At 72.3% G+C, this 113,437-nt stretch carries 101 protein-coding genes and 1 pseudogene (1 of these 102 cut by a window edge); 52 read left to right on the top strand and 50 right to left on the bottom strand.

From position 1 onward, the window contains the following. Positions 1-45, top strand: partial view of a D-mannonate dehydratase ManD gene (gene manD / locus ABGB01_RS28755; protein ID WP_347776650.1) — the final stretch only. It extends 1,185 nt beyond the left edge of the window; only the last 45 of its 1,230 coding nucleotides appear in the window; its start codon lies off the left edge, out of view; it ends in the stop codon at positions 43-45. A 56-nt stretch (positions 46-101) separates the two neighbouring features. Here manD and ABGB01_RS28750 read toward each other — a convergent pair whose 3' ends face one another. The 4 genes from ABGB01_RS28750 to ABGB01_RS28735 all read right to left on the bottom strand — a co-directional run bounded on the left by ABGB01_RS28750 (position 102) and on the right by ABGB01_RS28735 (position 5,039). Continuing rightward, on the bottom strand, positions 102-1,226 hold the full coding sequence (locus ABGB01_RS28750; protein ID WP_347776649.1) for an alpha/beta hydrolase: 1,125 nt from the start codon (positions 1,224-1,226) through the stop codon (positions 102-104). Positions 1,227-1,310: 84 nt separating this feature from the next. Further along, positions 1,311-1,961, bottom strand: a complete 651-nt coding sequence (locus ABGB01_RS28745) for a response regulator transcription factor (protein ID WP_347776648.1) — start codon at positions 1,959-1,961, stop codon at positions 1,311-1,313. Beyond that, positions 1,958-3,301, bottom strand: coding sequence for a sensor histidine kinase (locus ABGB01_RS28740; protein ID WP_347776647.1), 1,344 nt, complete (start codon positions 3,299-3,301; stop codon positions 1,958-1,960). Before ABGB01_RS28740 ends, ABGB01_RS28745 begins: the two co-directional genes overlap by 4 nt. A 70-nt stretch (positions 3,302-3,371) precedes the next feature. Beyond that, positions 3,372-5,039 carry an FAD-binding protein gene (locus ABGB01_RS28735; RefSeq protein ID WP_347776646.1) on the bottom strand — a complete coding sequence of 556 codons (1,668 nt, stop codon included), beginning with the start codon at positions 5,037-5,039 and terminating at the stop codon, positions 3,372-3,374. A 271-nt stretch (positions 5,040-5,310) separates the two neighbouring features. Here ABGB01_RS28735 and ABGB01_RS28730 point away from each other — a divergent pair, with 271 nt between their 5' ends. After that, complete coding sequence (locus tag ABGB01_RS28730) at positions 5,311-5,634, top strand: SDR family NAD(P)-dependent oxidoreductase (RefSeq protein ID WP_347776645.1); 324 nt, start codon at positions 5,311-5,313, stop codon at positions 5,632-5,634. A 287-nt stretch (positions 5,635-5,921) separates the two neighbouring features. Further along, positions 5,922-6,725: a glycerophosphodiester phosphodiesterase family protein gene (locus ABGB01_RS28725; protein WP_347776644.1), complete on the top strand. Its 804-nt coding sequence runs from the start codon at positions 5,922-5,924 to the stop codon at positions 6,723-6,725. A gap of 143 nt (positions 6,726-6,868) precedes the next feature. Here ABGB01_RS28725 and ABGB01_RS28720 read toward each other — a convergent pair whose 3' ends face one another. The 10 genes from ABGB01_RS28720 to ABGB01_RS28675 form a co-directional block, all read right to left on the bottom strand. After that, positions 6,869-8,353, bottom strand: a complete 1,485-nt coding sequence (locus ABGB01_RS28720) for an MFS transporter (protein ID WP_347776643.1) — start codon at positions 8,351-8,353, stop codon at positions 6,869-6,871. A 72-nt stretch (positions 8,354-8,425) separates the two neighbouring features. Then, a complete protein-coding gene (locus tag ABGB01_RS28715; RefSeq protein ID WP_347776642.1) occupies positions 8,426-8,686 on the bottom strand; it encodes a hypothetical protein in 261 nt (86 codons plus the stop codon). Positions 8,687-8,824: 138 nt separating this feature from the next. Beyond that, complete coding sequence (locus ABGB01_RS28710; RefSeq protein ID WP_347776641.1) at positions 8,825-10,282, bottom strand: family 16 glycosylhydrolase; 1,458 nt, start codon at positions 10,280-10,282, stop codon at positions 8,825-8,827. A 6-nt stretch (positions 10,283-10,288) separates the two neighbouring features. Then, positions 10,289-11,830: an FAD-dependent oxidoreductase gene (locus tag ABGB01_RS28705; protein WP_347776640.1), complete on the bottom strand. Its 1,542-nt coding sequence runs from the start codon at positions 11,828-11,830 to the stop codon at positions 10,289-10,291. A gap of 99 nt (positions 11,831-11,929) precedes the next feature. Then, on the bottom strand, positions 11,930-12,979 hold the full coding sequence (locus tag ABGB01_RS28700) for a LacI family DNA-binding transcriptional regulator (RefSeq protein ID WP_347776639.1): 1,050 nt from the start codon (positions 12,977-12,979) through the stop codon (positions 11,930-11,932). Beyond that, entirely contained in the window at positions 12,976-14,031 is a 1,056-nt protein-coding gene (locus tag ABGB01_RS28695) for an ABC transporter ATP-binding protein (RefSeq protein WP_347776638.1), read from the bottom strand. Before ABGB01_RS28695 ends, ABGB01_RS28700 begins: the two co-directional genes overlap by 4 nt. Beyond that, a complete protein-coding gene (locus ABGB01_RS28690; protein ID WP_347776637.1) occupies positions 14,031-15,056 on the bottom strand; it encodes an ABC transporter ATP-binding protein in 1,026 nt (341 codons plus the stop codon). Before ABGB01_RS28690 ends, ABGB01_RS28695 begins: the two co-directional genes overlap by 1 nt. Beyond that, positions 15,053-15,913 carry an ABC transporter permease gene (locus ABGB01_RS28685; protein WP_347776636.1) on the bottom strand — a complete coding sequence of 287 codons (861 nt, stop codon included), beginning with the start codon at positions 15,911-15,913 and terminating at the stop codon, positions 15,053-15,055. The genes ABGB01_RS28690 and ABGB01_RS28685 overlap by 4 nt, the downstream gene beginning before the upstream one ends. Next, the gene (locus ABGB01_RS28680; RefSeq protein ID WP_347776635.1) at positions 15,910-16,911 is read right to left on the bottom strand and encodes an ABC transporter permease; all 1,002 of its coding nucleotides are present in this window, start codon (positions 16,909-16,911) and stop codon (positions 15,910-15,912) included. The genes ABGB01_RS28685 and ABGB01_RS28680 overlap by 4 nt, the downstream gene beginning before the upstream one ends. Continuing rightward, a complete protein-coding gene (locus tag ABGB01_RS28675; protein ID WP_347776634.1) occupies positions 16,908-18,548 on the bottom strand; it encodes an ABC transporter substrate-binding protein in 1,641 nt (546 codons plus the stop codon). The genes ABGB01_RS28680 and ABGB01_RS28675 overlap by 4 nt, the downstream gene beginning before the upstream one ends. Before the next feature lie 227 nt (positions 18,549-18,775). Here ABGB01_RS28675 and ABGB01_RS28670 point away from each other — a divergent pair, with 227 nt between their 5' ends. Beyond that, complete coding sequence (locus tag ABGB01_RS28670) at positions 18,776-21,283, top strand: glycoside hydrolase family 3 C-terminal domain-containing protein (RefSeq protein ID WP_347776633.1); 2,508 nt, start codon at positions 18,776-18,778, stop codon at positions 21,281-21,283. A gap of 82 nt (positions 21,284-21,365) precedes the next feature. Here ABGB01_RS28670 and ABGB01_RS28665 read toward each other — a convergent pair whose 3' ends face one another. Continuing rightward, a complete protein-coding gene (locus tag ABGB01_RS28665; protein ID WP_347776632.1) occupies positions 21,366-22,088 on the bottom strand; it encodes a phosphotransferase in 723 nt (240 codons plus the stop codon). 313 nt (positions 22,089-22,401) lie between these two features. On the opposite strand from ABGB01_RS28665, the gene ABGB01_RS28660 reads away from it, so the two are divergent. The 5 genes from ABGB01_RS28660 to ABGB01_RS28640 all read left to right on the top strand — a co-directional run bounded on the left by ABGB01_RS28660 (position 22,402) and on the right by ABGB01_RS28640 (position 25,487). Further along, entirely contained in the window at positions 22,402-22,965 is a 564-nt protein-coding gene (locus ABGB01_RS28660; RefSeq protein ID WP_347776631.1) for a matrixin family metalloprotease, read from the top strand. Then, positions 22,965-23,669: a hypothetical protein gene (locus ABGB01_RS28655; protein WP_347776630.1), complete on the top strand. Its 705-nt coding sequence runs from the start codon at positions 22,965-22,967 to the stop codon at positions 23,667-23,669. The genes ABGB01_RS28660 and ABGB01_RS28655 overlap by 1 nt, the downstream gene beginning before the upstream one ends. Positions 23,670-23,749: 80 nt before the next feature. Continuing rightward, the gene (locus ABGB01_RS28650) at positions 23,750-24,082 is read left to right on the top strand and encodes a hypothetical protein (RefSeq protein WP_347776629.1); all 333 of its coding nucleotides are present in this window, start codon (positions 23,750-23,752) and stop codon (positions 24,080-24,082) included. Between the two features lie 125 nt (positions 24,083-24,207). Beyond that, positions 24,208-24,681: a hypothetical protein gene (locus ABGB01_RS28645; protein ID WP_347776628.1), complete on the top strand. Its 474-nt coding sequence runs from the start codon at positions 24,208-24,210 to the stop codon at positions 24,679-24,681. 11 nt (positions 24,682-24,692) lie between these two features. Further along, positions 24,693-25,487 (top strand): hypothetical protein, encoded by a 795-nt coding sequence (locus tag ABGB01_RS28640; protein ID WP_347776627.1) that lies wholly within the window; start codon positions 24,693-24,695, stop codon positions 25,485-25,487. 36 nt (positions 25,488-25,523) lie between these two features. On the opposite strand, the gene ABGB01_RS28635 is transcribed toward ABGB01_RS28640, so the two are convergent. Both ABGB01_RS28635 and ABGB01_RS28630 read right to left on the bottom strand, forming a co-directional pair. Continuing rightward, on the bottom strand, positions 25,524-27,218 hold the full coding sequence (locus ABGB01_RS28635; RefSeq protein WP_347776626.1) for a SpoIIE family protein phosphatase: 1,695 nt from the start codon (positions 27,216-27,218) through the stop codon (positions 25,524-25,526). A gap of 176 nt (positions 27,219-27,394) precedes the next feature. Beyond that, positions 27,395-27,649 carry a hypothetical protein gene (locus tag ABGB01_RS28630; protein WP_347776625.1) on the bottom strand — a complete coding sequence of 85 codons (255 nt, stop codon included), beginning with the start codon at positions 27,647-27,649 and terminating at the stop codon, positions 27,395-27,397. Positions 27,650-27,654: 5 nt separating this feature from the next. Between ABGB01_RS28630 and ABGB01_RS28625 the strand changes: the two genes are divergently transcribed. Together ABGB01_RS28625 and ABGB01_RS28620 are read left to right on the top strand one after the other, a co-directional pair. Next, positions 27,655-27,810 carry a hypothetical protein gene (locus ABGB01_RS28625; protein WP_347776624.1) on the top strand — a complete coding sequence of 52 codons (156 nt, stop codon included), beginning with the start codon at positions 27,655-27,657 and terminating at the stop codon, positions 27,808-27,810. A gap of 249 nt (positions 27,811-28,059) precedes the next feature. Next, complete coding sequence (locus tag ABGB01_RS28620) at positions 28,060-28,515, top strand: GNAT family N-acetyltransferase (protein ID WP_347776623.1); 456 nt, start codon at positions 28,060-28,062, stop codon at positions 28,513-28,515. A 74-nt stretch (positions 28,516-28,589) separates the two neighbouring features. On the opposite strand, the gene ABGB01_RS28615 is transcribed toward ABGB01_RS28620, so the two are convergent. Further along, complete coding sequence (locus ABGB01_RS28615) at positions 28,590-29,294, bottom strand: SDR family oxidoreductase (protein ID WP_347776622.1); 705 nt, start codon at positions 29,292-29,294, stop codon at positions 28,590-28,592. A gap of 242 nt (positions 29,295-29,536) precedes the next feature. Between ABGB01_RS28615 and ABGB01_RS28610 the strand changes: the two genes are divergently transcribed. The 4 genes from ABGB01_RS28610 to ABGB01_RS28595 all read left to right on the top strand — a co-directional run bounded on the left by ABGB01_RS28610 (position 29,537) and on the right by ABGB01_RS28595 (position 38,518). Beyond that, positions 29,537-32,266 carry an AAA family ATPase gene (locus tag ABGB01_RS28610; RefSeq protein WP_347776621.1) on the top strand — a complete coding sequence of 910 codons (2,730 nt, stop codon included), beginning with the start codon at positions 29,537-29,539 and terminating at the stop codon, positions 32,264-32,266. 118 nt (positions 32,267-32,384) lie between these two features. After that, positions 32,385-34,139 carry a DJ-1/PfpI family protein gene (locus tag ABGB01_RS28605; protein WP_347776620.1) on the top strand — a complete coding sequence of 585 codons (1,755 nt, stop codon included), beginning with the start codon at positions 32,385-32,387 and terminating at the stop codon, positions 34,137-34,139. 177 nt (positions 34,140-34,316) lie between these two features. Then, on the top strand, positions 34,317-35,363 hold the full coding sequence (locus ABGB01_RS28600; protein ID WP_347776619.1) for a class I SAM-dependent methyltransferase: 1,047 nt from the start codon (positions 34,317-34,319) through the stop codon (positions 35,361-35,363). 122 nt (positions 35,364-35,485) lie between these two features. Next, a complete protein-coding gene (locus ABGB01_RS28595) occupies positions 35,486-38,518 on the top strand; it encodes a protein kinase (RefSeq protein WP_347776618.1) in 3,033 nt (1,010 codons plus the stop codon). Between the two features lie 18 nt (positions 38,519-38,536). On the opposite strand, the gene ABGB01_RS28590 is transcribed toward ABGB01_RS28595, so the two are convergent. Together ABGB01_RS28590 and ABGB01_RS28585 are read right to left on the bottom strand one after the other, a co-directional pair. Beyond that, positions 38,537-39,556, bottom strand: a complete 1,020-nt coding sequence (locus tag ABGB01_RS28590; RefSeq protein ID WP_347776617.1) for an LCP family protein — start codon at positions 39,554-39,556, stop codon at positions 38,537-38,539. Positions 39,557-39,595: 39 nt separating this feature from the next. Then, positions 39,596-40,702 (bottom strand): D-glucuronyl C5-epimerase family protein, encoded by a 1,107-nt coding sequence (locus tag ABGB01_RS28585; RefSeq protein WP_347776616.1) that lies wholly within the window; start codon positions 40,700-40,702, stop codon positions 39,596-39,598. A gap of 92 nt (positions 40,703-40,794) precedes the next feature. Between ABGB01_RS28585 and ABGB01_RS28580 the strand changes: the two genes are divergently transcribed. Then, positions 40,795-43,587: a methyltransferase domain-containing protein gene (locus ABGB01_RS28580; protein ID WP_347776615.1), complete on the top strand. Its 2,793-nt coding sequence runs from the start codon at positions 40,795-40,797 to the stop codon at positions 43,585-43,587. Further along, positions 43,584-44,624, top strand: a complete 1,041-nt coding sequence (locus ABGB01_RS28575; RefSeq protein ID WP_347776614.1) for a glycosyltransferase family 4 protein — start codon at positions 43,584-43,586, stop codon at positions 44,622-44,624. Before ABGB01_RS28580 ends, ABGB01_RS28575 begins: the two co-directional genes overlap by 4 nt. Here ABGB01_RS28575 and ABGB01_RS28570 read toward each other — a convergent pair. Continuing rightward, positions 44,591-45,829, bottom strand: coding sequence for a polysaccharide deacetylase family protein (locus ABGB01_RS28570; RefSeq protein ID WP_347776613.1), 1,239 nt, complete (start codon positions 45,827-45,829; stop codon positions 44,591-44,593). The two genes, ABGB01_RS28575 and ABGB01_RS28570, sit on opposite strands and share 34 nt — an antisense overlap. Before the next feature lie 89 nt (positions 45,830-45,918). Between ABGB01_RS28570 and ABGB01_RS28565 the strand changes: the two genes are divergently transcribed. Together ABGB01_RS28565 and ABGB01_RS28560 are read left to right on the top strand one after the other, a co-directional pair. After that, entirely contained in the window at positions 45,919-46,155 is a 237-nt protein-coding gene (locus ABGB01_RS28565; protein ID WP_347776612.1) for a muconolactone Delta-isomerase family protein, read from the top strand. A gap of 210 nt (positions 46,156-46,365) precedes the next feature. Beyond that, entirely contained in the window at positions 46,366-46,761 is a 396-nt protein-coding gene (locus ABGB01_RS28560) for a hypothetical protein (RefSeq protein ID WP_347776611.1), read from the top strand. A 227-nt stretch (positions 46,762-46,988) separates the two neighbouring features. On the opposite strand, the gene ABGB01_RS28555 is transcribed toward ABGB01_RS28560, so the two are convergent. After that, positions 46,989-47,492, bottom strand: a complete 504-nt coding sequence (locus tag ABGB01_RS28555; protein ID WP_347776610.1) for a hypothetical protein — start codon at positions 47,490-47,492, stop codon at positions 46,989-46,991. 356 nt (positions 47,493-47,848) lie between these two features. Between ABGB01_RS28555 and ABGB01_RS28550 the strand changes: the two genes are divergently transcribed. Together ABGB01_RS28550 and ABGB01_RS28545 are read left to right on the top strand one after the other, a co-directional pair. Further along, complete coding sequence (locus tag ABGB01_RS28550) at positions 47,849-49,966, top strand: SpoIIE family protein phosphatase (protein WP_347776609.1); 2,118 nt, start codon at positions 47,849-47,851, stop codon at positions 49,964-49,966. Between the two features lie 67 nt (positions 49,967-50,033). Beyond that, on the top strand, positions 50,034-50,483 hold the full coding sequence (locus ABGB01_RS28545) for a hypothetical protein (RefSeq protein ID WP_347776608.1): 450 nt from the start codon (positions 50,034-50,036) through the stop codon (positions 50,481-50,483). A 24-nt stretch (positions 50,484-50,507) separates the two neighbouring features. Here ABGB01_RS28545 and ABGB01_RS28540 read toward each other — a convergent pair whose 3' ends face one another. Further along, positions 50,508-51,428 (bottom strand): LysR family transcriptional regulator, encoded by a 921-nt coding sequence (locus tag ABGB01_RS28540; RefSeq protein WP_347776607.1) that lies wholly within the window; start codon positions 51,426-51,428, stop codon positions 50,508-50,510. A 94-nt stretch (positions 51,429-51,522) separates the two neighbouring features. On the opposite strand from ABGB01_RS28540, the gene ABGB01_RS28535 reads away from it, so the two are divergent. Beyond that, positions 51,523-52,347 carry an isocitrate lyase/phosphoenolpyruvate mutase family protein gene (locus tag ABGB01_RS28535; RefSeq protein WP_347776606.1) on the top strand — a complete coding sequence of 275 codons (825 nt, stop codon included), beginning with the start codon at positions 51,523-51,525 and terminating at the stop codon, positions 52,345-52,347. 70 nt (positions 52,348-52,417) lie between these two features. Then, positions 52,418-53,326: an aldo/keto reductase gene (locus ABGB01_RS28530; RefSeq protein WP_347776605.1), complete on the top strand. Its 909-nt coding sequence runs from the start codon at positions 52,418-52,420 to the stop codon at positions 53,324-53,326. Positions 53,327-53,332: 6 nt separating this feature from the next. Here the strand turns inward: ABGB01_RS28530 and ABGB01_RS28525 are convergent, their stop codons facing one another. After that, on the bottom strand, positions 53,333-55,168 hold the full coding sequence (locus tag ABGB01_RS28525) for a cytochrome c oxidase assembly protein (protein ID WP_347776604.1): 1,836 nt from the start codon (positions 55,166-55,168) through the stop codon (positions 53,333-53,335). A 211-nt stretch (positions 55,169-55,379) separates the two neighbouring features. Between ABGB01_RS28525 and ABGB01_RS28520 the strand changes: the two genes are divergently transcribed. The 3 genes from ABGB01_RS28520 (at position 55,380) to ABGB01_RS28510 (ending at position 58,492) form a co-directional block, all read left to right on the top strand. Then, positions 55,380-56,495 carry an acyltransferase gene (locus tag ABGB01_RS28520; RefSeq protein WP_347776603.1) on the top strand — a complete coding sequence of 372 codons (1,116 nt, stop codon included), beginning with the start codon at positions 55,380-55,382 and terminating at the stop codon, positions 56,493-56,495. 65 nt (positions 56,496-56,560) lie between these two features. Further along, positions 56,561-57,430, top strand: a complete 870-nt coding sequence (locus tag ABGB01_RS28515; RefSeq protein WP_347776602.1) for an aldo/keto reductase — start codon at positions 56,561-56,563, stop codon at positions 57,428-57,430. Between the two features lie 90 nt (positions 57,431-57,520). Next, entirely contained in the window at positions 57,521-58,492 is a 972-nt protein-coding gene (locus ABGB01_RS28510) for an NAD(P)-dependent alcohol dehydrogenase (protein WP_347776601.1), read from the top strand. 77 nt (positions 58,493-58,569) lie between these two features. Here ABGB01_RS28510 and ABGB01_RS28505 read toward each other — a convergent pair whose 3' ends face one another. The 10 genes from ABGB01_RS28505 to ABGB01_RS28460 all read right to left on the bottom strand — a co-directional run bounded on the left by ABGB01_RS28505 (position 58,570) and on the right by ABGB01_RS28460 (position 70,335). After that, positions 58,570-59,454, bottom strand: a complete 885-nt coding sequence (locus ABGB01_RS28505; protein WP_347776600.1) for an aldehyde dehydrogenase family protein — start codon at positions 59,452-59,454, stop codon at positions 58,570-58,572. Continuing rightward, positions 59,447-60,880, bottom strand: coding sequence for an aldehyde dehydrogenase family protein (locus tag ABGB01_RS28500; protein WP_347776599.1), 1,434 nt, complete (start codon positions 60,878-60,880; stop codon positions 59,447-59,449). Before ABGB01_RS28500 ends, ABGB01_RS28505 begins: the two co-directional genes overlap by 8 nt. Positions 60,881-60,888: 8 nt before the next feature. Further along, positions 60,889-61,812 (bottom strand): deoxyribose-phosphate aldolase, encoded by a 924-nt coding sequence (gene deoC, locus ABGB01_RS28495; protein WP_347776598.1) that lies wholly within the window; start codon positions 61,810-61,812, stop codon positions 60,889-60,891. Continuing rightward, positions 61,805-62,812, bottom strand: a complete 1,008-nt coding sequence (locus ABGB01_RS28490) for an ABC transporter permease (RefSeq protein WP_347622637.1) — start codon at positions 62,810-62,812, stop codon at positions 61,805-61,807. The genes deoC and ABGB01_RS28490 overlap by 8 nt, the downstream gene beginning before the upstream one ends. After that, positions 62,809-64,299, bottom strand: coding sequence for a sugar ABC transporter ATP-binding protein (locus ABGB01_RS28485; protein WP_347776597.1), 1,491 nt, complete (start codon positions 64,297-64,299; stop codon positions 62,809-62,811). The genes ABGB01_RS28490 and ABGB01_RS28485 overlap by 4 nt, the downstream gene beginning before the upstream one ends. After that, positions 64,296-65,261, bottom strand: a complete 966-nt coding sequence (locus ABGB01_RS28480; RefSeq protein ID WP_347776596.1) for a sugar-binding domain-containing protein — start codon at positions 65,259-65,261, stop codon at positions 64,296-64,298. Before ABGB01_RS28480 ends, ABGB01_RS28485 begins: the two co-directional genes overlap by 4 nt. After that, on the bottom strand, positions 65,258-66,772 hold the full coding sequence (locus ABGB01_RS28475; RefSeq protein ID WP_347776595.1) for an FGGY-family carbohydrate kinase: 1,515 nt from the start codon (positions 66,770-66,772) through the stop codon (positions 65,258-65,260). Before ABGB01_RS28475 ends, ABGB01_RS28480 begins: the two co-directional genes overlap by 4 nt. Before the next feature lie 2 nt (positions 66,773-66,774). Then, on the bottom strand, positions 66,775-67,821 hold the full coding sequence (locus tag ABGB01_RS28470; RefSeq protein WP_347776594.1) for a galactitol-1-phosphate 5-dehydrogenase: 1,047 nt from the start codon (positions 67,819-67,821) through the stop codon (positions 66,775-66,777). A 29-nt stretch (positions 67,822-67,850) separates the two neighbouring features. Continuing rightward, positions 67,851-68,825 (bottom strand): substrate-binding domain-containing protein, encoded by a 975-nt coding sequence (locus tag ABGB01_RS28465; RefSeq protein ID WP_347776593.1) that lies wholly within the window; start codon positions 68,823-68,825, stop codon positions 67,851-67,853. A 367-nt stretch (positions 68,826-69,192) separates the two neighbouring features. Beyond that, positions 69,193-70,335, bottom strand: a complete 1,143-nt coding sequence (locus tag ABGB01_RS28460) for a transposase (protein WP_347776592.1) — start codon at positions 70,333-70,335, stop codon at positions 69,193-69,195. 73 nt (positions 70,336-70,408) lie between these two features. On the opposite strand from ABGB01_RS28460, the pseudogene ABGB01_RS28455 reads away from it, so the two are divergent. Further along, positions 70,409-70,539 (top strand): annotated as a pseudogene (locus tag ABGB01_RS28455) (transposase); the annotation flags it as partial. A gap of 99 nt (positions 70,540-70,638) precedes the next feature. On the opposite strand, the gene sigJ reads toward ABGB01_RS28455, so the two are convergent. The 4 genes from sigJ to ABGB01_RS28435 form a co-directional block, all read right to left on the bottom strand. Then, on the bottom strand, positions 70,639-71,595 hold the full coding sequence (sigJ, locus tag ABGB01_RS28450) for an RNA polymerase sigma factor SigJ (protein WP_347776591.1): 957 nt from the start codon (positions 71,593-71,595) through the stop codon (positions 70,639-70,641). A 6-nt stretch (positions 71,596-71,601) separates the two neighbouring features. Next, positions 71,602-72,849 carry an FAD-dependent monooxygenase gene (locus tag ABGB01_RS28445; RefSeq protein WP_347776590.1) on the bottom strand — a complete coding sequence of 416 codons (1,248 nt, stop codon included), beginning with the start codon at positions 72,847-72,849 and terminating at the stop codon, positions 71,602-71,604. A gap of 45 nt (positions 72,850-72,894) precedes the next feature. Then, the gene (locus ABGB01_RS28440) at positions 72,895-73,278 is read right to left on the bottom strand and encodes a DoxX family protein (protein WP_347776589.1); all 384 of its coding nucleotides are present in this window, start codon (positions 73,276-73,278) and stop codon (positions 72,895-72,897) included. A 360-nt stretch (positions 73,279-73,638) separates the two neighbouring features. Then, positions 73,639-74,868 carry a LuxR C-terminal-related transcriptional regulator gene (locus ABGB01_RS28435; protein WP_347776588.1) on the bottom strand — a complete coding sequence of 410 codons (1,230 nt, stop codon included), beginning with the start codon at positions 74,866-74,868 and terminating at the stop codon, positions 73,639-73,641. Positions 74,869-74,998: 130 nt separating this feature from the next. On the opposite strand from ABGB01_RS28435, the gene ABGB01_RS28430 reads away from it, so the two are divergent. Beyond that, positions 74,999-75,580: a flavodoxin family protein gene (locus tag ABGB01_RS28430; RefSeq protein ID WP_347776587.1), complete on the top strand. Its 582-nt coding sequence runs from the start codon at positions 74,999-75,001 to the stop codon at positions 75,578-75,580. 19 nt (positions 75,581-75,599) lie between these two features. Here ABGB01_RS28430 and ABGB01_RS28425 read toward each other — a convergent pair whose 3' ends face one another. Beyond that, entirely contained in the window at positions 75,600-75,902 is a 303-nt protein-coding gene (locus ABGB01_RS28425) for a hypothetical protein (RefSeq protein WP_347776586.1), read from the bottom strand. A gap of 126 nt (positions 75,903-76,028) precedes the next feature. Here ABGB01_RS28425 and ABGB01_RS28420 point away from each other — a divergent pair, with 126 nt between their 5' ends. The 5 genes from ABGB01_RS28420 to ABGB01_RS28400 all read left to right on the top strand — a co-directional run bounded on the left by ABGB01_RS28420 (position 76,029) and on the right by ABGB01_RS28400 (position 80,302). After that, the gene (locus ABGB01_RS28420) at positions 76,029-76,919 is read left to right on the top strand and encodes a sigma-70 family RNA polymerase sigma factor (RefSeq protein WP_347776744.1); all 891 of its coding nucleotides are present in this window, start codon (positions 76,029-76,031) and stop codon (positions 76,917-76,919) included. Between the two features lie 194 nt (positions 76,920-77,113). Further along, on the top strand, positions 77,114-77,779 hold the full coding sequence (locus ABGB01_RS28415) for a glycosyltransferase family 2 protein (RefSeq protein ID WP_347776585.1): 666 nt from the start codon (positions 77,114-77,116) through the stop codon (positions 77,777-77,779). After that, complete coding sequence (locus ABGB01_RS28410) at positions 77,776-78,414, top strand: TIGR04282 family arsenosugar biosynthesis glycosyltransferase (protein WP_347776584.1); 639 nt, start codon at positions 77,776-77,778, stop codon at positions 78,412-78,414. Before ABGB01_RS28415 ends, ABGB01_RS28410 begins: the two co-directional genes overlap by 4 nt. Beyond that, entirely contained in the window at positions 78,411-79,415 is a 1,005-nt protein-coding gene (locus ABGB01_RS28405; RefSeq protein ID WP_347776583.1) for an NAD-dependent epimerase/dehydratase family protein, read from the top strand. Before ABGB01_RS28410 ends, ABGB01_RS28405 begins: the two co-directional genes overlap by 4 nt. A 404-nt stretch (positions 79,416-79,819) precedes the next feature. Continuing rightward, positions 79,820-80,302 (top strand): hypothetical protein, encoded by a 483-nt coding sequence (locus tag ABGB01_RS28400; protein ID WP_347776582.1) that lies wholly within the window; start codon positions 79,820-79,822, stop codon positions 80,300-80,302. 158 nt (positions 80,303-80,460) lie between these two features. Here ABGB01_RS28400 and ABGB01_RS28395 read toward each other — a convergent pair whose 3' ends face one another. Continuing rightward, positions 80,461-80,778: a hypothetical protein gene (locus tag ABGB01_RS28395; RefSeq protein WP_347776581.1), complete on the bottom strand. Its 318-nt coding sequence runs from the start codon at positions 80,776-80,778 to the stop codon at positions 80,461-80,463. A gap of 308 nt (positions 80,779-81,086) precedes the next feature. On the opposite strand from ABGB01_RS28395, the gene ABGB01_RS28390 reads away from it, so the two are divergent. After that, a complete protein-coding gene (locus ABGB01_RS28390; RefSeq protein ID WP_347776580.1) occupies positions 81,087-81,986 on the top strand; it encodes a class I SAM-dependent methyltransferase in 900 nt (299 codons plus the stop codon). 34 nt (positions 81,987-82,020) lie between these two features. On the opposite strand, the gene ABGB01_RS28385 is transcribed toward ABGB01_RS28390, so the two are convergent. Then, entirely contained in the window at positions 82,021-83,142 is a 1,122-nt protein-coding gene (locus ABGB01_RS28385; protein ID WP_347776579.1) for a Gfo/Idh/MocA family oxidoreductase, read from the bottom strand. Then, positions 83,127-83,834: a ThuA domain-containing protein gene (locus tag ABGB01_RS28380; RefSeq protein ID WP_347776578.1), complete on the bottom strand. Its 708-nt coding sequence runs from the start codon at positions 83,832-83,834 to the stop codon at positions 83,127-83,129. The genes ABGB01_RS28385 and ABGB01_RS28380 overlap by 16 nt, the downstream gene beginning before the upstream one ends. Before the next feature lie 114 nt (positions 83,835-83,948). On the opposite strand from ABGB01_RS28380, the gene ABGB01_RS28375 reads away from it, so the two are divergent. The 10 genes from ABGB01_RS28375 (at position 83,949) to ABGB01_RS28330 (ending at position 93,636) form a co-directional block, all read left to right on the top strand. Beyond that, the gene (locus ABGB01_RS28375) at positions 83,949-84,419 is read left to right on the top strand and encodes a PPOX class F420-dependent oxidoreductase (protein WP_347622623.1); all 471 of its coding nucleotides are present in this window, start codon (positions 83,949-83,951) and stop codon (positions 84,417-84,419) included. 233 nt (positions 84,420-84,652) lie between these two features. Then, entirely contained in the window at positions 84,653-85,615 is a 963-nt protein-coding gene (locus ABGB01_RS28370) for a DUF6772 family protein (RefSeq protein WP_347776743.1), read from the top strand. 8 nt (positions 85,616-85,623) lie between these two features. Further along, entirely contained in the window at positions 85,624-85,962 is a 339-nt protein-coding gene (locus ABGB01_RS28365; protein WP_347776577.1) for a hypothetical protein, read from the top strand. A gap of 12 nt (positions 85,963-85,974) precedes the next feature. Beyond that, positions 85,975-87,522, top strand: coding sequence for an ABC transporter substrate-binding protein (locus ABGB01_RS28360; protein ID WP_347776576.1), 1,548 nt, complete (start codon positions 85,975-85,977; stop codon positions 87,520-87,522). Between the two features lie 34 nt (positions 87,523-87,556). Further along, the gene (locus ABGB01_RS28355) at positions 87,557-88,606 is read left to right on the top strand and encodes a LacI family DNA-binding transcriptional regulator (RefSeq protein WP_347776575.1); all 1,050 of its coding nucleotides are present in this window, start codon (positions 87,557-87,559) and stop codon (positions 88,604-88,606) included. Then, the gene (locus ABGB01_RS28350; protein WP_347776574.1) at positions 88,603-89,529 is read left to right on the top strand and encodes an ABC transporter permease; all 927 of its coding nucleotides are present in this window, start codon (positions 88,603-88,605) and stop codon (positions 89,527-89,529) included. Before ABGB01_RS28355 ends, ABGB01_RS28350 begins: the two co-directional genes overlap by 4 nt. Then, positions 89,529-90,398, top strand: a complete 870-nt coding sequence (locus ABGB01_RS28345; protein ID WP_347776573.1) for an ABC transporter permease — start codon at positions 89,529-89,531, stop codon at positions 90,396-90,398. The genes ABGB01_RS28350 and ABGB01_RS28345 overlap by 1 nt, the downstream gene beginning before the upstream one ends. Positions 90,399-90,401: 3 nt before the next feature. After that, positions 90,402-91,421, top strand: coding sequence for an ABC transporter ATP-binding protein (locus tag ABGB01_RS28340; RefSeq protein ID WP_347776572.1), 1,020 nt, complete (start codon positions 90,402-90,404; stop codon positions 91,419-91,421). After that, entirely contained in the window at positions 91,408-92,445 is a 1,038-nt protein-coding gene (locus ABGB01_RS28335) for a dipeptide ABC transporter ATP-binding protein (protein WP_347776571.1), read from the top strand. Before ABGB01_RS28340 ends, ABGB01_RS28335 begins: the two co-directional genes overlap by 14 nt. Before the next feature lie 3 nt (positions 92,446-92,448). Further along, positions 92,449-93,636 (top strand): phospholipase D-like domain-containing protein, encoded by a 1,188-nt coding sequence (locus ABGB01_RS28330; protein ID WP_347776570.1) that lies wholly within the window; start codon positions 92,449-92,451, stop codon positions 93,634-93,636. Positions 93,637-93,688: 52 nt separating this feature from the next. Here the strand turns inward: ABGB01_RS28330 and ABGB01_RS28325 are convergent, their stop codons facing one another. Then, the gene (locus ABGB01_RS28325) at positions 93,689-96,790 is read right to left on the bottom strand and encodes an NEW3 domain-containing protein (protein ID WP_347776569.1); all 3,102 of its coding nucleotides are present in this window, start codon (positions 96,788-96,790) and stop codon (positions 93,689-93,691) included. Between the two features lie 406 nt (positions 96,791-97,196). Between ABGB01_RS28325 and ABGB01_RS28320 the strand changes: the two genes are divergently transcribed. From ABGB01_RS28320 to ABGB01_RS28310, 3 genes are read left to right on the top strand one after another with little or no spacing between them, the layout of a single operon-like run. Beyond that, positions 97,197-98,417: a cytochrome P450 gene (locus tag ABGB01_RS28320; protein ID WP_347776568.1), complete on the top strand. Its 1,221-nt coding sequence runs from the start codon at positions 97,197-97,199 to the stop codon at positions 98,415-98,417. Next, positions 98,411-99,070, top strand: a complete 660-nt coding sequence (locus ABGB01_RS28315; protein ID WP_347776567.1) for a TetR family transcriptional regulator — start codon at positions 98,411-98,413, stop codon at positions 99,068-99,070. Before ABGB01_RS28320 ends, ABGB01_RS28315 begins: the two co-directional genes overlap by 7 nt. 55 nt (positions 99,071-99,125) lie before the next feature. Next, on the top strand, positions 99,126-99,320 hold the full coding sequence (locus ABGB01_RS28310; RefSeq protein WP_347776566.1) for a ferredoxin: 195 nt from the start codon (positions 99,126-99,128) through the stop codon (positions 99,318-99,320). Positions 99,321-99,355: 35 nt separating this feature from the next. On the opposite strand, the gene ABGB01_RS28305 is transcribed toward ABGB01_RS28310, so the two are convergent. Continuing rightward, positions 99,356-99,877: a hypothetical protein gene (locus tag ABGB01_RS28305; protein ID WP_347776565.1), complete on the bottom strand. Its 522-nt coding sequence runs from the start codon at positions 99,875-99,877 to the stop codon at positions 99,356-99,358. A 70-nt stretch (positions 99,878-99,947) separates the two neighbouring features. Here ABGB01_RS28305 and ABGB01_RS28300 point away from each other — a divergent pair, with 70 nt between their 5' ends. Continuing rightward, positions 99,948-100,943 (top strand): endonuclease/exonuclease/phosphatase family protein, encoded by a 996-nt coding sequence (locus ABGB01_RS28300; RefSeq protein ID WP_347776564.1) that lies wholly within the window; start codon positions 99,948-99,950, stop codon positions 100,941-100,943. A gap of 7 nt (positions 100,944-100,950) precedes the next feature. On the opposite strand, the gene ABGB01_RS28295 is transcribed toward ABGB01_RS28300, so the two are convergent. The 4 genes from ABGB01_RS28295 to ABGB01_RS28280 are packed head-to-tail and all read right to left on the bottom strand — an operon-like array spanning position 100,951 to position 106,275. Continuing rightward, a complete protein-coding gene (locus tag ABGB01_RS28295; RefSeq protein ID WP_347776563.1) occupies positions 100,951-102,399 on the bottom strand; it encodes a hypothetical protein in 1,449 nt (482 codons plus the stop codon). After that, positions 102,396-103,265, bottom strand: coding sequence for an OmpA family protein (locus ABGB01_RS28290; protein WP_347776742.1), 870 nt, complete (start codon positions 103,263-103,265; stop codon positions 102,396-102,398). The genes ABGB01_RS28295 and ABGB01_RS28290 overlap by 4 nt, the downstream gene beginning before the upstream one ends. Positions 103,266-103,267: 2 nt before the next feature. Beyond that, the gene (locus ABGB01_RS28285; protein ID WP_347776562.1) at positions 103,268-105,754 is read right to left on the bottom strand and encodes an Hsp70 family protein; all 2,487 of its coding nucleotides are present in this window, start codon (positions 105,752-105,754) and stop codon (positions 103,268-103,270) included. Further along, the gene (locus ABGB01_RS28280; RefSeq protein WP_347776561.1) at positions 105,751-106,275 is read right to left on the bottom strand and encodes a hypothetical protein; all 525 of its coding nucleotides are present in this window, start codon (positions 106,273-106,275) and stop codon (positions 105,751-105,753) included. Before ABGB01_RS28280 ends, ABGB01_RS28285 begins: the two co-directional genes overlap by 4 nt. Before the next feature lie 306 nt (positions 106,276-106,581). On the opposite strand from ABGB01_RS28280, the gene ABGB01_RS28275 reads away from it, so the two are divergent. Continuing rightward, the gene (locus tag ABGB01_RS28275; RefSeq protein ID WP_347776560.1) at positions 106,582-107,724 is read left to right on the top strand and encodes a hypothetical protein; all 1,143 of its coding nucleotides are present in this window, start codon (positions 106,582-106,584) and stop codon (positions 107,722-107,724) included. A gap of 39 nt (positions 107,725-107,763) precedes the next feature. After that, the gene (locus ABGB01_RS28270; RefSeq protein WP_347776559.1) at positions 107,764-108,090 is read left to right on the top strand and encodes a hypothetical protein; all 327 of its coding nucleotides are present in this window, start codon (positions 107,764-107,766) and stop codon (positions 108,088-108,090) included. Positions 108,091-108,096: 6 nt separating this feature from the next. Here the strand turns inward: ABGB01_RS28270 and ABGB01_RS28265 are convergent, their stop codons facing one another. Both ABGB01_RS28265 and ABGB01_RS28260 read right to left on the bottom strand, forming a co-directional pair. Then, a complete protein-coding gene (locus ABGB01_RS28265) occupies positions 108,097-108,828 on the bottom strand; it encodes a class I SAM-dependent methyltransferase (protein ID WP_347776558.1) in 732 nt (243 codons plus the stop codon). A gap of 138 nt (positions 108,829-108,966) precedes the next feature. After that, complete coding sequence (locus tag ABGB01_RS28260) at positions 108,967-110,445, bottom strand: alkaline phosphatase D family protein (protein ID WP_347776557.1); 1,479 nt, start codon at positions 110,443-110,445, stop codon at positions 108,967-108,969. A gap of 138 nt (positions 110,446-110,583) precedes the next feature. On the opposite strand from ABGB01_RS28260, the gene ABGB01_RS28255 reads away from it, so the two are divergent. Next, positions 110,584-112,176 carry a peptide chain release factor 3 gene (locus tag ABGB01_RS28255; protein ID WP_347776556.1) on the top strand — a complete coding sequence of 531 codons (1,593 nt, stop codon included), beginning with the start codon at positions 110,584-110,586 and terminating at the stop codon, positions 112,174-112,176. Between the two features lie 80 nt (positions 112,177-112,256). Beyond that, complete coding sequence (locus ABGB01_RS28250) at positions 112,257-113,273, top strand: hypothetical protein (protein WP_347776555.1); 1,017 nt, start codon at positions 112,257-112,259, stop codon at positions 113,271-113,273. Positions 113,274-113,437 lie beyond the last annotated feature (164 nt).

Raw genomic sequence — 113,437 nt, 5'->3', positions numbered from 1 at the left:
CTGCCGTTCAACCGGCTCAAGGACGGCACCGTGCACGACTGGTGAGCACCGGTCCGCCCGGCTCATCGTGGTGCCGGGCGGACGCGTGCCCTGCCCGAGTGCTACCAGAACTTCACTTCGGGAAACTTCCCTGACGGCTTGTCCAGGATGGGCCGGCGCTCGCCCTTGAGGTGCGCGTCGAGGAACGCGGTGACGTACGAACGCGTGATCTTCAAGGCTCGCTTGCCGTCGATCGGCGTCTTGGGCAGCCCGAGCTGCGGCAGCAGCACCGCGTAGTCCATGAAGCTCATGTGTTCGGCGCCGGTCACCGTCAGCCAGCGCTTCTCACCGCCCTTCACGTGCGGCCAGAACTGGTCCCACGAGCCGTCCTTGCCGCCCGACTCCGGCTGGTGCCGGGGATTGCCGATCATCATGAAGGGCTTGGCCACCGGTTTGGCCGGCGTCTTGGGGTTGTAGGTGCCGTCGAGGTTGACCGCGGCCTTGATCCGCCCGGACACCGGCAGCAGGTGCGCCGCGCTCTGGCCGCCGACCGAGTGGCCCACCATGGCGATCCTCCTCTCGTCGATCAGCCGGTTCCAGCGCTTGTCCGCTTTCAACCGCTTGAGAACGAACTCGGTGTCCGCGGCCCGCACCCGGGCCACCTTCTCACCCGTCTCAGGAGTCTGACCGGCCTTGCCCGCCTCGAAGGTGACGGTCCTGCCGTCAGGGAAGGTGGTGGCCAGCGACTCGTAGGTGTGCTCGATCCCCGCCACCATGTAGCCGCGGCTGGCGAACTCCTCGGCCAGCGAGGTCATGCTCGCGCGGGGCATGGTCATGCCGGGTGACAGGACCACCAGGGGCCAGCCGCCTCTCCGCTGCAGCGCCGGAGCTCCGGCGCGGGCGTGCGTCGCGGTTTTGGCGAGCGTGTCCGCCGGCACGTCATCGAGCCGCGGCTCGCTCCTGATGATCAGCTCCGATTCCTGCGGCGTGAGGTACGGGGCGCGCTTCCCCACCGCCTTACGCGCCGGGTACCAGATCGAGACCATCAGCTCGCGCGCGTCCCGGTCGGTGACCCAGGGGTCGGGGCGGCTGGAATCGATCAGGTGCAGGTCGGTCTTGCCGACCGGGCGGTCGCCGGTCGGCGCCGGCAGGGCGGTGACGGGCGCGGCGGCCTGGGCCGGGATCGCGCCCAGGGTGGTCAGTGATGCGGAAAGCGCGAGCACGCTCGCGGCCACGGTCTTCTTCATACGCTCAACCGTGCCGTGCGACGGCGGCGAACCGTCCCCGGCGAAAGTCACACGGCCACTGCGACTTTCGTAGGGGGACGCCCGTCAGGATCGCCCGGGCGGCCGCGGGACCAGCAGCCCTCGGTTGAACGCCTCCGTGACGGCGGCGGCACGGTCGTTCACCCCGAGCTTGGCGTAGATGTTGAGCAGGTGCGACTTGACCGTGGCCTCGGTGAGGAAGAGCCGGGCCGCCGCCTCCCTGTTCGTGGCCCCGGACGCCACCAGCTGGAGCACTTCGACCTCGCGTGGGCTGAGCGGCCCGGGGACGGGCGCGCGTACGCGGTTCATCAGCAGGGCCGCCACCGACGGCGCGAGCACCGCCTCGCCCCGGGCCGCCGCACGGACCGCGCGCAGCAGCTCGTCGCGGGGGGCGTCCTTGAGGAGGTAGCCGGTGGCGCCCGCCTCGATCGCCGGAAGCACGTGGCTGTCGGTGTCGTACGTGGTCAGCACCAGCACGCGGGCCTCGCTCCCGCGCTCGGCGAGCTGCCTGATCGCGCTCACGCCGTCCATGCCGGGCATCCGCAGGTCCATGAGGATCACGTCGGGGCGCAGCGTCAGAGCCAGCCGGACCGCCTCGGCTCCGTCGGCGGCCTCCCCGAGCACCTCGAACTCCGGGTCGCGGGCGAACATGCTGCTCAGCCCGTCTCTGACCACCGGGTGATCGTCCACGATCAGCAGCCCGATCGGGTGGCTCACGCGCATGCCTGCGCCCGCTCCGAGGGAACGCGGGCCGAGATGCCCGTGCCGGTGCCCGGCTCCGACTCGACCTGCAGAGTGCCGGACACGCTCTCGATCCGCTGCCGCATCGCGATCAGCCCGAACCCGCCGCGATCGGCCCGCAGGCTTTCACCGGCGGTGTCGAGCCTGGCCGGGTCGAAGCCGCCGCCGTCGTCGCGGACGTCGAGGGCCGCCTCGTGCTCCAGGTACGACAGCGTCACCCCCACCCTGGTCGCCCGCGCGTGCTTGGCCACGTTGGCCAGGGCCTCCTGCGCGATCCTGAGCAGCGCGGCCTCGGCCTCCGGCCGGATCGGCCGCGCCGTACCGGTCGTCGTCACCTGGACGGGGATCTCGTACAACGCCGACCAGCGCTCGGCGACGCCCGCCAGCGCCTCGCTCAGCCGCGCCGAGCGCAGCGGCTCCGGACGCAGCGCGTGCACCGACCGCCGCGCCTCCGACAGGCTCTCCCTGGCCAGCCCGGTCGCGGCGGCGACGTGCCGGCGCCATCCCGGAGGGTCGTCGCCGGCGTGCTCGGCCGCGCGCAACTGGCTGATGATGCCGGTGAAACCCTGCGCCAGCGTGTCGTGGATCTCCCGCGCCATCCGCTGCCGCTCGTCCTGCACGCCGGCGTCGCGTGCCCGCGCCAGCAGTTGCTCGTGCAGGGCCGCGTTCTCCGCCAGCGACGCGGCCAGTTTGCGGTTCGCCTCGCGCGCCTCGTGGAGCGCACGGTCCCGCTCCTCGTTCCGCCGGTCGTCGCGCCGGGCGAACCAGGCGAAGGCGCACATGGGGATGACGTTCGCGGCGACGATGGCGCCGTAGGCGACCAGGCCGACGGCCGTGCTCTTGTCGACGCCGTACGCCTGCGCCGTGCCCGCCACCGTCCCCACCGCGGCGACGCCGACCGGCTGCCACGGCCAGGGCAGGCGGCGGAAGGCGTGCACGTAGAGGGCGGGGGTGAAGAAGCCGAACCACGGCGACCTGACGACCAGAGCCGCCCAGAGCAGGACCAGCACGGCGAAGAAGACCGCCATGACCGGCGCACGCTCGCGCCAGGCGGGACGGAGCGCGTCGGCCCTCAGCATCCACGCCGCCAGCAGCACGCACAGGACCAGGTCGATGAGCAGGGGCGCGCCTGCCGCGCGGCTGTCGGCCACGCTGACCGCGGCCACGAACGCCAGCAACGCGTACGGCCCGACGGCCGCCAGCACAGGCCGCCATGCCGGACGCCATGCCGGCCACCGCGTCTGCCACCCCGTCTGCCACCGCGTCTGCCACCGCGTCTGCCGCTGCGCCGGCCGACGTGTCGCTGGATCGTTCATCCGCGCCCTCCTCCCACGCGCCGGCTCCCAGCGGCCAATCTAACCTCCACGCCGGCACGTCCGGCGCCGGTCAGCCGGCCCGGGGAGGCTCGATGGCGAGGGCGTGCGTGAAGACGTTGCGCGGGTCCCACCGGGCCTTCACCCGCTGCAGGCGCGGGTAGTTGTCCTTGTAGTAGAGCGTGTGCGCGGACACACCCGACGTGTTCCACCTCGGGTCCGCCAGGTCGGCGTCGGCGTAGTTGATGTAGGAGCCGTCGTTGACCTCGCCGGGCACGGGCACGCCGCCGGTGCCGGCGTACACGTCGCGGTAGAAGCCGCGCACCCAGGCGAGGTTGGCCGCGTCGTCCTTCTTCTCGCCCCAGATCGTCTGGTAGACCGCCTTCATGATCACGTCGCGCTGGGCGATCGCCGTGGCCCCTGGCGCGACCGCGCCGACCTGGCCGCCGTAGCCGATGAGCAGCATGCCGGACTCCGGCCCGCCGGCGGAGTTCGTCAGGTTGCGGTAGACGGCGGCGAGCTGGGTCTCGGTGAACGAGCGTCGCAGGTAGCCGGCCTTGATCTTGTACCGGCGGGTGAGCACGTCGCCGGCCTCGCCGGTGCCCGGCCAGGTCATCGGGTGCAACCACGGCACCGTCCGCCGGATGTCGAGCACCGGTGTCAGGTCGACGCCCGCGGTCACCGCCGACACGAACTCGCTCACCATGTCGTCGGCCTTGGGGAGGTCCGCGTCGATCTGGGCGACCAGCATGGCGGTGCCGCCGGCGCGGTGCGAGAGATGGAGGATTCCGTACAACCCGGCGTGCGGGGAGCCGGGCGCGCTGTTGCGCTCATGCCAGGTCCCGAAGTTGCGCAGCAGCCCGGTGAGCGCCCGTTCGGTCATGTGCTCCCACGACCAGAAGATCGCCTGCTGCACCATGCGCTGCGGCGATGGCGGCAGCAGCTTGGCCGGGTCGGTGCCGGTGGCTCCGGACGAGCGCAACCAGTAGCGGGTGACGACGCCGAAGTTGCCGCCGCCACCGCCGGTGTGCGCCCACCACAGGTCGCGGTTCGGGTCGTCCGGCTCGCGGGTGGCGACCACGGCGCGGGCGGTGCCGTCGCGGCCGACCACGACGACCTCCACGCCGTACAGGTGATCCACCACCGAGCCGTACCGCCGGGACAGGGCTCCGTAGCCGCCGCCCGAGAAGTGCCCGCCGGCGCCCACCCCCGGGCAGCTGCCCGCGGGGATCGTCACGCCCCAGCCCTTGAACAGCGTCCGGTACACCTGCCCGAGCGTCGCTCCGGGCTGCACGGCGAAGGCCCGCCGACCGGCGTCATAAGCGACCTCGTCCATCGGCGAGAGGTCCAGCAGCACGCGTACCGCCGGATCGGCGGTGAGGTTCTCGAAGCAGTGTCCGCCGCTGCGCACCGCCACCCGCCTGCCGGACCGCACCGCGTCCGACACGGCGCGCACCACCTGATCGGTCGACCCGACCACGCGGATCTCGTCCGGCCGGCCCGCGAACCGGAAGTTGTTACCCCGCAACAGGGTGTCGTAACGGGCATCACCAGGACGTATCGTCACCGGCCCGAACGCCGCCGCGCCCGATTCCGCCGACGCGACATCGGCACCCCACGTGCCGGCCGCCCCGGCGACCGCCCCCGTAACCGCTCCGGCACCCGCACCGGCGAGCAGCCCACGACGACTCATCGCCCGGCGGCCAGGCGGGTTCGTGCTCCCACCGCTCACTTCCGACATGTGTCTCGCTCCTTCCGACTTGAGGTCGTCAGCCTCCCAATCCGGCAGCGAGGCGCACATCCACCCATGCCATGAATCGACGGCTGAACCCTCCACCCCGCCGAACGGCTGACCCGACCCACCGAACGGCTGAACAGTGGCGAGCGGCTCCGGCCGCCCGCGAGCTCCCGGGCGAGATCCGCGTAGGGGGCGAGCGCATCGCAGACCCGCCGGGCGGTGTTGAGCGCGCTTCTCCGCGAGGCGATGATCAGTTACGGAAAGGAGGGCCGTCATGGGACATGTGCTGGTGACCGGGGCCACCGGGGGGATCGGCAGGGCGGTGGTCGGCGCGCTGGCGGAGGCGGGGCATCGGGTGACCGCCGTGGGGCGCGACGTCGGACGGCTGGACGTCCCGGGGGTGGAAGCGGATCTGTCTGCCGTCGCCGCGCCGGGCAGGGCCGGTCCCTTGAGTTCACGGGCCGCGAGGCGGCGCCAAGCGGCAGCGAAACACCCGACCGGGACGATGCGCGGCCGGATGCTTCTGAGGTCGATGGTCAGCTCACCGCCGACGCCGACGGCGCCGGCGCGCACTCGCGCCGGAGCTGTCCGGATATAGATCCGGGTTGGGCGCCGGCTGACGTGCGATGCCGAAGTAGTGGAGAAGAGACATGGCGTCCTCCGTCGTGCTCGTGCCGTTCACGGGACGGTGATGTGCCCGCTCCCCAGCGACAACACCGCACGCGTCCCGGGTCTGCCCATTCGGACAGCTTCTGACGTGGTTTTTACCCTGAGCTGGGCACGGAACACCGCCACGCCTCTCACCCTTGATCGGCTGAGGCTCCGCGCATACTCTGCCCGTGCGGATCATCCCCTGCCCGGCCCCCACGGACGGAGTCGCACGTCATGCTGATCAGATCGAAGGCTGCGTTCGTGACCTCGCTGGCGGCGATCGCCGTGGCGGTCACGCCGCCCGTGGCGCACGCCCAGGCGACGACGGCCCGCGCGGCCTCCTGCCCGCTCGTCTTCGGGCACGGCGGCTATCCTTCAGGGCCGAACCCCTGGGAACGCGACCAGATCCGCCAGCCCAACAACGTCCGCGGCGTGAACGACCAGAAAGCCAGGGGCGCCGACGGGGTGGAAGGCGACCTCCAGCTCACCCGGCACGGCACCAAGGCCGTCATGTGGCACAACACCTCCACCAACGGGCTGACGGGCACCAGGAAGACCATCACCGACCTCTGGTGGGCGGCCGGAAGCGACAACCTGCGCGACCGCCGCGTCGCACGCGGCCCGTACACGGGAGAGCGGGTCTACACGCTGCGGCAGTGGCTCGACCACGTGCGCTCGACCGGACTGATCGCCCTGCTGGAGGTCAAGCCAGAGGCCAGAGCCGTCCTGTCCGACCCCGCCTACGCCGCGACCGCCTGGAAGGAGATCTCCGACCCGATCAAGGAACGCCAGGCCTCTCAACGCATCCTGATCTACTCCCAGGACTCCTGGATCCAGGCCGAACTCGCCAGGCGCCACCCCGGCCTCCTCAAGGGCTCCGAGGCCCGCTGGACCGACAGCGTGAGCTGGACGGAGCCGCCACCCTCCTGGAACGGCAACGTGAGCCGCTGGCAGGAGGTGCTGGCCCAGGCGCCGAAGAGTGTGATGACGAACTTCACCAGGGAATATCGCGCCTGGCTCACCGGCGCCTGCGGGTAGGCCGGCCGCCCTCGCGTCCGGTGGCCGCGCCCGGGTCTCTCAGTCGTAGAGACGCCAGGGCATTCCGTTTGTGGCACGCACCAGCTCGAGCATCCCCTGCGCGGAGCATTTCGGTGGACCCTCCTCGAACAGCTCCACCCCGCTCACGATTTTGTCGAAATGGTCGTGCTGGGTGGAGCCCCACGGGTAGAGCCTCTTCTTCCGGGTGGGCGCTCGGGACCGGCACCCGGGCGGGATGGCCGGCGCCGGGGCAGGAACGCGGAGATGGTCATCCCGGCCACCCCGGCGGCCACCGAGATGATCAGCGCGTGGTGCAGGCCGTCCCGGGAGGGCAGCGTGGCGGCGCCCAGCTGCACGGTGTGCGCGGCCAGCACGGTGCTGATCACCGCGCTGGCCGTGGCGGTGCCGATGGAGCGCATCAGCGAGTTGAAGCCGTTGGCCGCGGCGGTCTCCGAGACGGGGACCGAGCTCATGATCGAGGCGGGCATCGCGGCGTAGCCGAGGCCGGCCCCGGCCGAGACGACGGTCGCGGCCAGCACGACCTGCCACACCTCCGTCATCGCCGCCAGCGCGCCGGCGTAGCCCGCGACGGCGAGCAGGGCCCCGAGCACGAGGGTCACCTTGGGGCCGTAGGCGCCAGTGATGCGGGCCGAGACGGGCGAGAGCACGATCATCATGCCGCCGCCGACCGCCATGCACAGCCCGGCCTCGAACAGGGATAACCCGAGCCCGTAGCCGGAGGCGGGCGGGGACTGCAAGACCTGGGGGAAGACCAGCTGGGTGCCGAACATGGCGAATCCGAAGGCGATGGACGCCAGGTTGGTGAGCAGCACCTGCCGCCGGGTGGTCGTCCGCAGGTCGACCAGGGGGTTCGCGACCCGCAGCTCCACGAACGCCCAGACGGCGAAGATGACGGCCGCCGCGGCGAACAGCCCCAGGGTCAGCGGGCTGGTCCAGCCCCAGCCGCCGCCCTTGCTGATGGGCAGCAGGAAGCACACCAGGCCGGCCGTCAGGCCCGCCGCGCCGGGGAAGTCGAAGCGTCCTCCCGCGCGCAGCGACGAGTCGGGGACGACCGTGAGGGTCAGGACCAGGCCCGTCGCGCCCATCGCCGCGGCCACCAGGAAGAGCATGTGCCAGTCGGCGTACTGCGCGACGACGGCGCCCAGTGGGAGCCCGATCGCGCCGCCCGCGCCCAGCGTCGCGCTCATCAGGGCCATGGCCGAGCCCAGCCGCCCGGCCGGCAGGAGGTCGCGCATGATGCTGATGCCGAGCGGGATCACGCCGACCGCGCAGCCCTGGAGCGTACGGCCGAGCACCACGAGGGGCAGCGCGCTGGTGAAGACGCAGATCGCCGAGCCGATGACCATCAGGGCGAGGCTGATCACCATCATGCGGCGCTTGCCGTACATGTCGCCCAGCCGCCCGCTCACCGGCGTGAACACCGCCGAGGACAGCAGCGTGGAGGTGATGGCCCAGGACGCGTCCTCCGCCGAGGCCGACAACAACCGCGGCAGGTCGGGGATGACAGGCACCATCAGGGTGAACATCATCGACACGACCATGCCGCTGAAGGCCAGGGCGGCGGTGACGAGCCCGCTCGATCTGCTGGGGGTGGGAGGAGGCGCCACCGGGCTCCGTTCGGTCGGGGACGGGGCAGCACAAGGCTGTCAGAGGCCCCGGAAGGGATACCCATCCCCCGCCTACGGCAGACCTCGGCCCGGCCACCGCGCGCCCGAAGGACTTCGCGAAGTCGGGGTCGTCGACCCGCAACCGGCGCTGGATATCGCGCAACGTTTCGCGTTCGTGGTCGTCGAGCACGACACACGCACGGCCAGGTCGAGCAGCCGGTCCGCCTCGGCGGGGGGATCCGGCCGGCGCTCCGTGGCCAGGACGATACCGGTGACCAGCGCGAGCAGGTCGGCGACGGTCACGCCGGGACTGACCGCACCGGCGCGTACCACGTGGCCGAGCCGACGCCCGCCGTGCGGGCGATCTGCTCCAGGGAGGCGTCGGCGCCCCGACGCTGAGCCTGGCCGCCGCCGAGTCCCGCGGGGACGCGGGTACCGCGGGCCGTCAGGGGCGGCCCGCGGTTCCCGCTGTCAGGCGCAGGCGATGGAGCCGGTGAACGGGCAGGGGTCGCCGGGGGCGGTGTAGGCGACCCGGTCCACCTGGAACGTGAGCGTCCTGCCCGGGTCCTCGAACGGCCCCATGTGCTCGGTCAGCGTGTCGCTCCCCCACACGTTGAGGAACAGGTTGGCGTCGAGCTTGGGCAGCCGCGCGGCGTCCGTGATGGAGTGGACCTTCGTGCCGTTGACGTAGTAGTCGATCTTGCTGTCCGACCACACCATGCCCACGTCCACGAACCCCTCGGGGATCGGCGCCAGCGTCTCGCCCAGCGGCGTCCTGTCGTCCCAGGCCACGAGCTTGACCTTGCCGGGGTCTCGGCCCATGACCTTGATGTCGATGGCCTCGCCGGTGACGTAGGTGAACATCGCCGACATCAGACCGGACCCGGCGACGCCTTTCAGCCGGGCCTCGTAGGTGCCGTGCCCCAGCCGCTGGCGGGTCTGGACCTCGGCGCAGGCGTACTGCCGGTCGCCGGCCGCCTTCTTGGTGAACGACAGGTTGAGCATGCCTCCGGAGGCGGAGACCTGGTCGCGGGCCCAGGTGCAGTTCTGCTGGGCGCCGTTGTTCCAGCCGTCGGAGACGTACCAGCGGGAGGTGTCGAGGGTGTCGAAGTCGTCGACGAACGACGTGGTGACCGAGCAGGCGACCGAGCCGGTGAACTGGCACGGGTCACCGAGCCTGGTGTAGGCGATGTGGTCGTAGGACGCCTCGACGGGGTGGCCGGGGTAGGTGAAGGGGCCCATCCAGCCGGTCAGCGTGTCGCTGCCCCAGATCTGGGCGAACAGGATCTGCTCGTGGGTGGGCACCTGGCCGCCGGTCAGGGTCTTGACCAGCGTGCCGTTGACGAAGAAGCGCAGCCGGCCGGGCTCCCACACGTACGCGAAGTCGACGTACGTGGAGGCCGAGTCGGCGGGCAGCGCGACGGGGAAGCCGCCGGAGGAGGTGCCGTTGACCCACGAGTTCACCTCGACCTTGGCGGTGTCCTTGCCGAGCACCTCGAAGTCGATCTCGTCCCACGGCTGGTCGTGCACCGGGCCGATATAGGAGAAGAAGGCGGAGTTCAGGCCGCTGCCCTTGCCCGCCTTCATCCGGGTCTCGAACGTGCCGTAGCCGAGCCGGGCCCGCGACTGCACCTCGGCGCAGGAGTAGTCGCGCTCCCCGTACGCCTTGTCGTCGAAGGTGATGGTGAGCGCACCGCCCTCCACCCGTACGTTGTTCTTGTTGAACTGGCAGTTCTGGTGGTCGCCGTTGTTCCAGCCGTCGGAGACGTACCAGCGGCTGGTGTCGAGGGCGCCGTCGAAGCGGTCGATGAACGACTCCCCCGCGGCGGCGGTGGCGGGCCGGACGGGGATCAGGGCCAGCAGGCCGAGGATGAGGGCGGTCACGGTGGCGGTCACGGTGGCGGTCACGGTGGCGCTCAAGCGGGACATGGGCTCCTACTCTCGATGGGTACGGATCTCTTCCGGCCAGGCGAGCGTGATGCCGAGCGTGTCGCTCAGCAGGTGCTGGTAGTCCGACAGTTGCGCGGCGTCGGAGCGGACCTTGCGCGGCGGCAGGTCGCGGTCCAGGCAGAAGGCCGCGAGCGCGCCCACGGCCTCGCCGATGGCCCACTCGACGGGATGCAGCCGGTAGCAGCCGTTGGTGATGTGGGTGGTGCCGATGTTCTTGTTGGCGGGCAGCAGGTTGTCCACGCGCACGGGGACGAGCGCCCCGAGCGGGATCTGGAAGGGGTACGCCTCGATGTCGACGTAGGTGCGTCCCGCGGTGCTGGGGTGCAGGTCGATGCGGTAGCGGCCGAGGCCCACGCTGTCGTGGAAGACCTCGCTGCCCGCGCCGTCCGGCCTGGCCTGCACGCCGACGTGCTGCTCCAGGACGGTGAACTCGGCGACGATGCGGCGCGACTCGCGGATGTAGGGGGTCTTGGCCAGCCCGTCGCGGGTGCCGGTCACGTCGGGCCGCAGCCGCAGGCCGGGGTAGCCGCCCTCGGTCTGCATCCAGTACAGGAACGACAACGACAGCTCCCGGCTGCCCGCCAGGGCGACGGCGGGGTCGGCGCCGAGCAGCGGGCTCTCCCAGTAGTCGATCTGCGGCCAGTTCACCATGGTCAGGTCGGGCAGGCCGGTGAACTGCTCGCCGGCCAGGATGCGGCGGAACTGCCACAGGTCGAAGTGCCCGGTCCCGTCGCCGAACAGCCGCCACTCGCGCCGCTCCAGCGTGATGGGCACGACGTCCGTCCACGACAGCTGCGGCCCCGGCCAGAACGGCGCGACGGTGTCGCGCCAGTGCTCGTAGCCGGCGGGCCGGTCGATGACGTGCTCCTCCCCCGGCCGGTGCTCCAGGGCGAAGCACCACGAGATGGCCTGCTGGTCGAGGGGGTCGGCGGTGCCGGGGGCGTGCGGCTCGCCGGTCGTGTCGCGCCCTTCCGCCCCGACGACGTGCTCGACGTCCGCGAGCTCCAGCAGGTCGCCCAGCTCGGTGGCGTCGATCACGTACGGCGCCGCGACGGTCAGCTCCCCGCCCGTCTCCAGGTCGCGCAGCGTGACGGCGTCGACCCTGTCGCCGCTCGTCCACGCGGCGACCGGCTCGTGGCGGAGCAGGACGGTGATCAGGCCCGACGCCCGCCAGGGGGCGAGCATCTCGTCGAGGACGGCGACGGCCACGCGCGGCTCGTGGTTCATCCTGCTGACGATGCCGAGCCCGGGGTCCGTCAGCGGGCCGGCGCCCGGGCGCACCGGGTAGTTGCGCCGGTAGTAGTCGCGCACCCGGCGCCGCAGGCCGGCGTAGCCCGGCGGGGCGAACTCCCGCTCGATCCAGGGGTGCTCGTCCGGCGGCACGGCCTGCGCGGTCAGCTGGCCGCCCAGCCAGTCGGTGTGCTCGGTGACGATCACTTTCCGGCCGAGTTTCGCGGCCGTGAGCGCGGCCGCGACGCCTCCCAGGCCGCCGCCGATGATGAGCACGTCAGTTCGGAGTTCCGTCATTCCCCGTGGGCTCCTTCGTGTGTGTAGAGGGCCGCGTCGATGAGGACAGGGGCCGTCGCCGGGTCGCGGCGCGGCCCGGGGTGAGCTGGTCGCCAGGCTCTAGAGCCGCTCGTCGCGGGCGGTGGCGATGGTGGTGCCGGGGACGATCGGGCAGGGGACGAGCAGGCTCTCGGGTGGCTGGTCGGGGTGGTCGAGCATGTCGATGACCCGGTCGACGGCGATGCGGCCGATGGCGACGCGCGGGATCTCCAGGGAGTCCCACCGGGCGGAGGTGCCCTCCCAGGTGGCTTCGAGCACGGCGACGGAGACGTCCTCGGGCACGCGTACGCCGCGTTCCCTGAGCCCGCCCAGCAGGTGCTCGGCCAGCCGGACGCTCTCGGCGACCACGGCCGTCTCGCCGCCGCGGACCAGCTCGTCGATCCAGTCGCCGGTCAGTCCGCTCTCGCCGCGGAAGCCGGGCGACCTGTCGCTCAGGCCGAGCCGCTCCACCGCCTCGCGGTAGCCGTCGCGCCGGTCGGCGTACGGCTCCATCTCCATGGGCTCGCGCAGGTAGGCGAAGCGGCGGTGGCCGTGCCCGGCCAGCTTGTCCACGATGCCGATGGCGGCGCCGCGGTAGTCGGGGATCACGCACGGGATCTCCGCGCCGGGCACCTCCCTGCGGCCGATGTGCACGAACGGGTAGCCGTCGGCCCACAGCCTGGCCAGCTCCGCCCGGTCGGTGGAGACGCCCAGCAACACGCTGCCGTCGGCCAGGTTGAGCCGGTTGGTGCCGTCGCGGTAGACCCTGCGCCGCCCGTCGCCCGCTCCCGTCGAGGTGAACATCACGAGGTCGAAGCCGGTCTGCTCGGCCCGCTCCTCGATGCCGAGCAGGAACTCGAAGTAGAAGTCGTCGCGGGCGTGCGGGAAGACCGCCTCGAAGGTGTGCACGCCGATCAGGCGGTTGCGCTTGTTGCGCAGGTTGCGCGCGGACGCGTTGGGGACGTACCCGAGCTCCTTGATCGCCGCGAGCACCCGCCGGCGGGTCTCCTCGGGGATGCGCGCGGAGTCCACGTCCCCGCTGATCACGCGGGACACGGCCGACTGGGACACCCCGGCCAGCCGGGCCACGTCGGACTGGCGCGGGGCCTGCCCGCGGCGCTTGGGCGTCATGGCCCTTCCTCCTCTCCCGAGCCGCCGGCGCCGGCGGCTCGCAGGGCCAGAGCGGCCGCGTGGGTGGTGGCGTCGAGCTCGCCGGCCCGGCCCTTCTGGTGCAGCCAGCAGTGCGCCCAGTGCCCGCCGCCGAGGTCGGTGCGCGGCGGCGCGCTCTGCCCGCACTCGGGCATCGCGAACGGGCAGCGCGGGTGGAAGCGGCACCCGGCGGGCGGGTTCACCAGGCTCGGCGGCTCCCCCAGCTCGTCGGCACCGTCGAACAGCGCGGCGCGGTCGTCCTCGCCGCGGCCGGGGTCGGGCGAGGACTCGACGAGCAGCTTGGTGTACGGGTGCCGGGGCCGGGCGATCACGTCTTCCTTGGGGCCGCCCTCGATCATGCGCCCGGCGTACATGACGACGATGTCGTCGCAGAGGTAGCGGGCGCTGGCGATGTCGTGCGTGATGTAGAGCAGCGCCAGCCCGTCCTCGTCGCGCAGCCGGGCGAGCAGGTTGAGCATGTCGAGCCGGATCGACACGTCCAGCATCGAGATGGGCTCGTCGCCCAGCAGCACCTTCGGCCGTACGGCGAGCGCGCGGGCGATGACGACCCGCTGGCGCTGGCCGCCGGACAGCTCGTGGGGGAACTTGTCGACGGCGTCGGCCGCGGGGCTGAGGCTGACCCGTTCGAGCAGCTCCAGCACCTGCCGCTCCAGCTCCCGCCGGTCGCGGGTGCGGTGGTGCAGGCGCAGGGCGCGTTCGAGGTTGTAGCGGACGCGGTGCAGCGGGTTGAGCGACCCGAACGGGTCCTGGAAGATCAGCTGCACGTCGCCGTGGTAGCCGCGGCGGCCGGTGTCCGCGCGGCCGTGCAGCAGCACCTCGCCGCTGGTGGGCGGGTAGAAGCGGGCTAGCACGCGGGCCAGCGTGGTCTTGCCGCTGCCGCTCTCCCCCACCAGGGCCACGATCCGGCCGGGCAGCAGCGCCAGGGTGGCGTCCTCCACGGCCCGCACGACGCCGCGCCTGCCGGCGGGGAAGTGCTTGGCGACCTCACGCGCCTCGAGCACGGGCTCGCTCATCAGTGATCACCTCCAGCAGGGTAGAGCAGGCAGGCGACCTCGTGCCCGGCGGCCGGGACGAGCTCGGGCAGGGTGGCGTCGCAGCCGTCGAAGCGCTTGGGGCAGCGGGGGTGGAAGGCGCACCCTGGCGGTGGCCTGCGCAGGTCGGGCGGGCTGCCGGGGATGCCGGTCAGCGGCCGCAGCGGGGCGTGCAGCGGCGGGAACGAGTCGCGCAGGCCCTGCGTGTACGGGTGTTTCGGGTCGGTGTAGAGGGCCCGGGCGGTGCCGATCTCGACGATGCGGCCCGCGTACATGATGGCGATCCGGTCGGCCACCTCCAGCAGCAGCGACAGGTCGTGGGTGACGAACACGACGGCGAAGCCCAGCTCGTCGCGCAGGCGCAGCACCTGGGAGAGGATCTGGCGCTGCATGACCACGTCCACGGCGGTGGTCGGCTCGTCCATGACGACCAGGTCGGGCCGGCAGGCCAGGGCGAGCGCGATGGCCGCGCGCTGCCGCATGCCTCCGGAGAGCTGGTGGGGGTAGCCGCGCACCCGGTCGGCCGAGATGCCGACCATGGCCAGCAGCTCGGCGGCCCGCTGCCAGGCCTCCTTCCTGCTCATCCGCCGGTCGTGGGCGCGCAGCGCGTCGGCGAACTGGGCGCCGAGCCGCATCACCGGGTTGAGCGCGTCCATGGCGCTCTGCAGGACGATGGACAGGCTCGTCCAGCGCAGGTCACGCAGGGCCTGGTCGTCCAGCGTGACGAGGTCGACCGGCGGGCCGCCGTCGCGGCCGTGGTAGAGGATGCGGCCCGCGGTGGTCACGGCGGGCGGGCGCTGGAGCCGGGTCAGCGCCGTGATCAGGGTGGACTTGCCCGACCCCGACTCTCCGGCCACGCCCAGGATCTCGCCGCGGCGCAGCGTGAACGACACGTCCACGCACGCCCGCACCTCCCCGGCGTACTCGACGCTGAGCCCGTCCACCTGCAGCACCGCGCGGTGGGCGGCCGGGGTGGCCGGCGCGTGTTCCTGTGTCTGGGAGGTCATGCCGCCTCGCTCCTCGCGATCCGTGCCCGGCGGGTCCTGACGACCCGGAGTTTGGGGTTGGCCACCTCGTCCACGCCGAAGTTGACCAGGGCCGCCGCCGTGCCGATGAGCGCGATGCACAACCCCGGCGGCACGAACCACCACCACAGCCCGCGCAGCACCGCGCTCTGCTGCTGCGCCGCCTGGATCATGGTGCCCCAGCTGATCGCCGCGGAGTCGGAGATCCCCAGAAAGGCCAGCCCGGCCTCGGCCAGCACCGCGCCGATCAGCGCGTGCAGGAACATCGAGGCGATCAGCCCGGTCAGGTGCGGCAGCACCTCGAAGAAGACGAGCCGGCGGTTGCTCTCGCCGAGCAGCCGCATGGCGCGGACGAAGTCGCGTCCCGCCACGCTCATGGCCTGGGCGCGCAGCGTGCGGGCGCCGCCCGCCCAGCCGAACAGCCCGATGATGAGCGCGATCGTCCACAGGCCCGTGCCCTGCAGGTAGCCGGCCACGACGAAGATGAGCGGCAGCACCGGCATGACGAGGAAGAGGTTCGTCAGGAAGTTCAGCACGCCGTCCACGCCGCCGCCGAAGTAGCCGGCGGTCACGCCGACCAGCACCGCCAGCGCCGTGCCGATCGCGGCGGCCAGGAACCCGACGAACATCGAGCCGCTCGCCCCCGCGATCACCTGGGCCAGCACGTCCTGCCCGAACTGGGTGGTGCCGAGCAGGTGCTCTGCCGACGGCGGCTGGGCGATGGCCTGGATGTCGTTGGCCCGGGGGTCGAGCCCCAGCACGGTCTCGCTGAACCAGCCGCCGAAGATCGCGACCAGCGCGAAGAAGGCGATGATGGCCGAGCCTGCGCGTACCTTCATGCGCGCTCCCTGATGCGCGGGTCGAGCAGCGCGTACACCGAGTCGGCCGCCAGGTTGGCGAGGAGCACGGTGAGCGTGATGAGGAAGAAGACGCCCTGCATCACCGGGTAGTCGCGCTGCTGGAGCGAGATGAACAGCAGGTAGCCGATGCCGGGGTAGCTGAAGACGATCTCGGTCAGCAGCGCGCCGCCGACGACGCCGCCGAGCGCGAGGGCGAAGCCGGTGAAGTTCGGCAGCATGGCGTTGCGGGCGGCGTACCGGAGCATGACCCTGCGCGGCGACAGGCCCTTGGCCAGGGCGAGCAGCACGTAGTCCTCGCGGACCGTGGTGACGGTCATGTTGCGCATGCCGAGCAGCCAGCCGCCGAACGCCGAGAACACGATCGTGGCGGCGGGCAGGGCGCCGTAGTGCAGGACGCTCAGCAGGAACGGCGCGTTGAACCCGACGGGCAGGTCCGGGTCGTAGCCGCCGGCCAGGGGGAACCAGCCGAGCAGGAACCCTAAGGCCCACAACGCCAGCAGCGCCACCCAGAAGTACGGCACCGACGACACGAACGTGGTCAGCGGGCTGACGATCGAGTCGAACCGCCCGCCGGCCCGCCACCCGGCGATCACGCCGAGCCCGGTGCCGACCAGGAACGCCACCACGGTGGTGCTGCCGACCAGCAGCAGCGTCCACGGCAGGCCCTGCCAGACCAGGTCACTGACCGGGGTCGGGAAGTTCCTGATCGACACGCCGAGGTCGAGCCGGGCGAGCTGGCCCAGATAGTCGAGGTACTGGGAGCCGAGGTTGGCGCTCGGGTCGCCGAACAGGCGCTGGATGGACTCCAGCGTGCGCGGCGGCAGCGACTGGCCGCTGACCCGCTCCAACTCCTCGATGATCGCCAGCGACGGGTCACCGGGCATGAGGCGCGGAATGAGGAAGTTCAGGGTGACGGCCGACCACACGGCGGCGGCGTAGAAGCCGAGCCTTCTGGCCAGGAAGCGCCTGCCGGTCATGGGGCGGCACGCTTGAGGTTCATCAGCGTCATCGTGGTGTCGGGGCCGAGGCCGGGGAACGGGACGTAGGTGAACTTCTCGGGGGTGGGCCAGCCCGTCCACCGCCCGGCGTTGATCGCCACGAACCAGTACGAGTTGTAGATCGGGCTGAAGGGCACCTGGTCCACGACGATCGTCTGCATCTCCTGGGCGTACTGCTTGAGCTCGCCGGTGTCGGCGGTGCCCATCAGCTCGGCGAGCACGGCGTCGGTCTTCGCGTCCTTCCAGCGGCCCAGGTTGGTGGCGGCCTTCTTGCCGACGGGCTTGACGGCGCGGCCGGCCAGCATGCTGTAGACGCCGCTCACGCCGGCGCCGCCGGTGGTGGCGATCGTCAGGTCGAACGTGCCGAGCTGCTGGCTCTCGTACAAGTTGGCGCCTGGCGCTCCGGCGGACTTGACCTGCAGGCCGAGCGCCGACCTCCAGCTGTTGATCATGATGTCGGCGTAGGGGGCCCAGCCGAAGTCCTGGTTGAAGGAGAGGGTGGGCGCGTACGCCCTGCCGTCCTTGACCAGCTTGCCGTCGGTGACCGTCCAGCCGCCCTCCGCCAGCTCGCGCCTGGCGCCCTCGGCGTCGACCTGCTGCACCTTGCCGCGGTACTCGGGCTTGATCCAGTCCCGGTAGACGAGGTCGACGAGGCCGGTGGGGCCCGCCTCGGTGCCGGGCCGGTTGAGCGTGGTGACGATGTCGCCGCGCGGGATCGTCATCGCCAGCGCGCGGCGCACGTGCACGTCGTCGAAGGGTGGTCTGGCGGTGTTGTAGAGCATCGAGTACGCGCCGCCGGTGGCGTACAGCTGGTAGAGGTGCCTGCCCGGGTCCTTGGCGACGTACTCCTGCTCGGCGCCGGGCCACGACTGGATCGCCCAGTCGACCTCGCCGCGCAGCAGCTGCGCCTTCACCGCGTCCTGGTTGGTCGGGATGATCTTCAGGTGCTTCATGGGGAACGTGCCGCCCCAGTAGTCGTCGCGGGCGCGCAGCGTGATCTGCTGGGCGGCGAACGACTCCAGGACGAACGGGCCGGTGCCCACGGGGTCGGGGTTCGTCCAGGTGTTGAGGTCCTGCTTCTCCCAGATCTTCTTCGGCACCATCGGCAACGACGGCGAGGCGAACTGGTTGATCTCGCTGAACCCTGGCTTGCCGAACGTGACCGCGACCGTGGACTCGTCGATCTTCTCCACGGCCGTGTACGTGGTGCCGCCCAGGTTGAAGTCCGGGTTCTCCAGGGGCAGGCTCAGGGAGAACACGACGTCGTCGACCGTCAGCGGCGCGCCGTCGGAGAACGTCACGCCCTGGCGCACCTTGATCGTGAGCCGGGTGCCCTTCTCGTCGAACTCGAGGCTCTCGGCCAGCCACGGCTTGACCGTGCCGCCGTCGCTGTAGTCGACGCGGGCCAGCGGCTCGTAGATCATCTCCGCGTTCGGGGTCTTCTGCGTCGCGGGCCCGACGACGTTGTAGTTGCGGATGTACGTCGTGCCGGCGTCGGTCTTGCCGAAGACGATGGTGTCCGCGCGGGCGCCGCCGGCCGGCTGGTTCTGGACGCCCGCCGTGCACGCGGTGGCGAGCGCCATCACGACGGCGACCAGGAGTCCTCTTGTTCGCATGTGTGTCTCCAGGGGGTGCGCATACGTATGCGCAAGCCGGCCGGACGGGGGAAGGGCCGGTTGCTTCTACGTATGAACAGGGACGGTATGGACGTTACGGCGAGGCGTCAAGGGTGTGACCGGAACTTTTCGTCCCCCCTTGACGGGCGAGCGTTCTGTGCTTAGCGTCCCGGATCAACCTATTCGGCAGATGTGCTCATACGTATGAGCAGCGGCGGGAGGCATCCGTGCACCAGATCGACCGGCTCCTCGACAAGCTCACCCTGGAGCGCAAGGTCCGCCTGCTGACCGGCGCGGACGAGTGGAGCACCCACGCCGACCCCGACATCGGGTTGCGCGCCATGGTGCTGTCCGACGGGCCGTCCGGCATCCGCGGCGTCACCTGGGACGAGCGCGACCCCGCGGTGAACCTGCCGTCCGCCACCGCGCTCGCCGCCACCTGGGACATCGCCACCGCCCACGCGTACGGGGCGGCGCTGGCGGCCGAGGCGCGGCGCAAGGGCGCCCACGTGGTGCTCGGGCCGACGATCAACCTGCACCGCAGCCCGCTCGGAGGGCGGCACTTCGAGGCGTACTCCGAGGACCCGCTGCTGACGGCCGACCTGGCGGCGGCGTACGTGCGCGGAGTCCAGAGCCTCGGCGTCGCCGCTACCCCCAAGCACTACGTGGGCAACGACTTCGAGACCGAGCGCTTCACGGCGAACGTCGTGGTGAGCGAGCGGGCGCTGCGGGAGCTCTACCTGGCGGCGTTCGAGAAGGCCGTGGTGGAGGCGGGGGCCTGGGTGGTGATGTCGGCGTACAACGCGGTCAACGGCGCCACCATGACGGAGAACCCGCTGCTGGCGGAGCCGTTGTGCGGCGAGTGGGGGTTCGACGGCGTGGTGGTGTCCGACTGGTGGGCCGCGCGGTCGACCGTACCGGCCGCGCTGGCCAGGCAGGACCTGGCGATGCCCGGTCCGGACGGGCCGTGGGGGGACGCGCTGGTCGCGGCGGTGCGCGACGGGCTCGTCCCGGAGGCCGCGGTCGACGAGAAGGTACGGCGCCTGCTGCGGCTGGCCGCCCGCGTCGGCGCCCTGGACGGCCTCACCCCCGCCCCGGCCACCGGCACACGGAATGCCCTGACCCCCGACCCGGCCACCGGAACGGACGACGGTCGCGTGCCCGCTTCCGGGACGGCCGGCGGCGTGCCCCCGGCGGTGGCGGTTTCCGCCGAGGAGGGCGCCGTGCTGGCGCGGCGCGTGGCGGCCGACGGGATGGTGCTGGTGCGCAACGAGGGCGAGCTGCCGTGGCCCGCTCCCGGCCCCCGGTCGGTCGCGGTGATCGGGCACAACGCCCTCCAGTTCCGCAGCCAGGGCGGCGGCAGCGCCACCGTGACGCCGCCGTACGTCATCTCCCCGCTGGACGGGCTACGCGCCGCGCTGCCGGACGCCGAGATCACGTGGACCCTCGGCGCCGTCACCCAGGAGGGCCTCGCGGCGCTGCCGATCGCGCGGCTGACCGACCCCGTCTCGGGCGAACCCGGGGTGCGCGCCCGCTTCCTCGACTCCGGCGGCCGGGAACTGCTGAGCGAGAACCGCCGCTCGTCCGACCTGGCCAGGCTGGGCGGATCCCGCCCCGCGGGCACGACGTCGGTGGAGGTCACCACCCGCTACCTGGTGCGGGAGCCGGGCACCGCGCGGCTCGGCATCGCGGGAGCCGGGTTCGCCACGCTGGCCGTCGACGGTGTGCGGGTGCTGGAGCGGGAGCTGGTGCACGAGGGCGAGGACTTCGGCGGCGGCCTGGTCTCGCCGCCGCACGTCTCGGTCACGGTCGAGCTCGCCGCCGGAGAGGCCGAGCTGACGGCCAGGCTGGACGGCGTACCGCAGGGCAACGGCCTGACCCTCACGCTGGGCGAGGACCTGGCCCCCGCCGGCACGGCACGCGCCGGCGAGGTGGAGGCGATCGGGGCGGCGGCCGAGGCGGCGCGGCGGGCGGAGGTGGCCGTGGTCGTGGTCGGCACGAGCCCGGAGATCGAACGGGAGGCGGCCGACCGGGCCACGCTGGCGCTTCCCGGCGCGCAGGACAGGCTCGTGCGCGCGGTCGCCGCCGCCAACCCGCGCACGGTCGTCGTCGTCAACGCGGGCGCGCCCGTGCTCATGCCGTGGCGGTACGAGGTGGCCGCCGTGCTGCTGGGCTGGTTCGGCGGGCAGGAGTTCGGCAACGCCCTGGCCGACGTGCTGCTCGGGACGGCCGAGCCGGGCGGCCGGCTGCCCACCACCTGGCCCGGTGAGGAAACGGACGTGCCGGTCCTGCGGACCGCTCCCGTGGACGGGGTGGTGGCCTACGAGGAGGGCGTGCACGTCGGCTACCGCGCATGGCTGCGCGCCGGGGCCGAGCCCGCCTACCCGTTCGGGCACGGCCTCGGCTACACGAGCTGGGAGCTGACCGACCTCGCCGCCTCCCCCAGTGAGGTGAGCCTGACCGTGCGCAACACCGGCGGGCGCGCGGGCAAGCACGTGGTGCAGGTGTACCTGTCACGGGAGTCGGGCGCGGTGGACCGGCCGGTGCGCTGGCTCGCCGGATACGCGGTGGTGCGCGCCGGCGCGGGGCAGGCCGATCGGGTCACGATCCCGCTCCCGCGCCGCGCGTTCCAGCATTGGGACGGCGGCTGGCGGACCGAGCCGGGCGAGTTCACCGTCCACGCCGGCTCCAGCGTCGCGGACCTCCCCCTCACCGCCCGGATCAGCGCGCCGTAGGCCGAACGGCCCTCCCCTCACCGCCCCCGTACCGTAGGGCGACCGGCGGCCAGCCGAGCCCGCCGGCGGGTGCGGAGGCGCGCTAGCGCGGGAAGTCGTCGAGTTCGCGGACGGCCTGGTCGAGGTCGTCGGCGACGCCGCGGCGCAGCAGCCTGGCGTAGAGCCCGTCGCCGGTGACGCCCAGGCGGCGGATCAGGGCCGCACGAGCGCGCATCTGCGCCTGGGCGTCCTCGATGATGGTCTCCGTCCGGCCCTCCCATCCGTACGCGTCCAGGAACCGGCGCAACCGCGCGGGCCGCGTGTCGAACTGGGTGAAGCCCTCCGTGGCGGCCACGTGACGGGCGTGCAGCGGCACCCAGCACAGCGCCAGCGCCGCCACGTCGGAGTCCACCGTGGTGGGGCCGGCGAAGTCCCAGTCGAAGAAGCCGACCAGCCGCCCGGCGTGGTAGGCGGCGTTGAACGGGCTGGCGTCGTTGTGCGCGATGACCAGCCCGGGCTCCCACGGCCGGCCGGTGCGCCAGTGAGCGTCCGCGGACGGCACGAAGTCGGCCACCGTCTCGTGGTACGACCTCAGCCATGACGCCACCTGCACGAGCGTGTGCTCGGTGCGGGTCCACGACGGCCACACCAGGGCGTCGCCGACGGTGTCGCCTTCGAGATAGGTGAGGGTCTCGCATCCGTCCGCGTCGATGCCGAGCACGCGGGGAGCCCCGTCGAATCCTCTGTTCTCCAGGTGCCGCAGCAACTGGTGAACGGACGCCGTCCACGCCCGCACCGGCCGCCGGACCTGCGATCCCACGCGCACGGCGCCCCCGTCGTTTCCGCCTCCGAGCCGACTCCCGGTCACGAGCGCCTCCCAACGGGCTCGGGCCGGGCGGCTCACGTCGATCGATGGTTCCCTGCTCCGCCCTTGCGCCCCATGAAATTTCGCACGGGACCGCGTCCTCAGCAAGGCCGCGGACGGCCGTTCACCGGAGGCCCGGGAGGCGGACCGTGCTCACGACACCGGCGCCGGAAGACGGTGGTTCGCGAACAGAGACAGAAAGGAAACAGAAAGGAAACAACGACCGCCCTAGAAAGATCGTGTTCCGCCATGCACCGATCGAGGAGGTTTCCTGGTGAGGCATGCTCCCCGTCACCACCGGACGGCCACGGGCGTGGTCGTCTTAGGGCTGGTCGCCGCCGTTGTGCCGCTGGCCGCCACCCCTGTGTCGGCGCACAGAAAGGACTACGGGCAGAAGTGGTCGAACTTCAGCTACCACCACGTGACCGGCTACAACGATCAGTGGAAACCACCCATGACCAAGGCGCCACAACGCTGGTCGAATCACGCCAGGGTGGCCCTGCGCAACGATTCGGGCGCCAACTGCAACGTCAAGGTGGGACGCTACAGCTCATCAGGCTTCGGGCACTACTACAGCTACCACGTCAACGGCGGGTCCACGGGCTGCTACATCACGCTCAACGCCCGCACGATCGCCAACAAGGCCAGCCGGTTCCAGAACTACGTGCACAGCGTCTTCACGCACGAGCTCGGCCATGCGCTGAGTCTGGGACACAACGAGCGCAACGACTCGATCATGTGTAAGTGCCGCAATCGGAACACCATGACGCGCCGCCAGTCGCACGACAACAGCGACGTGACGGATTACTACACCACCGGCTACACGAGGAAGTTCTGATGGCGAAGCGACACCTTGCCACGCTCGCCTTAAGCGCGGGCCTCGTCTTTTCTGTGGCGGGATGCGGAGGCGGAGCCGCCACGACGACGGCGGTCTCCATGGACGGGGCCGGCGCGCGGGAGGCGGTCGTGTCGGCCGACTATCCGGCTTTCGCCTCCGTGAAGGAGATGTGGGACGACGCGGACCTCGTGGTGCAGGCCAACGTCACCGGCATGCGAACCGCGAGGGACAAGCCCTCGAAGATCCTCGAACCCGGCGACGAGGGGTACGACGACCCCAAGGCCAACCCCCTGTACGGGCTCACCCCCGACGAGCTGGCCGAGGCCAGGAAGGTGGCCGAACAGGAGGTCGGCGACATCGTCACCATCGCCACGGCGGAGATCACCCACGTGTTCAAGGGCGATCCGGCCGACGTGCGCTCCGTCGAGGTCCGGCAGCTCGGCGGAGAGCTCGACGGCGAGAAGCTGACCGCGCTCGACGAGGTCAAGCTCGACCAGGACAAGAGCTACCTGCTGTTCCTGCACGCCTGGGACGACACCGGGGACCACACCATGGTGAGTCCGGAACAGGGGCAGTACGTCGCGACGGGCCCGGACGGCACGGCGGCCACGTCCGCGAAGGCGGGCGACACGTACACCCCGCTTCCCGGCAACGGGCTCCATGTCACCCGCGCCGCCCTTGACGAGCTCGGCAAGACGGACTGATCGGCGCCCCGGTCCGGCCGGCGATCCCAAGCCTCTATAAAAGTGTAGTACTACATTTTATAGAGCTTGGGAGGCCGCCGGTGCGGGTGCTTGTAGCTGGAGCGGGGATCAGCGGGCTGGCGGCGGCGCGGGGACTGATCGCCGCCGGGCACGAGGTGGTGGTGCTGGAGCAGGCGCTGGTGGACTGCCTGGCCACGGTGGCCGATCCGGCCGACGTCGTCGGCGTGTACTCCGCCAGGCGCAGGCGGCGGGCGGCCCTGGCCTCCACCGTCGCCTCGAACACCCTCGCCGTGTCCGGCCCGCGGACGCTGATGCAGAGCGAGCGCCTCATGCGCATGAACGGCGCCGCGCCGCCGCGGCTGGCCACCCGGGGGTTCGGCCGCCTGCTGAGCGCTCTCAGCGACCGGATCTGACACCTTCGGCGTTGGGCGGTGGATGGGCGAATGACGTAGCCGCCTGGAATCTCCCTCCCGCGGGGGACGTTCCTCCCCGGCCGAGGGGAAGAGGACTCCGGCGAGCGGCGCCTACGGTGACGGCCATGATGCGTTCTGATCGGCCACGACGCTGGCCCGCGTACGCGGTGGCGGGGTTGTTCCTCGGTTACGCCGCCGGGAAGGCCGCCTTCGCCACGCAGGCTCGGCTCGGGTTCCCCGGCGGCCCGCCGGTTCCGGCCTCCGAGGCCGCGACCTACTTCATGGACGCGGCCACGGCGCAGTGGCTCGCGACCGCGTCCGGGGTGGCGGGGGCGGGGATCGTCCTCCTCACGGTCCTGCCGACGGGCCGCCGGGTGCCCAGATGGCTGATGCTGCTCGTGCTCGCCGTGATGGCCGCGGCCGTCTGCGGCGGCGCCGGCATCATGGCCGTGGACGGGTTCGTCGGCATCGGCGTGGGCTGGCAGTGGTACCACGGGCTGCTCGGGATCGCCGTGATCGTGTTGTTCCTGGAGACGATCCGGTCCTACGCCACGTCGACCGGCCGTCAGCGATTTGTCGGCGGTCGGACCGGGCCCTAGAGTCACGCCACGTGAGACTTTTCATGATCACGGCGCTGGCGGGCGCCCTCGCCGCGCCGCTGGCCGGGCCGACGACGAGCGTGGCCGCCGCGGGGACGACGGTCCACCCCGTCGACCGCTCCGAGCTGACCGCCAACCCGCTCTACCGGGCGGGTCCGCTGCCCAGGACGACCTGCGGGGAGCCCTCGGTCAGGCGTGGCGACCGCAAGCTGGCGCGCGCCTACGTCAACGCGGTCGTCGCCTGCCTGGAGCGCACCTGGAAACGGCACCTCACCGGCGCCGGCCTGCCGTACGAACCGGTCCGGGTGCGGCACATGAACCGGATCCCCAGGAACCACTGCGACCTGGCGGTGGACGGCGCCGACTCCCAGGCGTGGTACTGCGAGAAGTCCCGCACGCTGATCTTCCAGATCGGCGAGGAGTGGGCCGCCAACCCCTCCGACCTGTGGCTCTTCCACACGGCCGCCTCCATGTACGCCTACCACGTCCAGTACCTGACCGGCATCTCGGCCGCCCTCGGCGAGCTGTCCGCCGACGGGAAGGCGGAGTACCGCGAGCAGTCCCGGCGCTACTTCCTCCAGTCCGCCTGCCTGGGGGGCGCCTTCATGAAGAGCGTCTGGCCCATGAAGGGGCGCTCCGCGAAAGACTGGCACCGCTTCAAGTCCCTCCCCGTCGGCGACCGGGACGGCAGGAACAGCTGGTACGGCACGACCGCCACGGTCCGCTCCTGGGTGTCGCGCGGTTTCGCCACCGGCGACCCGGGCTCGTGCAACACCTGGGCCGCCGCGTCCGCCAAGGTGGCCTGACCTGCTCCTCGCAAGGCCCGCGACGGCCCGCGCGGGTCAGCCGGGGATGCGCAGGGCGAGCATGGCGACGTCGTCGTCGTTGTCGGAGGGGCGCACGCCCGCGAGGAGCGTGTCGCAGATCGAGCCGAGCGGCTGGGTGACCAGGGACGAGGCGTACCGGGCGAGCCTGGCCAGCCCGTCGTCGAGGGAGTGGCCGGGAGACTCGATCAGCCCGTCCGTGTAGAGGAGCAGGACCGAGCCCGGCGGCAGCTCGACGGCGGCGTCCTCCCGCTCGGCAGGCAGCCCGGTGCCCAGCAACAGGCCGTTGCCGTCCTCCAGGAAGCAGGCCCGCCCGTCGCGTTCGACCAGGAGGGGCGGCGGGTGGCCCGCGTTGGTCCAGCGCAGCCGCCAGGTGTCGTCCGGCTGCTCCAACCGGGCGAAGATGACGGTGGCCATCGTCGTCTCGGCCATCCGCACCACCGCCTCGTCGAGCCGGTTCAGGATCATGCTGGGTGGCTTCTCCACCTCCCCGGCGTACGCGCGCAGCATGTTGCAGACCTGGGCCATGCCCGCCGCGGCGTCGAGGTCGTGGCCGACGACGTCGCCGATCACCAGGCCCGTCGCCCCGTCGGACAGGACGAAGGCGTCGTACCAGTCGCCGCCGACCTGGGAGGCGTCCGGCGCGGGCAGGTAGCGTGCGCTCATCAGCACCCCCGGCACGCGGGGCAACGTCGGCAGCAGGTGGCGCTGCATGGTCTCCGCGACCCGCCGCTGCCGCTCGTACAGGCGGGCGTTGTCGAGTGCGAGCCCGGCACGGCGGGCTATGTCCTCGACCAGCAGGAGGTCGGCCGAGGTGAACGCCCAGGACCGCTCGGAGCGTCCCAGGGTCAGGGCGCCCACCACCTCCCGGACGCCGCGGATCGGCACGATGGTCGCGGAGTGCATACCGGTCCCGTCGAACAACTCCCGCTGCTTCACCGCGATGTCCGAGTCGGGAGTCCCCTGGTAGTCCTGCGGCCCCACCAGCGCGGGGGTGACTCCGCGCAGCGCCCGCGACAGGGGCATCGACGACTCCTGCGGCAGGGGCGGCATCGGCCCCTCCAGCTCCCGCCGGTGCACCCGTACGCCGTGCTCGTAGTGCACCACGGATACGCGGGACACCCCGCCCTCCTCGGTGAGCAGGTCCACCACCGCCCAGTCCGCCAGCAGGGGCACCACCAGGCGGATGAGCTGGCGCACGGTCTCGTCGACGTCCAGGCTCGAGGTGAGGGTCGCGGTCGTCTCCGCCAGCAGGGCCAGCCGGTCCAGCTCGGGCATCGATGCCGCGGACGGCCTGGGTTGCCCCTCGACGAGGGTCGGTGAGGAGGCCTCGTGGAAGAGCACCAGCGCGCCCTCACCTCCCTCGCCGATCCGGCAGGGGGTCACCATCCAGGAGACAGCGATCAGCGAGCCGTCCCCGCGCTCCATCCATTCCTGGTGGCCCTGCCTGGTCTCGCTGGAGATGAGGGCCTGCCGCATCACGCACCGGCTCCGCGGCAGGGGTTCGCCGTATTTCCCGCGGTGCAGCAGGTCGTGGGCGTCCTTGCCCAGCAGGGTCGAGGCGGCTCGGTCGAGCATCTGCTCCGCCCGGGGGCTGACGCCGACGATGCGCCCCGCGTCGTCCACCACGTACGTCCCGGCGTCGGAGAGTTGGAAGGGGCACCCGTCCTCTGCCGCCAAGGACTGTCCGGCGTCCTCTGCTGGAACGTTCATGGCCGGCTCCTTTCCCTAGGCTGCGCTCTCTACCCAGCGACCTCCCACATCACCATTTACCTATTACGGACATTTCATGACAGCTTTCCCGTGGAGGGCGCCGCCGGCCTACCAGTCCTCTCGACCTGGTACGGCCCTCTCCCCCCGCCGGGGTCCAACCACCGTCCGGCCGGGCGCTAGCCGCCCGTGATGAGCCGGCGTTCCAGCTTGCCGTCCTCCCGCAGAGCCTGCACGAACTTCAGCAGCTCTCCTGTGGTCGAGTAGGAGCCGCCGGCGGGCAGGCCGACGAACGGGGCCCGCTCGCTGGCCGTGAAGTCGTAGCGCTCACCGGTCCTGCGGTCCGTCGTGTAGGAGTGCGCGATGTCGTCCGCGGCCAGGATCTGCGGCCTGGTGTAGAAGTCCGTACGCTTCATGCCGGCCGGAGCGAACACGTGCCGTGCCCTCCCACACCTCCTCGACCGAGTCCCACGCCTGCTCCTCCTGGTCCGGCGGTCCGCTCGTCTTCGGCGGCCTGCCCACACCGGAGGTGTGCGTCAGCAACTGGTGGACGGTCACGTTCGCGGCCACCTCGGCGGGGAACCCGTCCAGGTAGGCGCCCAGCTTCTCGTGGAGTGCCACCTTGCGCCGCTGCACCAGCTGCAGCAGTGCCGTGGCGGTGAAGCACTTGCCGATCGAGCCCGTTTCCCTCTATGGCCCGCGATCCAACACAGGGAGGCGTTTCCTGCGCGTTACCGCCGCCGCCGGGTGAGGGGCGCGCCGCCGGCCGGAAGGACGCCCGCCGGAACCCGGCCGGCGACGGGCTGGCACGCTATGCCTGACACCCGGCCGTAGGGAGACGTACGTGAAGATCGTGGTCGACGACCTGTCCAGCCCCGAGATCGCCAGATTCCTTGACGAACACGTCCAGCAGATGCGATTCATCACGCCCTTGGAGAGCAAGCACGCGCTCGACCTCGACGGGCTGCGCGAGCCCGGAGTCACGTTCTGGTCGGTCATGGACGGTGACGCGGTCGTCGGCTGCGGGGCGATCAAACGGCTGGACGCCGGCCACGCCGAGGTGAAGTCGATGCGCACCTCGCAGGCGCGGCGGCAGAGCGGGATCGCGTCCCTGCTGCTGGATCACATCATCGCCGAGGCCCGCCGCATGGGTTTCACCCGGTTGAGCCTGGAGACCGGCTCGGCCGAGTTCTTCCTGCCCGCCCGCCGGCTGTACGAGAAGTTCGGCTTCGCGTACTGCGAGCCGTTCGCCGACTACAAGCCCGACCCGCACAGCGCGTTCATGACGAGAACCCTCTGACGCGCGATCGACGCACGGTACGGGCCCGCCAGGGACGCCGGCCCCTTCGCCCGGCGGTTCCTCCTGCGTGATCGTCACTTCCGCGGGGGGAGCCCGCCGGAGCCGCAGCAGGGTCCGGAGCGGACGTACAGCGCCTTGCCTGTGATGGCGGACGCGGCGTCCGAGCACAACCACAGAACGGCATGAGCGACACCCTCGACGCCGCCGCCCGAGCCGGCCTCCGGGCCGGCGAGCGGGCCGGCGAGCGGACCGGTCGCCACGGCGTTGACCCGGACGCCGGAGCCGGCCAGGTCCAGCGCCGCCTCGCGGGTCAACTCGATCACGGCGGCCCGCGGGCCATCGGACGGCGCCAGGTTGACGATGCAGCCGCCGGTCCGGCGCATCGCCTGGATCTCGTACTTCAACGCCAGGGACAGGCCCCGCACCTGAGCGGCACAGTCGCAGCCGCCGTCGCACCCGGTAGCGGCACAGGGAGCGGCGGCGCCGGAGGCGGCAGGGCGGCAGGCGATGTCGTTGCAGGCGGCGTCGAGGCGTCCGAACGCGCCGAGCGTCTGCTCGACCAGCCGCCGCACCGACACCGGGCTGGCCAGGTCCGTCGGGACGGCGACCGCCTGGCCGCCCGCCGCGGCGAGGTCGGCGGCCAGTGCCGCGAGGGCCTGGCCGTCGCGGGCGGCGAGCACCACGCTGGCGCCCGCCCTGCTCAGTGCGCAGGAGGTGGCGGCGGCGCCGTGACCGATGCCGTGCCCGGCGCTGGCGACGATGGCGGTACGGCCGCTCAAGGCTCCGCGCGTCATGGTGGCCTCGCCCCCGGTTCGTCTCGCAGGTCCGGTACGCGACCGACGCTAGGAGCCCACCGCCTCCCCCCGCATCGGCGAAATCGCCGGTCTCGTCACCCCGCCGTTGCGGGCATCCCCCACGCCCGCACAGAACAGCCGCTTCGAAGCGTCCACGCCACGAACGCTCAAGAAGGTCCCGGCTTGGGATGATTGTCATGGGTGCCGGTGCTTTCTATGCTCGGCGTGTGCTGGGGCGAGCCGACGAGAGCGAGTTGCTGGACTCGTTGTTGCGGCGCGCCGCGGACGGGCACGGCGGCGGGGTCGTGCTGCACGGCGAGCCGGGCATCGGCAAGACGGCGCTGCTGTCGTACACGGAGGAGCGGGCGGCCGGTTTCCAGGTGCTCCGCGCGGTCGGCGTCGAGCCCGAGACGGATCTCGCGTACGCGACCCTGCACCAGCTCCTCATGCCCGTGCTCGGTTCGGTCGGCGAGCTGCCGGGGCCGCAGGCGCAGGCGCTGAACGTCCTGTTCGGGCGGGCGCACGGCGGCCCGCCCGATCCGTTCCTGGTGGGCCTGGCGAGCCTGTCGCTGCTGTCCCTGCTGGCCGGGGAGCGGCCGGTGTTGTGCGTCGTCGACGACGCGCACTGGGCGGACCAGCCGACGCTCAAGACGCTGGCGTTCGTCGCTCGCCGGCTGGACGACGAGCCCGTCGCGCTGATGCTGGCCGCGCGGGCCGACGAGGGCCACGGCACCGACCTGCCCCACCTGCGCAGGGTCCCGCTCATGGGCCTCGGCGGTGAGGCGGCCACGGCGCTGCTGGCCGAACGCGCGGGCGGGCGGCGGCTGACCGACGGCGAGCGCCGCCACCTGCTGGCCGCCACCGGCGGCAACCCGCTGGCCCTGCTGGAGCTGGCGGGGAAGGAGCTCCCGCCGGAAGGAGCGCAGGAGCCGCCGGCGTTGACCGACGAGTTGCGGCGCTCGTTCCTGAGCCGGGTCCGTGCCCGGCACGCGGAGGCGTTGCCGCTGCTGCAACTGGTCGCCGCCGACGGTTCCGGCAGCGTGGAGACGATCGAGAAGGCGGCCGTCGAGCTGCGTCTCGACGCCGGGCCGCTGCACCGGGCGGAGCTCGACGAGCTGCTCACCTACGACGGGCCGAGGCTGGTGTTCCGGCATCCGCTGATGCGGTCGGCGATCTATCACAGCGCCACGCCGGGGCGGCGCGCGGCCATCCATCGTTCCCTCGCGTCGGCCTTCGACGCTCCGGCCGACCAGCACCGGCGGGCCTGGCACCGCGGTCATGCCGCGACCGGCCACGACGAGGAGGCCGCGGAGCTACTCGAACGCTCGGCCGAGCAGGCCGCGCTGCGCGGTGGCCCGGCGGCGGCCATGGCCGCGCTGTCGCGGGCCGCCGAGCTCACCGCGGCCGGCCCGCACCGGGGGCGGCGGTTGTGGAGCGCGGCGCGCGCCGCCGTTCGCGGGGGGTTCACCGCCACGGCCGGGGAGTTGCTCGACCGGGCCGAACGCGAGCCCCATCTGGACGAGGTGGACCGGATCTCCGTGGCCGCGATGCGGGCCGTGGTGACCGAGTTCATCGGCTCTCCCGAGGACGCGATGGACCTCGTCAGGCCGTGGATCCCGCGGGCGGTGCGGGTCGACCGGCGCCGCTTCACCCCGACCATCGCGATGTACGGCGACCTCGGAACCCGTACCAACCGGCCGGGGGCCTGGTCCGAACTCGCCCGCTGGCTCGACGAGGGCATACCGGAGCAGGACGCCCGGGACGGAGGGGGCGATCCTGAGGAGGCGGTGCTGCGGCTGCTGCGCGCCGCCTGCCAGGCCCGCGCCGGCCACGACCCGGGACCCGCCGTACGGAACGGCGCCGGTGTGGACGCGCTCACCGATCCGATCACGATGACTCTGGCCGGGGCGATCGTCCGGGGGCTCGGCGACCGCGAGCTGAGCCGGCGCCTGTACCAGAACGCCGGGCGGCTGGCCCGCGCCGGCGGCTCGCTGGGCGCGCTCGCGTGGAACCTCGAATACCAGGCGGCCGACGAGCTCGCCCGCGGCCGGCTCGGGCTGGCCGAGGCCCACGCCGAGGAGGGCTGCGCGTTCGCCGCCGAGGTCGGCCAGCCGAACACGGCCTGCCGCAACCGAGGGCTGCTCGCCTTGTGCGCCGCGATCCGCGGCCGTCCCGAGGCCGGTGAGCTGGCCGCGGAGGTGCTGGCCGAGGCGAGCGAACGCCGGCTGGCGGATGCGACGGCGTACGCCAGGCGGGCCCTCGGGTTGATGGAGCTGGTCGCGGGCAGGCACGGCGAGGCCACGCGGCATTTCGAGGCGGTCGGCGGGCGGGACGCCGACCAGCCTTCGGACCTGGCGATGGGCCTGGTCCCCGATCTCGTCGAGGCTCTGGTCAGGGCCGGCGAGCACGACCGGGCCGCCGTGGCCGCCGCCCGCTACGCGCGGTGGACGGAGCACACCGCGTCGCCGGAGCTGGGCGCGCTCACGGCGCGCTGCCGGGCACTGGTCCGCGAGGACGGCGCGGCCCACTACGCGGAGAGCCTGCGCCTGCACGCGCTGGCCGACGCCCCGCTGGAGCAGGCCCGTACCGAGTTGCTGCTGGGCGAGCAGTTGCGCCGCGACCGGCGGCGCTCCCAGGCGCAGCAGCACCTGCGCGGCGCGGCGGAGACCTTCCGCCGCATCGGCGCGATCGCCTGGGCCGCTCGCGCGCTGGGCGAGTTGCGCGCCACCGGCGAGTCGGCGCGCACCCCCGAGGCGGGGGCGCTGACCACGCTCACCCCTCAGGAGCTGCGCATCGCGCTGGCCGTCGGCGAAGGGCTGACCAACCGGGAGATCGCCGCGCAACTGTTCCTCAGCCCGCGCACCGTGGACTACCACCTGCGCAAGGTCTTCCAGAAGGCCGGCCTCACGTCGCGGGCCGAGCTCATGCGCATGGTGCTCTCCGAACGCCCGGCGTAGGGCCGGGCGCAGGACCAGCACGAAGGCCGGCGCGAGGACCGGCGACTTCACTGATTCGGCGGCGCGCCGGCCTTCCTAGCGTGAGGGGCCTCAACGTCCTTCACGTCAGGAGTCCGGCATGACGAACCACGAACGTCGTCCCTCGCGGTCGGCAGGCGGGGCGCGCACCGCCGCCCGCCTCGTCTGGCACTACCTCGAGCTGGTCATCGCGGCGGCCCTCGGGATGATGCTGCTCGACCCCCTGTGGGTCTCGGTGCTGGAGGTGGGCCGGTTCGACGTCTACCTCCTGCTCATGGCGGCCGGCATGGCCGCCGGTGTGGCGATCTGGATGCTGGTGCGCAGGCACGCCCGGCCGCGGATCGCCGAGATGGGGCTGTCGGTGTTCCTGCCGTTCCCCGTGCTGCTCGTCCCTTACTGGTTCGGTGTGTTACCGGCCGCTCGGGTGTCGCTCATCGGGCATGTGATCCCGCTCGTGCTCATGGCGGCGGCCATGGTGTGGCGGCGCGCGGAGTACGCCGATCCCCGGCACCGGTTCAGGTTCCGGGGCAGGTGGTTCCGCGGGACGGCCGTCGTCCTGGCGGCGCTGCTGCTTCCCGGCGCGGTCTCCGCGGTGAACACCGTCGGCAAGTTCGGCGACCTGTACACGGCCCGCGCGGACGCGGTGAGCGCCCGGCCGGCGCCGAAGGCGCACGACCCGGCCAAGCCGACGGTGGCCCTGCTGGCCGGCGGCAGCGGCACGAACGTGGCGGACCTGCTCGGGCCGTACGAGGTGCTGGCGGGCACCGGCCGGGTCAACACCTACGTCGTCTCTCCCGGCGCCCGGCTGGCGCCCCTGACCGGCGGCCTGGATCTGGTGCCCGACCTGACCTTCGGCGAGCTCGCACGGCTGCTGAGCGACCGGAACGACACGCTCGACGCCGTGGTGGTCCCCGCCATGGACGACCCCGGCCCCGCCGAGCTCGGCTCGATCACCCGCTGGCTGCGGGAGCAGTCGGCCGCCGGCGCGGTGGCGATGAGCGTCTGCAACGGGGCGCGCACGCTCGCGGCGAGCGGGCTGCTGGACGGCAGGCCCGCGACCTCCCACTGGTTGCGGATGGCCGGGCTGCGCGACGACTTCCCCGACGTCGGGTGGGTGACCGGCGTGCGCTACGTCGACGACGGGAACCTCATCACCACGGCCGGCGTGTTGTCCGGCATCGACGGCGCCCTGCGCGTGCTCGAACGGCTGGTCGACCCCGGCGCCGCGCGGGAGGCGGCGCGCAGGGTGCACTGGCGGCACTACGCCCCCGGCGCTTCCGCGCGGATCCCCGCGTCCGAGCTCCAGCCGCCTGACGTGGTGGTCGCGCTCAACTCCTCCTACCAGCCGGGCCCTTCGTCCATCGGCATCCGGGTCGCCGGCGGCATCGGTGAGCTGGAGCTGGCCTCCGCGTTCATCTCGTACACCGAGCACGCCATGGTCGGGCGCACCATCGCGCTGGGCGACGGGCCGTTCCGCTCCCGGCACGGCCTGACCTTCGTGCCGCGCTCGACGGTCGCGGCCGCCGCGGATGGGCTCGACCGCCTGCTCGTGCCCGGCCTGGACGCCGCCCGCGGGCAGGTGGTGGCCCCCGCGGCGGGTCTGCGGCCGGTGTACCTGCACGCCGAGGAGGAGTTCGCGTTCGATCCGGTGCTGCGCGACATCGCCCGTACGTACGACGTGCAGACGGCCCGGTGGACGGCGAAGACGCTGGAGTATCCGGTGACCGGCGTCGGGCTGAACGGCAGCGCCTGGCCCTGGCCGGCGACGATCGTGTTCCTGGTGCTGGCGCTGCTGGGGGCCGCCGCGGCCGTCGTCGCCGGGCTGGTGGTCCGCCGGATCCGTACGCGTCACTAATAGGCCAGGCGGCTCGTCGGCATCGCCCTCGACGCGGGCGTCACCGACACCGCGCGGGCTGGCCTCCCGCTCCCGGAACCCCGCCCGTCCTGCGCGTGCCTTCGCCATGTCAGGGCATGTGCCGACCTTGGGGGTTGAGGCCGGTGGAAGCCGGCCTGACAAGGAAGGAGACGGGGGATGGACCGCGAGAAGGTCAACGAGTTCCTGGGCCGGGTCGTGGCCGACATGGCGGCCACCGAGGCCGCCGGCTCGGTCGTGGTCGGCCAGCGGCTGGGCCTCTACCGCGCGCTCGCGCAGGGCCCGGCGACACCCGAGGAGTTCGCCGAGCGCACCGGGTGCCACCCGCGCTACCTGACCGAGTGGCTGCGGGGCCAGGCCGCCGGCGGGTACGTCGGCTACGAGCCGGAGACCGGCCGGTTCTCGCTGAGCGAGGAGCAGGCGTTCTGCCTGGCCGACCCGGACGGCCCGAACGTGCCGGCGGCGTTCCTCATCGCCCTGGGGATGCTGCGCTCGGAGCCGCGCATCACGGAGGCGTTCCGCACGGGCGCCGGCGTCGGCTGGCACGAGCACGACGAGGACGTCTTCGTCGGGTGCGACGCGTTCTTCCGCGCGGGGTACGCGGCGGAGCTGATCCCGCACTGGATCCCGGCGCTGGAGGGGGTCGACGCGAAGCTCACCGCCGGGGCCAGGGCCGCCGACGTCGGCTGCGGCCTCGGCTCGTCGTCGCTGCTGCTCGCCAAGGCGTACCCGCGCACCACGGTTCTCGGCTCGGACTACCACGCCGAGTCGATCGCGCTGGCGCGCAAGCGGGCCGCGGAGGCCGGGCTGGCCGACCGGGTCGGCTTCGAGGTCGCCGGCGCGCAGGACTTCAGCGGCACGGACTTCGACCTGGTGGCGATGTTCGACTGCCTGCACGACATGGGCGACCCGCTCGGCGCGGCCCGGCGGGTGCGCGGGGCGCTGGCTGCCGACGGTACGTGGCTCCTGGTGGAGCCGCTGGCCGCCGACCGGGTCGAGGAGAACCTCCACCCGCTGGGGCGGCTGTACTACAGCGCGTCCACGTTCCTCTGCGTGCCCAGCGCCCTGTCCCAGCCGGGCGGGTACGCGCTGGGCGCGCAGGCCGGGAGCGCCGCGATCCGCGAGGTCGTCACGGAGGCGGGCTTCACCCGGTTCCGTGAGGCGGCGCGGACGCCGTTCAACATGGTCTACGAGGTGCGCCCGTAGGAAGAGCAGGAGGAGGAGGGGGTGGGCCCTGTGGCCCTATGATCGAGGTCAGCCGCAGCCCGCCCCCGCCCAGGAGACTCGTGCCGGACGTCCAGCCTCTCAGGCCCGGAGATCCCAGGTCCGTGGACCACTATCGGATCACGGGCCGCATCGGCGAGGGCGGCCAGGGCACGGTCTATCTCGGAGTCGGCGACGACGAGCAGCTCGTGGCGATCAAGACGATGAACTCCGTCGACGCGTCCGACGTCGAGTCCAGATTACGGTTCCAGCGGGAGATCGAGGTGGCCTCCAAGGTCGCCTCGTTCTGCACGGTGCGCGTGCTGGGTCACGGCATCAGCGACGGCCGCCTCTACATGGTCAGCGACTACATCGCCGGAGAGTCGCTGCAGCAGCACGTCCTGGCCAGAGGGCCGCTCGACGCCTCCGCGCTCATGCGGCTGGCCGTCAACACCTCCACGGCGCTGGTCTCCATCCACAACGCCGGCATCGTCCACCGCGACTTCAAGCCCAGCAACGTCCTGCTCGGCCCGGACGGCCCCTACGTGATCGACTTCGGCGTGGCGCGCGCGTTCGGCGACAAGACGGTGACCGTCACGGGAGTCCTGGGCACTCCCGCCTACATGTCCCCCGAGCAGCTGGCGGGCGAGCGCGTCACCCCGGCCTCCGACCTGTTCAGCTGGGGCCTGACGATGGCGTTCGCGGCGCTGGGCCGGCCGCTCTTCAGCGGCAGCACGATCGCCGCCATGGCCATCACGTTGCGCCAGAAGGAGATCGACCTCGGCGGGATCGCCGAGCCGCTGCGCTCGGTCATCACCTCCTGCCTGATACGCCCGCCCGAAGCGCGGCCGACCGCCCGCCAGGTGCTCAACGCCCTCATCGTGCCCTCGGCGGGGCCCGGCCAGGGCGGGCAGCCGTGGCCGGCCCTCTCGGCGACGGAGCCGGCAACGGGGCCGCCGGTCCCGTCGTGGGGCCCATCGCCGGCACCGTCGCCGGCCTCGTCGTCAGGCCCGGTCACGCCGTTCGCGCCGCCCACCCCGGTGCCCGCAACCGCCGGGCCGGTCCAGGCGCAGGGCTCCGGCCCGGTCTCGCAGCCGACCGGCGCCACGCCGCCGACCCTGTTCTCCCGCCGGGGCTTGGGGCGGCTCGCCGTGGCGGGAACGGTGCTGGTGGCGCTGATCGGAGCGGGCGCGGTGCTGGTGCCCCGGCTGATCGAGGCCACGAGGACGCCGCCCGGTTCCCCGGCGGCCGCCGCCGGCTTCGGCAGCCCGGTCGGCTGGCGGCCCACCGGCCACTTCGCGGCCGTGACCGCCGTCGGCACGGCAGAGGTCGGCGGCCGCCCGGTCACGGTGACGGCCAGCGAGGACGGCACCCTGCGGCGGTGGGACGGGCGCACGGCGCGGCCGATCGGCGCGCCGATGCCCGGTCACGGCGACTGGGTGCGCGCGGTGGCGACGGCCACGGTCGGCGGCGCACCCGTCGCGGTCAGCGGCAGCGACGACAGGACCGTACGCGTCTGGGACCTCACCACCGGCCACCCCAGGGGCGGCCCCCTGACCGGCCACACCGGCGCCGTGCTCGCCGTCGCCACCACCACGGTCGACGGCAGGCCCGTCGCCGTCAGCGGCAGCGACGACAAGACCGTACGCGTCTGGGACCTCACCACCGGCCACCCCATCGGCAGCCCTCTCACCGGTCACACCGGCGCCGTGCTCGCCGTCGCCGCCACCACCATGGACGGCGAGCCGGTCGCGGTGAGCGCGGGCAAGGACGGCGTGCTGCGGTTCTGGGATCTTCGCACCGGCAAGCCCGCCGGCCCGGCCCGCCCCGGCCACACCGACTGGGTGCGGGCGCTGGCCGCCACGCCGGAGGCGGTCGTCTCCGCCTCCGACGACAAGACGGTCAGGGTGTGGGACCTCGGCTCCGGCTCGGTTCACACGATCGGCGACCTGCCCGAGGTGGTGATCTCACTCGCGGCGGTCCGGTCGGGCACGTCCTGGACGCTGCTGGGCGCCGGCCGCGACGGAGTGATCCGCGGCTGGGACACCGCGGGCGAGCCGGTGGGCACCCCGCTCACCGGGCATACGGGGTTCGTCACCGCGGTGACGGCGGCCGTGGTCGACGGCGCGCCGCGCGCGTTCTCCGGCGGCGCCGACAAGTCCATGCGGACGTGGGACCTGACCACGTGGACCGCCTCGGCCGTGGCCGCCGGCAATCCCGGGCATTCCGACGAGGTCAGGGCGGTCGCGCCGGCCACCGTGGGCGGCCGGCCCGTGACGGTCTCCGGCGGGTCGGACAGGACCGTCAGGATGTCCGACCCCGCGACGGGCGCGCCCGTCGGCAGCCCGCTGCTCGGCCACACCGACGAGATCAAGGCGCTGGCCACGGGCACGCTCGACGGAAGGCCGGTGGCCGTCAGCGGCGACGCCGGCGGGTCGCTGCGCAGGTGGCGGCTGGACACCCGGGCGGCGCTCGGCACGCCGCTCACCGGCCACCGGGGCAGCGTCAACGCCGTCACTTTCGCCGGCGACCTGATCGTCTCCGGCGGCGCCGACGGGCGCCTGCACCGGTGGAACGCCGCCACTGGCGCGCCCGCCGGGCCGCCCCTGCCCGGGCACGGCAAGCCGATCAGGGCGCTGGCGTCCGCCGCCGTCGAAGGCAGGACCGTGGTGATCTCCGCGAGCGAGGACCACGAGCTGCGGTTGTGGGACCTCACCGCGGGCGAGCAGATCGGCGACCCGCTGACCGGCCACGACGGCGCCGTCCTCGCGGTGACCGCCACCGTGGTCGGCGGCCGTCCCGTCGCGGTGTCGGCGGGCGAGGACCGTACGCTGCGCCGCTGGGACCTGATCACGGGCACCGCCGTCGGCGGGCCGCTCACCGGGCACACCGACTGGGTGCGGGCGCTGGCGGCCGACGGCGAGCGGGTGGTCTCGGCGGGCGACGACCGGTCGCTGCGCGTGTGGGACCTGCGCACCGGCGAGGCGGCGGGCAAGGCGATCCGCGGCCATGCCGGCCCGGTGTACGCGCTGGCCACCGGCAGAGTGGGCGGCAGGAAGGACGGCGGCACGGATGGCGGCGGGGCCGGGGGCGTTCCTGTCGTGGTCTCGGCGAGTTCGGACTGGACCGTGCGCGTCTGGAACATCCGCGACGAGTGACCGCCCGGCAGCGGCGGCTCAGCGGACCTGCTTGACCTGGTTGCCCTGGCCGTTGCGCTTGACGTAGTCGCGGGCCCGGTCGGCCTTGATCGCGTCGCTCAGCTCGCGGGTCTTGCGATCGTCCAGGTAGACGACGCTCTGCCCGGCCTCCGTGCCGGTGCCGCGGGTGGGCATCGTGAAGAAGGCGGAGTCCTCCAGCCCTGCCAGGTCGCCGAGCCTGCTCCTGAGCATCGACGCCGTCACGCCCTCGTCCACGGTGATCGACCTGGTGATCGCGCGCAGGAGCCCGTCGACCTTGAGCGGGCTGGCCAGGGTGCCGGCGCTCAGCACCCGGTCGGCCAGGGCGTTCAGCACCGCCTGCTGGCGTTTGATCCGGTCGAAGTCGCCGCCGGGCAGGTCGTGGCGCTGCCGGACGAACGCGAGGGCCTGCTCGCCGTCGAGGTGGTGGCGGCCGGCCGTCCAGGTGAGGCCGCTGTGCGTGTCGCGCACGGTCCTTGCCACCTTCACGTCGACCCCCTCGACGGCGTCGATGACCTCGGGGAACCCCTTGAAGTCGATCGCGGCGTAGTGGTCGACCCTGACGCCGGTGAGCTTCTCGATGGTCCTGATCAGCAGGGCGGGCCCGCCCCAGGCGAACGCCGCGTTGATCTTGGCTCTGCCGCGGCCGGGGACGGTCACCCAGGAGTCGCGCGGGATCGACACGATGGCGGCGTGCCCGCCGTCCTCGGACAGGTGGGCCAGCATGATCGTGTCGGCGCGCTGCGAGCCGAGGCGCCGGTCCCCCGTCCTGGCGGCGCCTCCCGTGCTGGGCTCGCCCGACCTGAGGTCGGTGCCCACGAGGAGCCACGTCTCGCCGTGGCCGGGCTTCGCCCGCGGTCGCTGCTTCTCCTCCTCCTTCGAGGTCGGCATGGCCATCGGCTGGCGGGTGATGCCGCTGTCGAGGCTGGCCGTGTAGACGAGGAACCCGCCGGCGCCGAGCGCTCCCAGCACCACCAGCGCGCCCAGGGACATCCCCAGCACGAGAAGCAAGCGGCGCATCCCTCGAACCCTCCCAAGATCGGTCAGTGGACTGTACAGCTAGTTGCCGGGCAGGGCCTTGCCGTGGAGGTAGCCGAGCCAGCGCTCCTCGATCGCGCTGTAGCGCCCTCCGGTGATCGCGTCCAGCGCCGACAGCTGGGTGACGTGCAGCGCGTGGTAGCTCCACCGGGCGGGGTTGGGCGCCGTCGCCGGGGTCCGCGTGTAGTGGAGCAGGTCGTAGCTGGTCCTGGACGACAGGTCGTAGAGCGGCAGGACCCTGTCCAGGGTCTCGAGGCCCTCCTCGAACATCTCCCGCGCCGCCGCGTCGTCCATGAGCTCGCCGACGTCGTACACGCCGAGCAGGGCGAACAGGTAGCCGTTGAGCACGTGCGTGGGGGTGGGGGTCGGGTATTCCTCGAACCAGTCGTGCCCCTCGAAGTCGCGCCGCACACCGCCCTTCTCCACCGTGGTCCTCAGAGGGCCGAGCGCCCGCAGCGCGGCGTCGCCGTAGCGTGACTCGCGGGTCTTGTCGTACATCTTGGCCAGGAAGGCGGCCCCGATGCCCTGGGCCATCCCCGAATACCAGCCTGCCCGTAATTCGCCCGCCAGCCCGTCGCGGTAGGAGTACGCGAAGGGCACCGGCCAGCCGCCCTTGCCGTCCTGATGCTCCAGCAGCCAGCGGGCCACGGTCTCGGCCTTCGGCCGGTACTTCTCGTCGCCGGTGGCGACCCACTTGCTGTAGTTCTCCATGCCGTACTGGACGACCTCGACCGGATACTGGAACCTGCCGAAGTCGTACGTGCTGACCGGGATGCCGTCCGGCCCGATGGAGATGCGCCGCCAGGTGGTGACGTCCACGTCGGCGAAGTGCAGCCAGGGGCCGCGCGGATCGTGCTTGTCGATCAGCGGGGTCTCGTCCTCGACGTACTCGGCCCTGACGACACCGTCGGCGCCGGTGGAGACGGCGAGTTCGAGCCGCTTGGCCAGCGCGTCGAGCGGCACGTAGAGCTGGTCGTCGGCCCGCAGGCCGGACACGGTCTCCCGCAGGAGGCTGACCGGGGCCTGCGTCGCCGCGACCGAGGACGGCTTGCGCGCCGCGGGGGGCTCCGAGGTGGTGCACCCGCTCAGGCAGCTCACGCCGACCATCGCGACGATGAGCTTACGCACCACAGGCACCATGCATACCGCCTTTAACGGCTATTTCGTGAAAATGGTAATGTCGGGCCCTCACTGATCATCCTTCAGGGGTCCCAGCCCACATGAACCACGATCGCGTCCATTTTGCCTACAACGGGATAGATGTCGACCCCGAGACCCAGGAGCTGACCAGGAACCGGCTGCACTGGCTGCTCGATCGCCTTCCCTCGGGGCGGATCCTCGACCTGGGCTGCTCCCAGGGGACCCTGTCCATCCTCGCCGCCCGCCGCGGCGACCACGTGATCGGCGTCGACATCGAGGAGGAGGCCGTCGCCTTCGCCGCCGGTCTGGCCGCCGAACCGCCCGGCGAGCCGGCCGGTGACACGACTGGCGACACGACCGGCGACACGGTGAGCGACACGGCCGGTGACACGGCCGGGCGGCTCGCCTTCGTGCTCTGCGACGGCGAGCGCCTCTCCTTCCCCGACGGCTGCTTCGACGCGGCCGTCGCCGGAGAGCTGCTGGAGCACGTGGCGGACCCGAGGGCGGTGCTGACCGAGCTGCACCGGGTGCTCGCGCCCGGCGGGACGCTGCTGGTGTCCGTACCTCATGGGCTGATGCCGCACCACGACCACCGCCGCACCTTCTACCGCGCCGGCCTGCGCCGCCTGATCAACCCCCTGTTCAAGGTCGGCGAGCTGACCGTGCTGGCGCGGCACATCGCCGTGGTGGCCGTACGGCGGGAGGACCCGCGCGCCGTCCCCGCCTTCCGGCTCAGCCAGGAGGAGGCCGACTTCCTCCAGCGCGAGGAGCGGCTGGAGGAGCAGGCGCGCGACCTGCGCGACAAGCTGGCGCGGGCCAACCGCCTCTACCGTGACGTCACCGTGGCCAACGCCGAGCTGAAGGAACGGCTCGGCGAGAGCGGGGCGGGGCAGCAGGTCCTCGACCAGCTGTCGTCGCTGCAGGACACCGTCACCCGGCTCTCCACCGAGCTCGCCGGCAGCGCGGCCGCGGAACGGAACGAGCTGCAGGAGCGGCTCGTCGCGCTGGCGGACGACCGCGACCGCCAGCGCGCCGGCCTGCACGCGGCGGAGACCGAGCTCGGCCTGCTGCGCGAGGCGGCCGGCGCCGCGGAGGAGGAGCGCGACCGGCTGCTGGAGTCGATCAACGGGCTGAGCGCCGGCATGGAGTCGCTCCGCGAGACGGCCGACGCCGTCGCCGCCCAGCGCGACGAGCTGCGCGCTCTCGTCCGCGCCCAGGCCGAGGACCTGCAGGCGGCGGAGGCGGCCCACAGCCAGGCCACGCGGACCGCCGATGACGCGCACGCGCGCACGCTGGACGGCCTGCGCGCGCGCATCTCCGGGCTCGAGGAGGAGCAGCGGACTCACCAGGCGGAGCTGTCCAGGCTCCGTACGGTCTACAACGGCGAGCGGCACCGCCACTCCCTCACCCAGCACCGCCTGGACAAGGTCGTCACGGCCGAGGCGAAGCTGCGCCAGGAGAACGCGCGATTACGCGACAAGCTGGAGACCGTGACCGGCCGGCTGGCGGACTACCGCGAGCAGGTCAGCAGGATCCGCTCGTCGCGAGCCTGGCGCATGCTCTCCGTCTACCGGCAGCTGCGCCGCCCGGGACGGCCCGATCCGGGGCAGCCGGGCAGGACGGCGCCGGCCTCGGCCGCCCCTGCCACGCCGACCCGCACAATCGTCACGCTGCCGCCCGCTCGTGACCTGACCTCCCCCGCCACGGAGCCGCCGCCCGCCGCGGCCGCGCCGCCCCGGCAGGAGCAGGAGATACGGATCGCGCTGCGCGAGTGGATCGACCGTGCCAGGGCGGCCGCGGGCGCCGAGGTGGTGCTCATGTTCTCGGGCACCACGTTCGTGCAGGAGGCCCGGGGCAACCGGCCCATCCGCCTGACCCGCGTCTACCTCGGCCGCGACTGCCCGGTCTTCTTCAACTACTACCGCTGGCGCGACAGCGATCCGCTGCCGTCGCACCCCGATCCGCTGCTGTTCCAGAGCCCGATCGACCTCACGCCCATGCTGCTCGACGAGGTGCTGGGCGCGGACTTCGGCGGCAAGCGCAAGTTGTTGTTCGCGTCGTTCCCGCACGAGACGATGGTGCGGACGCTGACCCACGCCGCCTCGCACGGCTGGGTGACGATCTACGACGCGCGCGACGACTGGGAGGAGTTCGCCAAGGTCGGCATGGCGAAGTGGTACCACCCTGGCTTCGAGCGTTACCTCGTCGCGCACGCCGACGTGGTCACCGCGGTCTCCGAGCCGCTGGCCAGGAAGATGGAGACGCTGGGCGGCCGCCCGGTGAGCGTCAACGCCAACGCGCTCGACCCGGCCTTCCCCGCGCCGCCCTCGCCGCGCCGGCCCGGCGCCACCAGGATCGGCTACTTCGGGCATCTGACGGACAAGTGGTTCGACTGGGACCTGGTGCTCCGCGCCGCCAGGGCCCACCCCCAGTACACCTTCGAGCTGGCCGGCCACCAGCACCCCGACCTGCGGCTGCCGGAGAACGTACGCCTGCTCGGGCTGCTCGGCCACCAGGAGCTGGCCGAGCTCAGCACCGGGTGGGCGCTGGCGCTGGTCCCGTTCAGGAACGGCGCGCTGGCCGACGCCGTCGACCCGATCAAGGTGTACGAGTACCTGCATCTCGGCCTGCCGGTGCTGACGACCTACTTCCCGCAGTGCGCCGGCTACCCGGGCGTCCACGTGACGGAGTCCGCGGCGGAGTTCGTCGCCGCGCTGCCGCAGGTCGCCGGCACGGCGCCCGACGCCGCCGAGGTCCGGGCCTGGCTCGCGGTCAACACCTGGGAGTGCCGGGCGGACGCGTACTCCGAGATGGCCGAACGGGTCGCGCGCAAGGGCCGCGAGGGGCTGCTGACGCTGCTGGAGTGCCGGTGAAAGTGCTGTTCTGCTACCGCTACGGCGTGCTCGGCGGCGTGTCGACCCAGTTGCTCAACCGCTACACGCACTTCTCGGCCGAGTTCGAGATCGGCGTGCTCTACGAGGCCGACCACGGCATGGTCGGCCACTTCCCGCCGGGCGTGGCCAGGGTGGCGGCCACCGACGAGGCTCGCGAGGCCGCCATCAGGCAGGCCGCTCCCGACGTGCTCGTCGTGATCGACAGCCCCGGCTTCCTGTCGGCGTGGCAGCGCGCGGGCTCCCCCGGGTCGCTGATCCTCGAGGTGCACACCACCACGGCGAACCTGTCCTATCTGGGCGAGCTCTCCGTCAGCCCCGGCCACATCGTGACCGTGAGCGAGTACATGCGCGCCAAGCTGGGAGCGCTGGGGCTGTCGCCGATCAGCGTGGTGCCCAACTGCCTGGACGAGCGCTGGTACGCCGAGACCGTCCCGCCCGCGCTCGACACCACCCCGGTGGCCTGGATCGGCAAGCTGGACGGGCACAAGCGCTGGCGGGCCGCCGCCGACCTGCTCGACCGGATCGCCTCCGCGCGTCCCAGGGTCACGCCGCTGCTCGTCGGCGGGTACACCGCCCCGGAGAGCGAGGTGTCGGCGCTGACCACCAAGCTCGCCACCTCGCCCGCCCTCGGCGCGGCCCGCTGGCTGCCGCGGGTCGACTACGACCAGATGCCCGCCCTCTATTCCGCCATCGGGGCGAACGGAGGCCTGACCGTCTCGACGACGACCGACGAGTCGTTCGGCATGTCGGTCGCCGAGGCGCTGGTGCGGGGCTGCCCGGTGATCGCGCCGTCGGTCGGGGCGCTGCCCGAGATCCTCCCCGAGGAGGCCCTCTACCCGCCGGGCGACTGGGCGGCCGCGGCGGCCAAGGCGCTCAAGGCGCTGTCGGACCGCGACTTCCGCGCCGCGCTGCTGAGCACGGCCTCGCTGGTGCGCGAGCGCACGCACCCGGAGTACGCGCTGGCCGCCTTCGCGAACGTGCTTCAGCGCAGCGCGAAGTCGTCGAAGGTGGCCTGACCCGGCGCCGCCAGCACCAGGCCGAAGCTGATCCCGGCGGCGTCCGGCAGCCGGGGCTTCCAGGTGGCCTGCCGCCAGGTGCGCGCGGCGGGGAACTCGGGGCCGGTGGTCCAGCCCGACCACACCCCGTCGCCCGACCGGGTGCTGACCGCGAACCGTACGGGGGCGGTCGACGTGTACCAGACCGACACCGTCGAGGTCTCGCCCGGACTGGGCGCGCACGCGCCCCCGTCCTGCTTGATCGCCAGCCTGAGCCGTGCCGGGTCGCTCCCGCTCACCTCGATGTGGCCGGCCCAGCGCCCGCCGCGCGCGCCCGCCACCCGGCCGAACGCGGCCGTCGCGGAGCTCCCGTCGAGCTGCCAGCAGTCGGGGAGCCCCTCCTTGCCGAAATAGTTCTCCAGCGAGGCGTTCAGCACGATCGACGGGGCCCTGACCGGCGGCACGGGCCGCGCGTCGCCGCCGATGACGTCGCCGACGGTGCGCACGGCGACCGCGCGGCCCCGCAGCCAGTCGAGGAGCCCGGTGAACAGCTCGGGGTCGACCCCCAGCGGGCCGCAGCCGGCGCAGTAGTCGTGGAAGACGAGGATCGCCCAGCCCTTGCGCCGTTCGGCCGCGATCACGTACTGCTGGGCCTGCGCGAGCGTGGTGCGCGCACCGACCGACAGCGGCGTCCTCAGGTTGTACGGGTCCGCCGGAGCGGTCCGCTCCCCAGCGGCTCCCGCCCGGCCCCTGCCGCTGCTGTAGCCGCACTCCTTCACCACGGCCTCGGCCGCCGCGTCGACGGCGTGGAACGGGTAGGCGAACGATTTCGCGGTGAAGCCCAGCGCGGCCAGCCCCGCCCGGTCGCCGCACACCTCTCTGCGCTGCTCGTCGGGGTGGAGCTCGGGCAGCCGGGCGTGGGTGCGGGTGTGCCCGCCGATCTCGTGCCCCGCCCGCGCCATCCGCGCCAACTGGGCCCCGTCGAGGTGGCCGGCGGCCTGGACGCGGGTGCTGTGGACGTAGAAGGTGCCGGCCATGCCGCGCTCGGTCAGCTCCCGCGCCATCCGCTCCTGGCGCCGCAGGCCGTCGTCGAAGGTGAGCGAGACCACCGCGCCGCCGGTCGGCTCCGCACTCGCCGGCCCGGCGCTCGGCTGCGGCGTGGTCCCGGGGCCGCCGCATCCCGCGGCCAGGGCGATCGCCACGACCGCCGCCACCACACGACGCACCTGTCCTCCCTCCCCCGGCCGCACAATCCTGCCATGCGCGCCGGCGCCTACCGCATGGGATCCCGCCGCCACCTCGGACATTTGTCGCGGTGAGACCGGTTCCGATGCCCGACCACACGCGCTCATGCGTCCGGTTCTACTGGTGGGCCAGGACGTCGCCGCCCCGTCGACAGGAGAGCCATGGCGGCCTCTACGAGGCCGGCGACCCCGCCGAGCTGCACGACGCGCTGGCATCGCTGCCCATGTGGAAGTGGATGGACGTGACCGTCGAGGCCCTGGCCACCCACCCGCAGGAGCAGAAGGAGTCTCGCGGCTCAGGAAAGTGACACGAGTCATCCTGCTCCTGGCATAGAGCACCCGGGCCGTCCGCCGGACCGGCCAAGTGTTGGCCAAGCCCTATCGGGAGCGTGCCGACCTGCGGGACTTCTCCCCCATGGGCGGTCACAGTGGGTGAGTTCACGCCTTTCTTCCCGGAGCGGAACCAACACCCACGACACGGCGAGCGCTCCGGGCTCTTGCGGACAAGGGAGTCAGACATGCTCGAGCGCGTCCTCACCGCGACCGTGGCGACCGTGGCGACCGCGGCGACACTCGCTCTGGCCGCCGCCCCCGCCCTGGCGGGGGACGGGCCCCGGGTGGCCACCTACGACGCGCGCGAAGGCTCCGTCCTCGTGGACGCCGACCGCAAGCGGATCACCGTGTGCGACAAGGTCCGCGACGACACCTCCATCAGGGCCGAGTACACCACCACCCGCGACCAGGAGTGGACCGCCCAGGCGCCCCAGGGCGGCTGCCGCACCCGCCGCACCTGGCTCAGCAGGATCACCGGCTTCCGCTTCTGCACCGGCCACATCAACCTGGGCCGCATCGCGTGGGACGGCTGCCGCCACCGCGTCAGGACCCCCGAGCCCAGATGGCGCAGGCACTACTGAGCCCTCGCGGGCTCGACGCGGGCAGGTAGGAGCACCGTCCTTGGTCCGCGCCCCCACGGTGCCGGCGGCGCGACCCGAAGGTCCTGCCTCCCGCTTCGGCGAGCCGGCCAGGACGATCCCCGGCATCACCGGCGGGTCTCCGCACCGCCCGCCTGCGCGAGCCGGTGGCGGCGCGGAGTGCCGGCACCCCGTGTTTCTCGTGGCCGGCCACGAGAAACACCGTGTCATCAGGTCGGGAAGTCCTTCGGGTTGACCGAGCGCGTCCTGGCGTTGCCGCCCCTGACCTGGTTGAGCGTCAGGCTCCAGCCGTTGGTGGAGGTGAACCTCAGCCGCTGGTCGAACCGCTGGTAGGAGGCGTTCCTGGTGAACTTGCGCTTCTTGGTGTCGAACCGGTAGCCGGTGGTGAAGTAGACCCGGTAGGTGCCGCTCCTGATGTCGTTGATGCTCGCGGACGACCGCGCGCGGACGTAGATGCTCACCGCCTTGGTCCTGCCCTTGACCAGGGTGACGACGCCGTCCTTCGAGGTGCCGTTCCTGATCTTCAGCCGTCCGCCGCCACCGGTGTAGCGGTCATAAATGATCTTTCCGTTACGCGGGCGCGCGGCGGCGGTCGAGGCGGCCGCCTGCGACACCGAGACGACCGCCTGCCCGCCGGTCGCCGCGGCCGCCCCTGCGGTGGGCGCGGCCAGCATGCCGCCGGCCAGCGCGACTGCGACAACACCGGCGCGCAAAGGGGTTCCTTCGAGTAGTCGCTTCACGGTGAACATCTCCCTGGGGGTGTGTGATCATGCCAAATGTAGAGAAACGCAGCATGATCGGCCACCTAGTAGATACCAGGATGGACAGGGCGGCCATCGCCGAACCACAGGAGTCTTCGGGTGTTCACCCGTACGTCATCCGAAGGTCTGTCGCATTTGTTAGGTGCCGTCCGGAACGCCCAAGTTTCTGCAAGCTTGTCATCAGAACCCGGTAATGCGGGTTCTTGATCTGAAGGAGGGGCACTTACCGTTGGCCTATGGCTGGTCATGGGAGCGCAGCACCGTCGTCGCCACGAGCCGGAGCGAGGTAGGCCGTGCAGGACGGCGTCGTGAGCGCTGCCGCGCACCATGCCTTCGAAGTGGACGAGGTGCTGGCGCGGGCCGTGCGCGACACAGGGGCGCACATCGGCGCGGTCTACCTGCTGGCCGACGACGGCCAAGTGCTGCTCATGGAGGCGGAGACCGGGCTGCCCGCCCAGATCGTCAAGCCATGGACGCGGGTGCGGGTGAGCGCGGGCGTCCCGGTGTCGGCCTCCGTACGCGAGCGCCGGCTCGTCTGGGTGCCGGGCTACCAGGAGCTCGCCCACCGTTACCCGGCGACGGCGATCGCGCTGCCGTACCCGTTCGCCGCGGTCGCCACCCCGATCCAGTCGAACGGGGCCGTGTGGGGCTCCCTGGTCCTGATGTGGCCGCCGTCGCACCCGCCCGACCTCGCCCCTCACGAGCGGGACACCATCGACGACGCCACCCGCAGGCTCGGCGACCTCATGGGCCAGGCGGCGCGCGACGGGCGCCCGCCGCGCGCCGGGGACGAGCCGCGCGTCCTCGCCCCCGCGTGGGCCGGGGTGCCGGACGTGCACCATGCCCTGGCCTCGGCCGGCTATCTGGACCGGCTCCGCGACGGCTGCGTGGGCCTCGACCTGGAGGGCCGGCTCACCTTCGTCGGCGCGGGGGCGGCCGGCCTGCTCGGCGAAGACCTGGCGGGCAAGGTGGGCGAGCGGCTCTGGGAGGCGGCGGCGTGGCTGAAGGACCCGCTGTTCGAGGACCGCTGCCGCGCGGCGGCCGTCAGCCAGGAGGCCACGTCCTGCCTCGTCCGGGGCCCGGCCGGCCGGCCCCTGCACATCAGCCTGCATCCGGACCCGTCCGGCCTCAGCCTGTACGTCACCCAGGCGGCGGCCGACCGATCGGCGCGGCGGCAGGACGCGCCCGGCGCCGGCGGCGTCAGCCTGCCCCGCGCGGACGTCTTCTACAACCTGCTCCATCTCGCGGCGGCGCTGAGCCGGACCCTCGACGTGCAGGAGATCGTCGACATGGTCGCCGACCACGTCATGCCGGTGTTCGACGCGCGGGCGCTGGCGATCATGGTGGCCGAGGGCGGGAGGCTGAAGGTCGTCGGCTCGCACGGCTACGATCCCGGCGTCGCCGAACGTTTCAACCGCCGGTCGCTGACCTCGGCCGCCCCCTCGCAGGACGTCCTGCGCACCGGGGAGCCCGCCTTCTTCTCCGATGTGGATGAGTTGCGCCGGAAATATCCGCGAGCCGAGGTCAGTGACGGGATGGCCGCCTGGGCGTTCCTGCCGCTGCGCACCTCCGAGACCGTCGCCGGCTTGTGCCTGCTCTCGTTCGACGAGCCCTACCCGTTCACTGACGAGACGCGGGCCAGCCTCACCGCGATGGCCGGGCTCATCGCCCAGGCCCTGGACCGGGCCCTGCTCTACGACGCCAAGGACCGGCTCGCCCACACCCTCCAGACCTCGCTCCTCCCCCGCAGGCTGCCCAAGATCGACGGGCTGGACGTGGCCGCCCGCTACGTGCCCGCCACCCGCGGCGTGGAGATCGGCGGCGACTTCTACGACCTGATCCGTCTGGGCGACACCAAGGCCGCGGCGATCATCGGGGACGTCCAGGGCCACAACGTGACGGCCGCCGCGCTCATGGGGCAGGTCAGGACCGCCATCCACGCCTACGCGGCCGCGGGAGCGAGCCCGGGCGACGTGCTCAAGCTCACCAACAGCCTGCTCATGGACCTGGACCCCGACCTGTTCACCAGCTGCCTGCTCATCTACTTCGACCTGCGGCTGCGCACGCTGTGGGCCGCCAGCGCGGGGCACCCGCCGCCCCTGCTGCGCCCGCCGGGCCAGCCCGCCGAGGTCGTCGACGTGCCCGCCGGCATCCTGCTCGGCGTCCAGGCCGACGCCGAATATCCCACCGTCCAGGTGCCGTTCCCGCCGGGCGCCGTCCTCGCCCTCTACACCGACGGCCTCGTCGAGACCCCCGGCGGCGACCTGGGCCAGGCCATCGGCGAGCTCGCGGAACACTTCGGCCGCGCCGCGGGCGAGCCCGTCCACCAGCTCAGCGACACGCTGCTCAACCACGCCCCGCACACCAGCCAGCGCGCCGACGACATCGCGCTCCTCCTCGTGGAGCACCGCGCGCCCCCGGGCTGACCCGTTTCGTTCCCGCCGCACGGGGCAGGGGCGAGGCCGCCTGAGGCGGACCGAGGAGGTGTGACCCATGGCGAAGATCTGGCGAGGACGCCCCGCGGCCGGCGGGGACCGCGGCCGGCCGGGCGTCCACGGCGCACCGCACACGGCCGGCAGCCGGTCCCCGGGCACTCCCAAGCCGGACGAGGGGCCCACGTACGGGCGGGGAACCGGCGGCCGGCCCCTGTGGAGCGAGCGCGACCGCGACGCCGAACGCATCCGCGCGCTCCTGCGCCGGTCAGGGTGCGCCGCGACGGGCGGCGCCGACGGGTTCGCCGTCGAGGGCGGGCACGACGGCGTCTTCCTGGTCACCTTCGCCGAGCGGCACGTGCCTGCCGGGAGCGGGCTGGGCGCCTGCGTGCGCGCGCTGGTCCGGGCCGGCATGTCGGTGGAGCGGCAGCCGGGCGACGGGCGCGCGCTCCGCGTCGGAACCCGCGGCGCGCTCCCGGCCGCGATGAGAGCCCGCCGCCCGCGCTCCTGACGGCGGGCCGCCAGAGGCAGGTGGTCAGTCCAGCAGCTGGGGCGTGTGGTCCTTCAGCACCTGCAGGAACGCCGCCGCCGGCCCGCTCCGGTAGCCGCGCCGCCTGCGGATGACGACCACGGGCAGCGCGGCGTCCAGGTCCGCCACCTCGACCGCCCGCAGGCTGCCGATCCGCAGCTCCTCCCGGACGCTGCTGATGGGCATGAGGGCGACGCCGAGACCGGCCTGCACCAGGCGCTTCTGCGCGGTGAGGCTGTCGACCCTGGTGATCGGGGCGCCCACCAGCCCCGACGCGGGCAAGCGGTGGTCGAGGAGGTGGCCGAAGGAGTCGGGCTGGCCCCGCTCGGGCGGGAAGCCCAGCCAGCGCTCGCCCTCGAACGCCCGCAGGTCCGGCAGGCGGCGGGCGGTGACCGGATGCGCGGCGGGCACGACGACCAGGAGTTTCTCGACGCCGAGCGGGATCGACTCCAGCTTGGGGTCGGCGTCGGGGAAATAGCGCAGGCCGAGAGACGCCTCGCCGCCGCGGACGAGCGCGCTCACCTCGCGGCTCGTCGCGGTGCGCAGCTCGACCGAGGCCTCGGGGAACCTCGACTCGAACGTGCGCAGCGCGTCGACGATGTGCGAGTCGGCCAGGGTGCCGACGATGGCCAGGCTGAGGGTCTGGGCGCCGCCGGGCCGCTCGGCCGCGTCGCGTACGGCACGCTCTCCGTCGCGCATCGCCGCCAGGGCGGCCTCCGCGTACGGCAGGAGCGCCCGGCCCGCGTCGGTGAGCGCCACCCGGCGGCCGGTCCGCTCGAACAGGGCGGCGCCCAGCGACTGCTCCAGCTCGCGGATGCGGCGGCTGATGGCGGGCTGCGACCGGTTGAGCTTCCTGGACGCCTCCGTGAACCCGCCCAGCTCGGCGATGGCGGCGAACGCCTCGATCTCCTCGACTGTCACATCCATCAGTATTCCTGATAGTCCGCATCCTTACCATGCATTTGACTGATCTATCGACGAGAGGCGAGAGTGAACGCGTAACCGCAGATGGGAGAGCACCATGACCGACCAGACGGCCCGCGCGACACGATTCCGGGCCCTCCACGAAGGCCCCGGGCCGCTCCTGCTCCCCAACCCGTGGGACGCCGGCACGGCCCGGCTGCTGGCGTCCCTGGGCTTCGACGCGCTCGCCACCACCAGCCTCGGCGTGGCCAACCAGGCCGGCCGCACCCGGGCCACCCGGCAGGACGTCCTCGACAACTGCCGCGTCCTCAGCGAGGCGACCCCGCTGCCCGTCAACGCCGACCTGGAGAACGGCTTCGCCGACGACCCCGCCGAAGCCGCCAAGATGATCGCGGACGCGTGCGCGTGCGGCGTGGCCGGCGCGTCCATCGAGGACGCCACCGGTGACCGCCGGACACCGATCTACGACTTCGGGCTCGCCGTCGAGCGCGTGCGGGCGGCCGTCGAGGTCACGCGCGGGCTTCCCGTCCCGCTCGTCCTGACCGCCAGGGCGGAAGGCCTGCTGTACGACGCCGGCGACCTCGGCGACGCCATCATGCGCCTCCAGGCGTTCGAGGAGGCGGGCGCCGACGTCCTCTACGCGCCGGGGTTGCGCACGCTCGACGAGATGCGGGCGGTCGTCTCCTCCGTCGGCCGGCCGGTCAACGTGGTGATGGGCTTCGCCGACCCGGCGATCACGCTGGAGCAGCTCGCCGAGATCGGGGTGCGGAGGGTGAGCATCGGGGGCGCGCTCTCCCGGTTCGCACTCGGCTCGTTCCTCGACGCCGCCAAGCAGATGCGCGACGGCCGGTTCGGGTTCGTCGCCGACGTGCCCCCGATGTCCGAGCCGTACCGCGCGTTCAAGCCGTACTCCACCCCCTGAGGGCCGCCTCGACGGCCCATGGCATGATCGGCGGCAGGACCTTCGCCGAGCGCGTGACAAGGAGCGGGACATGACGGATCAGCAGGGCCGCCGGGTGCCCGGCCTCGACGGGCCCCTCCAGCCGCTGACCGTCGGCACGTCGGGGCTCGGCGCGAACCCCGGCGACGAGGCGCTGGCCGAGAAGATGGTGTCGGGCCGCTTCCGCCAGCTGGACACCTCCAACAACTACGCCGGCGGGCGCTCGGAGGCGCTGATCGGCGCCGCGCTCAAGCAGGCGTCCGACGGCGTGACGGTCTTCTCCAAGGCCGACCGCGACACCGGCACGGGCGTGTTCGACGGTGACCGGGTCATGCGGTCCTGGGAGGAGACGATCTCCCGCCTCGGCGTCGAGACGTTGCCGATCTACCACCTGCACGACCCGATGACCATCACGGTCAGCGAGGCGATGGCCCGCGGCGGCGCCGTGCCCGCCCTGGTGGCGCTGCGCGAGCAGGGGCTCGTCGGCGCGATCGGCATCGCCGTCGGCGGCGGCACCATGGTGGAGGACTACATCCGCACCGGCGCGTTCGACGCGGTGCTCACCCACAACCGCTACACCCTGGTCGACCGGCGCGCCGAGGAGATCCTGCGGCTCGCCACGGAAAGGGACATGACGGTCTTCAACGCCGCTCCCTTCGGCGGCGGCATCCTGGGCGGCTCGCCGCGGCACGCCGCACGGTACGGTTACCGGCGGATCTCCCCCGAGTTCGCGGCGCACGTCGAGCGGCTCAAGGCGCTGTGCGAGCGGTGGGGCATCACGCTCGCGGCGGCGGCCCTGCACTTCTCCCTCGCCGAGCCGCGCATCCACTCCACGGTCGTCGGCGTCACCTCGGCCGAACGCCTGGCCCAGCTGGAGAGCCTCGCCGACACCGTGATCCCCGACGGGTTCTGGGCGGACCTGGCGGCGCTCGGCTCCCCGCCTCCCTCGCCGATCGACTGACGAACGTCAGCCGGCGCGCGGCTCCGTGACCCTCGGGCGGGCCCGCACCCGCGCCGCCTGCCGTTCCAGGGCCAGCCGCACGGCCAGCGGCGCGAAGGCCAGCAGCGGCACGATCAGGTGGACGGCCCCGGCCAGGCGCTGGTCGGCCTCCGGCACGCCGGCCGGGGCCACCTGCAGGAACCAGGCGGCCGCGACGCGGGGCCCGGCCAGCAGGTACACGCCGAGGGCCAGGTGCACCGCGGCGGCCACCGCCAGCAGCCGGGCCCGCGCGGCCCACGGGAACGGCCGCGGCAGCGGGTCGGCGCCCGCCAGCACCCACGACACGGCCAGCCCGAGGCCGAGGAACAACGCCTCGGTGGCCAGGTGGGAGCCGTAGGTGGACAACGACCAGGGCAGCCACGCGGTCCCGTACAGCAGCAGGAACAGCACCGGGTAGGCGGTCAGCAGGAGGGCCGGCCGGGTGATCCGCCGGCCGAAGGCGCGCGAGCCGAGGTGGCCGTACTGGGAGGAGGCGGTCGTGGCCCGGCCCGCCAGGGTGACGGGGGCGCCCAGGCAGAGCAGCAGCGGAGCGATGACGGTGAGCGTGACGTGCTGCAGGGCGTACACGGACGCCATCGCCCGTGCGTAGCCGCCGACCCCGCCGACCAGCACCAGCGCGACCAGTGCCAGACCGGCGTGCCAGGCGATGGCCCGGCCCGCCGGCCACGCGGCCGTCCTGCGCATGCCCGCGAGATAGCCGGCGGCGGGCAGAGCGAGGAGCAGCAGGACCAGCGGATCCAGCCGCGCCTCGGTGACCAGCGCGCCCGGGGTGAACGGCGCGAGCGTGAACTCCAGCATGCCGTGCGCCACGTGGCCGCCGTCGCCGCCCGCGGGCGGTGGAGTGCGGGACAGGCCGACGGCCAGGCCCATCGCCGCCGCCATCACGGCCGCCTCGCCCACCGCCAGCCGGACGAAGGTGCGCCGCACCCCGCGATCCGCCACGCCGGTGACGGTGCGGCGGCGATGGTTCCAGCCGAACCATCCGAGGACCGCCAGCACGGCGACCTTTCCGAGCAGGAGCAGGCCGTACGTGCTCTGCCACAGGTCGGACGGCGTCCCCAGCCGCACCCATCCGCCGGCCAGCCCCGAGCAGGCCACCGCGACGAAGCAGCACAGCGCGATCGTGCTGAACCGGGGCAGCACCACGTCCAGATCGCCGGACCGGCGGAAGTGCACGAGCACCGCGCACAGGCCGCCCGCCCACACCGACACGCCCACCAGGTGCGCCATCAGCGCGGAGATCGCGATGTCGTGGTCGGCCGCCGAGGAGGCGTGGCCCACGTACGCGGGCGGCAGCAGCGCGCCCACGGCCGGCACCAGCGGGATCCACCGGGGCAGGCGCGGCACGAGCGTGGCCAGCGCCACCACGAACGTCGCGGCCACCACGACCAGCAGCGCCTGGGTCTGAGGGAGCGACGTGCCGTAGCCGAGGAGGTGCGTGGCGGCGACGACCCGCGCCGGAGGCAGGGCGAAGAAGGTCGACAGGGTCAGCACGTAGCCGGCGAGGGAGGCGAACGCCCAGCCGAGCGCCCACCAGCCGGCCGCGCGCACGCATCGCGCCGACTCCGGCGAGCCCGCGGGGGCCAGGACGCCCGCGGCCAGCAGGGTGCCGACGCACGCCACTGCGCACAGATCGTGCCCCAACCGCACCAGCGGCAGACCCCATTCGGCCAGCGGCCCCGCGGAGGGCAGCCCGGCGATCTCCGGCGTGCCCGCGCCGCCGCCGAACCAGAGGACGGCGACCAGCACCACGACGCCCACGCCGACGACGACACCGGCATGGACTCGCGCGGAAGCCCTCATAGCCACCCCGCAACGTCCGTCGGGACCACACGGGCGAGGACGCCGGCGGTCCCGGCGACCGTGGTGCGTGGCCCACATGCTCCCACAGCGGACGACCCGTGACCATGCTGGCGGCAACGCACATTTGGAGGTACGCACGGCCCGGCACGACGGTTCAGCGCCATCCTCACCAAAGGCGGCAAATAGTCACTTATGACCTAGAATCCGTCAGATGTTCGCGGCCCCCCACCGGCTGGCCTGGCTGGACGCCCTGCGGGGGCCGGCAGCGCTGGCCGTCGCCATGCACCACGCCGGCTGGACCTACATCCCCGCCGCCTGGGCGGAAGTGGACCGCCTGATCGATTTCGGCACGTGGGGCGTGTTCGTGTTCTTCCTGGTCAGCGGGTACATCATCCCCGCCTCCCTGGAGCGGCGCGGGGACCTGCGCGCCTTCTGGGCCGGCCGGGCCTTCCGCCTCCTCCCACTGCTGCTGGCCGCGTGCGGCCTCGTGCTCCTGCTCGCCTGCGCCGGCCTGCTCGCCCTCGAACCGGGACTCGACCGGCGGCCTCTGGCGTTGGTCCTGCTGGGCAACCTGACGATGCTGCAGGAGCTGCTCAACCTGCCCGCCGTCATCGGCGTGATGTGGACGCTCTCGTACGAGATGGCGTTCTACCTGATGTGCGTCGCGCTGTTCACGGTCCGGCAGGCGCACCGGTCGGCCGGGCTCGCCGCCGGCCTGGCGCTGCTGGCCGTACCCCTGGGACTGCTGCTGCCGAAAGCCTCGATCAACGGCGCCGCCGACCTGGCGGCAGCGCTGCTCGGCCTCGCGGTCGTCGCCGCCATCGCGGCGACCGCCTTCTGCCGGGGCCGGGCCCGGGCCGTCGCCGCGGGCGCCGGCGGCCTGCTCGGGCTGGCGCTCGTGATCCTCGGCAGCCGGGGCGGCACCTGGCAGGGCGTGATCATCCTGGCGTCGATGTTCGCGGGCACGGCGGTGTACCGGGCCGAGCGCGGCACGATCTCCTGGCGTGCCGCCGCCCTCGCCACGGCGGCGGTGCTGACATGCGGGATCCCCGCCAAGGACGATCCCGCCTGGGCGACGGCGCTCGTGCTGGCCTTCGGCACCTTCGCGCTCGGGCTCGCGCTGCGCGGGCGGGCGTTCCCCCGCTGGCTGCCGCAGCTCGGCGTGATCAGCTTCTCCCTCTACCTGCTGCACCCGATCCTGCTGCACGTGATCCCGGACCTGGCGCTGTACTTCCTCGTCCTGATCCCGCTCAGCCTCCTGACCCACCGTCTCATCGAGGCCCCCGCCCAGCGCCTCGGCAGACGTCTGACCACCGCCCGCCCGTGACCCCGGGGGCACACGGGGCGCCTGGGAATTGACCTGGAGTGCACTCCAGCCGACAGGGTGTACTCATGCGCAATTCCCGCACAACACGCGCCATCGGCCAGCGCCACGTCTCAGCCATCGGGCTCGGCGCCATGCCCATGTCGGTGGCCGGGCACATGCCCGACGAGGCCCAGTCGATCCGTACCATCCTCGCGGCCCTGGACGCCGGCATCACGCTGATCGACACGGCGGATGCCTACACCCCTTCGCACGACGACGTCGGCCACAACGAACGCCTGGTCGCCAAGGCCCTGGGCCTGTGGGCGGGCGACGCCGGCACCGTGCTCGTCGCCACCAAGGGCGGGTGCACCCGCACGCCGGACGGCGGCTGGGGCAGGGACGGCCGCCCGTCGCACCTCAAGCAGGCCTGCGACCGCTCGCTCAAGGCCCTCGGCGTCGACAGCATCGGCCTCTACCAGCACCACCGGCCCGACACGACGGTCCCGTACGAGGAGACCATGGGCGCGCTGAAGGACCTGCTCGACGCCGGCAAGATCCAGATGGCGGGCATCTCGAACGCCGATCCGCAGCAGATCAGGCTCGCCCACGACATCCTGGGCGACGGCCTGGTCAGCGTGCAGAACGAGTACTCGCCCCGGTTCCGCTCCAGCGAGCCCGAGATCGGCGTCTGCGCCGAGCTGGGCCTGGCCTTCCTGCCCTGGTCTCCGCTGGGCGGCATCGGGCGCACCGGCGAGCTGAGCGAGCGGTACGCCGCCTTCTCCGAGATCGCGAAGGACCACGGCGTCTCCCCGCACCAGGTCTGCCTGGCCTGGGAACTCGCCCGCAGCCCCGTGGTCATCCCCATTCCCGGTGCCAGCCGCCCGGAAAGCATTCTCGACTCGATCGCGGCCGTGGATCTGGAGCTCAGCGCGGAGGAGCTGGCCCGCCTCGGCTGAGGCACCCGGCGGGCGCTCGCCGTGAACCGGGGCGGCGCCCGCCCCCGTTCACGGCGAGCGCCCGCGCCTGACGGTGGCTACAATCCAGCTATGAAAGCCGCGGTGCGATTACGGTACGGCTCGCCCGACGTGGTCGGCGTGACCGAGGTGGAAAGACCCGCGGTCAAGCCGGACGAGCTGCTCGTCAGGGTTCACGCGACCACGGTCAATCGCACCGACTGCGCGTTACGCGCCGCCAAGCCGTTCCTCTGGAGATTTTTCGCGGGTTTCTTCCGGCCCAGGCTGCGCATTCTCGGCAACGAGTTCGCTGGGGAGATAGCGGCCGTCGGCGACGAGGTCACCGCTTTCCAGGTCGGCGAGCGGGTGTTCGGCTACAACGACGCCACGTTCGGCGCTCACGCCGAGTACATGACCATCTCCGCGGACGGCACGCTCGCCACCATCCCCGACGGCCTGGGCTATGACGAGGCCGCCCCCAGCACCGAGGGCTCGCACTACGCGCTGTCCATCATCACGGCCGCGCAGGTCGGGGAGGGCCACGACGTCCTGGTCTACGGCGCGACCGGGGCCATCGGCTCGGCCGCGGTCCAGCTGCTGAAGGCTCGCGGGGCCGTGGTGACGGCGGTCTGCGACACGGGGACCATGGAGCTGGTACGCGGTCTGGGCGCCGACCGGGTCATCGACCGCACCGCCGTCGACTTCACCCGCGACACGGAGAAATACGACGTCGTCATCGACGCGGTCGGCAAGAGCACGTTCGGCCGCTGCCGCCGGCTGCTGAAACCGCGTGGCGTCTACGCCGCCTCCGACGTCGGCCCGATGTGGCAGAACGTGTTCCTCCCGCTCGTCACCCGGCCGCTCGGCGGCAGGAAAGTGCTCATGCCGCTGCCGAGAAACGACCGGGAAACGGCCCTGTATTTCCGCGACCTGATCGAGTCCGGCCGTTTCACGCCGGTCATCGACCGGCGATATCCGCTGGCCGACATCGTCGAGGCGCACCGTTATGTCGACTCCGGCCGGAAGATCGGCAACGTCGTGATCATCATCGACCATTCCAGCTGACCGCCGCCCCGGACCGGGCTCCTCTCGGAGCCCGGCCGGTGCCGCCGAAGGGCGGGCGCTCACCCGAGCCGGGTGCGTCAGAGGCCCATCGGGTGCCAGACGGTCTTCGTCTCCACGAAGGGCCGGATGCGGGCCACACCGGGATCGGCGGCGGACCAGTCGTCGTGGCGGCCAGGCCGTACGACCCGCTTGAGCGTGCCCGCCGCCAGTTCCTCCAGCTCGGCGGCCAGACCGCCCGCCCCGGCCAGGTCCAGGGCGTTCACGTCGGCGTGCCCGGCCAGCGGCGGCGCCAGCTCGCCGAGCCGGCCGGTCAGGACGTTGACGACGCCGCCCGGCAGGTCGGAGGTGGCCAGCGCCTCGGCGAGCGTGACGGCGGGCAGCGGGGCCCGCTCGCTCGCCACCAGCACCGCCGTGTTGCCCGCGGTGATCATCGGCGCGAGCACCGCGACCAGGCCGAGCAGCGGGGAGCCGTCGGGCGCGAGGACGCCCACGACCCCGGCCGGCTCGGGCTGGGAGTGGTTGAAGTAGGGGCCCGACACCGGGTTGGCCGCCCCGAGGACCTGGCCGAGCTTGTCGGCCCAGCCGGCGTAGTAGACCCAGCGGTCGATCGCGGCGGACACCACCCCCTGGGCCCGCGCCTCGCTCATGCCCTGGGCGGCGGCCACCTCAGCGGCGAACTGCGCGCGCCGCCCCTCCATCATCTCGGCGATCCGGTAGAGGATCTGGCCTCGGTTGTAGGCGGTGCGGCCCGACCAGCCGGGAAAGGCCTTGCGCGCCGCCACGACGGCGTCGCGCACGTCCTTGCGCGACGCCAGGGCCGCGTTGGCGAGGTGGACTCCGCTGGAGGATGTCACCGGGTACGACCTGCCTGATTCCGAACGCGGGAACGCCCCGCCGAGGTAGAGCTTGTACGTCCTGCGCACGGCCACGCGGGCCGGCGCGGAAGCGGTCCTGTCAGCCAAGGTATGCCTCCAGCCCGTGCCGGCCGCCCTCGCGGCCGTAACCGGACTCCTTGTAGCCGCCGAACGGGCTGGCGGGATCGAACACGTTGAAGGTGTTGGACCACACGACGCCGGCGCGCAGCCGGCTCGCGGTCCACAACATGCGGGAGCCCTTCTCCGTCCACACCCCGGCGGACAGCCCGTACGGTGTGTTGTTCGCCTTGGCGACGGCCTCCTCGGGGGTGCGGAAGGTGAGCACCGACAACACCGGGCCGAAGATCTCCTCGCGGGCGATCCTGTGCGCCTGCGTGACGCCGGTGAACACGGTGGGCGGGAACCAGTAGCCGCGCTCCGGGATCGGGCACGCGGGCGACCAGCCGCTCGCGCCCTCCGCCTCGCCGGCGGCGGCCAGGTCGCGGATCCTGGCGAGCTGCGCGGCCGAGTTGATCGCGCCGATGTCGGTGTTCTTGTCCAGCGGGTCGCCGAGCCGCAGCCGCTCGATCCTGGCCCGCAGCCTGGCCAGCAGTTCCTCGGCGATCGACTCCTGGACCAGCAGGCGGGAGCCCGCGCAGCACACGTGGCCCTGGTTGAAGAAGATCCCGGAGACGATGCCCTCCACGGCCTGGTCGATCGCCGCGTCGTCGTACACGATGTTGGCGCCCTTGCCGCCCAGCTCCAGGGTGAGCCGCTTGGACGTGCCGGCCACGGCGCGGGCGATCTCCTTGCCGACGCCGGTCGAGCCGGTGAAGGCCACCTTGTCCGCGTCCGGGTGGGCGACCACGGCGCGGCCGGTGCCGCCCGCGCCGGTCACGATGTTGACCACGCCGGGCGGCAGCTCCGCCTCCTGGCAGATCTCCGCGAACGCCAGCGCGGTCAGCGGGGTGGTCTCGGCGGGCTTGAGCACCACCGTGTTGCCGGTCGCCAGCGCGGGCGCGACCTTCCACGCGAGCATCAGCAGCGGGAAGTTCCACGGGATGACCTGCGCGGCCACGCCGAGCGGGCGCGGCGAGGGGCCGAGCCCGGCGTGCGCGAGCTTGTCCGCCCAGCCCGCGTGGTAGAAGAAGTGCGCCGCGACCAGGGGAAGGTCGACGTCGCGGGTCTCCTTGACGGGCTTGCCGTTGTCGAGCGATTCGAGCACGGCCAGCTCGCGGGCGCGTTCCTGGATGATGCGCGCGATCCTGAACAGATATTTGCCGCGTTCCGCGCCGGGCAGCGGCGACCACACCCGTTCGTAGGCCCGGCGGGCGGCGGCGAAGGCGCGGTCCACGTCGGCGTCGGACGCCGCGGCCACCTCGGCGAGCGGCTCCTCGTCGGCGGGGTTGACCGTCACGATCCGCTCGTCGCTCTTGGCCTCGGTGAACTCGCCGTCGATGAACAGGTCGTACGCCGGCCGGATCGTCACGATCGACCGTGATTCCGGCGCGGGCGCGTAGTCGAAGATCTCCACGGGTCCCCTCAGTCGATCGTGTAGTAGTCGGGCCCTGCGTAATGCCCGGTGCCGAGCTTGGCGCGCTGCATGAGCAGGTCGTTCAGCAACGTCGAAGCGCCGAGCCGGAACCGCGCCGGGTCCAGCCAGCTCTCCCCGGCCACCTCCTTGACCAGCACCAGGTAGCGGATCGCATCCTTGGTGGTGCGGATGCCGCCGGCCGGCTTCACCCCGGCCTGCCGTCCCGCGGCGGCCCGATAGTCCCTGACCGCCTCCAGCATGACCAGGGTGACCGGCAGGGTGGCGGCGGGCGCGACCTTGCCGGTGGAGGTCTTGATGAAGTCGGCTCCGGCGTGCAGCGCGAGCCAGGACGCCCGCCGTACGTTGTCGTAGGTGACGAGCTCGCCGGTCTCGAGGATGACCTTCAGGTGCGCGTCACCGCAGCACTCCTTGACCGCCACGATCTCGTCGAAGACCTTGCGGTAGTCGCCGGCGAGGAACGCGCCCCTGTCGATGACCATGTCGATCTCGGTGGCTCCGGCGGCGACCGCCGTACGCGTGTCGGCCAGCTTCACCTCCAGCGACGTGCGCCCGGCGGGGAAGCCGGTGGCGACGGAGGCGAGCCCCACGCCGCTGCCCGCCAGGACGGGCGCGGCCACCGGGATCATGTCGGGGTAGACGCAGACGGCGGCGACCGCGGGCGCGGTGGGATCGGCGGGGTCGGGCCGCATGGCCTTGGCCGCCAGGGCGCGGACCTTGCCCGGCGTGTCCGCCCCTTCGAGCGTGGTCAGGTCGACCATGCGGATGGCCAGGTCGATCGCCTGGCGCTTGGCCGTGGTCTTGATCGACCGGGTGGCCAGGTCGGCGGCGCGGCGGCGCACGCCCACCTCGTCGACGCCGGGCAGCCCGTGCAGGTAGGCCCGCAACGAGCCGGATGGAAGGGTGTCAGGCACGGGCGCCACGCCTTTCGATCAGCATGTTGAGTACGAGGGCGACCAGCAGGATCAGGCCGGTCACCACCATCTGGAAGAAGGAGCCCAGGCCGAGCAGGTTGCACAGGTTGCGCAGCACCGACAGCAGCAGCACCGCCACGAAGGTGCCGAACACCCCGCCCCTGCCGCCGAACAGGTTGGTGCCGCCGAGCACGACGGCCGCGATGGCGTCCAGCTCCAGCCCGTTGAACGCGGTGGGCTGGCCGACGGTCAGCCGCGAGGTGAGCAGCACGCCCGCGAGCGCCGCCAGCGCGCCGGACACCGCGAACACGGTGGTGATCACGCCGCGCACCGGCAGCCCCGACAGCCGCGCGGCCTCCTTGTTGCTGCCGACGGCGTAGACGTACTCGCCGAAGGTGGTGCCGCGCAGCACCACGGCGGCGAGAATCGTGATCACCACGAAGATGATCCCGACGATCGGGACGTAGCCGACGAACCCGCCGCCGAGCAGCTGGAACGACTCCGCCCCCGCCGCCTCCGCGGGCTTGCCGTCGGTCAGCAGGTACGTGAGCCCGCGGATCGCGGTGAGCCCGGCCAGCGTGGTCATGAAGGCCGGCAACGCCAGGTACGCCGACAACCCGCCCATGATCGCGCCGAACACGGCGCCGGCCAGCACGCTGAGCAGGATCGCCGGGAGCACGGGCACGCCCGAGGTCATGAGGATGGCGACCGTCATCCCGCCGAAGGCGGCCACGCTGCCGACCGACAGGTCGATGCCCGCGGTCAGCACCACCATGGTCATGCCGATGGCGACGATCCCGGTGAGCGACGACTGCTGCAGCAGGTTGGCGATGTTGCGGCCGGTGAGGAACTGCGGGGCCAGCAGCGTCGCGACGACGCACAACGCGAGGAAGACCAGCAGCAGGTTGGACTTGACGATCAGGTCGGCGCCGCGCCGCGACCGGGCGCCGCCGGCCTGCTCGGCGGACGCGGCCACCGAGGATCCGATCGAGGTGGTCATGGTGTCGCTCCTGTGATGACGGCGTGCGCTATGGCGCTCTCCGGGCTGACCCTCGGGTCGAAACGGGCGATGTTGCGGCCCTCGTACAGGACCTGGATGCGGTCGGCGTTGGCGGTCAGCTCGTTGAGCTCGCTGCTGGCGAGCAGGACCGCCACGCCCTGGCCGGCGAGGTCGCGTACCTGGCGGTAGAGGTCGGCCTTGGCGCCGACGTCGAGCCCGCGGGTGGGCTCGTCCAGCAGCAGGACCCTGATCCCGCCCCTGGTGATCCACTTGGCCAGCACGACCTTCTGCTGGTTGCCGCCGGACAGCTGGCCGACGAGCTGGCCCTGCCCGGCGGTCTTGACGCCGAGCCCGGCCAGCGCGGGTGCGGCCAGGCGCCGTCCGAGCCGCCCTGGCAGCAGCCACGGTGGCCGGTCGAGTGCCGCGATCGCCGCGTTGCGGCCCACCGAGAGGCCGAGCATCAGGCCCTGTTCCTTGCGGCTCTCCGGCACCAGCGCGAGGCCGGCGCGCACCGCGGCGGCCGGGTTGCCCGCCTTGAGCGGGCGGCCGTCCAGCCGGGCGGTGACGTGCGCCTTGAGGTCGCCGAAGAGCGCCCGCAGCAGCGTGGTACGCCCCGCGCCGCCCAGCCCGGCCAGCCCGACGACCTCGCCGGGGCGCACCTCGATGTCGCGCACGTCGAGCAGCCCCGGCACGTGGACCCGGTCGACGACCAGCAGCGGCTCACCCTCGGGCGCGGGATGATCGGCGGGGCGCACGAGCTCCTTGGCCTCGCCGATCATCGCGGCCACGATCTCGTCCGGCGTGGTCGAGGCCAGGTCGTAGACGCCCGCCGTCCGGCCGTCGCGCAGCACGGTGGCGCGGTCGCCGATCTCCTTGACCTCGTCGAGCCGGTGCGAGATGAAGATGACCGAGCGTCCTTCCTCCGTGAGCGACCGGATGACGCCGAACACCGCCGCCAGCTCGCTCTCGCCGAGCGTGGCGGACGGCTCGTCCATGACGATCACCCGCGCGTCGGCGGTCAGCGCCTTGGCGATGGCGGTGAGCTGCTGGGCCGCGATGGGCAGGTCCCTGACGCGGGTGGTCACGGGGAAACGCGCGCCCACCCGGTCGAGCGCCTGGCGGGCCAGCCTCGCCCGCCGCGCCCCGCGGACGAACGGGCCGAGCCGGGGGGAGCGGCCCAGCAGCAGGTTCTGCGCCACGGTCAGGTCGGGCAGCAGGTCGAGCTCCTGGTAGATGACGGCGACGCCGGCGGCCAGCCCGGCGTGCGGGGTCGAAGGGCTGAACGGCTCGCCGTCCAGCAGGATCGTCCCCTCGTCCGGGCGGTAGGAGCCGGCCAGGATCTTCATCAGCGTGCTCTTGCCCGCGCCGTTCTCGCCCAGCAGGCAGTGCACCTCGCCGGCCCGTACGGTCAGTTCCACGCCGTCCAGGGCGACCGTGCCGGGAAACCGTTTGACGATCCCCGACATCCGCAGCCGCTCGTCCGTCATGCCCCCTCCTTCCACGTGTCCAGCAGGTACGTCGCGCTCTGGTCGTCGGTGATCAGCACGTCGCAGAGGCGGCTCGCCACGACGGCCCGGCACACCGCGTGCTTGGCCTCGCCGCTGACGAGCGCGACGGAGGCGGTGGACGCGCGCAGGACGTCCAGTGACAGGCCGAGGGTGCGCCCGTCCAGGCTGGGGTCCACGACGCGGCCGTCGCGGTCGATGAAGCGGCCCAGCACGTCGCCCACCGCGCCGGCCTCCGCGAGCCTGGACAGGTGGCCGGCGTCGATCTGGCCGGAGTCGACCAGCACGGAGTCGCTGCCCATGCCGCCGGGGCTGAACAGGAACAGGTCGGCCCGGGTGGCGAGGGCGAGCACGTCGGAGACGGCCCGGTCGCTCTCCAGCACAGCCCGGGTGCTCTGCTGCTCCAGGATCGCCGGGGCGGGCAGCAGCGTGGCGGTGCCGCCGCCGTGGTGGGCGATCAGGCTCGCCATGCTGTGCGCGCTGGTCGGCTGCCGCGACCGGCTGAGCGCGCCGTTGATCTGCACGACGTTGACGCCGGTGGCCCATCCGGGCTTGAGCCCGCCGGCCAGCCGGTCGAGCGTGCGCCCCCACGACACGCCGATCAGCCGGGGCGTGGGCCGCATCGCCATGAGGTGGTCGGCGCCGGCCGCGGCGACCCGGTCGCGCAGGTCCTCCGCGCCGCTGTTGCCGCCACCGGCCACCACGACCGCGTCGCGCAGCCCGCAGCGCTCCTTGAGCGACTGTTCCAGGGCGCGCACCCGGGACCTCGGGTGCAGCACCTCGATCCGGACGATCCCGGCCTGGCGTGCCTCGGCCAGCATCCTGCCCACCTTCCAGCGGGTGAGGTGCAGGGCGTGGGCGATCTGTTCCTGGGTCTCCCCGCCTTCGTAGTAGCGGATGGCGACCTCGTAGAGCTGGTCGTCGTAGCCGGCGGGGACGGTCATGGGGCCTGCCTCCGTTCCGGCGCGTTCAGGCGGTGCGCGAGCGGCGTGGTGGCCTCGGTGGCCGCCCGGTAGTCGGCGTAGCCCTGCCGGTAGGCGTCCCGGTGCTCGGGGACCGGCTCGATGGTGCGGGTGCGCGGCGCGTACTCCGCCGCCGCCTCGGCGAGCGAGGCGTGCCGGCCTGCGCCGACCGAGGCGATCACCGAGCAGGCGCGCAACGTGAGGTTGTCCCCCGCGACCAGGCTGACCGGCCGGCCGAGCACGTCGGCGGTCGTCTGGAGCCACAGCTCGTTGTGCCGGATGCCGCCGGACAGGAAGATCTCCTCCACGCCGATCCCGCCCTCGGTGAACGAGTCGATGACCTGCCGGGTGCCGTACGCGACGCCCTCCACGGCGGCCCGGTAGACCTGCTCGGGCGAGCTGGCCAGGGTCAGCCCGAGAACCGCCCCGCGCAGCAGCGGATCGCGCAGGGGCGTGCGGTTGCCCATGAAGTAGTCGAGGACGATCAGGCCGTGCTCGACCGGCGGCAGCGCCGACGCGGCCTCGATGAGCCCGCCGATCTCGGCTCGCGGCCGTCCCATGAGCCGCTCCCCCGCCCAGGCCAGCACCGAGCCCGCGCTCACCTGGCCGCCCTCGACGAGCCAGCGCCCGGTGCGCAGCGCGTCCGGGTACGGCCCCCACACGGTGGGCGGGAAGACCGGTTCGGCGATCTCCGTGACGAACGCGTTGGACGTGCCGCACACGATCGACACCCGGCCCTCGGGGGCGCCGCCGATCGCCAGCAGCGACAGGTGCGCGTCGATCCCGCCGGACGCGACGACGGCCGGGCCGGTGATGCCCAGCTCCTCGCGGGCCGCGGCGCTGACGGGCCCGATCGGGTCGCCGACGGGGACGATCTCGTCCGGCAGCTTTCCTGCCAGGTCGCCGACGCCGAGCTGCTCGTACAGGTCGTGCGGGAACCCGGCGCCGCGCGGGTCGTAGTTGCTCTTGCAGACCGCGTTCATCCGCGATCCCGCCCACCGCCCGGTGAGCCGCCACACCATATAGTCCACCGCCTCGGTGATGCGCGCGGCCCGGCGGTAGGTCCCGGGCTCGTGGCGGGCCAGCCACATGGCCTTGGGCACCAGCCATTCCACCGCGTCCGAGCCGCCCGAGTAGCGGAGCACCGGGTGGCCGCTCCGCGCGGTCCGCGCCGACTCCTCGCCGGCCCGGCCGTCCATCCAGAGCAGGGCGGGCCGCAGGGGGCGCCCGTTCCGGTCGAGGACGGCCACCGTGGAGGCCGTGGTGGCCACCGCGACCCCGGCGATCTGCGGGTTCCCCGCCTCGGCGAGCGCCGCGCGGGCGGCGCGGACGCTCGCCCGCCACCAGTGCTCCGGGTCCTGCTCGGCCCAGCCGGGCCTGGGGAAGCTGGTCGGGTAGGCGTCGTCGCCCGCCCCGGCCTGCGTGCCCTCCACGGTGTAGACCGCCGCGCGAGCGCCCTCCGTGCCGAGGTCTAGGGCGAGGAAAGCGCTCATCGTCACTCCTCGTTCGGCAGGAAGAGCACCTTGGAGCTGAAGATGGAACGTTCCCCGAGTCCGGCCATGGTCTCGGGCAGCGCCTCCAGCCCCAGCTCATGCGTGATCATGAACTTCCAGGCCAGCTCACCGGAGGCGAGCAACCTGGCCGCCTCCCGCCACTCCTCGCCGGGGAACGGCGCCGAGAAGGAGTTCCACGCGCCGTGCAGCGTGACCTCGCGGCGCAGGAAGGAGCTGAACGTGGCCTTCGGCAGCACCACGGGCTCATGCGGGATGCCGATGAACACCGCCTCGCCGTGCCGGGCCGTCAGCGCCACCGCCTGGTCGATGGTGGCGGGCACGCCCGCGGACTCGACGACCACGTCGTACCCCTCGCCGACCAGGTCGGCGGCGGCCTCGGAGCTGGTGGCGGTGTGCGTGGCGCCCGCCTCCGTCGCCATGGCGGCCTTCTGCTCGTTCAGCTCGATCACGAGCACCTCGGCGGCGCCGGCGATGCGCGCCCACTGTACGGCGAACAGCCCGATGGGTCCGGCGCCGACGACCGCGACCCGGTGGCCGCCGCGCATCTTCGTCCGCCACAGGGCGTGCAGGGCGATCGCCGCCGGGTCCAGCATGGCCGCCGCCCTCGGGTCGAGGTCGGCGGGCAACACCATGAGGTTCTCGTCGGGGACGGTGACGTACTGGGCGTACGCGCCGTCCCTGCGGCTGCCGAAGTAGCCGTAGTTCTGGCAGAGGCTGAAGTTCCCCTGGCTGCACGGCGCGCAGGCGTGGCACGGGATGAGCGGGGGCACGGTGACCAGGTCGCCCTCGCGCACGCGGCCCGTGGCGGCCAGGCGCTCGCCCATCCGGACCACGTGCCCCGAGAACTCGTGACCGCAGATGATCGGGAAGTGGTAGGCCCCCGCGGACAACATGCGCGGGATGTCCGATCCGCACACCCCGCAGGCCGCGACGCGAACGAGCGCCTCGCCGGGGCCGGGCTCGGGTACGGGCACCTGCTCCACCCGGATGTCCCCGGGCGCGTGGAGCACTGCGGCCTGCATGGTCATATCTCCGCCTTCCTGGTATTCGCCGGTGGTCACTGCTCGCGCGCCTGGGCGAACTCTCCGGACCCGGTGTACTGGGCCGCGTTGTCCGGGTCGATCAGCTCGGTGCCCGCGTCGATGGAGGGCTCGACCTTCTCGCCCTTGCCGACCTTGAGCACCGTCTCCACGGCCTTCGAGCCGAGCGAGATGGGGTCGTTGAGCGCCGTGGCGACGTACTGCCCGCCGCCGGCGATCTCCTTGACCGCCTCCATGAGCCCGTCCACGCCGGCGACGAGGACCTTGCTCTTGCCGCTCTCGTTGAGCACCTTCAGCGCGCCGAGCGCCATGTCGTCGTTGTGCGCGTAGACGGCGGACACGCCGGGGTTGACCTGGAGCAGGTCCTGCATGGCCGTGACGGCCTTGGCACGGACGTAGTCCGCGTACGGCCCCTCCACGATCTTGATCTTCGGATTGGCCTTGACGGCCTCGTGGAATCCGGCGCTGCGGTCGCGTGCCACGGCGCCGCCCGCGTCTCCCTTGATCTCGATGACGGTGCCGCCCTTGGCGCCGAGCTGCTCGCTGAGCCGCTTGCCGACGAGCTCGCCCATCGCCTTGTTGTCGCGCCCGACGTGGGCGACCGCGCCCTCGGCGACCGGCCGGTCCACGGTCACCACCGAGACTCCGGCCGCCTTGGCGGCGGCGAGGCCGGGCTGCACGCCCTGCGGGTCGACCGGGTTGATGAGCAGGACGTCGACCTGCCGCGTGATGAGGTCCTGGACGTCGTTGTTCTGCTTGGTGACGTCCCCGCCCGCGTCCGCGAAGTAGAGCGTGGCGCCGGCCTTCTTGGCGGCGGCTTCGGCTCCTTCGCGCAGCTGCACGTAGAACGGGGACTGCTGGGTCGCCTGGCTGAAGCCGATGACGAGCGGGCCGTCGCCGGCCTCCTGGCTCGCGCCGGCGGTGGACCCGCCGGGGGTGGTCGACACCGAGCAGGCGGCCAGGGCGGTGATGGAAAGGAGGAGGACAGGCATTTTGAACAGCCGGAATCCACGCATAGGGACCTCCGTATGTGACGTGGTAACGCACGCTAAGTCGCACGTTCACCTGGCGGCAACACATGAGCCGAAATTTGCTCATATGAGCACGCGCTACCCGTCACAGGACAAACTGCCTGCACAGAGGTCCCTCCAGCCACCGGGCGCTCCACATGTCCTGTCTGCCCGTGGACCCCGATCCCGGCAGCCGCCAGCAGATGATGTTGCCCGCCGCCGTGGTGGCGGTAGCGCTCCACATGCGGTGCTGGATGCGCTTACGCCATATGTCAGCTTCTCGGCCGTGAACGTGAACGACCGAGCTTGCAGCTCCTCGCCGTCGATGGCTTCGACGGTCCGGTCCGCGTCAGGCAGCGTGACTCACTGCCCAGCCCGTATCACCGCGTGCGGCGATGTTGCGGGCTGCGTTGACGTCGGCGTGCTCAGCGAAGCCGCACGACGTGCAGGAGAAGGTTTCCTGGCCGGGCCGGTTGTACTTGTCCACGTGCCCGCAGGCCGAGCACTGCTGGCTGGTGTAGGACGGGTCGACGTGGATGACGGCGACCCCGGCCCGGGCCGCCTTGTAGGAGATGAAGCTCCCGAGTCGGTGGAAGCTCCACGCATGCAGCGTGACCCGCTGGGGCTTGCGAAGCCGTACCCGCTCGCGGATGCCTTGGAGGTCTTCCAGGGCGATCCCTTGTCCGGTGCGTTCTGCCTCGGTCACGATCTGCTTGGCGATGACATGATTGGTGTCGGCGGCGAACCGCGCCTCGGCCCGGCGCCGCTTTTTCAGCAGCCGCTTGGCCGATTTGGTGCCCTTGGCCTGCAACCGGCGTCGCAGCTCGCGCCGCCGGTGGCGGACCGCGTTCAGTGCCTTGCCGCAATGCCGGGTACCGGTGCTGGTGGTGGCGATGTTGGCGATGCCCAGGTCCACGCCCAAGAACCCCTCCGGCGCGGCGGCCGGGACGTCAGGGACCTCGATGGTGGCGTGCAGGAACCACATCCCGTCCCGGCACACCAGATCCGACTCGCCACGGCGGTGGACGGCCAGCAGCGCCAGGTGCTGGTCCGAGCCGGTGAAGGCCACCCCTTTCAGCCGGCCGCCGATCGTCCAGATCGACACCGTCCGCGCCTCGTGCTGCCAGGACAGGCACCGGTCGTCATACGGCTGAGCCGCCAGCGGCCGGAAGGAGACCGGCTTGGCTACGGCCTTGAGACGGCGCCGGGATCCGGGCTTGCCCAGACTCCCGGCGGCCAGGTTGGCGTGCAGCGTGCGGTAGGCGTCGCACACCTTCTTGATCACATGCTGGGCGGCCTGGGCGGCCAGGGCGAACTCCGCCTTGATCTGATCGTAGGCGTGCCTGCGCAGGTCGAAGTTGCGGAAACAGCGGCGCTGGAACGCCAGTGCCGCGACCAGATTCGCCGCTCGGTTGACGGCGTCCAGGGTGGCTTCCAGCGCCGCCGCCTGCTGCGGCGTCGGCAGGAGCTTCACCTGCACCACCAGTTTCACAATCGAACACACTATCAAGGTCCACGTCGCAGCGCGGGGAACCCGAACCCGATATCCGCGCTGCGCAAGGAGTTTCCGGTCCACATCCGCCGGTATCGGTGGGGCAGCCAGCTCTGGTCCCCCTCGTATTTCGCCGCGTCCTGCGGCGGGCCAACCCTGCCGATCATCAAGGAGTACATCGGGAACCAGAGGCGGCCAGGCTGAGCCACCCGCACAGACCGGCTGTCAGAGCACCGCTCGGGCCTGGAGGCCCTCCCGCTGTCGTTTCCTCCCGGGCGTAAACGCCAGGGGTTCCACGCCAGATCACGCTGAATCCATTCCGATGTGGGCAAGCTTGTCGGGGTTGGCCACCGAGTGGATCGCGTGGACCATGCCGTCGGCGATGTCGAGCTCGATCACGCCGATCACGCGGCCTTCGGCATCGAACTTGACGGCGCCCGGCCGGCCGTTGACCCAGGCCGGCCGGAGAGAGACCCCCAAGATCCCGGCCCGGCGGAACACGCCGAGGAGCAGCCGCACGACGGGCAGCCGCCCGGCCAGCCGCTTTCCGAAGGCCTGCACCTTGCCGCCACTGTCCCCGTGCAGTACCACGTCGGGCGCGAGCATGCCGAGCAGGGCGTCCATGTCGCCGCCCGCGGCGGCCTCGAAGAAGCTGCGGGCGAGTTTCTCGCCTTCCGCCCGCCGCTCGCGGGGCGGCGCGCTGCCGCCCACCTGCCCTCCAGCGGCGATGCGCTGCCGGGCGCGGGCGAAGATCTGCCGGCAGTTCGCCTCGCTCTTGCCGATGGTCCTCGCCACCTCCGGGTAGCCGTACCCGAACACCTCGCGCAGCATGAACACCGCCCGCTCCACCGGCGAGAGGGCCTCCAGCAGCACCAAGAACGCCATCGACAGCGAGTCGGCCAGCTCGGCCTGCTCGGCCGGCCCCGGCCTGTCGGCGGGCACGACGACCGGCTCAGGCAGCCAGTCGCCCACGTAGGTCTCCCGCCGTACCCGCGCCGAACTCAGGTAGTTGATGCCCAGCCGCGTCACCGCCGTGGTCAGGTACGCCTTCGGATTGACGATCACAGTCCCCTCCTGGTGCGCCCGGCTCAGGCCGAGAAACGCGTCCTGCACGATGTCCTCGGCATCGCCCACGGACCCGGTCATCCCGTAAGCGATGGAAAACAGCAGCGGCCGGTAACCGACAACCTCTTTCTCATCCGTTGATCCCGGCATACGACCCTTCCCAACTCGCGTATCGAGGCTCCACGCGGAGCCCATCTGCCTTCACCCCGTGGGGCGGGACACAGCCGGGCCGGGGTGAGCGAAGTCCATGTCCTTCATCCGGGCCACCTTGCCCCTGGTCCGCCACCAAAGGAACAACGGGGAGGTCACCGGCGCCTTGCCCACCCGCAGCATTATCCTGCGCCGTGCGAGTTCGAAGCGGGTGGCCGGGACGAACAGGCTGCGCATCTGCATCCCGTTGCCCTGCAGGTAGCCGATGGAGGGACGCAGCTGCCGCTCCCATCGCGTCAGCGCCTCTGTCACGCTACCGCCGTGGCGGGCCAGCATGGTTCCCAGCAGGTCGGCCCCGGCCATCCCGGTCGAGGCGCCCATCCCCGCATACAGCGTCACGCACCAGGCCGCGTCACCGACGAGCACCACCCGGCCGCGATGCCAGCGGTCCATGTGCACCTGTTCGACCGAGTCGAACAGCACATCGTCGGCAGACTCCAGCGCGTCCAGCACCGCGCCCAAGGCCGGGCCTGCCGGCTCCGGGCCGAACACCTCGCGCACCCGCTCGGCCTTGGGCCTGGCGAACTCCGCATCCACATCGTCGGTGTGGTAGTTCAGCAACACGGTCGGCGGACGGTCCTTGAACGGGAAGATCCACATCGACCGCCGGGGTTCGGCCAGGATGACCGAGTCGCCCTGGTTGTGACCCGGAAGCGCGCCGGCCATCTGGAAGGCGACCGCCATGTAGTTCATCCGGTGCAGATAGTTCTCGTGCGGTCCGAACACCAGCTGCCGCACCGTGGAGCGCAGCCCGTCCGCGCCGACCACCAGATCGAAGCGCTCGGTGACCGAGGTCCCGCCGGCGGTGTCGGCCAGCGTGACGTCCACCCCGTCGGCGTCCTGGTCGATCCGGGTCGGCACGGTGGCGTACCGGATCTCGACATCGGACGGCAGCGCGGCGAAAGCGGCTGCTTCCAGCTCTCCGCGCGTCATCATCCACGGCCGGCCGGGAAAGTCCTTGAAACCCAGCCCGGGCCGACGCCTGCCGACCCGGTCGATGTCGTAGGCGGCGCCGTCCGCACCGCGATCGGTGAGCCTGTCCAGGATGCCCAGGCGCTGGGCGGCGGCCCGGCCCGCGCCGAACAGCGCGATGAAGTATCCGCCGGAACGCCGGCCGGCAGCCCGCTCGATGATGACCGGCCTCCAGCCGATCTGCCGCAGCCGCAGCGCCGCCGCGATCCCACTGATGCCCAGCCCGACCACCAGAGCCCGGCGGCCACTGTCGTTCGTCACGTCCATGAACGTCCTCCTCGCAGGGGGTGCGTGCCGACCCGGATGTCGGCGTCAGCCGATGAAGGACTCGGGACCGAAGCGGCCCCACGCCACGAAGGCGGCCAGGGCGAGATAGACCAGGTTCCCCGCGGCCGACATGACCTCACCACGGCGCAGGTGCGTGACCATCGCACCGACCATCAGCACCACCACACCGACCGCCGCCACCGGCACCAGAACCGGCGCGATGCCGGTCGCCGCGGGCAGGAGGAGTCCCACCGCCCCCAGGACCTCGATGGCCCCGAGGGCCTTCAGGAACCCGGCACTGAAGTCCGCGGTCCATCCCGCACCGCGCATGGCGGCCATCTTCTCCCGAGGCACGATCAGCTTGCCGACGCCACCGGTGAGGAGGACAACGGCCAGCAATCCGGCGCAAATCCACAGGGCGAGGTTCATGAGATTTTCTTCCATTGAGAGGTATTGGGGTATCCGGTCCTGAAACCGGAGCGGCGATCGGTGCACGGGCCGTACAACTGACGCCAGGCAGCACCCGGCCGCGCCTTGCTCGTTATCCGTGCTGGCCGGGCCGGTAGTCGCCGGCGGGCTGCCGGGTCACGACGTTGGAACGGTTGAGAGCGTTGATGAGTCACTGTCGCCCCTCTGAGACAGAGCAGCTCGGCAACCTGTGACGGCAGCCGGGTGTGACGTGCGTCTCTCCGTCTCAGGCGACGACCATCTGCCGGGGGCTTCGGCACGGGCGGGCACACGCGGGATCACCGCGCAAAGCAAGCGCCCCAGGTGACGAACGGTCGCGGGTCAGCCGGCGCGCCGGGGCCCTCGGGCCAGGGCGGCGGCCTCTCCCCGGGTGGTGACGCCGAGCTTGCCGAGGATGTTGGCCACGTGGAACTTGACGGTGTTCTCGCTGATGCCCAGCCGCTCGGCGATCGCGCGGTTGCGACGGCCCAGCGCCAGCTCGTCGAGGACGTCGTGCTCCCTCGGATTCAGCGCGTCCAGCGGGGCCGCGGGCGGCCCGGCGGCGGCGATCGGGACGGACGCGACGATCGTCGTGCCCCAGCCGGGGACCGGGTCGGCCTCCAGCACCCCGCCCAGCCCGGCCAGGCGGTCGCGGAGCCGGTGGACCGACAGCGCGTCGGCGGTGATCGTAGCCGGCCCGTCGTCACGCACGGTCACCCGCAACACGAGATCCGCCACCTGCCAGGACACCCTGATCCGGCTCACCCCGCCCTGCTGGAGCATGGCCAGCACCGCACCGAGCGCCACGGATCTGGCGGCGCGCGCCACCACGCCGGGCAGGGGACGGCCCGGCGGCTCGGGCGCCACCAGGTCGAGGGCGATGGCGTCGTACCGGGTGAGCAGCGACAACTTGTCGGTGAGGATGCCGAACGCCTCGCCCGCGCGCTCCTCTCCTGCCTCCCGCTCGCCGCCGTTGCGCGTCTCGATCAGCGCGGGTACGGCCAGCTCGATGGCGGTACGGCGGGCCGCGGCGTCGTCGAGCCTGCGCGAGCGCAGCACCCCGAGCAGCGCGGTGAGCGTGGCGGCGTGCGCGTCGGCCAGGTCGGTGTCGGGGACCGCCGTGAACGCGCCGACGCGTTCGGCGCCGGTGACCATGTCGGAGAGGTGCAGGACGGCGACCTCCACGAGCTGCTGGACGAGGCCGCGCACGGCGGGCGAGGGCTCGGCGTCGTCGCCGAGGACGATGGCGACCATGCCACTTCGCGACTCGGGCGGCTTGACCGCGACCGCCAGCACCTGGCGCGGCTCACCGCCCAACCGGAGCCGCCCGAGCCACGGCGTGCGCACGTCGACCCGGCCGAGCAGCGGCTCCATCTCATCGGCGGTCACCTCGTCGAGGCCGTGGGTCAGCAGCGGAGACATGAGCACGCAGTCGCCGGCGAGCAGGGCCAGCCCGTCATGCGGCAGCACGGTCGCCAGCACGCGTGACAACCGCGGCAGGATCTCGTCGAACGGCGCCCGCAGCACGTCCAGCACCGCGGACATGGCGCCCGACCACGACTCATCGGCCATGGCGTTCAGGCTAACCCGGCCGTCCGCGCGGTGCGCCCACCCGTCCGGGTGGCCGCGGACCACCCGAACGGCCGGTTCGCCCGGGGTGGCCACCGCGCCAGGCTGTCGGCACGAAGACTCTGAGGAGAACATGATGACTCTTGTGGCGGTGGCCTACCACAGCGGGTACGGGCACACGGCGCGGCTGGCCGAGGCGGTGCGCACCGGGGCGACGGCGGTGGCCGGCGTCAAGGCCGAGACGGTGCCGGTGAACGGCATCACGGAGGAGCAGTGGTCGATTCTCGACGCGGCCGACGCGATCGTCTTCGGCACGCCCACCTACATGGGCTCGGCCAGCCCCGACTTCCACACCTTCGCCCGCGACTCGGTCAGCCGCTGGCAGGACCAGGCGTGGGAGGGCAAGCTGGCGGCCGGGTTCACCAACTCCGGATCGAAGAGCGGCGACAAGCTGCACACGCTCGAATACCTGGCCCTGCTGGCCGCGCAGCACGGCATGCTCTGGGTCAGCCTCGGCCTGAAGTCCGGATGGAACGCCAGCACCGCCTCCGAGCACGACCTCAACCGGCTCGGTGTCTGGCTCGGCGCGGCCGCCCAGTCCAACATCGACGAAGGGCCCGACCTGATGCACGACTCCGACCTGCGCACCGCCCAGCACCTCGGCGCCCGGGTCGCCGGGTACGCCGCCCTCCTCACCACCGCGAAGGCGGCCTGAGCGGGCGGCGCGCCGCGGGTCACGTGTCGTACACGTGGTGGTGGACGGCCCGGGGCTCCTTCTCCAGCAGGAAGGCGTCGTCGAAGTCGTAATATTTCGCGACGGTGACGTCGTCGCCGGCGAAGGCCTTGATCGCCTCCTCCGAGTCCCAGAACGTCAGCATCTGGAAGTGGGCGACCTCGCCGTCCAGGCGATGCAGCACGTAGGCGCCCCGGTTGCCGGGGGTCGACCGGTAGTCGGGGAGCGCGACCTCCCGCATCAGCTTCAGGTAGTCGCCGGACTTCTCCGCCGGGGTGGCGCCATTCCAGATGCGGGCGATCATGGGCTTCCCTTCCCGCTCACGCGTTCCTGCCGTACGGGTACACATTAGGGTTCGCCGGATCCGTCACCTTCGCCGGGTCCGTTCCGTCAAGGAAGGGAACGACCCTGATCGAAGGATGACGTGACCGTGGACGCTGACGAGTTCCTGGCCGAACGATTCGCAGAGCACCGCACCCACCTGAAGGCGGTGGCGTACCGGATGCTCGGCTCTCTCACCGAGGCCGACGACGCGGTGCAGGAGGCGTGGCTGCGGCTCAGCCGTACGGACTCCGGCGCGATCGGTAACCTGGGCGGCTGGCTCACCACGGTGGTCGGCCGGGTCTGCCTGGACATGCTGCGCGCACGCGCCGCGCGCCGCGAGGCCCCTCTGGAGCAGCGGCTGCCCGATCCGGTCGTCAGCCCCGAGGACGGCGGCGACCCCGAGCAGGAGGCGCTGATCGCCGACGCCGTCGGCCTGGCGCTGCAGGTGGTGCTGGATTCGCTGCGTCCGGCGGAACGGCTGGCCTTCGTGCTGCACGACATGTTCGCGGTGCCGTTCGAGCAGATCGCCACGATCGTGGACCGCTCCCCCGACGCGGCCAAGAAGCTGGCCAGCCGGGCCAGACAGCGCGTACGAGGGACGGTCCCGTCGCCCGACCGCGACCCCGTACGCCAGCGCCGGGTCGTCGACGCCTTCCTGGCGGCCGCTCGCGAGGGTGACTTCGCCGCGCTGCTCGCCGTCCTGGATCCCGACGTGGTCCTGCGCATCGACGCGGGCGCCTTCGCCGAGGGCGGTTCGTGGACGATCAGCGGCGCCGCCGCGGTGGCCGGGCACGCCCCGAACTTCCAGCGGTTCACGACCACCCACACCGTGCAGCCCGTGCTGGTGAACGGGGCGGCCGGACTGATCAGCAGCGAGGACGGCCGGCCGCGATCGGTCCTCGGCTTCACCGTCGCCGACGGCAGGATCGCCGCGATCGACATCCTCTCCGACCCCGAGCGTGTCGCGCGGCTCGACCTGGCCCTGCCGCGGGACTGACGGCGGCGGTCCGGAGACACCCGGCGTCCCCCACCCGCCCGGACGATGCGTCTCGCGGACGGGCCGCAGAGGGCTGGAGCCGGCGGCCCGGCTGCCGCGGCCGGTTCTCCTGATGGCTCTGAGCTGGTCATTTCTCGGAAAGACGGCACCCGGCGCAAGGGTGCGAACCGGGACATCGCAGTAGCGTCGGCGGCATGAAGATCGACGTGGTGCTGCCCTGCCTCAACGAGGCGGCGGCCCTCCCGTGGGTGCTCGGGCGGATGCCGCACGGCTTCCACCCGATCGTGGTCGACAACGGCTCGGCCGACGGTTCAGCGAAGATCGCCGCCGAGCTCGGCGCGACGGTGGTGAGCGAGCCGCGGACGGGGTTCGGCGCCGCCTGCCACGCCGGGCTCGCCGCCGCCACCTCGGACGTCGTGTGCTTCATGGACGCCGACGCGTCGCTGGATCCCGAGCAGCTGCCCCGGGTGAGCGGGCCCGTCATGGCCGGCGAGGCCGACCTCGTCCTCGGCCGCCGGGTCCGCCGGCCCGGCGCGTCGTGGCCGGCGCACGCCAGGCTGGGCAACGCCGTGCTGGCCAGGCGGCTGCGCCGCCGTACCGGTGCCCGGCTGCGCGACCTGGGGCCGATGCGCGCCTGCCGGCGCGTCGCGCTGCTCCGGCTGGGGATCGTCGACCGGCGCTTCGGCTACCCGCTGGAGATGGTCCTGCGCGCGGGGGCCGCGCGCTGGCGCATCGTCGAGGTCGATGTCGACTACCTGCCCCGCAACGGCCGGTCGAAGGTGACCGGCACCGTACGCGGCACCCTGCGGGCCATCGGCGACATGCGGCGGGTCATGACCCGCCAGGACGGAACCGCGTGAACCAGACTCAAATCGTCGTGATCGCCAAGGAGCCCGTGCCGGGGAAGGTCAAGACCCGGCTCGTCCCGCCGCTCACCCCCGAGGAGGCGGCCGCCGTGGCCGGGGCCGCGCTGGAGGACACGCTGCGCGCGGTCGCCCAGGTGCCCGCCGTACGCCGGGTGCTGGTCCTCGACGGCGCCCCCGGAGCGTGGCTGCCCTCCGGATTCACCGTGCTCCCGCAGCGCGGCGGCGGCCTGGACGAGCGGCTGGCGGCGGCCTTCGAGGACGCGTACCGGCTGCTGCCCGTCCCCGTCGTGCTGATCGGCATGGACACCCCGCAGGTCACCCCGGACCTGCTGGCCGAGGCCGTGGCGCTGCTCGACGGCCGCGACGCGGTGTTCGGCCCCGCGAACGACGGCGGCTTCTGGCTGCTCGGGCTGCGCGACCCCGACCCCGCGCTGCTGCTCGGCGTGCCGATGTCGGAGCCGGACACCGGAGAGATCCAGCTGCGGCGGATGGAGGAGGCGGGGATGAGCGTCGCGTCGCTGCCGTGCCTGACCGACGTGGACACCATGGCGGACGCGATCGAGGTGGCGGCGCTGGCCCCGCGCTCCCGCTACGCCGCCGCGCTCGCCGGGACCGGGACGCGACTGTGACCGGCGCGCGCAACCGGACGGTGGTGGTGACGGGCGCCGCCGGGTTCGTCGGCGGTCACGTGGTGGCGGCGCTGGAGGCGTCCGGTCACGAGGTCGTGCCGCTCGACCTGCGCTCCGGCGGGGACGTACGCGACCCCGTACTGCTCGACCGGGTGCTGGCGGGCGCCGGCGCGGTCGTGCACCAGGCGGCCAAGGTCGGTCTCGGCGTGAACGTGGCCGACCTGCCCGGATACGCCTCGACCAACGTGTACGGCACGGCGGTGCTGCTGGCCGCGATGGCCGCCCGCGACGTCAGGCGGCTGGTGCTGGCCTCCTCCATGGTGGTCTACGGCGAGGGCGCCTACGACTGCGCGCGGCACGGCCGGGTGCGGCCCGGCCCGCGCTCGGCCGAGGACCTGGCTCGGGGGGCGTTCGAGCCGTGCTGCCCCCGCTGCGGCGACCGGGTGCGCTACTCCCCCATCGACGAGGACGCGCCGGTGGATCCGCGCAACGCCTACGCCACCACGAAACTCGCGCAGGAACACCTCGCCGCCAACTGGGCGCGCGAGACCGGAGGCACCGCGGTCGCCCTCCGCTACCACAACGTGTACGGCCCCAGGATGCCGAGGGACACCCCCTACTCGGGGGTCGCGGCGATCTTCCGGTCGGCACTGGAGGCCGGTCGTGCGCCCCGGGTGTTCGAGGACGGCGGGCAGACGCGCGACTTCGTCCACGTCCGCGACGTCGCCGGCGCCAACGTCGCCGCCCTCGCCGGTGGCCGGGCGGGGTGCCTGGCGGCGTACAACATCGCGAGCGGGGAGCCGCACACCGTCGGCGAGCTCGCCAGGGAACTGGCGGCGCAGCGCGGCGGGCCCGAGCCGGTCACCACCGGGGAGTACCGGCTGGGCGACGTGCGCCACATCGTGGCCGCGCCGCACCGGGCCGCCGCGGAGCTCGGCTTCCGGGCGCGGATCCGTTTCGCGGAGGGCATGAAGGAGTTCGCCACCGCACCCCTCGCGTGAGCCGGACCACCACCGCCACACTCACCGGAGCCGGACCATCACGGCTTCCGCATCACCCGACCCGGTGAACCTTCGTGGACACCCCACTAGCGAGGCCGTTCATCCCCACCGACCGCGGCGGGAACGAGGGAAAGGACATGACGACCTGAGGCCCGGTAAGTAATGCTCCGCGAACGTATGTCGAAAAGGCGCCGGGCGATACGAACTTTCGTAGCGTGTTTTGGTTCTTCGGTCTAGAAGCTGCGCGTGTTCATCTGGGAAAGCCGACAGGTGTGGCCGCGTACGCCTCTGCGGTCCGCCCGGAACGGCCATCATTTCGGAAAAAATCGAACTCACGCCAATGACTTTCCGGCCCGCGATAACGTCTCCGAACGTTGATCAGAAAACCTGTGTTCAGGAGGACTATGATGATTCGCCGAGCCGCCACCCTCGCCCTGGGCTGCGTCGCCGGCCTGGCGCTGACCATGCCGGTCGTCGCCCAGGCCGCCACGTCCGCACCCGCGGCGAACCTGGTGCGCTACTACAACGGGGCCAAGCACTGGAGCACCACCGGCGAGGCGCCCGGCGGCAGGTACAAGGCAGAGGGCGCCGTGACGATCCTGGCCAAGCCGGCTCCGGGCACGGTCCCGCTGTACAGCTGCATGGCCGGTCACGCCAAGCTCGACCAGTTCCTCAGCCTGCACCGCCGCTGTGAGGGCGACGCCAACAGCTTCCTGAGGCTGGAGGGCCACCTGTACGCACAGCCCACCGCCGGCTTCACCCGGCCGATCTACCGCTGCCACTGGGTGGCGGCGAACAGCCACTTCTTCTCCCTCAAGTCGGACTGCGAGGCCACCGCCACCACCAGGGTGACGGCCGAGCACCGGCTCGGGTACGTGCGCGGCTGACGCCGCCGCGAGCCCGATCCACTCCCGCATCGGCCCGTTGAACGGGGTCGGGGCCCGCGAGCACGCGTATCAGCATCAGCTCGCGGGCCCCGACGGCAAGGCGCCCAGGTCAGGAGCAGAACGCTGTCACGTACGTCGCGCCCACGGCACGTGCCCGGTCAGCCGCTGATCGCGGAGGCCGGCGCGAGCCGTACCGTGAAAGCCGGTTCGGGGTGGGGGATCTCCGGCAGTTCGACCCTGACGCCGTTCGTGGTGGCGGTCCAGGGCAGGGTGGGGCCGTGCTCGCGCAACCGTACCTCGGCGCCGGGGTGCAGGGTGAGGTCGAGCTGCGTGACGTGGTAGGCGAGCGTGTCAGTGTTCGGTACGTCCTCCCCGAACGACCACGGCGGCGCGTAGGCGGGGATCGAAGCGGGACCCCAGACCACCATGACGCCGAACTTCGCGTCGTCGAACGACTGTGGGGGCGTGTTCGCCATTGATGAGCTCCTCTCGGAAGTATCACGGTGTCCGCCGCGATCGCGCGGCGGCCGGCAGCCCGGAAAAGGAAAAAGCCAGTCCCGCCCACGGCTGTAATAGGTGCCGGAGCACAGCCCATAGTCCGTCTCGTCCATACGCAAATAACGGACAGAGCTGCGCCCGAACGCGTGTCGCTTGGCCAGGCAGGACCATTTCCGGTTCGCCTGGCAGCGATGCTACGAATCTGTTGTTCCTCGTTCACGCTGAGCATTCACGCGCATGGGAAAAGCATTGGCACGCGTGTTCGCCCCGTCGCTAGCGTGTCGCCGTGACGTACGAGAACCCCCTGGCCTACGTGCTCGGCCTCGAAGGCATGGCTCTGATGCGCTCCTTCACCGGGGAGCACGACCGCGCGTTCGTCGAGGCGCGCATCGCCGAGATCCGGCGCCTGCTGGACGATCCGGCACTGGCCGATGCCTCCGTCGACGTCGTCCGCGTCGACACCGTCGAGGGCTATCGGATCTGGTCTCGGACGTACGACGACCCCAACTCGGCGTTCTCCTACGACGAGCCGATCGTCGAGGAGATCGTCGGCACGTTGCCGGTGGGCCTCGCCCTGGACGCCGCGTGCGGCACGGGCAGGTTCGCCGCGGCCCTGGCCGGTCGCGGCCACCAGATCATCGGCGTCGACAGCTCGCCCGACATGCTCGCCCGCGCCCGCGAGCGGGTGCCGGAGGGCGACTTCCGGCTCGGCCCTCTCGACCGGTTGCCGGTCGAGGCCGCCTCCGTCGACCTGATCGTCTGTTCCCTGGCGCTCACCCATGTCCCCTCGCTGGATCCGGTGCTGGCCGAGTTCGCCAGGGTGCTGCGCCCGGGCGGGCACGTGGTGATCTCCGACATCCACCCCGAGGGCGTGGCTCGCGGCATCATCCCGTCGTTGCGGCTGCCGGACGACCGGCCCGCCCGCGTGGCCACCTACCACCACAGGATCGGCGACTACGTACGCGCCGCGCTGGGGGCGGGACTGGAGGTGCGCCGTTGCGAGGAGCCTCGGGAGCCCGGCGCCGAGGTTCCCGAGCCGCAGGACCCGCCGAGGGAGCCCGGGTCCCCGGTGCCCTGGGACCTGTGGCCGTGGGTCCTGGTCGACCATGCGCCCGAGGCGGCGCGGGCGGCCATCGACGGCGTCCCCGCCATCGTCGTCTGGCACCTCCAGCGCCCGGCTGCCTGATCGTGGACAGGTTCACCACCACCTGCCCGCACGCCTACGGCAGGCCGTCGAGCCCGCCGGCGAGGGAGCGCAGGGCCACGGGCGGGGGGCGTTCGCAGGTGCTCGCGATGGTCACCGCCGTGCCGGAGCGCGCCGCGTCCAGCAGCGACTCCATGACGTCGAGCACGTGGAAGGCCAGCGATCCGCCCGCGCGCGGCTCCGCGCCGCGGGCCGCGTGCAGGCCGGTCGACGCGAGGTCCGCCAGTCCCACGCCGCGCCCGGCCTCGACATAGCCGGCCGCCGCCGGCAGTTCCCGCCAGCCCTCCTCCCCCAGCACCGACGCCAGGACGGCGCCGTCGAAGTGGTTGGGGTCGGGTACGACGAGCGAGCCCTTCTCCCCGTGCACCTCGATGTTGGGCGACCTGGTCGCGACCCCGTCGAAGCTCATCACGAGCGTGGACAGCGCCCCTGACGCGTGCACGAGCACCCCGGTGACGTGGGTGTCGACGCTGACCGGGATCTCCTCGCCCTGGCGGGGGCCCGAGCCGATCGTGCGTTTGGCCCGGGTGCGCCCGGCGGCGCCGACGACGGTCGCGACCGGCCCGAGCAGCGTCACCAGGCAGGTGACGTAGTAGGGGCCCATGTCGAGCAGCGGGCCGCCTCCGGGGGCGTAGTAGAAGTCGGGGTTGGGGTGCCAGCGCTCGTGGCCCGGCGTCATCATCGTCGCGGTGGCCGCGACGGGCCGCCCGATCAGGCCGTCGTCGATCGCCTTGCGCGCGGTCTGCGTGCCCGTCCCTAACACCGTGTCGGGCGCGCAGCCGACGCGCACCCCGGCCTCGCCGGCCGCCTGCAGCACCCGCGCGGCGTCGGCCACGTTCGCGGCCAGGGGCTTCTCGCAGTAGACGTCCTTGCCGGCGGCGATGGCCTGCAGCGCGACCTCGGCGTGGGCGGCCGGGACGGTCAGGTTGAGCACGACGTCGACGCGCGGGTCGGCCATCAGCTCGGCCACGCTCAGCACGTCGGTGCCGGGGTAGGGCCGTACCGCCTCCCGCGCCCTGTCGAGGTCGAGGTCGGCCACCGCGACCAGCCGCACCTGCGGCAGCCGTTCGATGGTGCGGAAATACTGGGCGGAGATCGCGCCGCACCCGACGACGCCCACGTTCACCGGCTCGCCCACACCATGCCCCTTTCGATGACGGTGCGTACGCTGTCGTGCTGGAGCACGTCGACGCTGTGCCCCGGGGTCGCGACGAAGATCCGGCCCTTGCCCCACCGCCGGGTCCAGATGGCGGGCGAGGTCACCTCGCGGTGCCACGGGTCCCACGGGCGCACCCGCTGCGTGGTCGTGGCCAGCACGTCGACGTAGTCGTCGGTCAGCACCCAGTACTGCTCGGTGACGAGGTCGAAGTCGGCGATGCCCTCGGTGATGGGGTGGCCGGCCGCCTCGGGCGACATGTTCACGGTGTACGGGACGAAGTAGTGCTCCTGCGTGCCCGCGTCCTCCGCGTCCGGGCCCTTGCCCGGATGGCAGGCGAACTGCCCGCCGATGAGGTGCAGGTAGTCGGAGGAGTTACGGAAGGAGTCGGCGATGCCGCCGTGCCAGCCCGCCATCCCGGTGCCGGCGCGGATCGCGGCCTCCAGCCCCTGCAGCTCGGCCCGCTCGATCGTGCCCATGGTGTAGCACTGCACGACGAGGTCGACGCCGGACATGAACGCGGGGTCCGCGTACGGTGCGGGAGAGTCCGCCTTGACCACCTCGAACCCCTGCTTCTCCAGGAAGGGCACGAAGAGTTCCGTGGCCTCGACGGGAGCGTGCCCCTCCCAGCCTCCCCGCACCACAAGGGCTTTCCTGCCGTTCTCACCTGTCATGCCATCACCCATCGTTCTGTGGTCAACGACTCCGATGGTCGCATCCCGCCCCGCGTTCCAGGAGGCCGGGCCGGTGAAAGGATCGTGACCTCAGCTGAGTGAAAGGCACATGAGATGGCTCCGAACATCGCTACCGCACGCCGCGTCGAGCTGCCCGAGCTGCTCGAGTTCCTCCGCCCCAGGCATCACGGCCTGCTGTCCACCACCCGCGCCGACGGGCGGCCGCAGCTCTCGCCGGTCTCCTGCGGCGTCGACGCGGGCGGCACGATCGTGGTCTCCACCTATCCCGACCGGGCCAAAGCGCGCAACGCCCGCCGTGACGAGCGGGCGTCGATCTGCGTGCTGTCCGACGACTGGAACGGCCCGTACGTCCAGGTGGACGGCCGCGCCGAGGTGCTCGACATGCCGGAAGCCCTGGAGGCGCTGGTCGAGTACTACCGGTGCATCGCCGGCGAGCACCCCGACTGGGACGAGTACCGGGCGGCCATGCGGCGCCAGGACAAGTCGCTGATCCGCCTGCACATCGAGCGCTGGGGGCCCATCGCGACCGGCGGGTTCCCCGCGCGCCTGGTGTCCGGGGACTGAGACCCGAACGTCCTGACGATCGGGCGGCGGCTCCGGGTGGCGCCGCCGCCCGATCCCCTGACCACGACGCCGAGCACGGCGCGCGAAGCCACGACCTGTCGCCGGGAATGTCCGCGTAGGTCCCTTGACATCCGCAATTGGGAGAGTTAGCGTCCTCGAAACCTGGAATTAACGTTCACGTGAACGTTCATCCTCCCCAGGTAATTGTCGACGAGAAGGACGCCCCCTTGAGCGTGGACACCACCCGTGTTCCGGCCGATGATCTCCGGCGCGCGCTGATCGCCGCAGACCCCAAACTCTCCAAGTTCAACCCGCTCCCCCGCATACTCGCCTTCGACGAGTTCACTACAGGAACGCACGGCTGGTGCGAACTCATCGGAAACCACGACGGCCACGGAAATCTCGACACGGTCGACGTGCACATGCGCGACTTCCGCCCGCCGCAGCTCAGCGCGTGCGATTTCTTCGACATCGGCACGCACGCCGCGATGAGCGGGAATTACGCGCTCAAGGTCGCCACCCGGCCGGTGACCGGCCACACCGCGGTGGCGATCCGCCGGCTGACCATGGCCAGGCGCGGGGTGGTGCAGTTCGAGACGTACTTCACCTACAAGAGCGAGGCGGCCACCGCCGAGTCCTCGCTCGGCAACAGCTTCGGCGACATCGAGTGGGACGGCAACCTGCACCCGTCCGAGGCTCAGTTCGGGGCGTTCACCGTGGCCACGGACCTGTGCGACGGCGAGGGCATCCGCTATCACTGCGTCGCCCGCTACCAGAACACCGACCTGGACCACAACTTCACCAGGCGCTGGATGTACCCCGTGGTGCCCGAGCCGACGCCCAGGGAGAACCTGCACAACCAGGAGAACCTGTCGCCCACCGAGGACTTCACCGCGCCGAACCCCGAGGACTGGCACCCGCTCGACGAGGAGCCGCAGTTCCTCTGCTACAACGAAGTGCCGACCAAGGTCAACTGGCACTATCTGCGCTGGCAGTTCGACACCAGGACCCGGACGAACATCGAGTTGCAGGTCAATGACCGGATCATGGACATGCGCCAGGTCCCGGTGCCCGCCTATCCCGACAAGTACGACGGCCTGGAGAACCTGCTCAATTTCTACGTGAGCGTGCGCACCCATTCTCCGGTACGCAACTTCCTTTTCCTTGATTCCGCACTGATTTCCGTGGATTGGTGAACACCGGCATGAGGCACGCTCTTACCGCCGTTCTTGAGCGCAACACCACTTTCACCGCAGATTTCGTGACCGAGCCGTACGAAGCCGGGTGGGCCGCGGAGGCGCGCTGGTTCGTACGGACCCTGGCCCTGGAGGGCGACACGCCCGCCCTGCGGCTGACCGCCCAGATCTCCCCCGACGGGCTGCACTGGTGCGACGACGACGGGAGCGCCGAGCAGGTCGCCACGGAACCAGGGCTGGTGTCCATGCGGGTGCGCGAGTTCGGCCACTGGTTGCGCCTGCGGGCCACGCTGACCGGCGGCGACCCGAAGGCCAAGGTCCTGATCTACCTGGCACTCAAGAGCTGAGAGGAGTTCGACATGACGGCAACGGAGGGAGTGGGCAGGCGGCGGTTCCTGGCCCTCCTGGGAGCCGGGGCCGCCGGCGTCTCCCTCCCCGCCCTCGTCACCGGGTGCGCCCCCGGCGGCAAGGAGACGGGACCCGCCGCAGGAGGGAACCGGCCGCTCAGCGCCGCGTTCTACCAGGCGATCAACGATCTGGACCCGCACGGCCCGAGCGCCGTGGACGAGGCGTCGCTGCTCGCCAACCGGCAGATCTACGACACGCTCGTCGCCTGGGACGGCCAGAAGGCGGCGCCGAGCCTGGCCACGTCGTGGCGTCAGCCCGACGACACGACGTGGGAGTTCACCCTCCGCGACGGCGTCGTCTTCCACGACGGCGGCAAGCTGACCTCGGCCGACGTCAAGGCGTCGCTGGAGCGGCTGGCCGCCTCCGACGGCCCGCAGAAGCCGCTGTGGTCCACGGTGGACACGATCAAGGCCCCCGACCCGCGCACCATCACGATCACCACGAAGGAGCCCGCCGGCACCCTGCTGGTGAACCTGGCCCTCGCCTTCATCCTGCCCGCCGCCCAGATCGGCAAGGGCGACCTGTCGCGCAACGCGATCGGCAGCGGCCCCTTCGCCGTCGAGTCGTTCACGCCCTCGTCGCAGCTGCTGCTCAAGCCCGCGCCCGGCTATTGGGGCGGGGCGCCCGAACTGGCCGGCCTGCGCCTGCCGTACATCCCCGAGTCCTCCACGCGCATGACGTCGCTGCAGAACGGCGAGGTGGACGTCACCTGGATCATCCCGCCCGACGAGCTCGAACGGCTGCGCGGCGTCGACGGCGTGAAGATCGAGAGCGAGCCGGGCGTCAACTACTTCCTCACCTGGTTCAACTGCGGCAGGAAACCCTTCTCCGACCCGCGCGTGCGCCGCGCGCTGCTCCACGCGCTCGACGTCAAGACCATCGTCTCCAGCCTGTACGGCGACGCAGCCGCCGTCATGGACGCCCCGATCCCGTCCGCCGTCTTCGGTCACGCCCCCCAGAAGCCCTACGCGTACGACCCCGACCTGGCCAGGCGCGAGCTGGCCGAGGCCGGTCACGGCTCGGGGATCCGTACCTCGATGATGTGGTTCAAGGACACCGGGCCCCTCGCCACCGAGCTGGCCCAGTCGATCATCTCGGCCTGGGCCAAGGTCGGCGTGGTCGTCGAGCCGCAGCAGATCGAGAAGGCGGCCTGGCTCAAGCGGCTCACGGCGCTCGACTGGGACATCGAGCTCCAGGTCAACACCGTGACCACCGCAGACGCCGACTACACCCTCGGCCGGCTCTACACCAGCGAGGCCAACCGCATGGGCTATGCGAACAAGGAGCTCGACGGCATCCTCGCCAGGGCCAAGGCCACCTCCGACCAGGACGAGCGAAAGTCGCTGTACAGCCGGGCATGCGAGATCATCTGGCGTGACGCGGTCGGCGTCTTCCCCGCGGCGCTGGCCGCCACGTACGGGCTGCGCTCCTCCGTCGCGGGCTTCGTCCCCGCGGCCAACAGCCAGCCCGAGTTCCGCACGGTGTCGGCCACCGGGTGACCCGTGCGAGACCAGACCCCAGCCCGGGAGCGCCATGCGTGAGGCACGCCGTACGACACTGAAGGACATCGCCGAGAGCCTCGGCGTCTCCGTGAACACCGTCTCCAGAGCCCTCGCCGACAAGGACAGCGTCGGCCTGGAGACGCGCAAGCGGGTGAAGGCCGAGGCCGAGCGGCTGGGCTACGTGCCCAACTCCACGGCCAGGTCGCTGGTCCTCGGCTCCGCGAGCACGCTCGGCATGGTGATCACCAATCCGTCCAACCCGTTCTACGCCCAGCTCATCAGCGGGATGGAGCAGCACTGCCGGCGGCACGGCTACTCCTTACTGCTGATGGCGACGGAGGAGAGCCTGGCCAACGAGCGGCGCGCGGCCGAGGAGCTGCTTCGGCGCGGCGTGGACGGGGTGCTCGTGGTGACGGTGCAGGAGGGGGCCGAGCACTGGCGGCGCTTCCGCGCGGCCGGCGTCCCGCTGGTCCTGATCAACCGGGACGTGCCCGAGCTCAACGCCGACCTGGTGGGCGTCGACCACGTCAAGGGCGGCTACGAGGCCGCCAGGCACGCCGTCGCCAAGGGCGCCAGGAAGATCTACTTCCTGGAGGAGGATCTGGACGTCTCGGCGGTCGCCGACCGCGTCGAGGGTTACCGGCGGGCCATGGCCGACAGCGGCCTGCCCGTCGAACCCGACACCATGATCCGGGTGCCGACCCGGCGGCTGGAGCAGAGCGCGATGCCGTGGGACCCGAGCGAGGCGTACCGGCTGGCCAGAGAGGTCGTGCGGTCCGCGCAGCGCCCGATGGCGTTCGTGGCCGGCAACGACTATTTCGCGCTCGGCGTCTACCGGGTCGCCGACGAGGCCGGACTGCGGATCCCCGACGACATCCTGGTCGTCGGCTACGGCGGCCACCCGTTCGCCCCCTACGTGATCCCCTCGCTCACCACTGTGGAGCTGCCCGCCGCGGACATCGCCGTGTCCGCCGTCGACCGCATGTTGCGGCGGCTCGGCGCGGCGGCCAGGGCGCCGGAGCAGGTCCTGTTCCCGCCCCGGCTGGTCGTGCGGGCGTCGAGCGGCGGGGGTGGCACATGACCGCCTACCTCGGACGGCGGCTCGCCCAGGCGCTGCTCCAGATCTGGGGCGCGATCACGATCGTCTTCATCGCGCTGCGCGTGCTGCCCGGCGACCCGGCCGAGCTGATCCTCGGCAGCCAGGCCACGCCCGAGGCGCTGGAGGAGCTGCGCGGCAGCCTCGGGCTCGACGAACCCCTGCTCGTCCAGTACGCCGCCCACATGCGGGACGTCGTCGTCCTCGACTTCGGCCACTCCTGGCGGCAGAGCGTCAGCGCCCTGGACGCCTGCCTGGAGCGCCTCGGCTCGACCCTGTCCCTGTCGGCGTGGGCGATGGTGATCACCATCGTGCTGGGCTTCGCGGCCGGCACGTTCGCCGCCCGCCGCGCGAACACCTGGGCCGACCACCTGGTCTCGGTGTCGTCGCTGGTCGGCCAGGCGCTGCCGCCGTTCTGGATCGGCATCATGCTCTCGCTCATCTTCGCGCGCTGGTTGCAGATCCTGCCCAGCACGGCCGACGGCACCATGGTCAGCCTGCTGCTGCCCGCGTTCACGCTGGCGCTGCCGTTCGTGGGCTGGCTGGGCCGGCTCGTACGCACCGGGATCCTCGAGGAGATGAACCAGGACTACGTCCGCACGGCCCACGCCAAGGGCATGAGCCCGCGGGTGATCTTCTCCATCCACGTGCTGCGCAACACCCTGGTGCCGGTGGTGACCATGCTGGGCCTGCTCATGGGCTACTTCATCGCGAACGGCGTCATCGTCGAGGTGATCTTCGCCTGGCCCGGGATCGGGTCGCTGCTCATCGACTCGATCACCTTCCGCGACTACGCCGTGGTCGAGGCCGTCCTGACCGTGATCACGGTCTGCTACATCCTGCTCAACCTGCTGGTCGACGTGCTCTACGTGTATCTCGACCCCAGGATCCAGTTGGAGAACGCCTGATGACAGTGAACGTGCGAGGCGCGACGCTCGCCGGCCGGCTGGCCGCGCTGCCCCTGCGCGCGCACCTGGCGCTCGGGACCGTGCTGCTGTTCGTGCTGGCCGGACTGCTCGGGCCGCTGCTGGCGCCGTACGACGCGGCCCGCACCAGCCCGGTCGACCGGCTGCTGCCGCCGGGCACCCGGCTGTCCGACGGCGCGATGGCGTGGCTCGGCACCGACCAGGTCGGGCAGGACCTCCTGGCCGAGGTGCTGGCCGGGATGCGCACCTCGCTGACCGTGGCGCTGGTGACCGTGGCCGTCGGCGGAACGGTCGGGCTGCTGCTCGGCCTGCTCGCGGGCTACTTCGGCGGCTGGGCCGACGGGATCATCTCCAGGGTCGGCGACATCCAGCTCGCCTTCCCCAGCCTGCTGCTGGCCATCCTGCTGGCCGGGGTCCTGGGCCCCAGCATGGTGAACGTGATCATCGCCCTTGCGGTCACCCGATGGGTGATCTTCGCCAGGGTGGTGCGCGGCTCGGCGCTCGCCGTGCGCGACCGGGAGTTCGTGGACTCGGCCCGCGTGATGGGCGCCTCCCACGCCCGCATCCTCGCCGGCTACATCCTGCCGTCGTGCCTGCCTCCGCTGATGGTCGCGGCCACCGTGCAGGTCGGCCTGACCATGGTCGCCGAGGCGTCGCTGAGCTTCCTCGGCCTCGGCGTGCCCGCCGGGCAGGCGTCCTGGGGCTCGACGATCGCCGAAGGCCGCGACTACCTCGCCTCGGCCTGGTGGATCGCCGCCGTGCCGGGCGCCGCCCTGGCGCTCGTCGTGGTCAGCATCGGCGTCCTCGGCGACCTGCTGCGCGACGCCTCCGACCCGATGACGGAGCTGTGACCGATGAGTGAAAGGGCGAACGGATCCGCGGCCCCGCTGCTGGAGGTCGAGGACCTGGCCGTGGAGTTCGACACGCCGGCGGGGCCGCTGCGGGCCGTGCGCGGGGTGTCCTTCGAGGTCGGCGAGTGCGAGACGCTCGCGATCGTCGGCGAGTCCGGCAGCGGCAAGAGCGTGACCGCGCAGGCGCTGATGGGGCTGGTGCCGCAGGCGGCGCGCATCGTGGGAGGGCGCGTCTCGATCGAGGGCCGCGACGTCGCCGGGCTGTCCGGCCGCGAGTGGCAGGCGCTGCGGGGCGAGCACATCTCCATGATCTTCCAGGATCCGCTGAGCGCGCTGAACCCGTCGCTGACGGTGGGCTACCAGATCGCGGAGATGTTCCGCAGGCACCGCGGCACCGGCCGGGCGGAGGCCCGCCGCCGGGCGGCGGAGCTGATGGCGCAGGTGGGCATCCCCGATGCCGAGCGGCGGCTTGACGACCATCCGCACCGCTTCTCCGGCGGCATGCGGCAGCGGGTGATGATCGCGATGGCGCTGGCGCTCGACCCGCGGCTGCTCATCGCCGACGAGCCCACCACCGCGCTGGACGTGACCGTCCAGGCGCAGATCCTGCGGTTGTTGCGGCAGCGGCAGCGGGCCGAGCGGCTCGGCATGGTCCTCATCAGCCACGACCTCGGCGTGGTCGCGCGGGCGGCCGATCGGGTGGCCGTCATGTACGCGGGCCGCATCGTCGAGACCGGCACCGTGGCCGAGGTGTACGAGCGGCCCGCACACCCGTACACGCTGGGCCTGATGCGGGCGGTGCCCGACCCCCGCGACCTCGGCGCCCCGCTGGAGGCGATCGAGGGCCGGCCACCCGACCTGGCCGCGCGGCCCGCCGGCTGCGCCTTCCACCCGCGCTGCCCGTTCGCCAGGGACGTCTGCCGCACGGACGACCCCGCCCCGCGCGAGCTCCGCGAGCTCCGCGCTGGGCGGACCAGTGCCTGCCACTTCGCGGAGGAGGTGATCGCGCATGGCCGAGGCTGAACCCCTGCTGGAGCTGTCCGACCTGGTGACGAGCTATCGCCTGCGGCCGGGGATCGGCCGGCCCGGGGGCGAGGTGCGGGCCGTGGCCGGCGTGAGCCTGACCGTCGGCGCGGGCGAGACCGTCGGGCTGGTCGGCGAGTCCGGATGCGGCAAGTCCACGATCGCGCGGACCATCGTCGGCCTGGTGCGCCCGTCCGGCGGCAGGGTCCTGTTCGACGGCCGCGACCTCGGCGCCCTGCCCGCCAAGGAGCTGCGCAGGCTGCGCCGCGACATCCAGCTCGTCTTCCAGGACCCGTACGCCTCGCTGAACCCGCGCATGACCGTCGACGCCCTCATCAAGGAGGCGTGGCGCATCCACCCCGGGCTGGTGCCGCGCGAGCGGTGGGACGACGAGGTGCGCGCCCTGCTGGAACGCGTCGGCCTGCGCCCCGAGCACGCCGGCCGCTACCCCCACCAGTTCTCGGGCGGGCAGCGCCAGCGCATCAGCATCGCCAGGGCACTGGCCGTGCGGCCCCGGCTGATCGTCTGCGACGAGGCCGTGTCCGCGCTCGACGTCTCGGTGCGGGCGCAGATCCTCAACCTGCTGCAGGAGCTGCAGCGCGACCTGGGCGTGTCGTACCTGTTCATCTCGCACGACCTGGGCGTCGTCCGGCACCTGTGCGACCGGGTGGCGGTGATGTACCTGGGCAAGATCGTCGAGACCGGTTCCAAGGAGGACATCTACCGGAACCCGGCCCACCCGTACACGCAGGCCCTGCTGTCGGCGGCGCCCAGCCTGGACGACTGGCGGGCCGACGACGAGCGCGACGAGATCGTCCTGACCGGAGATGTTCCCTCACCGTTGCGCCCGCCGACAGGCTGCCGTTTCCGTACGCGCTGCCGGCGGGCCCAGGATCGGTGCCGCGACGAGGAACCGGCGCTGGTCGAACGGGACACGGGTCACCCGGTCGCCTGCCACTTCCCCGGAGCACTTCCGCCCCCCGCCACGACGGCGCCCGAGAGCGGCCGTCTCACGAAGGAGTGATCCATGCCAGGCAAGGTCCTGCCCGCGCTCGCCACAGGCGCCCTGATGGCCACCGCCGTGCTCGCGGGCGCAGGCCCGGCCGCCGCCTCCGCGAGCACCTGCGCGGACGCGCCCGCCACGCCGGTGACGACGGCGGCCGTCTTCAACGACCCGGTGAGCGGCGACGGGGCGGCGCTCGTCCAGAAGCTCTGTGGCCTCGTCAAGCAGACGCCCGCGGGCGCCCGCATCCAGGTCGCCCACTTCGTCATGTCGGGCGCCGCGGGCGCCGAGTTCGCCGACGAGCTCGTCAAGGCGCACCAGCGCGACGTGGACGTACAGGTCGTCCTGGACGGCGACAGGCGCGGCGCGGCCGTCGCGGAGAAGCTGGCGGCGGCGCTGGGCACGGACACCTCCGCGCGCTCCTGGCTGCACGTGTGCACCGGCCCGCCCTCCGGCGGCACCGCCGCCTGCATCGGTAACAAGGGCCAGCACAACAAGTTCTACCTGTTCTCGCGCACCGGCCACGCCTCCGCGGTGGTGGTGCAGTCGTCGGCCAACCTGACCGACCTCAACTCCACGACGTACTGGAACAACGCGGTCGTCCTGCCCGGCAACCGGCGCCTGTACGACGCCTACGCCGGCTACTTCGCCGACCTGGCCGCCGAGCGCAAGAACCTCGACTACTACCGGGTCGTCCAGACCGGCGGGCCCGGCGGCTCCGTACGCGCCCACTTCTTCCCCAAGGCGAGCGGCGACCCCATCGTCGACGAGCTCGGCAAGGTGTCCTGCCGGGGCGGGACGACGATCAGGGCCGGCATGTCCGAGTGGGACGCCTACCGCGTCGCGATCCCGCAGCGGCTGCGTGACCTGGCGGCCCAGGGCTGCACGGTGCGGATCGTCTACGGGATCATGGACGACGAGGTCAAGGAGCTGCTGCGGGCCGAGCCGCGCGTCGAGCTGCGCGCCCTCGGCGACGGGGGCGCGCTGCCCGGCCGCGTGCACTCGAAATACCTGCTCATCGAGGGCTCGTACGACGGCGACCGCCACGCCCGCTGGGTGTTCACCGGCAGCCACAACTACAACGAGACCTCGTTGCGCCGCAACGACGAGGTGCTGCTGCGGCTGAACAACCGGAACGTCTACGGGCAGTACGTGGCGAACTTCGAGCGCATGCGCGAGGTGGCCGCACCGGCGGCCACGCCCCAGCCGTAACCGGCACGGCCGCGTGAGCGGCACGCCCGGCACGCCCGGCACGCCCGGTCCGTCACGGCACGGGCCGCACGGACGGCCTGGTCCAGCCGCTGCGGCCCTCCAGGGCCGTGATGGCGATCGTGCCGGACGTGCCGCGCAGGCCGAAGCCGTGGCGGAAGCCCTCGCGGGCCTGCGGGGTCGCGAGCGTGTCGCCGATCGAGGCGGTGCGCAGCCGCCGCCACTCGCCGGTCGCGCCGCCCGTCCCCGCCGCGCCGGGTGCGCGGCCCGTCGTGGCCGCGTCGGCCGTTCGCGCCGTCCGGGCGAAGGAGGTGATGGTGTCGCCGGACAACACCAGCGCGAACCGGTCGCCGGGCTCCAGGGTCAGCGCGGCGTCACCGGGCGTGTCGAGGAACCGGCCGCCGACCCGCACGTTGATGCCCGACTGCTTGCGGGTGTGGTTGTACCAGGCGGTCACGTAGTTGTCCTGGTCCTTGACCCAGCCGACGAACACGCTGTCCTCGGCGCTGCCGGTGCCGGCGAAGGTCCCGGCCGTCACCATGCTGATCGCGTCGGCCGACGACGGCCCCGCCGGTCCCGCGACCACGCCGAAGAACGGCCGGGCGCCGCTGCCCGCGAACCTGCCCCCGCCGACCGTGATCTCCGGCTCGGCCTCGGCGCCTTCCGGCCGGTGCACGGTGTAGCCCGCGGAGGTGTCGGTGGCGAACGTGTCCTCCACCTCGGCCTTCGCGTACGCGGCCGGGTCGAGCTCCCGCTCCACGTGCGCGTACGCGCTCACCGCCCGCGCCTGCCGGTCGTAGGTCGCGAAGGCGCGCACGGGGTGGACGTCGGGGCGCGGCCCGACGCCGTCCGGCGGCGACACCCGCCAGCGCACCGTGAACTCGCCGCCCGGCCGCACCACGGGGGTCTCCGTCCTGCCGCGTGGCTCGGCGGACCAGCCGGGCGGCACGGCCAGCTCCACCTTCACCTTCGTGGCCGGCCCGCGGCCGTGGTTGGCGAACGTCGTGGTCACGGCGGCGGGCGTGCCCTGCCCGGTGACGGTCGCGTCGAGGCTGGTGTCGCCGGCGGCGGGCGACCACGCCTGCAGCTCGGTGACGCCGACGTACGCGCCGGGCTGCGGCACGAACACCAGCCGGATCGCGGTCGTCGTCAGCTCGGGGAACGTGACCCGGTTCAGCGCCGCGCCGGCGGGCCGCTCCGGCGTGCGCGCCTGGCCGGGCACCTCGCGCCACGCCCCGCCGTCCAGGAACTCCAGCCGGTACGACGCCGGCGCCCGCACCTCGCCGCCGTCGTCGTAGGTGTGGAACCGCACGTCGCTCACCCGGGTCGGCACGCCGAAGTCGACGCCGAGATGGTCCTCGGCGTTCGGCGAGCGGTGGTTCGTCCACCGGCTGTGCGGGATGTCGTCGTAGAAGATCCGCCCGTCCACGGCGTCCCACACGCTGTCGATGGCGCCCGTGTAGGAGGCGAACGGCTTGGGGTGATCGGTGTCGTACGGGTTGGCGGCGTCGTTGCTCGGGCGCGCGGAGCGGCCGGGAGCCGGGGCCGGCACGCGGGCGGCCAGCTCGCCGAGCCCCGGCCGGGTGGCGGCGAGCCTGCCGTCCACGTAGAGGCGCAGGCCCTTGCCCTGGCCGTACCTCGTGCCGTCGCGGTCCCACAGGACCGTCACGTTGTGCCCGTGGTAGGGCACGTTCTCCAGCGCGAAGTGCGTCCACCCGGCGGGGGCCAGCGGGTTGACCACGACCTTGCCGCCCGCCTGCGGGCGCAGCCCGATCAGGCCGCTGATCACCAGGTCGTTGAAGGTGGAGTGGTTGTAGTGCTCGCTGTGGCCCTTGCCGTCGTAGATCCAGCGCGGCTCGTCGGGGTGGTGCGCCTCGGCGACGTACGGGCGGCCGTCCTTGTACTGGGTGAGCGCGTAGCCGCGCAGCAGGCGGTAGTAGTCGGCGGCGGTCACCACGTCCTGGTCGCGCTCGTTGAGCAGGTTGGCCAGGCCGGTCAGCGTGGTCGACGTCGAGTACGGCCAGCTCGGCCCGTTCCAGCGGCAGCAGCCGCTCAGCGCGTCCTTCATGAACAGCGGGCTGCGCCGCTCGGCCGTGGCCGGCCCGTACGGCGCGGCGAACCCCTGCGGGTCGAGCAGTTGCGCCCACGCCCGCTCGGTGCCGGGCCTGGCCATGCCGAACGCCCACGGCACGAACCCGATCTGTTCCCTGGTGGACACCAGCTTCTGCTCGGGGTCCAGGTCGGCGCGGGCCTTGTGGTAGAAGAACCGCCGCTCCTCATCCCACAGGTGGCGGTGCAGGGCGTCGCGCAGCGCGTCGGCCCGCCGCCCGAACGTCTCGGCCAGCGACCTGTCGCCGCGCATCTCGGCGATCGCCGCGATGGCCCTGGCGTCGCCGTACTGGTAGGCGTTCAGCGTCGGCCGGTAGCCCGCGCCGCCGTGGTAGGGGTCCTCGGGGTCGGTCTCGTAGGAGGAGGCGGTGAACTCCATCGCGTCCCACACCGGCACCGACCAGTAGAGGCCGAGCCGCTCGTCGTACTGACCGCCCCACTTGTCGTACTGGCGGACCAGGTCGGGCAGCAGGTTCTCGACGAAGGGCGCGTCGCCGGTGACGAGGTAGCGCTGGTAGGCGGCGTCGGCCGCCCACCACGCGTACTGGTGGGCCCAGTCGTCGGTGTCCTCGTTGACGAAGTCCTCCTTCGGCTTGGGGCCTGCGCCGGGGCCCTGCAGCCAGTAGGTGAGGTAGTCGTCGATCGGGCGGGGGTCGCGCAGCCAGCGGCCCTCGTACACGTGGTGGCCCGCGGCGGCGACGATGCCGCCGAGCGGCGCGGCGTAGCCGGGGGCGTTGTGGAACTCGGTGACGATGTGGCCGGTCGCGGAGTCGGTGTAGCGGATGTGCCGCTTGAAGGTGCTCCAGCGGTAGTAGTAGACGTCCTGGATCTGCTGGTCGGGCACGTCCAGGAAGGGGATGTTGGCTTCGTACCACTCCGGTTCGGCGAGGCCGGCCAGCAGCGCGCGGTGGTCGAGGAAGTCCGTGCCCCTGCCGACCTCCGGATACGTCGGCGGTGGCTCGGGGGCGGCGGCCGCCGGGGCGGGGATCAGGGCGTGCGGCGCGGCGAGCACCGCGAGCATCGCCAGCGCAGCGGCCGTGCGTCTCATGGTCACCTCGGGCGTTCTCGGGGGTGACGGCGACCGGGCGGCACCCGGGCCCGCTCAGTTCCGGTCATCTGATCGACCGAACCTGACCGATATTGCTCAACTATTGACCACTCGCCGGCAATACGCAAGATTCGCCCGCCCGCCGGAAAACCGCTTTCGCCGCGGGTGGCCGGCGGCTGGTCCGCCACCGCCTGATCCGCCGGGCGGCGGCCTTTCTCTCCCCTCTCGCCCGCCTGGGGAGGACCCTTCCCCGCTCGCCGCTTCCCGGCGCCTCCGCCGGGGGCCCTCGTGGTCACGCGGGAGGCGGCCAGGGAGGACGACGCGCCATTTAAATCAATCGCTTGACTTAAGCTAACCGGCCCGGTTGACTGGCGCGAAATCCGCGGTCAGTTCAGAGGAGGTCGTGATGGGCCACGACGACGTGGAACAGACGTTGAACTACCCCATTCCCAGCGAGGCCGCACTCGAGCCGCCCGCCGAGTGGGCACGGCTGCGCGAGCGCTGCCCCGTCGCGCGGGTGACACTTCCCAGCGGCGACCAGGCTTCCCTGCTGACCAGGTACGACGACGTCAAGCTGGTGTTGTCGGACCCGCGCTTCACCCGGCAGCTCGACGCCGACGACGCGGCCCGCATCGCGGCCAACGAGTCGGGCGGCGTGTTCAACAGCTCGATGGCCACGACCATCCCGCAGGGCGGCGAAGGGCACCGGCGGTGGCGGCGCATGGTCGGCAAGTGGTTCACGGCCAAGCGCATGGCCGCGCTGAAGCCCGGCATCGAGGCGATGGCCGACCGGCTCATCGACGACATGGTGGCCAACGGCCGGCCGGCCGACCTCAAGGCGAGCCTGGGCTTCCCGCTGCCGGTGTGGGTGATCTGCGACCTGCTCGGGGTCCCCGACTCCGACCGTGACAAGTTCGCGTACTGGTCCGACACGCTGCTCAACCTGACCCGCTACACGCAGGCGGAGATCGACGCGGCGCAGACCGAGTTCGTGGCGTACATGGGCGAGCACGTCGCCGCCAGGCGCGCGCGACCGGGCGACGACCTCCTCAGCGAGCTCATCAAGGGCGCCGACGCCGGCGGCGAGGGGATGCCCGACGCGGCGCTGGTCGCCACCGGCATGGGGCTGCTGGTCGCCGGGCACGAGACGACGGCCAACATGATCGGCAAGATGGTGGCCATGCTGCTGGCCGACCGGCGGCGCTGGGAGCGGCTGCTCGCCGATCCTTCGCTGGTGCGCTCCGCGGTGGAGGAGTCGCTGCGGTTCGACGCCAACCCGGGCTTCGGCATGCCGCGCTACATCGGCGAGGAGGTCGAGGTCGCCGGCGCCGTCATCCCCCGGGGCACGACCGTGGTGTGCAGCATGGCCGCCGCCAACCGCGACGAGAACGCCTTCGAGCGCGCCGGGGAGATGAGGCTGGACCGCGTCCCCAACCCGCATCTGGCCTTCGGCTCCGGCGCGCACTCATGCCTCGGGCAGTCGCTGGCCCGCACCGAGTTGCAGACCGTGCTCGAGGTGCTGCTGCGCAGGCTGCCCTCGCTGGAGCTCGCCGTCCCCGCGCAGGACCTGCACCGCGTCGAGGGGCTGGCCGTCGGCGGGCTGCGCGAGGTCCCGGTGCGGTGGTGACCGTGGCCGCCAGAACCCCGAGGGCCGGACGGGCCAGCGCGACCCGGGAGCAGATCCTGGCGGCGGCGGAGCGGCTGTTCGCCGAGCACGGGGTGTTCGCCGTGTCCAACCGCCAGGTCAGCGAGGCCGCCGGCCAGGGCAACAACGCCGCCGTCGGCTACCACTTCGGCACGAAGGCTGACCTGGTGCGGGCGATCGCCCGCAAGCACGCCGAGCACACCGAGCGCATCCGCGGGCGGATGGTGGCCGAGCTCGGCGACTCCGCCGAGGTGCGCGACTGGGTGGCCTGTCTCGTACGCCCGATCGCCGAGCATCTGGCCTCCCTGGGCAGCCCGACCTGGTTCGCCCGGTTCGGCGCCCAGGTGATGACCGATCCCGCGCTCCGCGAGATCATGGTCGAGGAGTCGCTCACCTCCCCCTCCCTGCAGCAGATCATCGACGGGCTCGACCGGTGCCTGCCCGCGCTGCCCGCGGACGTGCGCGCCGAGCGCAACGACATGGCCCGTCAGCTGCTGGTGCACATGTGCGCCGAGCGCGAGCGCGCCCTGGCCGAAGGCGTCCCGACGCCCCGGGCCAGCTGGCACGACGCCGCGACCGGGCTGATCGACGCGATCGTCGGGATGTGGCAGGCGCCCGTCACACACGCTCCCTGACCTGCCCTGCCGACCCGCCCTGTCCCGACCGATGCACGAACAGAGGGGAACCATCATGAGAATCACCGTCGATGAGGACAAGTGTTGCGGCGCCGGCCAGTGCGTGTTGCTCGCGCCGGAGGTGTTCGACCAGCGGGAGGACGACGGGGTCGTGGTTCTGCTCGACGCGGCGCCGCCCGAGCGGCTGCACGCCACCGTGCGCGAGGCGGCCGACGTCTGCCCGGCGGCGGCGATCGAGCTGAGCGAGTGAGCGTACCCTCCGGCGTCCTGGTGGTCGGGGCCCGGTCACGCGCGGTCGGTGCAGATCGTGAGCGGCGGATCCGGGTAGACCAGGTAGATCGGGCGGGCCAGGTCGTTGCGCACGGGGTAGGCGGCGTCCTCGCCGCACAGCTCCTTGTCGGCGGTCCCGTCGACCCGCTTGACGATCTTGTACGTCGCCGACGGCCCGCACGCCACCTTGGTCGCCTTGCCGGTGGGGAAGCCGACCTCCTGATGGAAACATTCGCCCACCTCGGCGTTCAGCGTCAGGCACAGATGCCAGCCGCCGCCCCTGACGTATCCGCTGCTCGCGTAGCCGTAGGTGGTGCTCCCGCACGACCGCTCGCCGCGCTTGAGCCGCATGGCCACCCGGTACGCCGCCTCCGGCGCGGCACAGCCGACGATCCGGAAATCGGTGGTCTTCTTTCCCTCCCCGACCGCCTCCAGGCAGTCGCCCGGCTGCGCCCGCGACGGGTCGTTCTCCGCGGCGCATCCGGTGAGGACCGACGCGCCGATCACCGCCATTAACACGATCTTGCCCTTCACCACCGTCCCATCCTGGCAGCAGACCGGAGCGGATCCTCATCTTCGGTTAAGAATGACCGTTTACCGTGCGACTGTGCTGGTTCAACAGGACGCGGAGGCGGCGCCGGAGGCGCGGCCCCGTCGCCGCCGGGTGCGGGGGGCGCGGCCGGCCATCGGGGTGGCCGTGCTGTTCGCGCTGGGAACGGCCGTACGGGCCGGAGGGCTGGAGACGGGCGTCTTCCTGGTGCCGATGGTCTCCTTCACGCCCTATTTCACGGTCGCGGCGCTGGCGATGCTGGCGGTCACTGTCGCCGTGCGCAGCAGGGCCGCCATCGCGCTCATGCTGGCGGTGTGCACGTGCCTCATCTGGTGCGTGGCGCCGCGGACGCTGGGCGGCCCCGGCTCCGCCGAGGGGCGGCCGCTGCGGGTGCTGACCGCCAACCTCAACGGCGGCCGCGGGGACGCCGCCGTGCTCGTCGACCTGGTGCGCCGGCTGAACGTCGACGTGCTGAGCCTCCAGGAGGTGACCTGGTCGGCCGGTGCGCGGCTGGCCGCCGCCGGGCTGCCGGCGCTGCTGCCGTACCAGGTGAGCCGGCCGATGTTCCGCGGCCCCGAGGGCAGCGGCGTGTACGCGCGCCACCCGCTGCGGGAGCGGACCGGCCTGTTCCAGCCGGTCGGGCACCACATGCCGGTGGTGGAGGTGAGGCTGCCCGGCGGCTCGGCCGTGGAGGTCGTGGTCGTGCACCCGGTCGCGCCCGTACCCTCGACGGTGCCGGAGTGGCACGCCGGGGTCGCCGCGCTGCCTCCCGCACCCGCCTCCGGGCCGCCGCGCATCCTGGCCGGCGATTTCAACGCGACCCTCGACCACGCCGTCTTCCGCCGGTTGCTGGCCACCGGCTACACCGACGCTGCCGCGGCCACCGGGCAGGGTCTGGTGCCCACGTGGCCGAAAGGCCGGGGGCTGCCCCCGCTGGTGGCCATCGACCACGTGCTGACCGACGGCCGGGCCGGCGCGGTCGCCGTCCAGGTGCACGACCTGCCGGGCTCCGACCACCGGGCGCTCTTCGCCGACCTGCGGCTGCGCCCGTAGCCGGCCGTCAGGTCCCCCGCGGGCGGTCGCCGAAAGTCCAGCGCTTGAGCAGCAGATCCCTGACGGGAGGGAACTCCTCGAGGGCGCGGCCCGGGGCGAAGGCCACCACCTGGGTCAGAAGGAGCACGTCGAGCCCGATCAGGATGAGCCCGAACTCGACGGCGACACCCGCCACGAACGCGATGGCCGTGACGAAGACCAGGAGGACGAGCGCGGTGATCACGATCTGCCGCCGCGCGGCCCGGCCCTTGCAGCGGGCGCAGCGCGGCACCTGGATCGTGGCCGTCCGCCAGGTGGTCCTCCACTGCAGGCGGTTGACATCCCCGAACATGTTCCGCACCAGGACGGCCGACGGGTCCGCATCCCGGCCGCAGAAGAAGCAGGCGTGCAGGGAGAGGTTGTCGCTGATGATGTCGATGTTCTCCTGGACCCGGTCGCGGACGGGGTCCGTGACCGCCAGGGCCAGCGCGTGATCGAGCAGGTCCAGGGCGCGCCGGTTCTCCTTCGTCGTGTTGACGAAGGCCACCACGCAGGCGAGGGCCGCATGGGCGAGATCGTCGCCGGCGTCCCGCACCGCCCAGTGGTCGTCGGGCAGCACCTCGGTGAGCACCCTGAGCAGGGGCTTGGCCTCGTCGAGGAGCCGCTCGGCGATCTCGTCGCCGCGGCCGGGGTCCGGCTTGAGCTGCTGGTACGCGCCCTCGCAGAGCGCCTTCATCCTGGACGCCTCCGGCTCCAGCGCGGCCCGTAGGGCGTCGTCGACCAGCTGGGACGCCTGCCCCGACCCGCTCATGACTCCGGCGTGCCTGCGCGCGTCCCGCAGCCGCCCTTCTCTGACGGCCCTGGCCGCGAGCTGGGCACTGATCGACAGCAGCGCCGCGGGCAGGTCGTCGCGCATCCGCCGGACCGTGCGCGCGGTCAGCCGAGGATCGTCGATCTCCTCCGCCCGGGCCCGCACCAGGTCCCAGAAGGTGTCGTCGGCGATCACCTCGGCCCAGCACGCGTACGCCCGCCGCCACGACCGCAGGCTATCGTCGTCCAGCTCGTCCGGTTCGAGCGCCTTGACCAGGAAGAACACCGCGAGGTTGTGCGTGGCGACGGCCCCGGCCGGCCCTGGCTCCGTGTGCTCCCACATGTGGAGCGCGTCGTCCGGCTCGCCCCGCAGCAGCGCGGCCATGGCGGCGTCGTCACCGTTCACGGGCCACAACCAGAAGAGCTCGTCCACCAGCCGGACCACCGGATCTCTGAGGCGCTGCACCGCCCGCTGCATGGCATCCTCGTCGAACGGCCGCTCCGGCGGCAGCATCCCCTGGGTCGTGCCCGCCTTGCCGAGGCGTTCCATGAGGAGCAGCCGGTCGGTGTGCCGCCGGACCTCACGCGCCGTCGCGCGCACGGGCAGCCCGGTGATCCGGAAGGCGTTCTGCCGGTAGAGGTCCGGCTTGAGGTCGGCAAGCGTCATCGGGTGGCTCCGGCTCCGGAGATGCGCAGGGTGACCGTGCGGTTGCGCGCGTCGTCCCGGAACGGCGGCATGAGCCCGCCCATGGACGACACCGCGAACCTGGTGGTGGGGACGCGCGACGCGGCACGCAGCACCTCACGCACGTAGACGGCTCTGGCCAGGCCGAGGTCGGTGTTGCTGGCGTACTCGCCGCCCGGCAGGATCGCGTTCCTGTCGGTGTGGCCGATGACGGCGACCTCTATCTCCCCCGCGTACGGGCGCAGGCGCGCTCCCAGATCGCCGAGCACGGCCCTCCCCCGGCGGGTCAGGGTGGCGCCCTCGCTGAACAGGGCCTCCTCGAAGGCGACGGAGATCTCCTGCCGCGACCGGCTCACCCGCACGCCCGGAACCTGGAGCCGCACGCCGGCCAGGACGTCGGGTTCGGCCGACGGGGAGGGCGGGGCCGGGACCGTCCGCGTGACGACGACCGGCGCGGCAGGCGGCTGCGCCGCCCCCAGCCTGGCCGTCTCCATCCGGATGTCGACGAGCAGGGCCAGCGCGCCGGCCGTGACCAGCACCGCGCAGCCGGCCAGCAGCACCCGGCCGGACCCGCGCCGCCGGCCGGCCGGGCGCATGGCCGCGATCCGGCGCCGCCCGGCCGCGATCTCGGTGGCGCCGGGCGCGATCTTCTCCGCCTCCGCCCAGTACCGGTCGGCGCGGTCCAGGTCCCCCTGCTGGGCGTGCATGCGGGCCAGCAGGTCCAGCGCCGCCACGCTGGTGTCTCCCTGGAGGTCCTCCAGCAGGTCCACGGCCTCGGCGTATCGTCCGTCCCTTGCCAGGGCCCTGGCCTGGGCGAGGGTCAGCTCGCGGGTGATCGACGGCGGCATGCTCACGAGCCGTTCACGACGGTGCTGCTGAGATCGAGCGGCGGGGGCTCCGGCAACATGCGCTCCAGCTGGCGGTTGACGTCGCGTACCGTCCTGAAGTCGCCCTGCTCGACCGCCTTCCTGCCGGTAGCGATGAGCTGCGCGGCCTCGTCCCTGTCACGCATCTCCGGCTGCAGGCTCCGGAGATGGTCCAAGCGGATCACCGGCAGCTCGTTCGTGCGGTCCAGCACGTCCCCCGCGAGCTCCCAAAGATCCCGCATGCGCCTGCTCAGCAGCGCGGTGTCGTGCGCCGTGATGGCCTCCCGCGTCGCGGACTCGAGAGAGGACAGCGTCCGCTCGTCGTTCGAGTCTCCCCTGGCCAGCACGATCTCCCTGACGCCCGTCATCGCCTCCTTCGCCTCCGCGACCAGCTTCGGCCACTCCATCACCTCCTCCACCCCGTCGATGGCTGCCTGGAGGTCGCGCAGCCGCTTGCCGCAGGCCGTCGCCGCGTCCGGATCGGCGCGTGCCGCGTCGGCCAGCGCCTCGACGTCCGCGACCGTCGCCTCGGCGTCGATCGTGGCGAGCAGCGCCTGGGCCCGCGCGTCGCCGAGGTCGGCTGCCTGGGTGCGGGCCTCGCTCAGGCGGTGCTTCTCCGCGCGGATCCTGCCCGCCAGCTCGTCGTACGTGGGGGCCGTCTCCGTACGGAGGTCGGCGACGTGCTCGAACTCCTCGTCGAGCAGGGGGATGTAGGCCCGGGCGACGACCAGCCTCGACTGGTCGATCACCACGGAGAACTCCACCTCGCTGCCCGCCGGCACGTCGCGGGTGACCTGGCCCGGACCGATCTGCAGCCGGCCGATCCCTCGGTTGCGGTCGGCCCGCGGGTGCTCGCCCTCCAGAATGGGGATCCTGATGAAGCCCTGGTTCTCGCTCCTGCTGAGCGCGACCGTGGTCCACAGCCGGTGGCTGCGCCGCGCCGGCAACGGGGTGCCCCGCCTGACCAGCTCGCTGAACTCGTTGTTCTCCAGCCCGACGCCGATGGAGTTGGTCAGCACCGGCTGGGAGTCGACGGTGCCGACGCGGTAGGTGAGCCGGTCGGGAGTGATCTTCCGGCGCGTCCCCGCGGCGTCGGTGAGCTCGATGTGGAACGTGTTGGCACGCCCGCGCTCGGCCCAGAGCGTGGTGGTGAACGTCCCGTCGGAGTCGAGCACGATCTTCCCGCTCGACCAGGGCGGCTGAGCCTCGGGGTTGACCAGCCGGATCGCGAACCCCTCGGTGTCCGCCCCCGACACCCGGCCGCCGATGAGCGGCTCGGTCTCCGGTCCCATCGGCTCATAGGCCAGGTCGACGGCGTACTCGCCGGCGGCCGGCACGTGCAGCGGCTCCATGCTGTCCAGACGCTGCGTCCCCGCGAAGACGGCGGCGCCCGTGGCGACGGCCGTGATCGGGTCCCTGCTGTGGTCGAGCGGAATCCCGAGCCCGTCCGTGGGGTCGGCGAGCCGCTCCCTCAGGTAGGGCGACAGGGTGGGGCCGCCCACCAGCAGGACCTTCTCGATGTCGGCTGCTCCGAGCCCGCGCTCCTCCAGCGCCTTCCTGCACAGGTTCACCGACCGCACGACGAACGGCTCGGCGAGCCGCTCCACGTCCGCCCGCCGCAGGTCGTACTCGAACTCGACCAGCTCGCCGCGGTCGTCCTTCAGCTCGATGGTGATGTCCGCGAACTCCGCCCGGGAAAGCCTGATCTTGGCCTGCTCCGCGGCCTGCTTGAGCTGGGCGATGACGGCGAGCGACTTCGGGTTTCCCCTGCGGAGATCGGCGAACCGGTGCTGCCGGGCCAGCGCGGGAATGAGCAGCTCCTCGACGATCTTCCAGTCGATCAGCTTGCCGCCGAGGGTGTTGTCGCCCCGATGGTTGACGACCGTGAACTCGCCGTCCCTGATGTTGACCACGGCCGCGTCGAACGTGCCGCCGCCCAGGTCGTACACCAGCCAGAAGGCGTTGTCCGCGGTCGACTGGAACCCGTAGGCGAGTGCGGCGGCCGTCGGTTCCTGCAGCAGCGGGGCGTGCTCCAATCCGGCGAGCCGGGCGGCCTGCTCGGTCGCCTCGCAGGCGCTGAGCTCGAACGCCGCGGGAACGGTGATGACCGCCGCCCGCAGGTCCTCGCCGTACCGCTGCGCGACGTCGCCCTTCAGCGACTTCAGCACCTCGGCCGACAACTGCTCGGGCGTCATCGACCGCTCGCCGTTGGGGAAGACCTTGGCCTGGCCGGTCATGCCCATCTTGCTCTTGAACTCGATGCAGGTGTTCGCGGGGTCGATCTCGTTCTTCTTCTTGGCCCGGTCACCCACGTAGAGCCGGTCCCTGCGGTCGATCCAGATCGCGGAGGGAGTGCTCTCGGACCGGTCGTCATTGTTCTTGATCACCTCGACGTCGACGCCGTTCAGCACGGCGATCGAGCTGTTCGTGGTGCCGAGGTCGATGCCGTAGTCGATCGTGGTCCTGGTCACTGAGCGGCTTCCTTCGCGACGGGGTCGGGGGTGCCCACGATCACCTCTCCTCGCTGGATCATCTGGTCGTTCAGGTAAATGCTGGGCCGGATCGTCTCGACCACGCGGTCGCGGTCGAGCTCCGGCGTGGGCTGGTAGGACAGCACCTTGATCGAAAGTCCCGGGTCGAAGGGGTCGTTCAGATGGTCCTGGATCTTGACACCGGCCTGGACGAGTGTGTCCCACGCCATTTCCAGATGGCGGGTCGCGGATCTGGTCACCCCGGGCACGCGTCGTACCCGCCGGTCGAGCCGCCAGATGCTCGTCACCACATCGGCGACCGATGAACCGGAAAGGGTGTCGTGCTGGATCCGCTCGGGTTCCTCCGGCACGGGCTCATCAGCCGTTCTCACCAGCTCGTCGGCTGCGAGCCGTTCGAACGCCGCAAGGGCGTCCGCCGGCCACGCGGCGGCGTGGATCCTGAATTCCCGAGGGTGCTGCAGTTGCCGCATGTGCGCTCTGATGGAGCTCAGCAGGGCCACGTCAGCCCCCCTTTTCTGTTCGTGCAGGTTGGCAAAGCAAGATAGTGCGGTGGCCCTGGGACCGGTCCCAGGGCCACCGTGCTATGAAGAAAAGTTCAGGTGGGTCAGGTGCGGACCGCCGGCAACGCGCGTCCGGAGGACTCGGCCAGAACGGCTTGGGGCGTCCGCCCCATGTCCTCAGTCACCGGAGAAACCACAGTCCCCAGCCGGGCATGCTTTACCCGGTTTTATACAGATATATGTCCCTTTTGCGGTGCATCGGGCAGTGAGCCAGAGGGCTGCGTACAAGCCACTCGAGGGGAAGACATGTCCGATAACCTGCCGGAGTCGGCTGCACGCCGCCCGGCACCGCCTGAGGCGAACTCGTCAGGCGGCGCCGTGGACCCGGACGTCTATCTCGACGTGCCGATCGTCAAGGTCGACGAGATCAAGCTCGAGGTCGAGGATCTGCGGGCACGCGTGTCGCTGGACGCGGACGTGCTCGATCTGCTGCATCTGCACGTAGGGGCGGACGTCGCCCTGGGCCGGGTGAACCTCGAGATTCTGGGGGTCGAGGCGCAGGCGCTGCTCAAGGTCCGGCTCGACAACGTCGCCCTCATCATCAGGGACGTCCTGGAAACGATCGACAACAATCCCCAGCTGATCGAGAACATCACCCGGGGGGTGGGGGCCGCCGTCCGCGACGTCGGTTCCGGCGCGGGCCGGGCGGTGCGCGACGTCGGCACGGGTGCGGGACAGGCCGTGGGCGACGTCGGGGCGGGCGCCGGACGCGCTGTGAGCGACGTCGGGGCAGGCGCCGGACAGGCCGTGGGAGAGGTGGGTGCGGGCGCCGGACAGGCGGTCGGCGACGTGGGCGCCGGTGCCGGACAGGCCGTGGGAGAGGTGGGCGCGGGCGCCGGACAGGCGGCCGGCGACGTGGGCGCCGGTGCCGGACAGGCCGTGGGAGAGGTGGGCGCGGGCGCCGGACAGGCGGCCGGCGACGTGGGCGCCGGTGCCGGGCAAACCGTCGGCGACGTCGGCGCGAGCACGGGCGCCACGCTGCGAGGCACGGCGGAGCAGGCGGCGAGCACTGCCGGTGGCGCGGCGCGAGAAGTCCCGGCCACCGCTCAGCAGGCCGCCGAGAACGCGAAAGGCACCACCCGAGCGGACGCGGAACCCGCGAAAGCCCAGGGCGCGGACGAGCAGCCCGGCGAGGACGAACAGCCACGCACGCCGCGGGACGAAGAGCCGAGGCCCCGGAAACCACAGGACGAGGAACCACGAGACGAGGAACCACGAGACGAGGAACCACGAGACGAGGAACCACAGGACGAGGAACCACAGGACGAAGAGCCGCGGAAACCGGCACCGACCACGCTCGGCCCCGCCCTGCGCGAGCTGGGGAGAGCCGCACGGCACGCAGGCGTACGCCGGCTACGCAACCTGGCTCAGAGCCGCGGCCGCAAGTGAGGGCAGGACGGCGGCACGACCGGAGGAGGCGGAACGGACGTGGGTGACAAGCGCCGCGACAGGCGAGCCGGCGAACCGCAGGAAAGGCGTCCCGACAGGCGGCCCGATGCGCGGCTTGTCGCGGATGCCGACATCGTCTTCTCCGCGACGGTCCGCGCCGACAGCATGGCGTTCGAGGAGGCGCCCTCGGTGGCGGTCACGTTCACTGGTGAACCGGCCCACGACTCAGGGTCCGGCAGCCGCCGTACCGGCCTGCCCGAACACGTCTCCGAGGGAGAGACCTACCGCGCGGTCCGCGTCGACTACGTGATAGCGGCCAAGGCCGTGGCCGACGAGACGGCGGCGGCGGACGAGGATGACCCGTGACCCGGCTCACTCCTCGGGCCGCTGCGCGAAGAACACGAACTCCCGCCCGGGCCGGTCCGGAGCCCCGCGAACCTCCTTCACCGTGTACCCGTGCTCGACCAGCTCCGCCTCGATCTCGTCCCGCTCGCGGAAGCGCAGCGTCGAGTTCGACGTCAACACCGCGCCGTCCGCCGCGAACACCCACGTCCACCGGAACGTCACCAGCGGCCCGCTGACGTCGATCAGGTCGGCCCAGCTCTCGACGGCGCCGACGCCCTCGATGTCGACCGCCTGGTACGTCTCCGCACGATTCCACTCCAGCCACGCGCGCACCGCCGGATCGCGGGTCTCGAACACGAGGTGACCGCCGGGCCGCAGTGCGTCATGGACGCCCCGCAGCGTCCCCGACCAATCCTGCGGCGCGACGATCGCCTGGGCGACGTTCCCCGTCATGGTCGCCAGGTCGGCCCGCAGCGGAGGCAGGCCCGTCGCGTCACCGTGGATCCAGCGCACCCGGTCGGCGCCCGGTTTGGCCCGGGCGACGTCGAGCGAGCCCAAGGCGGGGTCGACACCGGTCACCTCGATGCCGCGTTCGGCCAGCATCAACGCGAACGTCCCCGTGCCGCATCCGACGTCCAGCACGCTCCGCGCGCCGAGTTCGCCGGCGATGGCGGCGTACACGTCGAGGTCGCTGCGGTCGGGGTCGAGATCGTCGTAGACGGCGGCCAGGCGCGGATGTTCGAAGATGTCGTCAGGCATGCGGCACACACTAAGCCGCGCGGAACGCCGGAGAACAGGGCGGCGGGTCGGATCGGGTCCAGCCGTATCCGGATGGTCAAGGAGGCCGGCGCCATGAAGGTCCCGAGCCCCGGACGGGCCGACCGCGGGGAGAGCCCGTCATGCCTGGCGGCGCAGCCCGTCGACGAGGTCGGACAGCGTGAACGTGGCCGCGGTCAGCGCCGCGGCTCCCGGCGTGCTGACGTAGGGGACGGTCATGAAGTCGGCGGTGAGCGCGCCGGGCGTGACCACGACCATGAGGTAGCCCCTGCGCCGCAGGTGGAACTTCAGGTGGGGGTTGGCGGCCAGCAGCGGGTCCGTGGCCGGATCGTCGTCGCGGCCGTCCCCGCCGCTGGCGATGGAGGTGACCGCGAGCTCGGCCCCGACGGGACGCGCGCCGGGATCGTCGTAGTCGAGGACGAGGTCGCCCGCCCAGTGCGCGTGCACGTCGCCGGTGAGCACGACGACGTTGCGCACGCCGGCCGTGACCCAGCCCTCGGTGATCCGCTGCCGGCTGCCGGTGTAGCCGTCCCAGGCGTCCTGCCGGACCAGCCGGTCCTCGCCGGGGTCGCGGTCGCGCTGGCCGAAGAAGACCTGCTGCCCGACGAGCTCCCACCGGGCGCGGGAGCGCCGGAATCCCCTGAGCAGCCAGTTCTCCTGGTCCAGGCCGATCATCGTACGGGCGGGGTCGGCCGGCGCCGGGCACGAGTTGTAGCCCGCGCCGCACAGGTACGGGTCGCGGTACTGGCGGGTGTCCAGCATGTGCAGCGTGGCGAGCCTGCCCCAGCGCAGCCGCCGGAAGAGCTGGACGGCGGTGCTGCCGGGACGGGCGGGCGAGCGCAGGGGCATGTGCTCGTAGTAGGCGCGGAAGGCCGCCTCGCGGCGCTGCGGCGGGATCAGGTTGGTCCAGTTGTTGAGCACCTCGTGGTCGTCCAGGATGGCCGCCCACGGGGCGGCGGCGTGGGCCTCTCTGAGGTCGGGGTCGGTCTTGTAGAGCGCGTGCCGGCGGCGGTACTGGGCCAGGGTGACGGCCTCCGGCCCCTCGTGCGCGCGGACGTTGCCGCCGGGCAGCGCCACGTGGTCGCTGCCCTGCTCGTAGATGTAGTCGCCGAGGTGCACGATCAGGTCGGGGCGCTCGCGCGCCATCCTGGCGTACGCGGTGAAGTGCCCGTGCTGGTAGTTGGCGCACGAGCAGACGGCCACGCGCAGCGACCTGGGCATCGAGCCGGGCACGGGAGCGGTCAGCGCCCGCCCGGCCGGCGAGACGTAGGGGCCGGCCTTGAACCGGTACCAGTATTCCCGTCCCGGCTGCAGGCCGGTGACCTCGACGTGCACGCTGTGCGCCCATGCGCGGTACGCGACGTGCACGCCGTGGCGCACCACGTTCCTGCCCGACGGGTCGCTGCTGACCTGCCAGTGCACGGGGACGGGCGCCGCGGGCATGCCGCCGAACCCGTCCTCGGCCAGCGGCTGCGGGGCCAGGCGGGTCCATGCCACGAACCCGCCGGGCTCGGGATCGCCGCAGGCCACCCCCAAGGTGAACGGCTCGCCGAAAGCGGCGGACGGCACCAGGGACGGCAGGCCCGACGCCAGTCCCATCGCGAGAAACGACCTCCGGTTCAGCACAGGAAGAATGATCGCCACAAGCGTGGGTTACCGGTGCGCGGACACGCCAGCCGGCGCCACCCCGCATGACACCCGTCACGGCCATGCACGATCACCCGGCAAGATAGGACGATGACCGACATCAGGGAGGAAGGCCGCCGCCGCCGGACGTTCGCCGTCATCAGCCATCCGGACGCGGGCAAGTCCACGATGACCGAGGCGCTGGCGCTGCACGCCTCCGCCATCACCGCGGCGGGGGCGGTGCACGGCAAGGCCGGCCGGCGCGGCGTCACCTCCGACTGGATGGAGCTGGAACGTTCTCGCGGCATCTCGATCACCTCCGCGGCGCTCCGCTTCGACTACCGGGGCCACGTGTTCAACCTCGTCGACACCCCTGGCCACGCCGACTTCTCCGAGGACACCTACCGGGTGCTGGCCGCCGTCGACTGCGCGGTGATGCTGATCGACGCGGCCAAGGGCATGGAGCCGCAGACCATGAAGCTGTTCCAGGTGTGCCGCCATCGCCGCATCCCGGTCATCACCTTCGTCAACAAGTGGGACCGTCCCGGCCGCGACGCCCTGGAACTGCTCGACGAGATCGAGGAGCGCACCGGGTTGCGGCCCACCCCGATCACCTGGCCCCTCGGCGCCGCCGGACACTTCCACGGCGTGATCGACCGGGCCACCGGGTGCGCCGTCCGCTACACCCGCACTCCCGGCGGGGCCACCAGGGCCCAGGAGGACGTGCTGACCGCCGAGCGCGCCCGCGCCGAGCTGGGGCATGACTGGGAGCAGGCGGGCGAGGAGGTCTCGCTGCTGTCGGCCATCGGCGCCGACCACGACCAGAAGTCGTTCGAGGCCCACGAGTCCACCCCGGTGCTGTTCGGCGCGGCTCTGCCCAACTTCGGGGTGGCCCGGCTGCTGGACGCCATGGTCGAGCTGGCTCCCCCGCCCGCCGGCCGGTCCGACGTCGCCGGCGCCGTGCGCCCGCTGGACGCGCCGTTCTCCGGGCTGGTGTTCAAGGTGCAGGCCAACATGGACCGGGCGCACCGTGACCGGATCGCGTTCGTACGCGTCTGCTCGGGCCGGTTCGAGCGGGGCATGGTGCTGACCCACGCCGCCACCGGGCGGCCGTTCGCCACCAAATACGCGCAGAGCGTGTTCGGCCAGGAGCGCACCACGCTGGACGAGGCGTACCCCGGCGACGTGGTCGGCCTGGTCAACGCGACCGCGCTGCGTCCCGGCGACACCCTCTACGACGGGTCCGCGGTGACCTTCCCGCCGATCCCCAGCTTCGCGCCCGAGCACTTCGCCGTCGCCCGCGCCCGCGACTCCAGCAAGGCCAAGCAGTTTCGGCGCGGCATCGACCAGCTCGACGCCGAGGGCGTCATCCAGGTGCTCCGCTCCGACCTGCGCGGCGACCAGGCGCCGGTGCTGGCGGCGGTCGGGCCGATGCAGTTCGAGGTGGTGCAGCACCGCCTGTCTGCCGAGTTCGGCGCGCAGATCAGCCTCGACCGGCTCGACTACACCCTGGCCCGGCGCACCGAGGCCGCCTCTATGCCGCTGCTGGCCGGCCGGCGCGGCGCCGAGGTGCTGGAGCGCGGCCGCGACCGGGCGCTGCTGGCGCTGTTCACCGACCAGTGGCGGATGCGCTCCATCATGCGCGAGAATCCCGGCATCGTCCTGGAGCCGCTGATCGCCGACACCAGCCAGGGGCCGGGGTGATTCCCCGCCCGTCTGGTCTCACGCCCGGCGCAGTGATATGAACCCTTTCGGAGAGCCCGGCCCGCAAGGGGAGTGAGACGTTGGTCAAGATCGCGTTCCTGCTGCTCCTCGTCGGGCTCGGCTGGGCGGCGGCCGACCTCGGCGACGTCACGGGCCTGGAGCATTCGGGCGCCTACCTGCTGCTGAGCAGCCTGCTGCTGGCGGTGGGGCTGTACGGCAGCACTCACGGCATCGACCGCACCGAAGCCCGCCAGCACGGGAAGCTGATCCTGCTCGCGGTGACCGTCGGCGTGCTGCTGAAGGCGGCCTTCATCGCCGGCGTGATGTACATCGTCACCGGCGACCCGCGGGCGATGATCCTCGCGATCGCCGTGGCCCAGATCGACCCGCTGTCGGTCGCCGCGGTGATGGCCGACAACCGGTTATCGTCACGAGCCAAGACCATTCTCGGGGCGTGGTCCTCGTTCGACGACCCCGTCACGGTGATCCTCGCGTTCTACGCCGTGTCGCTGACCAGGCCCGCCGAGGGCGGGCTCACCCTCTCCTACCTGGCCGACCTGGGGCTCAACGCGCTGTTCGCCGCCGCGGCGTACGGTGTCTGGCGGCTGATCAGGAAGGCGCCGCCGCTGCTGAGCTACCTGGCGGCGGCCACCGCGGTCCTCTCCGCGGCCTGGAGCTCCCTCATGCTGGGCGTGGCCACCGCCGGCCTCTACCTGCGGATGCCCGACTCGCGGTGGCTGGCGCGAGCGGTGACCGCGGCGTTCGCGCTCTCCGCGTTCCTGATGGGGCTGCTGCTGGTGGGCGGGGCGAGCCTGATGAAGGGCATCCTGCTGGGCCTCGCCGCGTTCGCCGCGCAGATGCTCGCGGCGCTGGTGCTCACCCATGGGCTGCCCGTCACCGACCGTGTGCACCTCGGGCTGGCGCAGCAGAACGGGATCACGGCGGTGATCCTGGCCGTGGCGTTCGAGCGGGAGTTCGCCGGCTTCGTGGGGGTGATCGCCCCGGCGATCGTGACGGTCAACCTCATCTACGTCGTGGCCAACCGCATCGCCGACCGCTGGGGCCCGTTGCGTCCCCTGCCTTCGTCCCTGGAGTGATCCGTTGACGCGCTCCCCGGCCTGAAGCTGAAGGCCGGGGATTCAGCCCGTGCCGCTTCATGCGGCACCTCTGAGGCTTCCTGCTTCACCGGCCTGCGCCACCGTGAGCGGTGGTCTTACCTGGCCTCCACAGGCGTTTAGCCTCTCCGCCCGTCCGGCGGCGA

The organism is Nonomuraea sp. B5E05 (genome assembly GCF_039880665.1).
GTDB lineage: Bacteria > Actinomycetota > Actinomycetes > Streptosporangiales > Streptosporangiaceae > Nonomuraea.
The sequence above is the reverse complement of the archived record's forward strand: the minus strand, read 5'-3'. Positions and strand labels throughout refer to the sequence as shown.

What these genes read in the sequence shown, in the direction of transcription:
- ABGB01_RS28435 (WP_347776588.1), bottom strand. Translation starts at nt 74,868, where the DNA reads ATGGCCGATGAGTCGTGGTCGGGCGCCATGTCCGCGGTGCTGGACGTG.
- ABGB01_RS28530 (WP_347776605.1), top strand. Translation starts at nt 52,418, where the DNA reads ATGACGGATCAGCAGGGCCGCCGGGTGCCCGGCCTCGACGGGCCCCTC.
- ABGB01_RS28655 (WP_347776630.1), top strand. Translation starts at nt 22,965, where the DNA reads ATGGCGAAGCGACACCTTGCCACGCTCGCCTTAAGCGCGGGCCTCGTC.
- ABGB01_RS28310 (WP_347776566.1), top strand. Translation starts at nt 99,126, where the DNA reads ATGAGAATCACCGTCGATGAGGACAAGTGTTGCGGCGCCGGCCAGTGC.
- ABGB01_RS28535 (WP_347776606.1), top strand. Translation starts at nt 51,523, where the DNA reads ATGACCGACCAGACGGCCCGCGCGACACGATTCCGGGCCCTCCACGAA.
- ABGB01_RS28465 (WP_347776593.1), bottom strand. Translation starts at nt 68,825, where the DNA reads ATGCCTGTCCTCCTCCTTTCCATCACCGCCCTGGCCGCCTGCTCGGTG.
- ABGB01_RS28440 (WP_347776589.1), bottom strand. Translation starts at nt 73,278, where the DNA reads ATGAACCTCGCCCTGTGGATTTGCGCCGGATTGCTGGCCGTTGTCCTC.
- ABGB01_RS28485 (WP_347776597.1), bottom strand. Translation starts at nt 64,299, where the DNA reads ATGACGGACGAGCGGCTGCGGATGTCGGGGATCGTCAAACGGTTTCCC.
- ABGB01_RS28345 (WP_347776573.1), top strand. Translation starts at nt 89,529, where the DNA reads ATGACAGTGAACGTGCGAGGCGCGACGCTCGCCGGCCGGCTGGCCGCG.
- ABGB01_RS28400 (WP_347776582.1), top strand. Translation starts at nt 79,820, where the DNA reads ATGATGATTCGCCGAGCCGCCACCCTCGCCCTGGGCTGCGTCGCCGGC.
- ABGB01_RS28675 (WP_347776634.1), bottom strand. Translation starts at nt 18,548, where the DNA reads ATGCGAACAAGAGGACTCCTGGTCGCCGTCGTGATGGCGCTCGCCACC.
- ABGB01_RS28635 (WP_347776626.1), bottom strand. Translation starts at nt 27,218, where the DNA reads ATGAACGTTCCAGCAGAGGACGCCGGACAGTCCTTGGCGGCAGAGGAC.
- ABGB01_RS28690 (WP_347776637.1), bottom strand. Translation starts at nt 15,056, where the DNA reads ATGACCTCCCAGACACAGGAACACGCGCCGGCCACCCCGGCCGCCCAC.
- ABGB01_RS28360 (WP_347776576.1), top strand. Translation starts at nt 85,975, where the DNA reads ATGACGGCAACGGAGGGAGTGGGCAGGCGGCGGTTCCTGGCCCTCCTG.
- ABGB01_RS28260 (WP_347776557.1), bottom strand. Translation starts at nt 110,445, where the DNA reads ATGGGACTGGCGTCGGGCCTGCCGTCCCTGGTGCCGTCCGCCGCTTTC.
- ABGB01_RS28740 (WP_347776647.1), bottom strand. Translation starts at nt 3,301, where the DNA reads ATGAACGATCCAGCGACACGTCGGCCGGCGCAGCGGCAGACGCGGTGG.
- ABGB01_RS28375 (WP_347622623.1), top strand. Translation starts at nt 83,949, where the DNA reads ATGGCTCCGAACATCGCTACCGCACGCCGCGTCGAGCTGCCCGAGCTG.
- ABGB01_RS28545 (WP_347776608.1), top strand. Translation starts at nt 50,034, where the DNA reads ATGGCGAAGATCTGGCGAGGACGCCCCGCGGCCGGCGGGGACCGCGGC.
- ABGB01_RS28590 (WP_347776617.1), bottom strand. Translation starts at nt 39,556, where the DNA reads ATGCGCCGCTTGCTTCTCGTGCTGGGGATGTCCCTGGGCGCGCTGGTG.
- ABGB01_RS28395 (WP_347776581.1), bottom strand. Translation starts at nt 80,778, where the DNA reads ATGGCGAACACGCCCCCACAGTCGTTCGACGACGCGAAGTTCGGCGTC.
- ABGB01_RS28380 (WP_347776578.1), bottom strand. Translation starts at nt 83,834, where the DNA reads ATGACAGGTGAGAACGGCAGGAAAGCCCTTGTGGTGCGGGGAGGCTGG.
- ABGB01_RS28510 (WP_347776601.1), top strand. Translation starts at nt 57,521, where the DNA reads ATGAAAGCCGCGGTGCGATTACGGTACGGCTCGCCCGACGTGGTCGGC.
- ABGB01_RS28600 (WP_347776619.1), top strand. Translation starts at nt 34,317, where the DNA reads ATGGACCGCGAGAAGGTCAACGAGTTCCTGGGCCGGGTCGTGGCCGAC.
- ABGB01_RS28325 (WP_347776569.1), bottom strand. Translation starts at nt 96,790, where the DNA reads ATGAGACGCACGGCCGCTGCGCTGGCGATGCTCGCGGTGCTCGCCGCG.
- ABGB01_RS28515 (WP_347776602.1), top strand. Translation starts at nt 56,561, where the DNA reads ATGCGCAATTCCCGCACAACACGCGCCATCGGCCAGCGCCACGTCTCA.
- ABGB01_RS28475 (WP_347776595.1), bottom strand. Translation starts at nt 66,772, where the DNA reads ATGAGCGCTTTCCTCGCCCTAGACCTCGGCACGGAGGGCGCTCGCGCG.
- ABGB01_RS28275 (WP_347776560.1), top strand. Translation starts at nt 106,582, where the DNA reads ATGTCCGATAACCTGCCGGAGTCGGCTGCACGCCGCCCGGCACCGCCT.
- ABGB01_RS28520 (WP_347776603.1), top strand. Translation starts at nt 55,380, where the DNA reads ATGTTCGCGGCCCCCCACCGGCTGGCCTGGCTGGACGCCCTGCGGGGG.
- ABGB01_RS28525 (WP_347776604.1), bottom strand. Translation starts at nt 55,168, where the DNA reads ATGAGGGCTTCCGCGCGAGTCCATGCCGGTGTCGTCGTCGGCGTGGGC.
- ABGB01_RS28560 (WP_347776611.1), top strand. Translation starts at nt 46,366, where the DNA reads ATGCTCGAGCGCGTCCTCACCGCGACCGTGGCGACCGTGGCGACCGCG.
- ABGB01_RS28365 (WP_347776577.1), top strand. Translation starts at nt 85,624, where the DNA reads ATGAGGCACGCTCTTACCGCCGTTCTTGAGCGCAACACCACTTTCACC.
- ABGB01_RS28695 (WP_347776638.1), bottom strand. Translation starts at nt 14,031, where the DNA reads ATGAGCGAGCCCGTGCTCGAGGCGCGTGAGGTCGCCAAGCACTTCCCC.
- ABGB01_RS28540 (WP_347776607.1), bottom strand. Translation starts at nt 51,428, where the DNA reads ATGGATGTGACAGTCGAGGAGATCGAGGCGTTCGCCGCCATCGCCGAG.
- ABGB01_RS28705 (WP_347776640.1), bottom strand. Translation starts at nt 11,830, where the DNA reads ATGACGGAACTCCGAACTGACGTGCTCATCATCGGCGGCGGCCTGGGA.
- ABGB01_RS28335 (WP_347776571.1), top strand. Translation starts at nt 91,408, where the DNA reads ATGGCCGAGGCTGAACCCCTGCTGGAGCTGTCCGACCTGGTGACGAGC.
- ABGB01_RS28685 (WP_347776636.1), bottom strand. Translation starts at nt 15,913, where the DNA reads ATGAAGGTACGCGCAGGCTCGGCCATCATCGCCTTCTTCGCGCTGGTC.
- ABGB01_RS28265 (WP_347776558.1), bottom strand. Translation starts at nt 108,828, where the DNA reads ATGCCTGACGACATCTTCGAACATCCGCGCCTGGCCGCCGTCTACGAC.
- ABGB01_RS28700 (WP_347776639.1), bottom strand. Translation starts at nt 12,979, where the DNA reads ATGACGCCCAAGCGCCGCGGGCAGGCCCCGCGCCAGTCCGACGTGGCC.
- ABGB01_RS28425 (WP_347776586.1), bottom strand. Translation starts at nt 75,902, where the DNA reads ATGATCGCCCGCATCTGGAATGGCGCCACCCCGGCGGAGAAGTCCGGC.
- ABGB01_RS28645 (WP_347776628.1), top strand. Translation starts at nt 24,208, where the DNA reads ATGATGCGTTCTGATCGGCCACGACGCTGGCCCGCGTACGCGGTGGCG.
- ABGB01_RS28680 (WP_347776635.1), bottom strand. Translation starts at nt 16,911, where the DNA reads ATGACCGGCAGGCGCTTCCTGGCCAGAAGGCTCGGCTTCTACGCCGCC.
- ABGB01_RS28430 (WP_347776587.1), top strand. Translation starts at nt 74,999, where the DNA reads ATGATGACTCTTGTGGCGGTGGCCTACCACAGCGGGTACGGGCACACG.
- ABGB01_RS28480 (WP_347776596.1), bottom strand. Translation starts at nt 65,261, where the DNA reads ATGACCGTCCCCGCCGGCTACGACGACCAGCTCTACGAGGTCGCCATC.
- ABGB01_RS28580 (WP_347776615.1), top strand. Translation starts at nt 40,795, where the DNA reads ATGAACCACGATCGCGTCCATTTTGCCTACAACGGGATAGATGTCGAC.
- ABGB01_RS28415 (WP_347776585.1), top strand. Translation starts at nt 77,114, where the DNA reads ATGAAGATCGACGTGGTGCTGCCCTGCCTCAACGAGGCGGCGGCCCTC.
- sigJ (WP_347776591.1), bottom strand. Translation starts at nt 71,595, where the DNA reads ATGGGCTCCGCGTGGAGCCTCGATACGCGAGTTGGGAAGGGTCGTATG.
- ABGB01_RS28735 (WP_347776646.1), bottom strand. Translation starts at nt 5,039, where the DNA reads ATGTCGGAAGTGAGCGGTGGGAGCACGAACCCGCCTGGCCGCCGGGCG.
- ABGB01_RS28295 (WP_347776563.1), bottom strand. Translation starts at nt 102,399, where the DNA reads ATGACGCTTGCCGACCTCAAGCCGGACCTCTACCGGCAGAACGCCTTC.
- ABGB01_RS28355 (WP_347776575.1), top strand. Translation starts at nt 87,557, where the DNA reads ATGCGTGAGGCACGCCGTACGACACTGAAGGACATCGCCGAGAGCCTC.
- ABGB01_RS28730 (WP_347776645.1), top strand. Translation starts at nt 5,311, where the DNA reads ATGGGACATGTGCTGGTGACCGGGGCCACCGGGGGGATCGGCAGGGCG.
- ABGB01_RS28330 (WP_347776570.1), top strand. Translation starts at nt 92,449, where the DNA reads ATGCCAGGCAAGGTCCTGCCCGCGCTCGCCACAGGCGCCCTGATGGCC.
- ABGB01_RS28350 (WP_347776574.1), top strand. Translation starts at nt 88,603, where the DNA reads ATGACCGCCTACCTCGGACGGCGGCTCGCCCAGGCGCTGCTCCAGATC.
- ABGB01_RS28445 (WP_347776590.1), bottom strand. Translation starts at nt 72,849, where the DNA reads ATGGACGTGACGAACGACAGTGGCCGCCGGGCTCTGGTGGTCGGGCTG.
- ABGB01_RS28320 (WP_347776568.1), top strand. Translation starts at nt 97,197, where the DNA reads ATGGGCCACGACGACGTGGAACAGACGTTGAACTACCCCATTCCCAGC.
- ABGB01_RS28750 (WP_347776649.1), bottom strand. Translation starts at nt 1,226, where the DNA reads ATGAAGAAGACCGTGGCCGCGAGCGTGCTCGCGCTTTCCGCATCACTG.
- ABGB01_RS28290 (WP_347776742.1), bottom strand. Translation starts at nt 103,265, where the DNA reads ATGCCGCCGTCGATCACCCGCGAGCTGACCCTCGCCCAGGCCAGGGCC.
- ABGB01_RS28490 (WP_347622637.1), bottom strand. Translation starts at nt 62,812, where the DNA reads ATGACCACCTCGATCGGATCCTCGGTGGCCGCGTCCGCCGAGCAGGCC.
- ABGB01_RS28255 (WP_347776556.1), top strand. Translation starts at nt 110,584, where the DNA reads ATGACCGACATCAGGGAGGAAGGCCGCCGCCGCCGGACGTTCGCCGTC.
- ABGB01_RS28725 (WP_347776644.1), top strand. Translation starts at nt 5,922, where the DNA reads ATGCTGATCAGATCGAAGGCTGCGTTCGTGACCTCGCTGGCGGCGATC.
- ABGB01_RS28470 (WP_347776594.1), bottom strand. Translation starts at nt 67,821, where the DNA reads ATGACCATGCAGGCCGCAGTGCTCCACGCGCCCGGGGACATCCGGGTG.
- ABGB01_RS28605 (WP_347776620.1), top strand. Translation starts at nt 32,385, where the DNA reads ATGACGAACCACGAACGTCGTCCCTCGCGGTCGGCAGGCGGGGCGCGC.
- ABGB01_RS28340 (WP_347776572.1), top strand. Translation starts at nt 90,402, where the DNA reads ATGAGTGAAAGGGCGAACGGATCCGCGGCCCCGCTGCTGGAGGTCGAG.
- ABGB01_RS28710 (WP_347776641.1), bottom strand. Translation starts at nt 10,282, where the DNA reads ATGTCCCGCTTGAGCGCCACCGTGACCGCCACCGTGACCGCCACCGTG.